The organism is Pseudomonas sp. LBUM1666 (assembly GCF_059695775.1).
Map to the genome: position 1 here is coordinate 2008186 of NZ_CP166789.1, position 112080 is coordinate 2120265.

Annotated in this window: 112 protein-coding genes, 3 tRNA genes and 2 pseudogenes (1 of these 117 only partly in view); 61 read left to right on the forward strand and 56 right to left on the reverse strand. The window is 59.6% G+C overall.

Annotation, left to right across the window (positions count from 1 at the left end; translation table 11 throughout):
* The 4 genes from codB to ACA056_RS09025 form a co-directional block, all read right to left on the reverse strand.
* Positions 1–618: the beginning of a cytosine permease gene (gene codB / locus ACA056_RS09010; RefSeq protein WP_046056058.1), read on the reverse strand. It extends 654 nt beyond the left edge of the window; only the first 618 of its 1272 coding nucleotides appear in the window; the start codon lies at positions 616–618; its stop codon lies off the left edge, out of view.
* 253 nt (positions 619–871) lie between these two features.
* Positions 872–1702: an alpha/beta fold hydrolase gene (locus ACA056_RS09015; protein ID WP_497272044.1), complete on the reverse strand. Its 831-nt coding sequence runs from the start codon at positions 1700–1702 to the stop codon at positions 872–874.
* An 85-nt stretch (positions 1703–1787) separates the two neighbouring features.
* On the reverse strand, positions 1788–2144 hold the full coding sequence (queD, locus tag ACA056_RS09020) for a 6-carboxytetrahydropterin synthase QueD (protein ID WP_008152165.1): 357 nt from the start codon (positions 2142–2144) through the stop codon (positions 1788–1790).
* 94 nt (positions 2145–2238) lie between these two features.
* Positions 2239–3318: a patatin-like phospholipase family protein gene (locus ACA056_RS09025; protein WP_497272047.1), complete on the reverse strand. Its 1080-nt coding sequence runs from the start codon at positions 3316–3318 to the stop codon at positions 2239–2241.
* 276 nt (positions 3319–3594) lie between these two features.
* Between ACA056_RS09025 and ACA056_RS09030 the strand changes: the two genes are divergently transcribed.
* Genes ACA056_RS09030 through ACA056_RS09045 form a run of 4 tightly spaced genes read left to right on the forward strand, consistent with a single transcriptional unit; the run spans position 3595 to position 6196 of the window.
* Complete coding sequence (locus ACA056_RS09030) at positions 3595–3903, forward strand: PepSY domain-containing protein (RefSeq protein ID WP_347805834.1); 309 nt, start codon at positions 3595–3597, stop codon at positions 3901–3903.
* Complete coding sequence (locus tag ACA056_RS09035) at positions 3903–4214, forward strand: PepSY domain-containing protein (RefSeq protein ID WP_497272049.1); 312 nt, start codon at positions 3903–3905, stop codon at positions 4212–4214. Before ACA056_RS09030 ends, ACA056_RS09035 begins: the two co-directional genes overlap by 1 nt.
* 3 nt (positions 4215–4217) lie before the next feature.
* Complete coding sequence (locus tag ACA056_RS09040) at positions 4218–4886, forward strand: response regulator transcription factor (protein WP_102616735.1); 669 nt, start codon at positions 4218–4220, stop codon at positions 4884–4886.
* Positions 4883–6196, forward strand: coding sequence for a sensor histidine kinase (locus ACA056_RS09045; RefSeq protein WP_497272052.1), 1314 nt, complete (start codon positions 4883–4885; stop codon positions 6194–6196). The genes ACA056_RS09040 and ACA056_RS09045 overlap by 4 nt, the downstream gene beginning before the upstream one ends.
* 195 nt (positions 6197–6391) lie before the next feature.
* Here the strand turns inward: ACA056_RS09045 and ACA056_RS09050 are convergent, their stop codons facing one another.
* A complete protein-coding gene (locus ACA056_RS09050; protein WP_403145802.1) occupies positions 6392–7147 on the reverse strand; it encodes a methyl-accepting chemotaxis protein in 756 nt (251 codons plus the stop codon).
* A 102-nt stretch (positions 7148–7249) separates the two neighbouring features.
* Positions 7250–8704, reverse strand: a pseudogene (locus ACA056_RS09055) (methyl-accepting chemotaxis protein); the annotation flags it as partial.
* A gap of 206 nt (positions 8705–8910) precedes the next feature.
* On the opposite strand from ACA056_RS09055, the gene ACA056_RS09060 reads away from it, so the two are divergent.
* Complete coding sequence (locus ACA056_RS09060) at positions 8911–10227, forward strand: Na+/H+ antiporter family protein (protein ID WP_177327859.1); 1317 nt, start codon at positions 8911–8913, stop codon at positions 10225–10227.
* Between the two features lie 197 nt (positions 10228–10424).
* On the forward strand, positions 10425–12101 hold the full coding sequence (ctpM, locus tag ACA056_RS09065) for a methyl-accepting chemotaxis protein CtpM (RefSeq protein WP_497273505.1): 1677 nt from the start codon (positions 10425–10427) through the stop codon (positions 12099–12101).
* A gap of 137 nt (positions 12102–12238) precedes the next feature.
* Here ctpM and ACA056_RS09070 read toward each other — a convergent pair whose 3' ends face one another.
* The gene (locus tag ACA056_RS09070) at positions 12239–13174 is read right to left on the reverse strand and encodes a LysR family transcriptional regulator (protein ID WP_497272054.1); all 936 of its coding nucleotides are present in this window, start codon (positions 13172–13174) and stop codon (positions 12239–12241) included.
* Between the two features lie 112 nt (positions 13175–13286).
* On the opposite strand from ACA056_RS09070, the gene ACA056_RS09075 reads away from it, so the two are divergent.
* The 3 genes from ACA056_RS09075 to ACA056_RS09085 all read left to right on the forward strand — a co-directional run bounded on the left by ACA056_RS09075 (position 13287) and on the right by ACA056_RS09085 (position 14474).
* Positions 13287–13781 (forward strand): DMT family transporter, encoded by a 495-nt coding sequence (locus ACA056_RS09075; RefSeq protein ID WP_497272056.1) that lies wholly within the window; start codon positions 13287–13289, stop codon positions 13779–13781.
* Complete coding sequence (locus ACA056_RS09080) at positions 13781–14236, forward strand: DMT family transporter (protein ID WP_497272058.1); 456 nt, start codon at positions 13781–13783, stop codon at positions 14234–14236. The genes ACA056_RS09075 and ACA056_RS09080 overlap by 1 nt, the downstream gene beginning before the upstream one ends.
* Positions 14237–14309: 73 nt before the next feature.
* Positions 14310–14474, forward strand: a complete 165-nt coding sequence (locus ACA056_RS09085; protein ID WP_347806082.1) for a metallothionein — start codon at positions 14310–14312, stop codon at positions 14472–14474.
* Between the two features lie 46 nt (positions 14475–14520).
* Here the strand turns inward: ACA056_RS09085 and ACA056_RS09090 are convergent, their stop codons facing one another.
* Positions 14521–14748 carry a DUF6555 family protein gene (locus ACA056_RS09090; RefSeq protein ID WP_008152143.1) on the reverse strand — a complete coding sequence of 76 codons (228 nt, stop codon included), beginning with the start codon at positions 14746–14748 and terminating at the stop codon, positions 14521–14523.
* Positions 14749–14893: 145 nt separating this feature from the next.
* Between ACA056_RS09090 and ACA056_RS09095 the strand changes: the two genes are divergently transcribed.
* From ACA056_RS09095 to ACA056_RS09105, 3 genes are all read left to right on the forward strand, one after another.
* Positions 14894–15673, forward strand: a complete 780-nt coding sequence (locus ACA056_RS09095; RefSeq protein ID WP_497272061.1) for an AraC family transcriptional regulator — start codon at positions 14894–14896, stop codon at positions 15671–15673.
* 95 nt (positions 15674–15768) lie between these two features.
* Entirely contained in the window at positions 15769–15942 is a 174-nt protein-coding gene (locus tag ACA056_RS09100; RefSeq protein WP_080932063.1) for a DUF1427 family protein, read from the forward strand.
* 28 nt (positions 15943–15970) lie between these two features.
* Positions 15971–16927 carry a quinone oxidoreductase family protein gene (locus tag ACA056_RS09105; RefSeq protein ID WP_497272063.1) on the forward strand — a complete coding sequence of 319 codons (957 nt, stop codon included), beginning with the start codon at positions 15971–15973 and terminating at the stop codon, positions 16925–16927.
* 131 nt (positions 16928–17058) lie between these two features.
* On the opposite strand, the gene ACA056_RS09110 is transcribed toward ACA056_RS09105, so the two are convergent.
* Both ACA056_RS09110 and ACA056_RS09115 read right to left on the reverse strand, forming a co-directional pair.
* Positions 17059–18081: a purine-nucleoside phosphorylase gene (locus tag ACA056_RS09110; protein ID WP_497272065.1), complete on the reverse strand. Its 1023-nt coding sequence runs from the start codon at positions 18079–18081 to the stop codon at positions 17059–17061.
* A 24-nt stretch (positions 18082–18105) separates the two neighbouring features.
* A complete protein-coding gene (locus ACA056_RS09115; protein ID WP_111452431.1) occupies positions 18106–19062 on the reverse strand; it encodes a nucleoside-specific channel-forming protein Tsx in 957 nt (318 codons plus the stop codon).
* Between the two features lie 242 nt (positions 19063–19304).
* Between ACA056_RS09115 and selD the strand changes: the two genes are divergently transcribed.
* Positions 19305–20339 carry a selenide, water dikinase SelD gene (selD, locus tag ACA056_RS09120; protein ID WP_033057379.1) on the forward strand — a complete coding sequence of 345 codons (1035 nt, stop codon included), beginning with the start codon at positions 19305–19307 and terminating at the stop codon, positions 20337–20339.
* The gene (gene mnmH / locus ACA056_RS09125; RefSeq protein WP_497272068.1) at positions 20339–21442 is read left to right on the forward strand and encodes a tRNA 2-selenouridine(34) synthase MnmH; all 1104 of its coding nucleotides are present in this window, start codon (positions 20339–20341) and stop codon (positions 21440–21442) included. The genes selD and mnmH overlap by 1 nt, the downstream gene beginning before the upstream one ends.
* Positions 21443–21600: 158 nt before the next feature.
* On the opposite strand, the gene ACA056_RS09130 is transcribed toward mnmH, so the two are convergent.
* Positions 21601–22275, reverse strand: a complete 675-nt coding sequence (locus ACA056_RS09130) for a histidine phosphatase family protein (protein ID WP_497272070.1) — start codon at positions 22273–22275, stop codon at positions 21601–21603.
* Between the two features lie 372 nt (positions 22276–22647).
* On the opposite strand from ACA056_RS09130, the gene ACA056_RS09135 reads away from it, so the two are divergent.
* Positions 22648–23346, forward strand: a complete 699-nt coding sequence (locus ACA056_RS09135) for a glutathione binding-like protein (RefSeq protein WP_497272072.1) — start codon at positions 22648–22650, stop codon at positions 23344–23346.
* Positions 23347–23410: 64 nt separating this feature from the next.
* On the opposite strand, the gene ACA056_RS09140 is transcribed toward ACA056_RS09135, so the two are convergent.
* Complete coding sequence (locus ACA056_RS09140; RefSeq protein WP_497272074.1) at positions 23411–24031, reverse strand: LysE family translocator; 621 nt, start codon at positions 24029–24031, stop codon at positions 23411–23413.
* Positions 24032–24219: 188 nt separating this feature from the next.
* Between ACA056_RS09140 and hemB the strand changes: the two genes are divergently transcribed.
* Positions 24220–25194: a porphobilinogen synthase gene (gene hemB, locus ACA056_RS09145; RefSeq protein WP_497272076.1), complete on the forward strand. Its 975-nt coding sequence runs from the start codon at positions 24220–24222 to the stop codon at positions 25192–25194.
* Positions 25195–25332: 138 nt separating this feature from the next.
* On the opposite strand, the gene ACA056_RS09150 is transcribed toward hemB, so the two are convergent.
* Positions 25333–26868: an FAD-dependent oxidoreductase gene (locus ACA056_RS09150; protein ID WP_497272078.1), complete on the reverse strand. Its 1536-nt coding sequence runs from the start codon at positions 26866–26868 to the stop codon at positions 25333–25335.
* A 182-nt stretch (positions 26869–27050) separates the two neighbouring features.
* Between ACA056_RS09150 and ACA056_RS09155 the strand changes: the two genes are divergently transcribed.
* Positions 27051–28145: a DUF1615 domain-containing protein gene (locus ACA056_RS09155; protein ID WP_497272080.1), complete on the forward strand. Its 1095-nt coding sequence runs from the start codon at positions 27051–27053 to the stop codon at positions 28143–28145.
* A gap of 80 nt (positions 28146–28225) precedes the next feature.
* On the opposite strand, the gene ACA056_RS09160 is transcribed toward ACA056_RS09155, so the two are convergent.
* Positions 28226–28666: a phage infection protein gene (locus tag ACA056_RS09160; protein WP_497272082.1), complete on the reverse strand. Its 441-nt coding sequence runs from the start codon at positions 28664–28666 to the stop codon at positions 28226–28228.
* Between the two features lie 225 nt (positions 28667–28891).
* Here ACA056_RS09160 and ACA056_RS09165 point away from each other — a divergent pair, with 225 nt between their 5' ends.
* Complete coding sequence (locus tag ACA056_RS09165) at positions 28892–29026, forward strand: hypothetical protein (RefSeq protein WP_497272084.1); 135 nt, start codon at positions 28892–28894, stop codon at positions 29024–29026.
* On the opposite strand, the gene ACA056_RS09170 is transcribed toward ACA056_RS09165, so the two are convergent.
* The 3 genes from ACA056_RS09170 to ACA056_RS09180 all read right to left on the reverse strand — a co-directional run bounded on the left by ACA056_RS09170 (position 29019) and on the right by ACA056_RS09180 (position 30875).
* Positions 29019–29738: an anti-sigma factor gene (locus tag ACA056_RS09170; RefSeq protein WP_497272086.1), complete on the reverse strand. Its 720-nt coding sequence runs from the start codon at positions 29736–29738 to the stop codon at positions 29019–29021. The genes ACA056_RS09165 and ACA056_RS09170 overlap by 8 nt on opposite strands.
* Positions 29735–30256, reverse strand: coding sequence for a sigma-70 family RNA polymerase sigma factor (locus ACA056_RS09175; RefSeq protein WP_497272088.1), 522 nt, complete (start codon positions 30254–30256; stop codon positions 29735–29737). The genes ACA056_RS09170 and ACA056_RS09175 overlap by 4 nt, the downstream gene beginning before the upstream one ends.
* A gap of 97 nt (positions 30257–30353) precedes the next feature.
* Complete coding sequence (locus tag ACA056_RS09180; RefSeq protein ID WP_497272090.1) at positions 30354–30875, reverse strand: DUF3455 domain-containing protein; 522 nt, start codon at positions 30873–30875, stop codon at positions 30354–30356.
* Between the two features lie 160 nt (positions 30876–31035).
* On the opposite strand from ACA056_RS09180, the gene ACA056_RS09185 reads away from it, so the two are divergent.
* Positions 31036–31659, forward strand: a complete 624-nt coding sequence (locus ACA056_RS09185) for a glutathione S-transferase (RefSeq protein ID WP_497272092.1) — start codon at positions 31036–31038, stop codon at positions 31657–31659.
* A 1-nt stretch (position 31660) separates the two neighbouring features.
* Here the strand turns inward: ACA056_RS09185 and ACA056_RS09190 are convergent, their stop codons facing one another.
* Entirely contained in the window at positions 31661–32101 is a 441-nt protein-coding gene (locus tag ACA056_RS09190) for a CBS domain-containing protein (protein WP_111452421.1), read from the reverse strand.
* 415 nt (positions 32102–32516) lie between these two features.
* On the opposite strand from ACA056_RS09190, the gene ACA056_RS09195 reads away from it, so the two are divergent.
* Positions 32517–34877: a DNA polymerase II gene (locus ACA056_RS09195; RefSeq protein ID WP_497272094.1), complete on the forward strand. Its 2361-nt coding sequence runs from the start codon at positions 32517–32519 to the stop codon at positions 34875–34877.
* On the opposite strand, the gene ACA056_RS09200 is transcribed toward ACA056_RS09195, so the two are convergent.
* Together ACA056_RS09200 and ACA056_RS09205 are read right to left on the reverse strand one after the other, a co-directional pair.
* Complete coding sequence (locus tag ACA056_RS09200; protein WP_497272096.1) at positions 34842–35312, reverse strand: DUF1810 domain-containing protein; 471 nt, start codon at positions 35310–35312, stop codon at positions 34842–34844. The two genes, ACA056_RS09195 and ACA056_RS09200, sit on opposite strands and share 36 nt — an antisense overlap.
* A 29-nt stretch (positions 35313–35341) precedes the next feature.
* On the reverse strand, positions 35342–36163 hold the full coding sequence (locus tag ACA056_RS09205) for an aldo/keto reductase (RefSeq protein ID WP_497272098.1): 822 nt from the start codon (positions 36161–36163) through the stop codon (positions 35342–35344).
* A gap of 204 nt (positions 36164–36367) precedes the next feature.
* Between ACA056_RS09205 and ACA056_RS09210 the strand changes: the two genes are divergently transcribed.
* Positions 36368–37117: a hypothetical protein gene (locus tag ACA056_RS09210; protein WP_497272100.1), complete on the forward strand. Its 750-nt coding sequence runs from the start codon at positions 36368–36370 to the stop codon at positions 37115–37117.
* Between the two features lie 102 nt (positions 37118–37219).
* Positions 37220–38005, forward strand: a complete 786-nt coding sequence (locus ACA056_RS09215) for a sulfite exporter TauE/SafE family protein (RefSeq protein WP_095128859.1) — start codon at positions 37220–37222, stop codon at positions 38003–38005.
* A gap of 42 nt (positions 38006–38047) precedes the next feature.
* Here the strand turns inward: ACA056_RS09215 and ACA056_RS09220 are convergent, their stop codons facing one another.
* Complete coding sequence (locus tag ACA056_RS09220; RefSeq protein WP_497272103.1) at positions 38048–38416, reverse strand: VOC family protein; 369 nt, start codon at positions 38414–38416, stop codon at positions 38048–38050.
* 179 nt (positions 38417–38595) lie between these two features.
* Between ACA056_RS09220 and ACA056_RS09225 the strand changes: the two genes are divergently transcribed.
* Together ACA056_RS09225 and ACA056_RS09230 are read left to right on the forward strand one after the other, a co-directional pair.
* A complete protein-coding gene (locus ACA056_RS09225) occupies positions 38596–39168 on the forward strand; it encodes a DUF4174 domain-containing protein (protein ID WP_497272105.1) in 573 nt (190 codons plus the stop codon).
* A 305-nt stretch (positions 39169–39473) separates the two neighbouring features.
* Positions 39474–39842: a DUF6124 family protein gene (locus ACA056_RS09230; protein ID WP_497272107.1), complete on the forward strand. Its 369-nt coding sequence runs from the start codon at positions 39474–39476 to the stop codon at positions 39840–39842.
* A 78-nt stretch (positions 39843–39920) separates the two neighbouring features.
* Here ACA056_RS09230 and ampC read toward each other — a convergent pair whose 3' ends face one another.
* The 3 genes from ampC to ACA056_RS09245 all read right to left on the reverse strand — a co-directional run bounded on the left by ampC (position 39921) and on the right by ACA056_RS09245 (position 43909).
* Positions 39921–41078 (reverse strand): class C beta-lactamase, encoded by a 1158-nt coding sequence (gene ampC, locus ACA056_RS09235; protein ID WP_497272109.1) that lies wholly within the window; start codon positions 41076–41078, stop codon positions 39921–39923.
* A gap of 116 nt (positions 41079–41194) precedes the next feature.
* On the reverse strand, positions 41195–42538 hold the full coding sequence (gudD, locus tag ACA056_RS09240; protein WP_497272111.1) for a glucarate dehydratase: 1344 nt from the start codon (positions 42536–42538) through the stop codon (positions 41195–41197).
* 24 nt (positions 42539–42562) lie between these two features.
* Complete coding sequence (locus ACA056_RS09245; protein WP_497272113.1) at positions 42563–43909, reverse strand: MFS transporter; 1347 nt, start codon at positions 43907–43909, stop codon at positions 42563–42565.
* A gap of 282 nt (positions 43910–44191) precedes the next feature.
* Here ACA056_RS09245 and ACA056_RS09250 point away from each other — a divergent pair, with 282 nt between their 5' ends.
* Positions 44192–44905 carry a FadR/GntR family transcriptional regulator gene (locus ACA056_RS09250; RefSeq protein WP_497272115.1) on the forward strand — a complete coding sequence of 238 codons (714 nt, stop codon included), beginning with the start codon at positions 44192–44194 and terminating at the stop codon, positions 44903–44905.
* Between the two features lie 57 nt (positions 44906–44962).
* On the opposite strand, the gene ACA056_RS09255 is transcribed toward ACA056_RS09250, so the two are convergent.
* The gene (locus ACA056_RS09255; protein WP_497272117.1) at positions 44963–45874 is read right to left on the reverse strand and encodes a DMT family transporter; all 912 of its coding nucleotides are present in this window, start codon (positions 45872–45874) and stop codon (positions 44963–44965) included.
* Between the two features lie 96 nt (positions 45875–45970).
* Between ACA056_RS09255 and ACA056_RS09260 the strand changes: the two genes are divergently transcribed.
* Positions 45971–46837: a LysR family transcriptional regulator gene (locus ACA056_RS09260; protein ID WP_497272119.1), complete on the forward strand. Its 867-nt coding sequence runs from the start codon at positions 45971–45973 to the stop codon at positions 46835–46837.
* Between the two features lie 202 nt (positions 46838–47039).
* Here ACA056_RS09260 and trhP read toward each other — a convergent pair whose 3' ends face one another.
* Complete coding sequence (trhP, locus tag ACA056_RS09265; RefSeq protein WP_497272121.1) at positions 47040–48365, reverse strand: prephenate-dependent tRNA uridine(34) hydroxylase TrhP; 1326 nt, start codon at positions 48363–48365, stop codon at positions 47040–47042.
* Positions 48366–48528: 163 nt separating this feature from the next.
* Between trhP and ACA056_RS09270 the strand changes: the two genes are divergently transcribed.
* Positions 48529–49590, forward strand: a complete 1062-nt coding sequence (locus ACA056_RS09270) for an AI-2E family transporter (protein ID WP_497272123.1) — start codon at positions 48529–48531, stop codon at positions 49588–49590.
* On the opposite strand, the gene ACA056_RS09275 is transcribed toward ACA056_RS09270, so the two are convergent.
* The 3 genes from ACA056_RS09275 to ACA056_RS09285 all read right to left on the reverse strand — a co-directional run bounded on the left by ACA056_RS09275 (position 49587) and on the right by ACA056_RS09285 (position 50671).
* Entirely contained in the window at positions 49587–49769 is a 183-nt protein-coding gene (locus ACA056_RS09275; protein ID WP_497272125.1) for a hypothetical protein, read from the reverse strand. The genes ACA056_RS09270 and ACA056_RS09275 overlap by 4 nt on opposite strands.
* 100 nt (positions 49770–49869) lie before the next feature.
* Positions 49870–50064, reverse strand: coding sequence for a hypothetical protein (locus ACA056_RS09280; protein ID WP_003179723.1), 195 nt, complete (start codon positions 50062–50064; stop codon positions 49870–49872).
* A 235-nt stretch (positions 50065–50299) separates the two neighbouring features.
* Positions 50300–50671 carry a hypothetical protein gene (locus ACA056_RS09285; protein WP_497272128.1) on the reverse strand — a complete coding sequence of 124 codons (372 nt, stop codon included), beginning with the start codon at positions 50669–50671 and terminating at the stop codon, positions 50300–50302.
* Between the two features lie 245 nt (positions 50672–50916).
* Here ACA056_RS09285 and ACA056_RS09290 point away from each other — a divergent pair, with 245 nt between their 5' ends.
* Entirely contained in the window at positions 50917–51768 is an 852-nt protein-coding gene (locus tag ACA056_RS09290; protein ID WP_497272130.1) for a shikimate 5-dehydrogenase, read from the forward strand.
* Positions 51769–51780: 12 nt separating this feature from the next.
* On the forward strand, positions 51781–52299 hold the full coding sequence (locus tag ACA056_RS09295) for a cupin domain-containing protein (protein WP_497272132.1): 519 nt from the start codon (positions 51781–51783) through the stop codon (positions 52297–52299).
* Positions 52300–52306: 7 nt separating this feature from the next.
* Here the strand turns inward: ACA056_RS09295 and ACA056_RS09300 are convergent, their stop codons facing one another.
* Positions 52307–52954, reverse strand: a complete 648-nt coding sequence (locus tag ACA056_RS09300) for a YceH family protein (RefSeq protein WP_074878482.1) — start codon at positions 52952–52954, stop codon at positions 52307–52309.
* 310 nt (positions 52955–53264) lie between these two features.
* Here ACA056_RS09300 and ACA056_RS09305 point away from each other — a divergent pair, with 310 nt between their 5' ends.
* Genes ACA056_RS09305 through ACA056_RS09325 form a run of 5 tightly spaced genes read left to right on the forward strand, consistent with a single transcriptional unit; the run spans position 53265 to position 57376 of the window.
* Entirely contained in the window at positions 53265–54242 is a 978-nt protein-coding gene (locus ACA056_RS09305; RefSeq protein ID WP_497272134.1) for an NAD-dependent epimerase, read from the forward strand.
* A gap of 45 nt (positions 54243–54287) precedes the next feature.
* Positions 54288–55028, forward strand: coding sequence for a glycosyltransferase family 2 protein (locus ACA056_RS09310; protein WP_497272136.1), 741 nt, complete (start codon positions 54288–54290; stop codon positions 55026–55028).
* Positions 55025–55303, forward strand: coding sequence for a lipid-A-disaccharide synthase N-terminal domain-containing protein (locus ACA056_RS09315; protein ID WP_076028031.1), 279 nt, complete (start codon positions 55025–55027; stop codon positions 55301–55303). The genes ACA056_RS09310 and ACA056_RS09315 overlap by 4 nt, the downstream gene beginning before the upstream one ends.
* Positions 55304–55306: 3 nt before the next feature.
* Complete coding sequence (locus tag ACA056_RS09320) at positions 55307–56827, forward strand: ArnT family glycosyltransferase (protein WP_497272139.1); 1521 nt, start codon at positions 55307–55309, stop codon at positions 56825–56827.
* A 39-nt stretch (positions 56828–56866) separates the two neighbouring features.
* Positions 56867–57376, forward strand: coding sequence for a DUF1993 domain-containing protein (locus ACA056_RS09325; protein WP_497272141.1), 510 nt, complete (start codon positions 56867–56869; stop codon positions 57374–57376).
* Between the two features lie 63 nt (positions 57377–57439).
* Here the strand turns inward: ACA056_RS09325 and sstT are convergent, their stop codons facing one another.
* Entirely contained in the window at positions 57440–58672 is a 1233-nt protein-coding gene (sstT, locus tag ACA056_RS09330) for a serine/threonine transporter SstT (protein WP_497272143.1), read from the reverse strand.
* Between the two features lie 281 nt (positions 58673–58953).
* Between sstT and ACA056_RS09335 the strand changes: the two genes are divergently transcribed.
* A complete protein-coding gene (locus ACA056_RS09335) occupies positions 58954–60108 on the forward strand; it encodes an MFS transporter (protein WP_497272145.1) in 1155 nt (384 codons plus the stop codon).
* 4 nt (positions 60109–60112) lie between these two features.
* Here ACA056_RS09335 and nhaR read toward each other — a convergent pair whose 3' ends face one another.
* Positions 60113–61012 (reverse strand): transcriptional activator NhaR, encoded by a 900-nt coding sequence (gene nhaR / locus ACA056_RS09340; protein ID WP_497272147.1) that lies wholly within the window; start codon positions 61010–61012, stop codon positions 60113–60115.
* Positions 61013–61146: 134 nt separating this feature from the next.
* On the opposite strand from nhaR, the gene ACA056_RS09345 reads away from it, so the two are divergent.
* On the forward strand, positions 61147–61389 hold the full coding sequence (locus ACA056_RS09345; RefSeq protein ID WP_497272149.1) for a hypothetical protein: 243 nt from the start codon (positions 61147–61149) through the stop codon (positions 61387–61389).
* Positions 61390–61417: 28 nt separating this feature from the next.
* Complete coding sequence (locus ACA056_RS09350) at positions 61418–62167, forward strand: TerC family protein (protein WP_497272151.1); 750 nt, start codon at positions 61418–61420, stop codon at positions 62165–62167.
* Between the two features lie 77 nt (positions 62168–62244).
* Here the strand turns inward: ACA056_RS09350 and ACA056_RS09355 are convergent, their stop codons facing one another.
* Positions 62245–62412 carry a hypothetical protein gene (locus ACA056_RS09355; RefSeq protein ID WP_165934015.1) on the reverse strand — a complete coding sequence of 56 codons (168 nt, stop codon included), beginning with the start codon at positions 62410–62412 and terminating at the stop codon, positions 62245–62247.
* A gap of 167 nt (positions 62413–62579) precedes the next feature.
* On the opposite strand from ACA056_RS09355, the pseudogene ACA056_RS09360 reads away from it, so the two are divergent.
* The 3 genes and pseudogenes from ACA056_RS09360 to ACA056_RS09370 all read left to right on the forward strand — a co-directional run bounded on the left by ACA056_RS09360 (position 62580) and on the right by ACA056_RS09370 (position 63842).
* Positions 62580–63309, forward strand: a pseudogene (locus ACA056_RS09360) (peptidase C39 family protein).
* 93 nt (positions 63310–63402) lie between these two features.
* Positions 63403–63609 carry a DUF6021 family protein gene (locus tag ACA056_RS09365; RefSeq protein WP_027925384.1) on the forward strand — a complete coding sequence of 69 codons (207 nt, stop codon included), beginning with the start codon at positions 63403–63405 and terminating at the stop codon, positions 63607–63609.
* A 17-nt stretch (positions 63610–63626) separates the two neighbouring features.
* Positions 63627–63842: a hypothetical protein gene (locus tag ACA056_RS09370; RefSeq protein WP_497272153.1), complete on the forward strand. Its 216-nt coding sequence runs from the start codon at positions 63627–63629 to the stop codon at positions 63840–63842.
* Positions 63843–63899: 57 nt separating this feature from the next.
* Here the strand turns inward: ACA056_RS09370 and pbpG are convergent, their stop codons facing one another.
* Both pbpG and folD read right to left on the reverse strand, forming a co-directional pair.
* On the reverse strand, positions 63900–64838 hold the full coding sequence (pbpG, locus tag ACA056_RS09375; protein ID WP_497272155.1) for a D-alanyl-D-alanine endopeptidase: 939 nt from the start codon (positions 64836–64838) through the stop codon (positions 63900–63902).
* A 237-nt stretch (positions 64839–65075) separates the two neighbouring features.
* Positions 65076–65930: a bifunctional methylenetetrahydrofolate dehydrogenase/methenyltetrahydrofolate cyclohydrolase FolD gene (folD, locus tag ACA056_RS09380; protein ID WP_497272157.1), complete on the reverse strand. Its 855-nt coding sequence runs from the start codon at positions 65928–65930 to the stop codon at positions 65076–65078.
* A 279-nt stretch (positions 65931–66209) separates the two neighbouring features.
* On the opposite strand from folD, the gene ACA056_RS09385 reads away from it, so the two are divergent.
* From ACA056_RS09385 to ACA056_RS09425, 9 genes are all read left to right on the forward strand, one after another.
* Positions 66210–66286, forward strand: a tRNA-Arg gene (locus ACA056_RS09385).
* 40 nt (positions 66287–66326) lie between these two features.
* A tRNA-His gene (locus ACA056_RS09390) sits at positions 66327–66402 on the forward strand.
* A gap of 54 nt (positions 66403–66456) precedes the next feature.
* Positions 66457–66541: transfer RNA gene (locus ACA056_RS09395), tRNA-Leu, on the forward strand.
* 422 nt (positions 66542–66963) lie between these two features.
* A complete protein-coding gene (gene tig / locus ACA056_RS09400) occupies positions 66964–68274 on the forward strand; it encodes a trigger factor (RefSeq protein WP_497272159.1) in 1311 nt (436 codons plus the stop codon).
* A 93-nt stretch (positions 68275–68367) separates the two neighbouring features.
* Positions 68368–69003, forward strand: a complete 636-nt coding sequence (clpP, locus tag ACA056_RS09405) for an ATP-dependent Clp endopeptidase proteolytic subunit ClpP (protein ID WP_046047575.1) — start codon at positions 68368–68370, stop codon at positions 69001–69003.
* A gap of 112 nt (positions 69004–69115) precedes the next feature.
* A complete protein-coding gene (gene clpX / locus ACA056_RS09410) occupies positions 69116–70399 on the forward strand; it encodes an ATP-dependent Clp protease ATP-binding subunit ClpX (RefSeq protein WP_007946893.1) in 1284 nt (427 codons plus the stop codon).
* A 161-nt stretch (positions 70400–70560) separates the two neighbouring features.
* On the forward strand, positions 70561–72957 hold the full coding sequence (gene lon, locus ACA056_RS09415) for an endopeptidase La (RefSeq protein ID WP_027926069.1): 2397 nt from the start codon (positions 70561–70563) through the stop codon (positions 72955–72957).
* 147 nt (positions 72958–73104) lie between these two features.
* Complete coding sequence (locus tag ACA056_RS09420; protein WP_002552737.1) at positions 73105–73377, forward strand: HU family DNA-binding protein; 273 nt, start codon at positions 73105–73107, stop codon at positions 73375–73377.
* 233 nt (positions 73378–73610) lie between these two features.
* Positions 73611–75482, forward strand: coding sequence for a SurA N-terminal domain-containing protein (locus ACA056_RS09425; RefSeq protein WP_497272177.1), 1872 nt, complete (start codon positions 73611–73613; stop codon positions 75480–75482).
* 60 nt (positions 75483–75542) lie between these two features.
* Here ACA056_RS09425 and ACA056_RS09430 read toward each other — a convergent pair whose 3' ends face one another.
* Positions 75543–76748 (reverse strand): MFS transporter, encoded by a 1206-nt coding sequence (locus ACA056_RS09430; RefSeq protein ID WP_497272179.1) that lies wholly within the window; start codon positions 76746–76748, stop codon positions 75543–75545.
* A gap of 122 nt (positions 76749–76870) precedes the next feature.
* Here ACA056_RS09430 and ACA056_RS09435 point away from each other — a divergent pair, with 122 nt between their 5' ends.
* Positions 76871–77770 carry a LysR family transcriptional regulator gene (locus tag ACA056_RS09435; RefSeq protein ID WP_497272181.1) on the forward strand — a complete coding sequence of 300 codons (900 nt, stop codon included), beginning with the start codon at positions 76871–76873 and terminating at the stop codon, positions 77768–77770.
* 91 nt (positions 77771–77861) lie between these two features.
* On the forward strand, positions 77862–78689 hold the full coding sequence (locus ACA056_RS09440) for a DUF2242 domain-containing protein (RefSeq protein ID WP_497272183.1): 828 nt from the start codon (positions 77862–77864) through the stop codon (positions 78687–78689).
* Between the two features lie 352 nt (positions 78690–79041).
* Here ACA056_RS09440 and ACA056_RS09445 read toward each other — a convergent pair whose 3' ends face one another.
* Together ACA056_RS09445 and ACA056_RS09450 are read right to left on the reverse strand one after the other, a co-directional pair.
* Complete coding sequence (locus ACA056_RS09445; RefSeq protein ID WP_497272185.1) at positions 79042–80082, reverse strand: AraC family transcriptional regulator; 1041 nt, start codon at positions 80080–80082, stop codon at positions 79042–79044.
* A 3-nt stretch (positions 80083–80085) separates the two neighbouring features.
* Positions 80086–81216: a carbon-nitrogen hydrolase family protein gene (locus ACA056_RS09450; RefSeq protein ID WP_497272187.1), complete on the reverse strand. Its 1131-nt coding sequence runs from the start codon at positions 81214–81216 to the stop codon at positions 80086–80088.
* Between the two features lie 209 nt (positions 81217–81425).
* Between ACA056_RS09450 and ACA056_RS09455 the strand changes: the two genes are divergently transcribed.
* Positions 81426–83465 carry an oxidoreductase gene (locus ACA056_RS09455; RefSeq protein ID WP_497272189.1) on the forward strand — a complete coding sequence of 680 codons (2040 nt, stop codon included), beginning with the start codon at positions 81426–81428 and terminating at the stop codon, positions 83463–83465.
* A 154-nt stretch (positions 83466–83619) separates the two neighbouring features.
* Positions 83620–84537 carry a 1-aminocyclopropane-1-carboxylate deaminase/D-cysteine desulfhydrase gene (locus ACA056_RS09460; protein ID WP_497272191.1) on the forward strand — a complete coding sequence of 306 codons (918 nt, stop codon included), beginning with the start codon at positions 83620–83622 and terminating at the stop codon, positions 84535–84537.
* Positions 84538–84547: 10 nt separating this feature from the next.
* Here the strand turns inward: ACA056_RS09460 and ACA056_RS09465 are convergent, their stop codons facing one another.
* The 3 genes from ACA056_RS09465 to ACA056_RS09475 form a co-directional block, all read right to left on the reverse strand.
* Positions 84548–85096 carry a cytochrome b gene (locus tag ACA056_RS09465; protein WP_497272193.1) on the reverse strand — a complete coding sequence of 183 codons (549 nt, stop codon included), beginning with the start codon at positions 85094–85096 and terminating at the stop codon, positions 84548–84550.
* 187 nt (positions 85097–85283) lie between these two features.
* The gene (gene phnX, locus ACA056_RS09470) at positions 85284–86111 is read right to left on the reverse strand and encodes a phosphonoacetaldehyde hydrolase (protein WP_497272195.1); all 828 of its coding nucleotides are present in this window, start codon (positions 86109–86111) and stop codon (positions 85284–85286) included.
* Between the two features lie 152 nt (positions 86112–86263).
* Positions 86264–87373, reverse strand: a complete 1110-nt coding sequence (locus tag ACA056_RS09475; RefSeq protein ID WP_497272197.1) for a 2-aminoethylphosphonate--pyruvate transaminase — start codon at positions 87371–87373, stop codon at positions 86264–86266.
* Positions 87374–87482: 109 nt separating this feature from the next.
* Here ACA056_RS09475 and ACA056_RS09480 point away from each other — a divergent pair, with 109 nt between their 5' ends.
* Entirely contained in the window at positions 87483–88346 is an 864-nt protein-coding gene (locus ACA056_RS09480; RefSeq protein ID WP_497272199.1) for a LysR substrate-binding domain-containing protein, read from the forward strand.
* Between the two features lie 103 nt (positions 88347–88449).
* Here ACA056_RS09480 and ACA056_RS09485 read toward each other — a convergent pair whose 3' ends face one another.
* A complete protein-coding gene (locus ACA056_RS09485; RefSeq protein ID WP_415767035.1) occupies positions 88450–89322 on the reverse strand; it encodes a LysR family transcriptional regulator in 873 nt (290 codons plus the stop codon).
* Positions 89323–89590: 268 nt separating this feature from the next.
* Between ACA056_RS09485 and ACA056_RS09490 the strand changes: the two genes are divergently transcribed.
* Positions 89591–90916, forward strand: coding sequence for an MFS transporter (locus ACA056_RS09490; RefSeq protein WP_497272201.1), 1326 nt, complete (start codon positions 89591–89593; stop codon positions 90914–90916).
* 10 nt (positions 90917–90926) lie between these two features.
* Positions 90927–92318: an FAD-dependent oxidoreductase gene (locus tag ACA056_RS09495; RefSeq protein ID WP_497272203.1), complete on the forward strand. Its 1392-nt coding sequence runs from the start codon at positions 90927–90929 to the stop codon at positions 92316–92318.
* A 3-nt stretch (positions 92319–92321) separates the two neighbouring features.
* Here the strand turns inward: ACA056_RS09495 and ACA056_RS09500 are convergent, their stop codons facing one another.
* Positions 92322–93746, reverse strand: coding sequence for a type VI secretion system Vgr family protein (locus tag ACA056_RS09500; protein WP_497272205.1), 1425 nt, complete (start codon positions 93744–93746; stop codon positions 92322–92324).
* A gap of 232 nt (positions 93747–93978) precedes the next feature.
* On the opposite strand from ACA056_RS09500, the gene ACA056_RS09505 reads away from it, so the two are divergent.
* Positions 93979–94686, forward strand: a complete 708-nt coding sequence (locus ACA056_RS09505) for a YebC/PmpR family DNA-binding transcriptional regulator (RefSeq protein WP_046032546.1) — start codon at positions 93979–93981, stop codon at positions 94684–94686.
* Here the strand turns inward: ACA056_RS09505 and ACA056_RS09510 are convergent.
* The 9 genes from ACA056_RS09510 to ACA056_RS09550 all read right to left on the reverse strand — a co-directional run bounded on the left by ACA056_RS09510 (position 94683) and on the right by ACA056_RS09550 (position 104509).
* Positions 94683–96071, reverse strand: coding sequence for a leucine-rich repeat-containing protein kinase family protein (locus tag ACA056_RS09510; RefSeq protein WP_497272207.1), 1389 nt, complete (start codon positions 96069–96071; stop codon positions 94683–94685). The two genes, ACA056_RS09505 and ACA056_RS09510, sit on opposite strands and share 4 nt — an antisense overlap.
* Before the next feature lie 210 nt (positions 96072–96281).
* Entirely contained in the window at positions 96282–97295 is a 1014-nt protein-coding gene (gene zapE / locus ACA056_RS09515; protein ID WP_497273506.1) for a cell division protein ZapE, read from the reverse strand.
* A 401-nt stretch (positions 97296–97696) separates the two neighbouring features.
* A complete protein-coding gene (locus ACA056_RS09520) occupies positions 97697–98743 on the reverse strand; it encodes an ABC transporter substrate-binding protein (protein WP_497272209.1) in 1047 nt (348 codons plus the stop codon).
* An 18-nt stretch (positions 98744–98761) separates the two neighbouring features.
* Positions 98762–99877 (reverse strand): NAD(P)/FAD-dependent oxidoreductase, encoded by a 1116-nt coding sequence (locus ACA056_RS09525; RefSeq protein ID WP_497272211.1) that lies wholly within the window; start codon positions 99875–99877, stop codon positions 98762–98764.
* Positions 99874–101229: an FAD/NAD(P)-dependent oxidoreductase gene (locus ACA056_RS09530; RefSeq protein WP_497272213.1), complete on the reverse strand. Its 1356-nt coding sequence runs from the start codon at positions 101227–101229 to the stop codon at positions 99874–99876. The genes ACA056_RS09525 and ACA056_RS09530 overlap by 4 nt, the downstream gene beginning before the upstream one ends.
* A gap of 289 nt (positions 101230–101518) precedes the next feature.
* Positions 101519–101809 carry a (2Fe-2S)-binding protein gene (locus ACA056_RS09535; RefSeq protein WP_497272215.1) on the reverse strand — a complete coding sequence of 97 codons (291 nt, stop codon included), beginning with the start codon at positions 101807–101809 and terminating at the stop codon, positions 101519–101521.
* Positions 101810–101816: 7 nt separating this feature from the next.
* Complete coding sequence (locus ACA056_RS09540) at positions 101817–102611, reverse strand: ABC transporter permease (protein ID WP_008148452.1); 795 nt, start codon at positions 102609–102611, stop codon at positions 101817–101819.
* 6 nt (positions 102612–102617) lie between these two features.
* The gene (locus tag ACA056_RS09545) at positions 102618–103487 is read right to left on the reverse strand and encodes an ABC transporter permease (protein WP_497272218.1); all 870 of its coding nucleotides are present in this window, start codon (positions 103485–103487) and stop codon (positions 102618–102620) included.
* Positions 103484–104509 carry an ABC transporter ATP-binding protein gene (locus tag ACA056_RS09550; RefSeq protein ID WP_497272220.1) on the reverse strand — a complete coding sequence of 342 codons (1026 nt, stop codon included), beginning with the start codon at positions 104507–104509 and terminating at the stop codon, positions 103484–103486. Before ACA056_RS09550 ends, ACA056_RS09545 begins: the two co-directional genes overlap by 4 nt.
* A gap of 244 nt (positions 104510–104753) precedes the next feature.
* Here ACA056_RS09550 and ACA056_RS09555 point away from each other — a divergent pair, with 244 nt between their 5' ends.
* Positions 104754–105590 (forward strand): IclR family transcriptional regulator, encoded by an 837-nt coding sequence (locus ACA056_RS09555; protein WP_497272222.1) that lies wholly within the window; start codon positions 104754–104756, stop codon positions 105588–105590.
* 135 nt (positions 105591–105725) lie between these two features.
* Here the strand turns inward: ACA056_RS09555 and ACA056_RS09560 are convergent, their stop codons facing one another.
* Positions 105726–106478, reverse strand: coding sequence for an anti-sigma factor family protein (locus ACA056_RS09560; protein WP_497272224.1), 753 nt, complete (start codon positions 106476–106478; stop codon positions 105726–105728).
* Positions 106475–106981, reverse strand: a complete 507-nt coding sequence (locus ACA056_RS09565) for an RNA polymerase sigma factor (protein WP_497272226.1) — start codon at positions 106979–106981, stop codon at positions 106475–106477. Before ACA056_RS09565 ends, ACA056_RS09560 begins: the two co-directional genes overlap by 4 nt.
* 158 nt (positions 106982–107139) lie before the next feature.
* On the opposite strand from ACA056_RS09565, the gene ACA056_RS09570 reads away from it, so the two are divergent.
* Positions 107140–108228 (forward strand): catalase family peroxidase, encoded by a 1089-nt coding sequence (locus ACA056_RS09570; protein WP_497272228.1) that lies wholly within the window; start codon positions 107140–107142, stop codon positions 108226–108228.
* A complete protein-coding gene (locus ACA056_RS09575) occupies positions 108225–108770 on the forward strand; it encodes a cytochrome b (RefSeq protein WP_497272230.1) in 546 nt (181 codons plus the stop codon). Before ACA056_RS09570 ends, ACA056_RS09575 begins: the two co-directional genes overlap by 4 nt.
* On the opposite strand, the gene ACA056_RS09580 is transcribed toward ACA056_RS09575, so the two are convergent.
* Positions 108707–109954, reverse strand: a complete 1248-nt coding sequence (locus ACA056_RS09580; protein ID WP_497272232.1) for an MFS transporter — start codon at positions 109952–109954, stop codon at positions 108707–108709. The two genes, ACA056_RS09575 and ACA056_RS09580, sit on opposite strands and share 64 nt — an antisense overlap.
* Positions 109955–110050: 96 nt before the next feature.
* Here ACA056_RS09580 and ACA056_RS09585 point away from each other — a divergent pair, with 96 nt between their 5' ends.
* The gene (locus tag ACA056_RS09585) at positions 110051–110497 is read left to right on the forward strand and encodes a winged helix-turn-helix transcriptional regulator (RefSeq protein ID WP_123366482.1); all 447 of its coding nucleotides are present in this window, start codon (positions 110051–110053) and stop codon (positions 110495–110497) included.
* Between the two features lie 39 nt (positions 110498–110536).
* Here ACA056_RS09585 and ACA056_RS09590 read toward each other — a convergent pair whose 3' ends face one another.
* A complete protein-coding gene (locus ACA056_RS09590) occupies positions 110537–111688 on the reverse strand; it encodes a M14 family metallopeptidase (protein ID WP_497272234.1) in 1152 nt (383 codons plus the stop codon).
* Positions 111689–112080 lie beyond the last annotated feature (392 nt).

Genomic DNA, 112080 nt, shown 5'->3' on the forward strand with positions numbered 1-112080 from the left:
CACCAAAGTAATGGCTGTCGACCAGTCCAGTGTTCCCGTCGGGACTACCGCGAGCAAACCGTCGAGTCCGCCGACCTTCACCGTGGCGACCCACATCGACAGCATCAGCAGCAACATCATCGCCGGTACGGCGATGTACGACAGAATCTCCAGGCCGCGATAACCGACATACGCCGTTGCGCAAAACATCAGGCCGAACAGCACCATCAGCCCGAGAACGGTGCCCTCGCTCAATTCGAAATACTTGCCCAGCACCACGGCGGCAGTGGCCGTGCCCCAGGCGTACCAGCCGATCTGGGTAAAACCGAGGATCAGGTCGCTGAGCTTGCTGCCCACTTCACCGAAGCAAAAGCGTCCCATCAGTACCGAGTTCAGACCGCTCTTGAAGGCGATGTAACCCAGGCCGGCGGCGTAGATCCCCAGCAGCAGATTGCCGACGATAATCACCGCCATCATTTCGCCGAAACTGAACGCCACACCGAGCTTGCCGCCGGCAAACATGGTCGCGGTAAAAAAGGTGAAACCCAGCAGCACCATGGCCGTTGAGGCCAGGCCTTTGCGGGCATGCATCGGGACTTCGCTGAGGGGGTAATCGTTACCGGGATCGTTCTGCGTCATGGGGCGTTCCTTGCTCAATGGGTGACGTGGGAGCGTGTTGCAGTGGCCGTGCCAAGCGTGGGGAGGTGTAGTTATTTATAGCCGAGCGGGGGGATTTGGCTTGAGGAAGGGCGCGAAAGAGGTGCACCTGAAGGAACACAGAACCCATGTGGGAGCGAGCCTGCTCGCGAAAGCGGTTGAACATTCAACATTGAGGTCGACTGACCCGGCGCTTTCGCGAGCAGGCTCGCTCCCACAGGGGATGTTGGTTCTTTCAGGGGGATTTGTGTTGCGGTAAAAATCGCAGGAGCGCCGCGACGATCGCTTCCGGCGCATCTTCCTGAACCAGATGCCCTGCATTCGGAATCGCCTGGAACCGCGACCCCGGAATCATCTGATGCAACGCCTGCCCACGTTCAATGGGAATCCACTGATCGTCTTCCCCCCACAGAATCTGCACCGGGCAACGAATCGTCGGGTACAGCCCTTCGGCCTCACGTGTATAACGCTCATCCATCTGCGCGATCTGCCGATAGAACGCCGCTTGCCCCGGATCGCCGAGCCACGGCTGCACGTAACGCGCGAGTTCATGATCAGGAATCTCGCGCTTGATCGCCCCGCGAATATAGGTCGGCACAATCGCCCGCTGAATGTAATCGGGCAGACCACTGAATGCCGCCTCATGCTGACGCACATGCTGCACAAACGGCGAACCCCAGGGCGTCAGCGCCACGGGATCAATTAGCGTCAGGCTGCGGTAGTCCTTGCCGTTCAGCAGATGGGCCCGCAATGCGGTGGCGCCGCCGAAGTCGTGAGCGACGACGTCTGGTCGCTCCAGACCCCAGTGATCGAGCAAGTGAGCCAACAGGTCGTTCTGCACACCCAGCGACACATCGCCGTCGATTTTCTCCGATAGCCCATAACCCAGCAGATCAAAGTAATGCACCCGATGCGTGGTGATGAAGTGCGGCGCAATCCGGTGCCACACGTAAGAAGAGAAGGGCGTGCCGTGCACGAAGACCAACGGCGGGCCGTCACCCCGTACGGCGTAGCGAATGGAGCGCCCGTTGAAGCGATAGGTCTGAGGCAGCGGCCAGTCAGTCATTGGGGGTGTCCTCTTGGCGTGTTCGAGCCAAAAAGCATAGGCATAAAAAAACCACCGGTCTCGGTGGTTTTTTTGATCTATCGGTTTACTCGCCGTGATAGATGCAGCCGCTGGTGCACGTCTCGTGAATGCGGATCGCGCTGAGTTCCGGCAACAGAGGCTTCAATTCCTTCCAGATGAATTTGGCCAGCACTTCACTGGTCGGATTTTCCAGGCCAGGAATGTCGTTCAGGTAGTTATGGTCCAGGCGCTCATAGAGCGGCTTGAAGATCGCCTTGATTTCCGAGAAATCGCGGATCCAGCCCGTGTGCGGATCGAGGTCGCCGCTCAGGTGGATCGCCACTTTGAACGAGTGGCCGTGCAAGCGACCGCACTTGTGGCCTTCCGGTACGTGGGGCAGGCGGTGGGCGGATTCGAAGGTAAATTCTTTGAAGATTTCCACAGTGGTTTCAGCTCTGTCAGGTGGCGATCGCCGCGGCGATGTGGGCAGGCGGCGAGTTTAACAGTTTGCGTTTGGCGTTGCGGGAAAACACTGACTAAAGGGTCAGCAAGCGCTCCCCGAGGCGACCGCTGGCAGCCAGTTCGAGGAACTCATCGCCCATGCGACGGCTTTCATCCATCGTCGTGCGCCAGTATTTCTGCCGGCTCGGGGCATCGCCCATGAAGCGTTTGAAGTCGTTGCGGTCCGGGAGTTTGCCGTAGGGCAGGCGCGCCAGGTAATCCTTTGACGGCGCCAGCAACAGGACATCCTGCAAGCGCGCAGGGCAAGCGCGGCGCCACGGCAGGGTCTTGTCGAACCAGCCGGGAATGACCCGGTCGGTGAAATGCGGATAGAGCACGATGTCGTTGCCGCTGTAGGGCAGGTCGAGGTGATAGTCCAGCAGACCGCCATCGCGAAACGTCCCGGCACCGGCACCCGGCAGATCACGCACGCCTTCCATCACCATCGGGATCGAGCCCGACGCGAGCAAGGCCTGGCGCAGGTTGCCGGCATTCAGCGCAACGAAGCGCGAGGGGAAATCGTTGAGTGCATTGACCGGCGGTGCCAGACGCGGATCGTGAATGATCAGACGCTCGAAATGCCGCGACAGCCGCGCGCGACCGCGCAGGTTGTCGGCGATCACCGATGACAGGCCCAGCCCCAGTCGGCCGCGATGATCGTCCGCCAGCAGGCCGTGGCTTTTGACCACCATGATGTTCAGCCGGTAATGGACGTTGTCCAGAATCGAGGCATCGCGGCCGTCTAGCAACTCATCGAGCATGCGCCGGGAGCTCTGGCTGATCTGCGCCATGGTCACGCCCTTGGCGAAGTTCTGCTCGGTGTAGAGGTGACCGAGGCGGCGGATGCCTTCGGCGGCATCCGGCAGACACGCGCTGGCGAAGCGCCAGGAACCCACCGACGCTCCGATCAACGAGCGCTCCCGCGGTGCCGCCGGCAGCCATTCACCGAACAACGCCAGGTCCAGACCTTGAATCCCCAGCGCCTTGGGACCACCGGCGGCACCCGGCAGTGTGCCGACATCGGCGGCGCTCAAACCGTTTTCACGGATGCGCGCCAAGGCGCGAGGGCCGGCCTTGAGAGTCAGCGAGGGGAACTTGATGTGGATAGCGGTCATACCGGTCTCGAATGCAGGCAAGCGGGGGATTATAAACGCGTTCTGCAGGACCCACAGATACCCTGTGGGAGCGAGCTTGCTCGCGATAGCTGGGTGTCAGTCGACTTAAATGTTGAATGTGCCGCCGCCATCGCGAGCAAGCTCGCTCCCACAGGGTTTTGTGCAGTCCTGCGATGTCGTGTTGCCATCATCCAATGATGGCAATTCAGTTTCAATTAAGTTCGCCCCGTTAAGGTGCGCTCCGTAGGCAACACATAAAAAATACGGAGACACCCCATGAAAACCCTGACTGCCCTGTTCACCGCGTCCATCATCGGCATGACCGCCAGCATCGCCCACGCTCGCGACCTCGGTCCCGACGAAGCCCTGAGGCTGCGCGACGCTGGTACCATTGTGTCTTTCGAGAAGCTCAACGCCACCGCTCTGACCAAACACCCGGGTGCCACCATCACCGAAACCGAGCTGGAAGAAGAGTACGGCAAGTACATCTATCAGGTGGAATTGCGCGACCCTCAGGGCATTGAGTGGGATCTGGAATTGGACGCTGTCAGCGGGCAGATTCTCAAGGATCATCAGGATACGTAATGAAGGTAAATCTATGCACCAGAGGTCGAATGGCTCTGGCGCTTCTGGCTTTTTGCTCGGTGGTCATGGCCCGCGACCTGGATCAGGACGAAGCTCTGCGCCTGCGTCAGCAGGGCGTGATCCTGCCGCTGGAGCAGCTGTTGCAGCAAGCGCTGGACCGCTATTCCGGGGCCAAACTGCTGGAAGCCGAGCTTGAAGAGAAACACGACGTCTATGTTTATGAAGTCGAGTTGCTGACCACCGAAGGTGTGGTCCGCGAACTGGACCTTGACGCCACCACCGGCCAGTTACTGAAAGACAAGGAAGATTGATCGATGCGTTTGCTTCTGGTGGAAGACCATGTGCCGCTGGCCGATGAATTGATGGCCGGCCTCAACCGGCAGGGCTACGCTGTGGACTGGCTGGCCGACGGTCGCGACGCGGTGTATCAGGGCAGCAGCGAGCCTTATGACCTGATCATCCTCGACCTCGGCCTGCCGGGTTTGCCAGGGCTCGAGGTGCTGACGCAATGGCGGGCCGCTGGCCTGTCGACGCCAGTGCTGATTCTCACTGCCCGTGATTCCTGGGCCGAACGGATCGAAGGCCTCAAGGCCGGCGCCGACGATTACCTGACGAAACCCTTCCACCCCGAAGAGCTGCACTTGCGCGTCCAGGCGCTATTGCGCCGTTCCCACGGCCATGCCAACCAACCAACGCTCAAGGCTGCCGGACTGCACCTGGACGAAGGCCGCCAATGCGTGACCCGCGACGGCGCCGACATCCAGCTCACCGCCGCTGAATTCCGCCTGCTGCGTTATTTCATGCTGCACCCCGAGCAAATTCTTTCCAAAAGCCACCTCGCCGAACACCTCTACGACGGTGAAACCGAGCGCGACTCCAACGTGCTCGAAGTCCACGTCAATCACCTGCGGCGCAAACTCGGGCGCAGCGTCATCGAAACCCGTCGCGGCCAGGGTTACCTGTTCGGCGGGCAAGCCCAGTGAGGTCGATCCAGCGCCGCTTGAGTCTGGGGCTGATCAGCGTGATGGTGATCGTCGGCCTGGTGCTGGCGCAGACCAGCCTGTGGCTGTTCGAAATGGGTTTGCAGCGCTACCTCGAAGCCGGGCTGCGCAACGACAGCGAAAACCTGCTGGTGGCGCTGGTGCGTGGACCGCAGGGTTTGCAGCTGGATGAGCGGCACCTGTCGCCGGCCTATCAGCGACCGTTTTCCGGGCATTACTTTCGCATCGATTTTGCCGACAGTCATTGGCGTTCCCGTTCACTGTGGGATCAGGAACTGCCGCGCCTTGACCATCCCGGCCTGCACAGCAACCTGGAATTGGGGCCGGAAGGGCAGCAACTGCTGGTGCTGCGTTCGGACTATCGGCGCCTGGGCCAATCGATTTCCATCAGCGTGGCCCAGGATTACACGCCGGTGCGCGAGAGTTTCCAGCGCATGCGTCAAGTCGGATTGGGCCTTGGGCTGGCGGGACTGCTGCTGATTCTGCTGCTGCAACGGATTACCGTGCGCCGCGCCTTGCGCCCGCTGGAAAAGGCGCGTGAGCAGATCGCCCAGTTGCAGCAGGGCCAGCGCTCGCAACTCGATGACCAGGTGCCGGTAGAGCTTGAACCGCTGGTGGCGCAGATCAACCATTTGCTCGCTCACACCGAAGACAGCCTCAAGCGTTCGCGCAATGCGCTGGGCAACCTCGGCCACGCCTTGAAAACCCCGCTGGCGGTGTTGTTGAGCCTGGCCTCAAGCGAGAAGCTCGATGCGCAGCCGGAACTGCGCAAGGTCATTAAGGCGCAGCTGGAACAGGTCCAGCAGCGACTCAATCGCGAACTCAATCGCGCCCGGTTATCCGGCGATGCGTTGCCGGGGGCGTTGTTTGATTGCGATGCGGAATTGCCTGGGTTACTGGCGACGTTGAACATGATTCATGGCGAGCATCTGGACCTCAGCTACCGTGCCCCGGCCGGTTTACAACTGCCTTGGGATCGCGAGGACTTGCTCGAACTGCTCGGTAACTTGCTGGACAACGCCTGCAAGTGGGCGGATGCCGAAGTTCGGTTGAGCGTGGTCGAGACGGCCGAAGGGTTTGCGTTAAGTGTGGAAGACGATGGGCCGGGGATTCCCGAAGACCAGCGCGATCAGGTGTTCAGCCGGGGTACTCGGCTTGATGAACAAACGGATGGGCATGGGTTGGGATTGGGGATTGTGCGGGACATCGTCGATACGTGGGGCGGGGTGTTGCGGTTGGAGGAGAGTGAGTGGGGTGGGTTGAGGGTGGTTGTTGAGCTACCTCGGCGTTGAGGCTGAAAGTCACCCCTCACCCCAGCCCTCCCGAAACGTCGGACCGCCCCAGTGGGGAGAGGGGGAAAGGGAGCTGATCTCCAACGCTTTCAGATCCTGAGTTCGACTCGATATTTCAGGTCGCAGTATTTCTTATAAACAACTCGGTCAGTCCCCTCGCCCCTTTGGGGAGAGGGTTAGGGTGAGGGGTGGTTCTCAAACCCGAAACTGATCCATCAAACTCTGCTGCTGATTCGCCAGGCTATTGAGTGACTGACTCACCCGCGCCGATTCATTGGCCTGCCCCGACAGCGACTCCGTCACATCCCGAATCGTCGCCACGTTGTTGTTGATCTCCTCTGCCACGGCGCTTTGCTCTTCCGCGGCACTGGCGATCTGCAGGTTCATGTCGCTGATCACCGTCACCGCCTCACCAATCTGCCGCAATGCCGTCACCGCCTGACCCACCTGTTCGACACTGCCCTGAGCCTGACGATGGCTGTTGTTCATCGAGCCGACCACGTCCTGCGTGCCACTCTGCAACTGTTCGATCACCAGACGGGTTTCTTCGACAGACTCCTGGGTCCGGCGTGCCAGGTTGCGCACTTCATCGGCCACCACGGCAAAACCGCGCCCGGCTTCACCGGCACGAGCGGCCTCGATGGCGGCGTTAAGCGCCAGCAGGTTGGTCTGCTCAGCGATGGCTCGAATCACTTCCAGCACTGAACCGATCTTCTCGCTATTGGCCGCCAGGCCTTCGACTTGAACCATCGCCGCGCTCATGTCAGCGGCGAGGTTGTCGATGCTGGCGGTGGTGCGGTCGATCACGGTCAGACCGCGACGAGTGGCCTGATCCGCATCCCGCGCTGCCTGTGCCGCTTGCGCAGCGCTGCGAGCGACGTCTTGAGCTGTGGCGCTCATTTCGTGGGAAGCGGTAGCGACCTGATCCACCTGACGGTATTGCTGCTCCATGCCGGCGCTGGTCTGGGTGGCGATGGCGGACGACTGATCCGCCGTGCTGCGCGCGTCCTGCACCGAGCGTTTGACCTCGGCGATGATCGGTTGCAGCTTGTCGAGGAAGCGGTTGAACCAGCCGGCCAATTGGCCGAGTTCGTCCTTTTTGTCATAGGCCAGGCGGCGGGTCAGATCGCCTTCGCCGCTGGCAATGTCTTCGAGCATGTGCGCCACACCCAGGATCGGCTTGGTCACGCTGCGGGCCATCAGCCACACCAGCAACAGGCCAATCAACGCGGCCAGCACACCCAGGCCGAGTTCGACCAGGGTGCCGGCGGTGTTGCTGTCATCGAGTTGTTTTTTCAGCGCTTCGGCGGGGCCGACCAGGACTTTCTCCGGCACCTCGAGCAACACACCCCAAGACTTGCCACCGGGAATTGGCTGGAACGGTGACAGCACTTTGAGCTGTTGATTGTTGTGCAGGCTTTCGGTCTTGCTGCTGGCGGCGAGCATGCGGATCAGCTCGGCACCGTTGGTTTTGTCCACGGTGTCCAGGCGCTGGCTGAGCTTGCTGGCGTCCGGGCTGTAACCGGCCAGCAAACCGACCGGGCTGATGATGCTGACGTTGGTCTGACCGTCATAGAGCTTCTTGCTCGCACCCTGGCTGACGGCTTGCAGGCTGTTGAGGTTGATGTCCACCGACAGCGAAGCGATGACCTTGCCGTTGACCATCAGCGGGAAAACGATGCTGGTCATCAGCACGTTCTGGCCGTCGATCACGTAGAAGTAGGGTTCGATCACGCAGGGCTTGAGGGTCGTGCGCGGGCAGGTGAACCAGGCGTTGGCCGGTTCACCGCTAGGGCCGGTGCTGGTGTCGGCCATGTCGCTTTCAGGCAGCGCCATCGATGTCACCTTGCCCGGTGTCGGCTGCGACCAATAGAGCGCGAAACGACCCTTGTCGTTGCTGCCCAGTTCGGCCTGGCCGGCGAACAGATCGTCCTTGCCGTCCAGCGCGTTGGCTTCGAACACCAGGGACAGACCGAGTAGGTCCGGGTTGGCTTGCAGGGCCGACTTGACCTGACGCGTCAGGTCTTCACGCAGGTCAAAGGCATCGAGGAAGCGCTTCTCGGCCTGGTCGCGCAGGAACAGCACTTGACGCGAAAAGCCGTGGCCATATTGATAGGCGTCCATGAACTGCTGGCGAATCCCCAGCGCCTGGTTTTCACCCTGGGATTCGATCCGGGCCTGGGCCGCTTCGGTGAGCATCTCCATGCTGGATGCTTTCACCAGCGCGGAGCTGTGCTCCATGCGATACAGCGAAAGACCCACCAGCAGGGTCACGATGCCGGCCAGGCACAGCCCGGCCAGCAGGGTGATTTTCCATTGAATGGAAAGTTGTCTGAGCGACATGGAGACGTCCTTTATTCGATAAATATCTGAGACTTTGCACTGTAACGGCCGCCATTCGGCTTTCTTTATGCGGTACACCGAATATCGAGTCACACAAGCCTGTAGCAGCTGCCGAAGCCCCTGTGGGAGCGAGCTTGCTCGCGATGACGGAGTGTCAGTCGACATTTGTGTTGCCTGATCCACCGCTATCGCGAGCAAGCTCGCTCCCACAAGGGCATCACCAGCGGCAACAAGGGATCGTGATCGCTTTGACAAGGCGTTGATGCTGCGGCACAGTGCGCGCCCTCTAATAAAACCCTCTCATTTAAACCGCTGGCGGCTCTTTGCAGACTGCCGGCCGGACTCTTTCCGTTTGCCTTGAGGTAACGATGATTAATGCTGTAATTGCCGCGGTCGGCGTCATGCTGATTCTCAGCCTGTCCCGCGTGCACGTAGTAATCGCGCTGATCGTGGGTGCCCTGGTGGGTGGTTTGACCGGTGGCCTGGGCATCGACGCGACACTCAAAGCCTTCAACAGTGGCCTCGGTGGCGGCGCGACGGTCGCGTTGTCCTACGCATTGCTCGGCGCTTTCGCAGTGGCCATTGCCAAGTCCGGCCTGGCGCATGCCCTGGCAGACAAAGCCTTGCTGATGGTTGACCGCCAGCACGCCAGCGGTGGCCGTCAGGTCAAATGGCTGTTGATCGGTTTGCTGTGGGTGGTGGCCATTGCTTCGCAAAACATTCTGCCGATACATATCGCCTTTATTCCGCTGCTGGTTCCGCCGCTTTTATATGTGCTGACCAAGCTGCAACTGGATCGCCGGTTGATTGCCTGTGTCATGACCTTCGGCCTGATTACGCCGTACATGTTCTTGCCCGTGGGTTTCGGCAACATCTTCCTGAATGAAATCCTGCTGGCCAACGTCGCCCGAAGCGGGGTGGACATCAGCGGCATCAACGTCACCCATGCCATGGGGATTCCGGCCTTGGGCATGGTTGTCGGGCTCGCGGCAGCGTTTGTCAGTTACCGCAAGAAGCGTGTCTACGATCTGGAAAAGATCGAGCAAGTCGAACAGGTCGCGGTGCAGTACAACCCGCTGAGCCTGATGGTCGCCGGTCTGGCCATCGCGGTGGCGTTCATCATTCAGCTGTTGCTGGATTCGATGATCATCGGTGCGCTGGCAGGCTTTCTGATTTTTTCGGTGTCGGGGATCGTGAAGTGGCGTGAAACCGACGATCTGTTCACCGAAGGCATGAAGATGATGGCGATGATCGGTTTCATCATGATCGCCGCCTCCGGTTTTGCCGAGGTGATGAAAGCCACCGGTGAGGTGCAGACACTGGTCGAAGCCTCGGCTTCGTGGATCGGCCACAGCAAAGGCATTGGCGCGTTGCTGATGTTGTTGGTCGGACTGTTGGTGACCATGGGCATCGGTTCGTCGTTTTCCACAGTGCCGATACTCGCCGCGATTTTTGTGCCGTTGTGCGTACAGTTGGGTTTCAGCCCGATCGCGATCGTGTGCATCGTCGGCACTGCCGGCGCCTTGGGTGACGCCGGTTCACCAGCCTCTGACTCGACCCTCGGCCCGACCTCGGGCCTGAACATCGACGGCCAGCATCACCACATCTGGGACACCGTGGTCCCGACCTTCCTGCACTACAACCTGCCACTGCTGGCGTTCGGCTGGGTGGCGGCGATGGTTTTGTAACCACACACTCCCTTGTGGGAGCGAGCTTGCTCGCGATGACAGTGGCCCATTCAATATTAATGTGACTGACCGACCGCTATCGCGAGCAAGCTCGCTCCCACAGGAGATCAGTGTGACCTTTGCTCAACTTTTGATCCGGCGTGCCGTTAAAGCCTTTAACCACGCCAATAAAATCAAAAGAGTGAACCGTCATGCGCATGAGCCTGAAGGCTAAAGTCCTGTCCCTTGCCGTCCTCCCGGTGTTGCTCTTTGCGCTGGTCATCAGCCTGACCACATTGTTCATTCTGCAGGAGCAGGCCCGCAAGGAAGTCGAGGAAACTCGCCAGCGCTTGCTCAGCGATGCCAAGGCAACGCTGCAAAGCTACGTCGCGGTGGCCATGACCACGATCAAACCTCTTTACGATGCGGCCGCCCCCGGTGATGACGCGGCGCGGGCCCAGGTGGTCAAGCTGCTGTCGAGCATCACCTACGGCAAGGACGGCTACTTCTTCGGCTACGACTCCAACACCGTGCGCCTGTTCAAGGCCAACAGCCCCGAAGGCGTGGGCCAGAGCTTCAAGGACAACCGCGATCCGAACGGCGTCTACGTCAACCGCGACCTGGTGAAAGTCGCCAAGGACGGCACCCACTATCTGCAATACAGCTCGACGTTGCCCGGCAACACCCAAGTGCTGGTGCCGAAACTCGGCTACACCGAATACCTGCCGAAGTGGGACATGGCGGTCGGTACTTCGGTCAACCTCGACGGCATCGAAGCCCAAGTGGCACTGGTCGAAATCAAGGTCCAGGAGCGCATGCAGGGCGTGGTGCTGAGCATCGTCGGGATTGCCGTGGTGGTGCTGTTGGTGATTGCCGCCGCCGGGATGCTGCTGGCCAACACCATCTTGCGTCCGCTGAACCTGATGAAAGCCAACCTCGATGACATCGCGGCGGGCGAGGGCGACCTGACGCGTCGCCTGACCATCACCAGCCAGGACGAACTCGGCGAACTGGCCGGCTCGTTCAACCGCTTCGTCGACAAGATCCACGGCCTGGTGCGCCAGATTACCGAAATGACCTCGCAACTGACCGGGCTGGTGAATCAGGTCTCCGATCAGGCCCAGCGCTCGGATCAGGCCATGGAGCGTCAGCGTCATGAGACTGATCAGGTCGCCACGGCGATCAACCAAATGTCCGCCGCTGCTCAGGAAGTGGCGAAAAGCGCGCAAAACGCCGCAGTGGCTGCCCAGCAGACCGACGAAGAAGGCCAGGCGGCCAAGCGTGTGGTGGCCGGCAGCATTGTGAAAATTCATGCGTTGGTGGACGACATTCGCAGCAGTGGCGTGTCTCTGGACAGCCTGCAAAAAGACGTGTCGTCGATTGTCAGCGTGCTCGGCGTGATCCGTTCGATTGCCGAGCAGACCAACCTGCTGGCACTCAACGCCGCCATCGAAGCCGCCCGTGCCGGTGAGGCCGGTCGTGGTTTTGCCGTGGTGGCCGACGAGGTTCGAGCGCTGGCCAGTCGTACGCAAATCAGCACCCAGGAAATCCAGGGCATGATCGATCGCTTGCAGGCCGGCACCCAATCGGCCGTGGAAGCGATGCGCCGTTCGAGCGAGGCCGGCGACGGCACGTCGGCTCAGGCCAACGAAGCGGGGGCATCGCTGGACACCATGGCCCAGCTGATCGGCACCATCAATTCGATGAACGCGCAGATCGCCAGCGCCGCCGAAGAGCAGACCGCCGTGGCCGAAGAGATCAACCGCAGCGTGCATCAGATTGCCGTGGCCGTGGACAGCGTTGCCGATGAAACCCAACTCGGTGCCCAGACTTCCCGCAGCCTCGCCGATCTTGGCCAGCGCTTGGGCAAACTAGTCGGGCAGTTCCGTATCTGACACCCCGAAGAACCTGTGGGAGCGAGCCTGCTCGCGAAAGCGGTCTGTCAGTCACACAGATGTAGTCTGTACCGCCGCTTTCGCGAGCAGGCTCGCTCCCACAGGGATTGTGGTGTTCAATCCTTGATTAACAGACATTACGGCCTGTCCCAGTAAGGCACCGCGCCGAAGCATTCCACGAAGAAATCAATCACCGTCCGAACCTTCACCGACAACCGTCGGCTGCCGGGCCACAGCACCGCAATCTGCTGCGGCTCCAGGCTGTTGGACACCTGATACGCCCCGAGCACCGGCACCAGCGTGCCGTTGCGCACCGCTTCACCAATCAGCCACGACGGAAACATCACCAGCCCCAAGCCTTGTTCGGCGGCTTGGGTCAGGGTGTCGGCGTGGTTGCCGGTGATCGGCCCCTTCACCGACCAGGGCGTCCAGTCCTGCTGATCCTTGCGAAAAAACCAGCGTTGCTGACCGGTCGCGCCCTTGTAGGCCAGGCACTGATGCGCGGCCAGTTCTTCGGGATGTTGCGGCGTGCCGTGACGTTCCAAATAGGCTGGGCTTGCGGCGACTTGAAAACGATGGGGCGCCAGAATGCGCGCCTGCATGCTCGAATCGTGCAGCGGGCCGATGCGAAACAGCAGGTCGGCGCCTTCCTGCAGCGGGTCGACGTAGCTGTCGGTCTGCTGGATATCCAGTTGCAGTTTCGGGTAACGCTCGCAGAGCTGCCCCAGCCACGGCGTCAGGTGTCGCTGACCGAACACCACTGGGGCGTTGATCCGCACCAGTCCGCTCGGTTCGCTTTGCTGTTCCTGCAGCGCCTGTTCGGCCTCCTCGAGTTGCACCAGCACCAGCCGCGCGTGATGACCGAGCATGCGCCCGGCTTCGGTGGGCGAGACGGCGCGGGTGTGGCGATACAGCAATTGCTGGTTCAGGGCTTGTTCCATCAATTGGATCTGCCGGGAAATCGAAGAGGGTGCCAGGCCCTCGCGGCGGGCGACTTCGGAAAAACTGCCGTGGTCCAGCACCGCTACAAACAGCCGAAGTGCCTTGAATCCCAGTTCGTTGAGGCCATGCATGAGGAATCCTGCTGTGCGAGTTGCGCAAAAGTGTTGTCAGGATGCTCCCATTTATCGCAAAGGACCGCCAGCCGATAATGCGCGCCATTGTTCTCACTGGCAGGTTTTCGTTATGCACACTTCTTCAATCGACGACGTGGACGTTGTCGCCACGCCGACCACTCAACCCGGGCCGCGACTGTTGCTGCTGCCGCTGGTGATTCTGGCCGGCATGGGCCTGTCCGTGGAGGCTGGTTTGCTCGGGCCGCTCGGGGTTCAGGTCGGGCACCTATGGGCGACCTTGAGCATCTTCGGTGTCGGCTCGGCGATTCTGTTTTTGCTGTTGCTGTTCAGCGGTCCGCAACAGGGACCGGCCTTGAATGAGCTGCCGCGCTGGCAGTTGATCGGCGGGTTCCTGGGGCCGATGTACGTGATCGTGCTGACCTTGGCCACGCCGCACATCGGCATTGCCATGACCATGATCGCGATCCTCTCCGGGCAGGTCGGCAAAAGCGTGTTGATCGACCACTTCGGCTGGTTCGGTGCCACCCGCAAAAAGGTCAACGGTGAACGTTGGCTGGCCTTGCTGCTGATTGTCGCGGCACTTGTTCTGATCGCTCGGGGTTGATGATGAATCTGATTATTTTGTTGGCGGTGGTCGTGGCGGCCGGTGCGGTGTTGAGTGTCCAGGCGGCGATCAATGGGCGGTTGGGCGAAACGGTTGGCGTGTTGCGCAGCAGTTTGTTGACCTTCGTGGTCGGTGCAGTGACCACCGGGCTGCTGATCCTGTTTTTCGAGCCGGTCCATGCCGTGAGTTTGCTGGACGTGCCGAAATGGCAGCTCAGCGGCGCACTGTTCGGGGTGGTGTACATGATGGTGATGGTTGGCGCGGTGCCGCGGGTAGGTACGGCGGTGGCGACGGTGGCGGTGATCGTCGGGCAACTGGGGATGGGGATGTTCATCGATAACTTCGGCTGGCTGGGCAACCCGGCGATCGAATTGTCCAGCAGCCGGATACTGGCGATGGTGTGTCTGGGGCTGGCGTTGGTGTTTATGTATCGCAGCAGTACCCGGCAGGGCTGACGCAAGCTCCTACACTGGTGGTACGGGTCGCATGTGCGAAACCCGGACGACCACAACCAATGGAGTCAGACTCATGATCGACAGTGAAAGTATCTGCGACTGCCCCAAATGCTCCTGCAAACTGGGCGAACATCCGATCGCGCGCCACGGCAAGCACTATTGCTGTGAAGCCTGTGCCAAGCACCACGAACATGGCGAAAAATGCGCCAGCAAGGGCTGCAAGTGCGCCCAGCGCTGACCACTCATCCAAAAAAAGTGGAGCCTCATCGGGCTCCACTTTCATTTCAATTTGCCGGCCGCCACTTGACGTTTTCTACGCCGAACTTCTCCGCCATCGGCTTGCTGGTTTTTTGCACCTTCTCTCGGCCGAAGCGAGGGATTCGTCCGACCCCCGCGTCGCAACTTGCCCAATGCCAAGCCTCCGCGTTATCCATCTTGTCCAGGCGGATGATGAAAGACTTGGGCGCGCCATGAAGGGTGTATTCAATGACGAAAAGTTTTGCGTTGTTCATAAAGCCCATATTCCTCCCTGTGGTAATACAAAGATCGCTGGGGATACGGAAAATTCAGTCGAATTGTCAGATGGAGGCCGCCAGTGGCGACGAGGCCGGTGGCTCGTTACCATGCAATCTCTGAAACCCCCAATGATTGCTGCCCATGGCCCTTGCCGCCCCCCCAGACCTGAGTGACACCGATGTGCCCGTGCAACCGCTGGCGCGCGCCTATCCGCGCGGCTTGTACATCGAGCCGCATGAGCATGTCAGGGGGCAGTTGCTGTATGCAATGAGCGGGGTGATGTGGGTCGAGACGCCCCATGAAGCGCTGGTGGTGCCGCCGCAACGAGCGGTGTGGCTGCCGCCGGGTGTGCCCCACGGGATTCGCGTGGTTTCGGATTTACAGATGCGCAACATCTACTTGCGGCCCTCATTGGCGGCGACGCTGGACGACACGGTTCAAGTGATCGAAGTCGGCGGACTGCTGCGTGAGCTGATCGTCGGGTTGGTGGAGCAGGGCGACGATGGCGCGCCCGAGTATTACGAAGCGCTGGTCGGCCTGGCGCTGCTGGAGCTTAGGCGAGCCAGGCGCTCGCTGCTGAAAATCCCGTTGCCGGATGATTCTGACCGCCGCCTGATGAACCTGTGCCAGGCGGTCATGGCCGCGCCATCGCTGGACATTGCCTTCGAACAACACGCTGAAAACGCCGGTGCCAGCGTGCGCACCCTGGCGCGGTTGTTCAAGGACGGTTTGGGCATGGGCTTCGCCGAATGGCGGCGTCAGGTGCAACTGGCAACGGCGGTGGCAGAATTGATCCAGGGCGTGCCGGTCAGTGCAATTGCCCGGGAGTTGGGCTATTCGCCGAGCAGTTTCAGCGACATGTTCCGTCGGGAACTGGGCGTCGCGCCTTCGCAATTTTCGGCGAGCCAGCATCAGGATTGAAAGCGCTTTGGCCGATATTCAGAAGCACTTGGCCGGTGCTCGTCGCTATCGATCTTTAGACTCTGGGCCTACCTTAATCAGCCACGGAGTCCGCCATGAGCTACCTCATCTCATTGGTCATCGGTCTGGGCGTCGGCTTGCTCTATGGCGCACTGGATTTTCGTTCCCCCGCACCACCGGCCATCGCGCTGGTAGGGCTGCTCGGCATGTTAGCCGGTGAGAAGGTGTGGCCAATGGGCCGGCAACTGGTCACTGGCTGGATCTCCTGAACCGTTTATTCATTCGAGGGAAACGCTCATGAAAGCACTGCAATTCGACAAGACCGGTGACCTCTCGGCCCTGCGCTACGTTGAGGTGTCCACCCCCGTCCCTGGCACCGATGAAGTGCTGGTCCAGATCAAGGCGGCCGGCCTCAACCCCAGCGATGTGAAGAATGTTCTGGGGCGCTTTCCTTACACCACACTGCCGCGGATTCCCGGTCGTGATTTCGCCGGTGTGGTCGTTGAAGGCCCGCAGGCGCTGATCGGTCAGGAAGTCTGGGGCACCGGTCGTGAACTGGGCTTTTTCGCCGACGGCTCGCACGCACAATTCGTCAAACTGCCGGCCAATGGCGTGGCGCAAAAGCCGACCCATCTGAGTTTTGCCCAGGCTGCCAGCCTCGGTGTGCCGTACACCACGGCGTGGGATGCTTTGGAGCGCAGTGGGGTGACGGCCGAAACCCGGTTGCTGGTGATCGGTGGCGGGGCGGTTGGCAGCGCGGCGCTGGCGCTGGCCAAGGTGCGTGGCGCTCAAGTACTGGCAGCGGCGCGGCGGCCCGAGCAGGTCAAGGATTTGCAGGCCCAGGGGTATCAGACGCTGCAACTGGATAAGCCCGAGGATCTCGGTGCGCAGGTGAACGCCGTGTATGCCGGCGGCGCCGATGTGATTTTCGACACCACCGGTTTCTGGCTCCCGGCCTCGGTCCCGGCGCTGGCCGCGTTCGGTCGCATCGCGATCATCGCCGCGCCGGTGGACGGCCTGGTGCAATTGCCGGCTCTGGCGCTGTATCGCAAGGGCGGCTCGGTGGTGGGGATCAATTCGTTGTTGTACGGCGTCCAGGCGTGTGCGGCGATGCTTGATCAGTTCGGCACGTTCTTCGATCAGGGCTTGTTGCCGTTGCCCGAGGGCTTGTTTGAATCGCCGTTGGAGGAAGGGCTGGCGCGGTATGCCGAGGTGAATCAGGGTGGTAGTGACAAGGTGATTTTGTTGCCATAACACAAACAATGTGGGAGCGAGCTTGCTCCGGGCGGCGTTCCGACGATGAGGCCATCACATTCAATATTTCCGTTGACTGTCATGCCCTCATCGCGAGCAAGCTCGCTCCCACAAGGTTTTGTATTGTCAGATCAGGTCTCGGGAACACCGTTCTCCCACGCCGACCAGTTCTTCAAAATCTCCTGCACCAACGGATTCCCCGTCCGGTACAGGTTCTCCAGCGCCGGTACAAACCCACCTTGATCCGCATACTTGAGCAGGTTATCCACCTCACTCTGGCCCGGCGCCGGCCGATCAAAATCAGAACCCGCACGCACCACCGCCAAACGCTGCACATCCACCAAACCTTCTCGACTCGCCCGCAGCAGCGCTTCATAAGTGGAGTTGTCTTCCTGCTGCGTCGTGCAGTACTCACCTTTGTTATCGGTCAGCAGTTTGGTCCAGACTTCGGCGCGCTCACCCAACCGCGTCCCGGAAAACCAGGTATTGCCCGCGAGCGTGTCGCACTGTGTCACCACCGGCGGCTGATTCGCTGGGGCAGACGGGTACTTCATCCGCCACGCGGCCGATTCCTTGCTCTCGCTCAATTGGACTTTGTGGCTGAGGGCAAACGCTTTGGCCTGCAATTTCGGATTGAGTTCGAAGACTTCGGTCTTGTAGTCCAGTGGCGGCTTTTCATTCGGGCCTTTGGTGTTGATGCCGATATAACCGGTCGGCCAGTCTGTCGGCGCGTCCCGGGAGTCCAGCTCCCATTGGGTGCCGAATTCCACCAGATAATGCGCCCAAGCGGTGGTGCCGATGGTCCCGTGTTTCGGGCTGATGCCGGCAATCCCGGCGATCAGAAAGTAACTTTTGCGCAGGTCGAATTTCGACGACAACGCCAGGGCCAGGGTCGACGCTGCGGCGTTGGTCTGGCCCATGCCGGTGACCATCAGGCACACCTGCTGACTGTTGCAGCGAACGGTCGGGTACTCGGCGGACAGCCCCGGCACTCGCACTTCCTGCTTGAGTTCCAGCCGATCGATCCAGTTTTGCGCCTCGGGGGCGAACATGGTGATCAACATCACTTTCGGCTGGATCGGCGCTTCAATCGCCCAGGCCGTTGAGGAGAGCAGGGCGGCACAGGCCAGGGAAAGACGCGTCATTGCATGCATAAAACCTCCTGATTCAAACAAGTCTTAAAACTGATAACCAACGCCGGCGTAGTAACCCCAGCCGTCGGAACGGGCGCGGAAGTTACCGTCGCCAAAATTCAACTCGCTGCCATCCTCCCAGTTGCCGCCGTTGTGGAAATAACGGCCGACCAGGGTGAAACGCAAGTGGGTGAACGAGTACAGCAAGACGTTGGTGGCGACGGTGGCGTTGGCGGTGCGAGCCGGGTTGTCCTTGTGCAGGTCCGAGCCGAAGTCGAAGTTGGTGAACCCGATGTAGGTCAGTGACGCGCCGTTGCTGAAACTGCTGATCGGCACGATGTATTTGAGTTGGGCGCGATAGCCGTCCCACGAATACTCGTTGCTGGCACCGTAGTTTTCCCACTGGTAGCGCCCATAGAAGTTGGCCGACAGATTGACCCGCGAATGGGTGTCGATGTCGGTGCCCAAACCGCTGTACAGCGTATTGGCACGGTTGGCGCTGTTACTGCCGTGGTCGTAGATCCAGTCGAAGGCGACGTACCATTCCTTGAACGGCCCGATGGCCAGGCTGCGGCCGGCGAGGTAGTCGATGGAGATTCGCGGTTCGTGCTCCATGAACACCGGCGAGCCGTGGTCCCACACGCCTTTGTCATGGCTGTTGCCGATGTCGAAGATTTTCGGGATGTCGATGTAGCCGTACAACTCGAAGGGCCCTTTGCGCCCGAAGTACTCGTATTCCAGGTAGATATCGTCGGCCGGTTGCGGGCCGAAACTGATGTCTTTGCTGCCGATGACGGTCAGGTCCTGATTGAACCAGTCCGAGAGGTACACGCCTTTTTTCGGTGGGCTGGCTTCGGGGCTGAGGCTTTCGCCTTGGGCGGATTCTTCGGCGGGAGCGGGTTGCGCCAAAACAGTGCTGCTGAGTAGTCCTGTAACGCTGGCCAGCAGCAAGGAAACAGCAAAAGTGCGCGAGCAAGTCACGCGGCTGGACGTGCGGTGCATTAAAAGTCCCTTTTCGTGCGGATCGAAAGCCCGCTTCTGCGGGCTTGCGCGGTTATGTAGCGAAAACGTCTGCATTAGCGACACGCAAACGTTTGCACAAGGCATACCAATTTTGCTGAAGGCGCGGAAAAGGTTAGGAAATGGAGGGTTTAACTGTCCCTTCGGTCAAGGATTTGCGGGGCCTCGGGGCGATGACGTTGATGTAGACTCTTCGGCACTGACTTCACGAGGTGTGTCCCCCCATGAGCGAACCGATTCGTCTGACCCAGTACAGCCACGGCGCAGGATGCGGTTGCAAGATTTCTCCCCAGGTGCTGGAGGTGATTCTGGCCGGCAGCGGGGCGCAGAACCTTGACCCGAAACTCTGGGTCGGCAACGCCTCGCGCGATGACGCGGCGGTGTATGCCATCGATGAAGAGCGCGGCGTGGTGTCGACCACCGACTTCTTTATGCCGATCGTCGACGATCCGTTCGATTTCGGCCGCATCGCCGCCACCAATGCCATCAGCGACATCTACGCCATGGGCGGCGATCCGTTGATGGCGATTGCGATCCTCGGCTGGCCGGTCAACGTACTGGCGCCGGAGATTGCCCGGGAAGTGATTCGCGGCGGGCGTTCGGTCTGCGATGAAGCCGGTATTCCGTTGGCCGGTGGGCATTCCATCGACGCGCCGGAGCCGATCTTCGGCCTCGCCGTGACCGGTCTGGTGGAAAAGCGCCATATGAAACGCAACGACACCGCCACCGCCGGTTGCCTGCTCTACCTCACCAAACCGCTGGGCATCGGCATCCTCACCACCGCCGAGAAGAAGGGCAAATTGCGCCATGCCGACATCGGTCTGGCTCGTGACTGGATGTGCACCCTGAACAAACCCGGCAGCCGTTTCGGCAAACTCGAGTGCGTCACCGCGATGACCGACGTCACCGGTTTCGGCCTGCTGGGGCATTTGGTGGAAATGGCCGACGGCAGCAACGTGACCGCTCGCATCGAGTACGACCGCGTGCCGCGTCTCCCGGGTGTCGAGTATTACCTCGACCAAGGCTGTGTGCCGGGCGGAACACTGCGCAACTTCGACAGCTACGCCAGCAAGCTTGGGCGTCTTCAGGAAATGCACAAACGCGTGCTCTGCGATCCGCAGACCAGCGGTGGCCTGCTGGTTGCGGTCACCCCGGAAGGCAACGAACACTTCCTCAAAGTAGCCGCCGAGTTGGGCCTGACCCTCGAGCCGATCGGTGAACTGATCGAGCGACAGACGAACGCGGTTGAGGTGTTTTGATGTCAATCGAATTCACCGATTACCGCGACATTTTCCTCAACGACCGACCGATGATGGATGCCCGTGCGCCGGTCGAATTTCTCAAAGGCTCATTCCCCGGCGTCATCAACCTGCCGCTGATGAATGACCATGAGCGGCAACGGGTCGGCACTTGTTACAAGCAACAAGGCCAGCAAGCGGCCATTACGCTGGGACACCAGTTGGTGTCCGGCGAGATAAAAGCCGAGCGTATCCAGGCCTGGGCCGATTTTGCCCGGGTTCATCCTGATGGGTATTTGTATTGTTTTCGCGGCGGTTTGCGTTCGCAGATCGTCCAGCAATGGCTCAAGGACGAGGCGGGCATCGACTATCCGCGAGTGAGTGGCGGCTACAAGGCCATGCGCACCTTCTTGCTCGACACGCTCGATCAGGCGGTTGCCCAGTGTGATTTCGTCTTGCTGGGCGGCATGACCGGGACCGGTAAAACCGAAGTGCTCACGCAGTTGCGCAACGGCCTGGACCTTGAAGGTCACGCCCATCATCGCGGCTCCAGTTTCGGTAAACGCGCGACTGGCCAACCCTCCAACATCGATTTTGAAAACCGCTTGGCGGTGGACGTGCTGAAGAAGCGCGCCCACGGCATCGAGCAGTTTGTACTGGAAGACGAGAGCCGTGCGATTGGCAGTTGTGCGCTGCCGTTGCCGCTGTTTCAGGGCATGCAACAGTTCCCGATGGTCTGGCTGGAAGACAGCCTGGAAGGGCGGGTCGAACGGATCCTGCGCGATTACGTGGTGGACTTGTGTGCCGAGTTCATCGGCGTGCATGGCGATGAAGGCTTCGCGCTATTTTCCGAGCGCTTGCTGGAGAGCCTGAACAATGTGCAGAAACGTCTGGGCGGTGAGCGCCATCGGCGGATGTTGATCTTGATGGAAGACGCGCTGGCGGAGCAGGCGAGCAGCGGCGCAGTGGACTTGCACCGGGGCTGGATCGAAGGGTTGCTTCGCGAGTATTACGACCCGATGTATGCGTTTCAGCGGGAGAAGAAAGGGGGGCGCATTGAATTCGCCGGGGAGCGGACTGCTGTCCTTGAGTACTTGCGAGCGCGTGTTATCCAGCGAGGGTGATGTTGTTTTTACCGGCCCCATCGCGAGCAAGCTCGCTCCCACATTGGATCTCGGTGATACACAAAATCTGTGTTCACTGAAAATCTAATGTGGGAGCGAGCTTGCTCCGGGCGGCGTTCCGACGATGGGGGGCTGACAGGCGCCAAATCTCTTAAAGCTTACGTCGGACAGGTCTCCCGCCCATTATCCAGACCTTGCTTGTAGGCGTGGCTCTGCACACTGGCCTTGCCGTTGTGCCAGGTCAGGGTGAGTACGTACAGCGAGTCGTAGTCGCTGGATTCCCAGTCGTCGGTGATGTTCTGTTTCTTGCCGACGGCTTCTCCAGCGACCTTGTTGATCAACTCCGGCAGGTAGCCGGAGGACCAGGCGGTATAGATGACCGAGTTGTGATACTTGTCGTGGAGCAATTCATCGGCCAGGTCGCTGGTGTCGTTGGCCGAAAAATTGATGTTCACCGGCAAACCAAGCTTGATCGCGCTGGGGCTGATGGTCATCAGGGGGCGGATGTAACTGTAGGAATTGTCTAGTTCGCCTTCTTCGACATTGCGTGTCGGGTTGGCGGCAAACACGTAGTTGGCCTTGCCGAATTTTTCCGGCAGCAAGGTGGCCAGGTCGATGGCACGGTTCAGGCCCTGGCAGTTGAGCTGGCCGAGGCCTCCTTCGGGTTTTTCCGCGTGGCGCAGGAACACCAGCGTCTGGGTGCCGTCCGCCGGTTGGGCGCGGCTTTCGCTGGACTCAAGGGACAGGAACAACGCGCTGACCGCCAACAGAGTGGGCAGGACAACATACGCGCGATGTTTGAAGCGTTTGGCGAATTTAAAAAGGTTCATCATTTGAATAGGTGATCTTCAGCGCATTCGGTTAAGGCTGACAAACCTTTACACCGCGAGCTCCCTGCTTCGGGTGTTTTCCATGTCGTTGGGCCGGTCCGTTTCCGAAAAGGCAATGCTCAGAGTCCTCTGAAGCCCATTTGGTTCGATCCGAGCGAGTGTGCAGCACTGTAGCGGCAACCTGAGATGGGTTGGAGCAGAGGTTATCGACAGGATGTTGCGGATTTATGGACACGGTACACGTGTCGGCGCCACTGACAGGCTGCGATCTTTTGATCTTGCTCATCAGCAATATTGATAACGCCAAAAGATCGCAGCCTTCGCCAGCCCCTACATTATGATCAGCGTCTACTTTTTTCCGTGTGGATGCTTCCCATGACCGATCTGTCCGCGTTCCCGATTACCCAAAAATGGCCGGCTCAATACCCCGAGTGGATCCAGCTTTACTCCTTGCCGACCCCCAACGGCGTCAAGGTGTCGATCATGCTCGAAGAGATCGGACTGCCCTACGAACCGCATCGTGTGGGCTTCGACACTAATGATCAGATGTCCCCCGAATTTCTGTCGCTGAACCCCAACAACAAGATCCCGGCAATCCTCGACCCCCACGGTCCGGGGGACCAACCCCTGGCGCTGTTCGAGTCCGGGGCGATTCTGATCTACCTGGCCGACAAGAGCGGGCAACTGCTGGCCCAGGAATCGGCGGCGCGATACGAGACTATTCAATGGCTGATGTTTCAGATGGGTGGCATCGGGCCGATGTTTGGCCAGCTCGGTTTTTTCAACAGATTTGCCGGCAAGGACTACGAGGACAAACGTCCCCGCGACCGCTACGTCGATGAAAGCAAACGCCTGCTTAATGTGCTCAACAACCGCCTGGAAGGGCGCGACTGGATCATGGGCGAGCGCTACACCATCGCGGACATCGCGACCTTCCCCTGGGTGCGTAACCTGATCGGCTTCTATGAGGCTGGCGAGCTGGTGGGCATCGAGGAATTCACGAACGTCACGCGAGTGCTGGAGCGCTTTCTGGCGCGGCCGGCGGTGATGCGCGGGCTGGAAATTCCCAAGTAAGACGCTTCGATTTGGACCTGCATCAGCGCAACCCTGAGTCTGTAGCGCTGAGCGTCGCGGCTAACTAACGGTTACTCGCCGCCAGTTTGATCCCGAACCCGACCAGCGCCATACCGGCGACGCGGGCCGCGATTTTTCGCGCCATGGGGATGGCTTTCAAACGACGGGCCGCAGCATTGCCCAGCAGCACCAGTAAACCCTGGTACAGCGCGCTGATGAACGAAACATGCAGCATCATCGCGACCAGGGTCAGGCTGGAGGCATCAGGGAGAATGAACAGCGGGAAAAACGCCAAAAAAAACAGAATGACCTTGGGGTTGGTCAGGCTCACCGCCAGGGCCGTGCGAAAGTAGACCCGGGGCGAACATTTCGGCTCCAGCCCCGTCGCGTCCCGAGTCGCTGGCGCGCGCAGCAATTGCACGCCGATCCAGCACAAGTACGCGGCGCCGAACCACTGCAGCATCTGGAACAGCAAGGGATTGGCTTGCATCACGGCCGCCAGACCGATGGCCGCCGCAATCATGTACGTCGCATCCCCCAGCAACGTGCCACCCACGGCGCCGAACCCGGCGCCCAGGCCATTGCGGGCGGTGGCGTTGAGAATGGCGAAGGTGCCTGGCCCTGGCATTAACTGGAAGATCAGAATCGCGGCAATGAAGCTGCCGTAGTTTTGGATATCAAACATGCTGCGTCACTCCCTGTGTTGGTTTTGCTCAATCCTGAGCGTTGTCTTTAGCCTACGCAACAAAGGCAGATTATTGCCGGGTCCGTAATAAAGTCTTCCACAATCGATGTTTGTGCGCCTGACCGGTCAGGGCATAAGCTTTGGCCCCTTCGACTTTCGTCTCGTCCTCCGTTTTTCAGGAAATCCTCATGTCCAGTCAGTTCCCCGAAGCACGTCCACGCCGTCTGCGCCGCAATGCGAGCCTGCGCAGCCTGTTCCAGGAAACCGAGTTCAGCTTGAACGATCTGGTGCTGCCGATTTTCGTCGAGGAAGAGATCGACGACTTCGTACCGATCAAAAGCATGCCCGGCGTGATGCGTATTCCAGAGTCGAAACTGGCGGGTGAGATCGAGCGTTATGCCCGGGCCGGGATCAAGTCGGTGATGACGTTCGGCGTGTCGCACCATTTGGACGGCAACGGCAGCGACACCTGGAGCGACAACGGTCTGGTGTCGCGCATGTCGCGCATCGCCAAGGACGCCGTGCCGGACATGATCGTGATGTCCGACACCTGCTTCTGTGAGTACACCGACCACGGCCATTGTGGCGTGCTGCACAACCATGAAGTCGACAACGACCAGACCCTGCTCAACCTCGGCAAACAAGCGGTGGCCGCGGCCCGTGCCGGCGCCGATGTGATCGCCCCGTCGGCGGCCATGGACGGGCAGGTTCAGGCCATTCGCCGGGCGCTCGATGAAGCAGGTTTCAGCCAGACCGCGATCATGGCCTATTCGACCAAGTTTGCCTCGGCGCTCTACGGTCCGTTCCGTGAAGCCGGCGGCAGCGCACTCAAGGGCGACCGCAAAAGCTATCAGATGAACCCGATGAACCGCCGCGAAGCCGTGCGCGAATCACTGATGGACGAGCAGGAAGGCGCCGACGCGCTAATGGTCAAACCGGCCGGCGCATACCTGGACATCATCCGCGACATCCGTGAAGCCTCGCGTTTGCCGCTGTCGGCGTATCAGGTGAGCGGCGAGTACGCGATGATCAAATTCGCCGCCCAGGCCGGGGCGATCGATGAGGATCGCGTGGTGCGTGAGAGTCTTGGCGCGATCAAGCGGGCCGGGGCGGATCTGATCTTTACCTACTTTGCGATGGACCTGGCGTTGGCCGGGATCTAAAAAACACCACAAAACCACTGTGGGAGCGAGCTTGGTCCGGGCGGCGTTCCGACGATAGCGGCGGCACATTCAAAGTTGATATGCCTGACAGTCCGCTATCGCGAGCAAGCTCGCTCCCACATTTGATTTGTGGTGGTCTCAGGATCCTCCAAAGTAGGGCCTGATCCCGTGATCCTGGAAGTACCGCTCGATCACCTTGGGGTCGGCAGAATTGTCGGCAATTGCCACATACGTATCCGGCCGCAACAGGTAAAACCCGTTACGCCCCAGGCCAGCCGCTTCAAACGCCGGCCGCCAGTAAAATACGTGCAATGGCAAATGATGTTCGTGGCACCAGGCGATCATTTCGTCACTGGTGTCGCCATACACATGCACCTGCCAGGTCGGACACTTCAGCGATTCGAAATTGTCCCCCTCACCATCGTGAGCCCAAGGCAGGCGGTCGCCACCGTGAACATGACCGGCAACGCCCGTACTCAACGGCATCCCGCGATAATTCAGGGTGATCTGCGACACCGTGCGAAACAGGAACTCGCGAGACGCCTCAAACGATGCCATTTTCGGAATCACGAACGGCGCCAGACGCGTGCGCAGCAAATCGGCCATGCGCCCTTCGGCCGTGACAAAACTGAACACCCGATCGGTGGTGGCGACCAGTTTACGGGCAAACGCGATGCGCTCGGTTTCATAGCTGTCGAGGAGTTTGGCCTCAGCGCCGCCGCTCAACACTGCCGCGAGTTTCCAGGCGAGGTTGATGGCATCGCCAATGCCGGTGTTCATGCCCTGTCCACCGGCGGGGCTGTGGACGTGGGCGGCGTCACCCAATAGAAACGCGCGCCCGGTGCGAAAATGATCCGCCACACGATGATGCACGCGGTAGGTCGAGAACCAGTTCAGTTGCTCGATCTTTACTTTCATATGCTTGATGGCCCGGCTGCTGACGTCTTCAAATTGCAGGGTGTCGACCTGGTCCGCGCGCTCGTCGCGTACGGTCCCGATCAGACGGGCGCGGCCTTCACCGGCCAAGGGAAACACCGCGAGAAAATCCGCTTCATCAAGATCCACGTGCAGTTCGCCGTTGAACGTCGGCCCGCTGGCCTGCACGTCGGCGACGTAGAAGATCTGCTGGTAAGTGCCGCCGGGAAATCCGGTGTCCAGAGTCTTGCGCACGATCGACCGCGCACCGTCACAACCTGCCAGATAGCAAGCCTGGCAGGTTTCCTCCTGACCATCGGCCAAACGCAGATAGGCGGTGATGCCGTCACCGGTTTCCATGAAACTTTCCAGCGCCGTGTTGCGCTCCACCTTGATGCCAAAGGCTTCGAGGCGGTCTATCAGCAGCCGTTCGTGTTCGTCCTGAGGATAAATTTCGAGGAACGCGTAAGGCGTCAGACCTTCGCCGATGCGGCTCAGCGGCAAGCGCGCCACGGGTTCGCCCTTGACCCAGAAGTTCGCCGCGGCCACTCGATGACCGTTCTGCACCACCGCATCGCTGAGGTCGAGCTGGCGATACAGCTCCAGCGTCCGCGCCTGGACAGCCAGCGCCCGCGAAGTGGTTCCGGGTGCCGACGTCTTGTCGATGATGCGCACTTGCACGCCAAGTTTGCTCAGCCACAGCGCCAACACCAGCCCGGTCGGGCCGGCGCCGATGATCAGTACGTCGCTACGGTTCATGAGCTGTCCTCCTCGGTGTGTGGCTCAAGTATGGTTCAGCCGAGATGGACGGGCAGGTTGTCTGCCAAACGGAAAAAGGCCCCGCGCTGCTATGGGGAACAGTGGGGGGCGGCGAGAGTCATAGCCTGCGCCATGCCATTGATCGTATGGTTAACCCGGCTCAACGGATTTGATGGAGCAACATGCAAGCCAATCGATTGATGATGAGCGTCGCCGCGCTGCTGGTGCTGGCGGGTTGCGGCACTCAGCGAACGCAGGAACTTCCTGCGCGCAAGCCTGCCGAGGTCAAGGCCGAGATCGTGCGCCTGCTGCCGGCCAAAACCACCGATCGCCAAGGCTGGGCCACGGACATTTACGCAGCATTTGCTGCCCAGAACATTTATCCATCCACCCAAAACCTGTGTTCGGTACTGGCGGTCACCGAGCAGGAGTCGACTTTTCAGGTGGACCCACCGGTACCGGGCCTGGGCAAAATCGCCCGCGAGGAGATCGACCGCCGTGCCGACAAAGTCCACATTCCCGGCCTGCTGGTGAGCGGTGCGCTGCAGGTGAGCTCATCCAACGGCAAAAGCTACAGCGACCGACTCAATGCGGCGCGCAGCGAAAAAGAGCTCAGTGCGATTTTCGATGACTTCATCGGCATGGTGCCCATGGGCCGGACGCTGTTCGGTGGCTTCAACCCGGTGCACACCGGTGGGCCGATGCAGGTCAGCATCGATTTCGCCGAGCAACAGGCGAAGGCATATCCGTACCCGGTGAATGGCTCGATCCGTCATGAAGTGTTCAGTCGTCGCGGCGGCCTGTACTTCGGTATCGCCCACTTGCTCGGTTATCCGGTGAGCTACAAACAACCGTTGTATCGCTTCGCCGATTTCAATGCCGGTTGGTACGCCAGTCGCAATGCCGCGTTTCAGAACGCGGCGAGTCGCGCGTCGGGCATACCGCTGGCGCTGGATGGTGACCTGGTCCGCTACGATTCGATCATGCCGGGCACCACGGAATTGGCGGTGCGCACCCTCGGCAAGCAACTGGGCATGCGCAATCCGTCCATTCGGGACCAATTGGAGGAGGGCAAAAACTTCGAGTTCGAAGACACCCAGCTCTATACGCGGGTTTTCGCCCTGGCCGAAAAGGCTGAAGGTCGGCCATTACCGCGTGCGGTGTTGCCAGGGATCGTGCTGCAAAGCCCGAAAATCACCCGCAAACTCACGACGGCGTGGTTTGCCAAGCGGGTCGATGAGCGTTATCAGCGCTGCATGGCGCGGGCCGGCAAGTGACCGAGCGCAAAAAACAGGCGTAAAAAAACCCGGCTGATAAGGCCGGGTTTTTCATTGAGTACCTCGGTAAAACCATTCATTTATGCAGCGCGGTTTTCGATCAGGCGATCCGAGCCACCTTCGGCAACGCGGTTTTCGATCAGGCGATCCGAGCCACCTTCGGCAACGCGGTTTTCGATCAGGCGATCCGAGCCACCTTCGGCAACGCGGTTTTCGATCAGACGATCCGAACCACCTTCAGCGACGCGGTTTTCGATCAGGCGATCCGAACCACCTTCAGCGACGCGGTTTTCGATCAGGCGATCCGAGCCACCTTCGGCAACGCGGTTTTCGATCAGACGATCCGAGCCACCTTCAGCGACGCGGTTTTCGATCAGACGGTCGGAACCACCTTCGGCCACACGACTTTCAATCAGACGATCCGAGCCGCCTTCAGCGACAACCGGGTGAGCAGAGGTAGCGGCGAAAGCGTTAACTGCAAAAACCGAGAAAGCGATGCTGAGGATAGTTTGGCGTTTCATGATGGTGTGCTCCGGGGTGTAGTTGTTGGGTATGGAGCCGATGTTACGCCGCGGATTTTTTATGAGAACTTCATTGAGGTGATGGTGAACATCGACGGCAATGATAGGACGAACGATACCCCCCGCGTAGGCGTGATGCTTCAGTCGTCGGGTGGCCGCGGTAGGGGCGAGCGACGCTTCTACTCTGGATAGCTGGCGGGTGCCTTTGCCTTTGAGGAGTCGATCATGAATGCCAGTTCCTACCAACAAGGCGCCAGCGGTGCGCAAGTGTTTGCGGCAGGGACGTGGGGCGGGGAATGCCCACTCGATTGTCACGACGATGGAGTTGATCGCGGCGTTCGGCTGATTGCGGTCAGATGACTTTCACCGCCCGACCGATGAATTGAATCGGCCCGGTTGGCTTGCCGATCGGCGAGCCATTGGGATTTTCCAGGGTCAGTTCAAACAGCTGGTTAGGTTGCAGTGGCGGCAGTTTGTCGAGCGGGATGGACAGTGTCTGTCCCGGTTTGACCAACCCCAGTGACACCGGCCCTTGCCAGCCATCGGCCTTGGTCCAGAACTCGAGTGCCTTGTCGGCCGGAACCTCAAAGATACCCAGCGGGATCAGCTGGATTTCCCTCGGATTGCTGGCCTGAATCACCCAGCCGGGCGCTTTGTCTTGTGGACCGACCAACACCACCAGATAGGTAGGCTTGACGGTGGTTTGCGTCAGCATCAACGCACCGAGCAGCAACGTGGCGACCAGTCCCGCAGCGGCGAGCCCGCGCCAGAGAGGCAACAGATTCCACCAGGATAAAGACTGAGCCGCGATTAGCGAAGATTGCCGACTCACGCTGTTCACGCTGCGCTCGATGCGCTGCCAAAGGTGTGGTGACGGCGGGTGAGGTCCGGCCAGATCGGCCAGGCCGAGCAGGCGACGCTCCCAGGCGTCCACGGCTGCCCGTAACTCAGGTTCGTCACACAGGCGCTGCTGGACCTGGGTGCGAAGTTCTGCCGACAGTGTGCCCAACACATATTCGCTGGCCAGTTCGTCGAGTTCTTCCGGAGTTTCATTCGTCGGTTTGCTGATCATCCCATGCACTCCCGCAATGCCGTCAGGCTCCGCTTTATCCAGGCTTTGACGGTGCCCAGCGGGGTGCCGAGTTTGTGTGAGATTTCAGCTTGAGAGTACCCGTCGACGTATGCATGCAGGATACAGACGCGCCTTGCAGGGTCCAGTTGTTCCAGGCAGTGATGAATGCGCCCCGAATGAGCCTCAGCATCGAGTGTTGCGGTGTCCTCCACCTCATCGAAATCGCCTTGAATCTCGCGGCTGTTGTCACGGATGAAGTTCAGTGCCAGATGCCGCGTCAAACTGAACATCCAGCCCCGCGCCGAGCCTCGCGCCGGGTCGAACTGTGCGGCGCCATTCCATATCTTGATGAAGGCATCGTGGACGATGTCTTCCGCCAGGGCAGTGTCACGCACCAGGCGTTTGGCAACGCCCAGCAGGCGCGGACTCTCCTGCACATACAAATCACGCAGGGCCTGACGTTCACCGCGGGCGCAGGCTGCGATGTGGGCTTCGTAATCGAAAAGAGTTTCGGGCAAGGACACTGATCTCAGCCGTCAATAATGGGCAGCAGCCCCGGGCCATAGGACCGGGGCATGTGCGGAGCAGCGTAGACCAATTCCCGCAGGACTGGTTTCAGTTGGCCGCCCAGAAAATATAATCCGCCTGGTACTTCACCACTTCTTGCTTGCCCTTATTGGCCGCCGAGCATTCAACGCTCGGGGCCACGCCACCTTTGAGGGCTACGCGCTGTATGTAGCTGACGCCCGTCATCGCGCCTTTGCCTTCAGCCGGATTGGCCTTGACCAATTGATAGGGCAGGTTGCCCGGGCTCGAAGGTGCGACAGCCAACTGGGTGCCGGTGACTTTCGAGCCATCCTTCGCTTGCCAGGTGGCAGGTGGCCCGAAATAGGTGCCGACCTGGTTGCCGCTGCGATCATTGAGTACCGCTTTGGGCCCGACAAAGAACCATTCTGTCTGGCCGGCGGCATTGACCTTGTCACGGCATTCGTAAGTAATCTCACCGACCCCGGTGGTTTCCAAGGCGACCTTGTGCCCGTCCGGGACCTTGATGCTGTCGGGCAGACCCGTCTGGGCGTAAACCATAGGGCCAGCGACGAACAAACCGGCAAGGCAAATCAGCTGTTTGGCGTTCATAATTAGCTCTCCGTAAATGAGTAATCTGCTCGGCAGCCTCAGGGGCTGCTACAGGTACTACCCATCGGAAAGCGATTTGGATGCAGTGGCATAAAAAGAAATTTTCCAGCATGGTCAGAGTCAGCTGCTACAAAGAGACAATCGTAAAAGGGGGGTGCTTATGTACCAGCTCTACGGACACCAGAACTCCGGCGCAGCCGCGATTGAAGCCGCACTCGAGCTCTGCGAAATCCCTTATCGCTTCATCGACGTTGAATCATCTCCGGAAGCAGCCAAGGCCCTGGAGAAACTCAACCCGCTCAAGCAGATTCCAACATTGCAACTGCCCGACGACAGCATTCTCACCGAGAGCGCGGCGATTCTGATTCACCTGGGACTCACGTTCCCCAAATCAAACCTGCTGCCGAAAAACACCGCCGCGCGGGATCAGGCCATTCGCGGCCTGGTGTACATCGTCAGCAATTGCTATTCGGCGATTGGCATCATCGATTACCCCGAACGCTGGTTGGCCGAGGCGGATGAATCGTCCAGGCAAAACCTCATGGCCGGCGCCCGCGCGCGACTGCACAGGAGTTGGGAGGTGTTTGCCGATCAGTTTTCGGGCGATTTGTATCTGGGTGATGAGACGCCGGGGGCGCTGGATGTGCTGGCGGCGGTGGTTTCCAGATGGGCGGGCAGCCGGGAGCATTTACGCAGTGCAAGGCCCGGGTTTTTCGCTTGGCTGACGCGCATCGACCGGCACCCGACATTGGCACCGGTCTTCGCGCGGCATTGGCCGGACTGATCTATTCGCCGCGGATGTACTGCTCCAACTGGCGAATCAGCTCAGCCTGTTCGGCGATGGCCTCCTTGACCAGATCGCCGATCGACAGCAAGCCGATCAATGTGCCGTTTTCCACCACCGGCAAGTGGCGCAGGCGTTTGTCGGACATGATGCCCATGCAGGTTTCGACGGTTTGATGGGTGTCCACGGTGATCACCGGCGACACCATGATGTCTTCGACCGGCGTACCGACGGAGGAGCGGCCCTTGAGCACGAGTTTACGCGCATAGTCACGCTCGCTGATGATGCCGACGACCTCGCCATTCCTCAAGACCGGCAAGGCGCCGACGTTTTTGGCGGCCATGACCATCAGCGCTTCCAGCACCATTTGATGCGGCGCAATGGTGTGGACCTCATGGTTCTGTTCAGCCTTTAACTTCAGCAGTTGGGCGACGGTTTTCATGGCAGTTTCTCAGGTGTTGTCGTTGTCCTTGAAGAATCGTAGACACGGGCGCTGAGGGCAAGGCAGAAAACGGCAGATAACGCGCAAAAAACGCCATTCAGCGGTTTTTCTTTCGAATATCTCCGTAGCAGGTCGATAAACACCTGCAATCTGGCAGCGACTTCAAGAGCCACCCCTCACCCCAGCCCTCTCCCCACAGGGGAGAGGGGGAAAGGGAGCCGATCTTCACCTTGAGTTCAACTCGGTAATTCAGGTCTATGTAGCTCTAAGAACACCTCGGTCAGTCCCCTCTACCCCGTGGGGAGAGGGTTAGGGTGAGGGGTGGTTCTAAAGGCTGCCAAATCCATAAGCCTCCACGCTATCCCCCGCAATGACGCGTAGAATTGCGACCTGAATCAAATGTGAGGTTGCAGTGGTGGATTTACAGCGGGGCTTCGTCCTGACCCGGCATTGGCGCGATACCCCGGCCGGTACGGAAGTCGAGTTCTGGCTGGCGACCGATACCGGTCCCCAGCGGATCCGCCTGCCTCATCAACCGTCGGTGGCGTTCATCCCCGCCGTTCAGCGCGAGCAGGCCGAGCGTGTGCTGCAAGGCGAGAAAAACGTCGAGCTAAAACCCTTGGCATTGCTGGATTTCGAGCACCGCCCGGTGCTCGGTCTGTATTGCCAGCAGCACGGTCAGTTGATACGCCTGGAAACCGCGCTGCGCAAGGCCGGTATTGACATGTTCGAAGCCGACGTGCGCCCCCCGGAACGCTACATGATGGAGCGTTTCATCACCGCGCCGGTCTGGTTCAGTGGCACGCCGAATGCCGAGGGCCTGCTACTCGATGCGCAGATGAAACCCGACCCCGACTATCGCCCGAGCCTCAGGCTGGTCTCCCTGGACATCGAAACCACCGCTCAGGGCGAGCTGTACTCCATCGCGCTGGAAGGCTGTGGCGAGCGCCAGGTCTACATGCTCGGCCCGCCCAATGGCGACGACAGCGAGGTGGATTTCCAGCTCGAATACTGCGATTCCCGAACCCTATTGCTGAAAAAACTCAACGAATGGTTCGCCCGCCATGACCCCGACGCGATCATCGGCTGGAACGTCGTGCAATTCGACCTGCGCGTGCTCCACGAACACGCCCGGCGCCTGGCGGTGCCGCTGAAACTGGGGCGTGGCGGCGAAGAAATGCAGTGGCGCGAACACGGTAGCCGCAACCATTACTTCGCCTCGGCCGCCGGCCGGCTGATCATCGACGGCATCGAATCCCTGCGCTCGGCGACCTGGAGTTTCCCCTCGTTCAGCCTGGAAAACGTCGCGCAAACCCTGCTTGGCGAGGGCAAGTCGATCGACAATCCGTACCAGCGCATGGACGAAATCAACCGCATGTTCGCCGAGGACAAACCGGCCCTGGCCACGTACAACCTCAAGGACTGCGAGCTGGTGACGCGGATTTTCGCCAAGACCGAGCTGCTGACCTTTCTGCTGGAACGGGCCAGCGTCACCGGTTTGCCGGCGGATCGCAGCGGCGGCTCGGTGGCGGCGTTCACGCACCTTTACATGCCGCTGATGCACCGCCAGGGTTTCGTCGCACCGAACCTTGGGAACAAGCCTGCGCAGGCCAGCCCCGGCGGTTTTGTCATGGACTCGCAACCGGGCCTGTACGAGTCGGTGTTGGTGCTCGACTACAAAAGCCTCTATCCGTCGATCATCCGTACCTTTCTCATCGATCCGGTGGGCTTGATCGAGGGGCTTAAACATCCCGATGACTGCGAGTCGGTCCCAGGCTTTCGCGGCGCGCGTTTTTCCAGAATCCGGCATTGCCTGCCCGCCATCGTCGCCCGAGTCGCCGAAGGTCGCGAAACCGCCAAGCGCGAACACAATGCGCCGCTGTCCCAGGCCCTGAAAATCATCATGAACGCCTTTTACGGCGTGCTCGGTTCCAGCGGTTGCCGTTTCTTCGATACACGCCTGGCATCGTCCATCACCCTGCGCGGCCACGAGATCATGCTGCGCACCCGACAACTGATCGAAGCCCAGGGCCACACGGTGATTTACGGCGACACCGACTCGACCTTCGTCTGGCTGCGCCGTGCCCATGGTCAACAAGAAGCAGCACAGATCGGCCACGCGCTGGTGGATCACGTCAACCAGTGGTGGCGCGAGCATGTGCAGCAGGAATACGGTCTGGAAAGTGCCCTGGAGTTGCAGTTCGAAACCCACTACAAGCGCTTTCTGATGCCGACCATTCGCGGCGCCGAGGAGGGCAGCAAGAAGCGCTATGCCGGGCTTGTGACCCGCGCCGATGGCACCGACGAAATGGTCTACAAAGGCCTGGAAACCGTGCGCACCGACTGGTCGCCGCTGGCCCGGCAATTCCAGCAGGAGCTGTACCTGCGCATTTTCAATCGCAAACCCTATCAGGATTATGTGCGCGACTACGTGCGCAAGACGTTGGCGGGGGAGTTCGACGATCGCCTGATCTATCGCAAGCGCCTGCGCCGCACCCTCGATGACTATCAGCGCAACGTGCCGCCTCACGTGCGGGCCGCGCGGATGGCCGATGAGTACAACGACCAGCAGGGCCGTCCGCGGCAATACCAGAACGGTGGCTGGATCAGTTACGTGATCACCGTCGCCGGGCCCGAGCCGCTGGAAATCCGCAGCGCGCCCATCGACTACGACCACTACGTCACCCGGCAACTGCAACCGGTGGCGGACGCCATTCTGCCCTTCGTGGACGACGACTTTTCAACCTTGATTGGTGGGCAGTTGGGCCTGTTTTGAGTCGAGCAGCAACAACGTCCAGTCATCCAGGATGCCGTGGAAATACTGGTCAAGTGCTCGATGAAAGTCGCTGTTAGTGCCGGCAACCTGGGCGAACAGCGTCATGGAGGAGTGAAACTTGAGATCGTCGGGATGGCCGAATATGCCGGCAATCGAGCTGTTTTCGATGTTCAGCACCAATTGCGTGCAGGTGCGCAACCGTGAACCCAGCAGCGGATGATTGAGGTACGCCGCGGCTTCCTCTTTGGAACGAATGGCAAAGTGGCGGGACATCTCGCTGCCGCCTAATCCTGAGAGTTGCGGAAAGATGAACCACATCCAGTGACTGCGCTTGTGACCGGCGTTCAGCTCGGCCTGGACCCGTTTGAACACCGGGTCCTGTGCCTGGATAAAGCGTTGCAGATTAAAGGAATCGTCCTGATCAGTGCTTCTCATGCCGAAGCCCTCTGACAGACTGCGATGGCTCAGACCATGGCCAACCGCTGTTTGCGTTGTGGCGCGCGAAACGCCTGGTCCAGCGCCTCCAGATCCCCAGCCTCCAGTTGCAATTGCGCCGCTTGCGCGTTGAGTTGCAGGTGCTCGGGTCGGACCGCTTTGGGGATGGCGATCACACCTTCCTTACGCAGCATCCATGCCAGCGCTACCTGGGCCGGTGTCACACGGTGACGGGCGGCTATTTGTTTGAGCATTGTATGGTTCAGCATAGGCCCACCCTGACCGATCGGACAGTAGGCCATGACTGGCATTTGATGCTGACGGCTCCAGGGCAACAGATCAAACTCGATGCCGCGTTCTTCCAGGTTGTAGAGCACCTGGTTGGTAGCACAGGCCGGTGAGGCCAGTTCTTCCAGGTCGTCGACATCAAAATTGGAGACGCCCCAGCGACCGATCTTGCCTTCTTCACGCAGGCGTTCGAAGGCTTCGACCGTTTCTTCGAGGGGGTACTGGCCGCGCCAGTGCAGCAGGTAGAGATCGATGTAATCGGTATTCAGCCTCCGCAGACTGCGTTCGCACGCCTGTGGGATGCCTTTGCGGCTGGCGTTGTGCGGGTAAACCTTGCTGACCAGAAACACTTCGTCACGTCTGCCGGCGATGGCTTCACCGACCACTTCCTCAGCGCCGCCCTCGCCGTACATTTCAGCGGTGTCGATGAGGGTCATGCCCAATTCGATGCCCAGGCGCAATGCCGCCACTTCCTGGGTGTGCCGGGAACGGTCTTCTCCCATGCGCCAGGTGCCTTGGCCGATGACCGGTACGTTGACGCTGGCCAGTTCGAGGGTCCGCATTCAAACCTCCTTTCTGAATTTCGATCGATACTTCAGTGGGCAGCAGAATAGCCCGGTGGTTCCGTCGAGCACCAGAAAGGAGGTGTCCCGGGTTGCCAACGCTTACGGACCGTCGGTACTGCACTTTTTCAGAATTCACGGCTCTATCCTTGGCCAGCCTGCGGCGAATCCCCACCGCCGGCCCATGCCCAAGTTCAATAACCCATGGCTCGAGTTTTACCCCTCACCACCCCGTCAATCCGCCGCCGTTGCCTGCTGTTGGCCTGCTTGTCGATGCTCGCCGCCTCCGGGTGCAGTCAGCAGCAGGGCAGCGACATCGTTAGCCAGTTCCGCGAAGGCCAACCCCAGGAATTCCTCCAGACCAGCGTCGACCGCATGGCGACCCTGGCGATGCGCGACAACCTCGACAGCCTCTACCTGCTGATGAGTAAGCTTTACCTGCGCAACCCGGACGAGCTGAAAAAATCCGGTTTCCTCGACGCCCGCACCGCTGGCAAACAAGTGCGCATGGCCATCGAGCAGCAACAACCGCTGCCGACCCAGGGGGGCAAAAAAGACCTTGCAGCGCTCAGTTATGCCATGAGCCCGGAATTTCTCGGCGACCGGGTCGGTGCCTTCATCTATGCCATCGGCAGCATGCTCGTCACCGCCCACGGCAATCGGCTCGAGTTCTACATGACGGATGCGATCAACCCGACGTTCGTCAGCAACGCTGCCCGCAACATCGAGAAAGCCACCTGGATACTCAGCCAGCGGCAAAGCAAGAACGGCGAGCCTTTGCTGTTTTCCAATGAAATCTCGGAGGAGGGCAGCAACCTGAGTTTTGCCGTGGAGTTCGGCAAGATCGTCGCGCGGCTGGACCTGCTGACGCAGATGCTGGACGAGCGCTACCGTCGGATCGGTTTGAATTACGCGCAGAGTTTGCTGTTTTTGAATTTCTTGCCGGTGCAATAAGCAAGGAAGTGCATAAAGATAGATCGCATCGATATAAGTTGTTATAAGAAAAATCGCTATGCTGCGGACCAGATTTTTCATGCGTTTTTTGTGGGCGTGTTAATGGAATTCGGTAATTTCGGTTTAGTCGTGGCAGGTCTGGTGGTCGGCTTTATTGTCGGGATGACTGGGGTCGGTGGCGGTTCGTTGATGACTCCCATTCTGTTGTGGTTCGGTGTCAATCCGGCCACCGCAGTGGGGACGGATTTGCTGTACGCGGCGATTACCAAGTCCAGTGGCGTGCTGGTTCATCGAAAGAACAAGAACATCGACTGGGCCATTACCGGTTGGTTGACCCTCGGCAGTGTGCCGGCGGTGGCGTTGACGCTGTGGTTCCTGAGCACCTTGCAAACATCGCCTGAGGCGATGAACGCGGTCATTAAACAGGCGTTGGGCTTTGTCCTGTTTGCCACGGCGCTGGCGATTTTCTTCAAGAAACGCCTGCTCGATTTCGCCCACAAACGCGCGGGCGGTCATTACAACCCCAGCGGCAACCGCTTGAATGCACTGACCGTGATCACTGGCCTGGTTCTCGGCACCATGGTTGCCCTGACCTCCATCGGTGCTGGCGCCTTGGGCACCGTCGCGTTGTTCATCCTCTATCCGCTGCTGCCTACTCGCCGCCTGGTGGGCACGGAAATCGCGCACGCCGTACCGCTGACCCTGGTTGCCGGCCTCGGCCATGCGAGCATGGGCAACATGGATTGGCACGTGCTGGGTTACTTGCTGGTCGGTTCGCTGCCGGGGATTTACCTGGGCAGCCACCTGACGGGCCGCATCTCCGATGAAGTGCTGCGGCCTTGCCTGGCCACGATGCTGGTGCTGATCGGGTACAAACTGGCCTTTTGATCGGGTAGAGGTTCCAGAAACAAACCAGCTTGGCAGGCGCCCTTAGGCCCGGGTCAGAATCTCCAGCAGATGCCCGTCCGGGTCATCGAAATAAACCCGCCTGCCAGCGCCGTAATCGTTGATCTCGTTTGGTCGTTGTTTGCCGGGGTCGGCCCACCAGGGTTGCTGTCGGGCTTGCAGGCGGGCGAAGGCCGCATCGAAATCGTCGTCACCGATCAAAAACGCGTAGTGCTGGGAGGTAATCGGCGGGTCATTGTCGTAGAAGTCCAGCGACACACCGTTGTCGAACTTGACGATCAGCATCGGGCCAAAGGGTTCGGGGCAGGGCAGGCCGAGGATGTCTGCCAGATAGTTGGCTGATGTCTGCTTGTCGCGACACCAGACGATGGTGTGGTTCAACTGAGCGCTCATGCAGAGGTCCTCACGGCGGATCAGGGCTTGGTTGTTGAGCTATGAGATTAGCTCAGCCTGTTGCGCAATGACTGCCCTGACCTAAGCTTGGGGCAAGGCGAGACATAATTGCGTGCGTCACCCGGAACGAACGCCGCGATGCGCAATCATTAGAGCGTGGATATCAAAAGGAGATGCGCATGCTCATCAGGTCATTGACCCTGACTACCCTGCTGGCTTTCGCCGGCCCCTTGTTCGCTGCCGATGATGGCTCACCGCTGGATATAGACAAGGGCAGGGCGCGACCACTGATTGTTATTGCTTCCAGCACGGTTGATCCGGTGTGGGTTGGCCTGAAAAAGTCGCTGGGCGATCCGGCCAACAAGGAGGGTGTCGCCCAACGCAATATCAGGGTGTATACCGTGCTGAACATGTTCGGTCAGCTCGACGGCAAGGATCTCGGCCAACAGGACACCATGGCACTGATCCGCTCGCTGAAACTCGGTGCGGGGGCGTTGCCCAAAGTCATCCTGGTGGGCAAGGACGGCGAGAAGAAGTTTGAGAGTTCGGGGGATGAATCAAAATCGGTCGACTTGAAGAAAATTTTCGACACGATCGACGCACTGCCACCGACCGAGAAAGAAGCCGCAGCGCCGACGGTCGTGACGCCTGTTGAAGCGGCTGAACCGGTCAAAGGGGCAAAGGGCGCCAAGGGCGAAAAACCAGGCAAACCGGCGAAGCCCGCCAAGCCGCCTGAAATGCCGGATGATTAAACGCAGACTTTTGTAGCAGCTGGCGCCAGCTGCTACAACAATGAAAAATGGGCGACCTCAAGAGGTCGCCCATTTTTTTGCTCGGTAACTGCTAAAAAAAACGGGTGTTGCGGGGAGAGATGTACTGGCTTCTATTGGTCTCGGAAGTTTCCTGCAAGTCCTGTCGGTTTTTATGAACTGGTTTCTGTCGGAGCGCACCGCTAGCCTTCGTCAGCCACCGCGAAATCGCGGTCGGACGTGGGAGTCCGCGACACTGAGGGATCCAGGGACGAAAAACACCAATGGCACAAAAAGGAGCCTCGTCTGTGAAAAAGTTCAGCAAGCATCAACCGCAAACCCTGACCGACGCCGATCATCTCGATCCCGCGAAGCCGTGTGAAATCACAAAAGGCGCAGTCACCCGAAGTCCCAGGCGTAGTGCCACGACCCAGCAGATGTTCACTGTTGCTCCTGGTGTCGACACACTAACCCTGCTAAATCAGGCCTGCGAAAACCTTGCTTCCCTGAATGTCCTGATTGCGAATTTTGCCGGGAAACTGGAAGGCTCGAACCGCAAAGTGCTGCTGTCGATTCAGCAATTGGCGGCGGTCACCGAGTTGTTGGTGAATCAGGCACGGGAAAATCTTGATCCGAGAAGCGATGCACCTGACGCTCAGCCGCCGACTCTGCATTGAACAGACGCAGTAACGACAATGGACGACCTCAAAGGGGTCGCCCATTTTGTTTGTCACCGCCAGGTAAGGCGTACCAGATTACTTGCTCAGAGCACTCAATATCGTATGAGCAATCTTGATCCGCTCAGGATTCGGGTAGTTTTTGTTGGCCAGGATCACGATGCCGATGTCTTTCGACGGCACATACGCCACGTAAGCACCGAAGCCGCTTGTTGAGCCGGTTTTGTTGATCAATATGTTTTCTGGTTGAGGTTGCGGCGGGGTCAGCCACTGGACTTCGTGAGCCTCCATCACCATCTGCGTCGAATTGCCAGCAAGCAACGTATCGAGGGTGACCGGGTAGTTGTAGAACTCCCATCCCAGGCCTTGGGTCATGTCGCCGACCTTGTAATACCCGGTGTGAGTGATGGCGACTGCCCGCTGCATCGGCGTTTCAAGCCCCGACGGTTTCATGTTCGCTTCAACATAACGAATCAGGTCCGCAGCGCTGGTTTTGACGCCATAAGCCTCCGAATCCAGTGCCCCCGGGCCAACCCGTACAGGCTTGTCATCCTTGTTGTAACCCTGAGCGTAAAGCCCCATTTGAGCCTGCGGCACTGTGAGGTAGGTGTGTTTCAGCCCGAGTTTCGGCAGAAGGGTTTTTTCCATCACGTCATCAAACGGCGCGCCCATGCGTTGGGCAGCGAGGTAACCGAACAACCCCAGGCTCGGGTTCGAATACTGCCGATGGGTACCCGCCGCATAGGTCGGTTTCCACTGCTTGAAATACCCGAACATCTTGTCCGGTGCATCGGCATCGCTAGGAAATTGCAGTGGTAGCCCGCCGGCGCTGTAGGTGCCCAGTTGCAGCACGCTGATGTTGTCGAACGCGCTGCCACGCAGTTCCGGCAGCACGCTGCTGGCCTTCTCCGACAGGGACAGTTTGCCGGTGGCCTGAGCGTAGGCGGCGAGGGTGGCGGTGAAGGTTTTGCTCACCGAACCGATCTCGAACAGGGTGTTTTCAGTGACGGGTTGTGCGCTCTCTTTCGATGCTACCCCGTAGTTGAAGTAATACGGCTTTCCGTTGACGGTCACGGCCACGGCGATTCCAGGAATGGCCTGGGCTTGCATGACCGGTCGTATTGCGGCATTCACCACCGTCTCGATTTGATCCTGTGCGACACATTGGCCAGTGGCGAGCAGCGCCATGCAAACGGCGAGAGTTTTCAGCCTATCCATGTTGGTTTGGTCCGTCATTGATTCGATTGCGCGCCATTTTAGGGGGTTAACCGCTACGATCCGAGCGGTTTTTAAACCCGGCCGCCCATGGGCGGGCCGGGCTGATTGTTAACAGGCCAGGCGCGACCGCTGAATCAGCGCACCAGACACGGCCGCTTGTTATCGAATTTCCATCCCGGAATCAGAAACTGCATCGCCACGCTGTCATCCCGGGCGCCCAGTCCCATGCCTTTGTACAGCTCATGGGCCTTGGCCAACTGGTCCATGTCCAGCTCGACGCCCAGCCCTGGTTTCTTCGGCACCTGCACGCAGCCGCCGACGATTTGCAGCGGCGCTTTGGTCAGGCGTTGACCGTCCTGCCAGATCCAGTGGGTGTCGATGGCGGTGATTTCACCCGGCGCGGCGGCCGCGACGTGGGTGAACATCGCCAGGGAAATATCAAAGTGGTTGTTGGAATGCGAACCCCAGGTCAGGCCCCATTCATGGCACATCTGCGCCACGCGGACCGAACCCTGCATCGTCCAGAAGTGCGGGTCGGCCAGCGGAATGTCCACTGATTGCAACTGGATCGCGTGGCCCATTTCCCGCCAGTCGGTGGCGATCATGTTGGTGGCGGTTTTCAGACCCGTGGCGCGACGGAATTCAGCCATGACTTCACGTCCCGAATAACCGTTTTCCGCGCCGCATGGGTCTTCGGCGTAAGCCAGGACGTGATGCTGATCCCGGCACAGGCGAATGGCTTCCTTGAGTGACCACGCGCCATTCGGATCGAGGGTGATGCGCGCATCGGGGAAGCGTTCGGCCAGCGCGGTGACGGCTTCGATTTCTTCATCGCCACTGAGCACGCCACCCTTGAGCTTGAAGTCTTTGAAACCGTATCGGGCGTGGGCCGCTTCGGCCAGGCGCACTACGGCATCGGCGGTCATGGCTTTTTCGTGACGCACGCGGAACCAGTCATTGTCGGCGTCCGGTTCGCTGCGGTAGGCCAGATCGGTTTCGTTGCGATCACCGACATAAAACAGATAACCGAGCATCTTCACTTCATCGCGCTGCTGGCCTTCACCGAGCAAGGCCGCGACCGGCACGTCCAGGTGCTGACCGAGCAGATCGAGCAGGGCGGCTTCCAGGCCGGTGACGGCGTGGATGGTGATGCGCAAATCGAACGTCTGTAACCCGCGACCGCCGGCATCGCGATCGGCGAAGGTCTGGCGCACTTGATTGAGGATCTTCTGATAAGTGCCGATCGGGCTGCCAACCACTAATGAGCGAGCGTCTTCGAGGGTCTGACGAATGCGCTCGCCGCCCGGTACTTCACCGACGCCGGTGTGACCGGCGTTGTCCTTCAGGACCACGATGTTGCGGGTGAAAAACGGCCCGTGGGCGCCACTCAGGTTGAGCAACATGCCATCGTGGCCGGCCACCGGAACAACCTGCATGCTGGTGATGATCGGGGCTTTGGCGGTTTCTTGTGCGTTCATTGTTATGTCCTTCAAAACAGATGTTCAGGCGTGGTTGGACGCTGGTTTAGCCAGTGCAACGGCAGCTGCGGATTTCGGTTTATTGCGTGCGGCGAAGACGATGATTGCGGCAATGATCGAGGTCGCGGCAAGGCCGTACAGCCCGCCCTGAATCGAGCCGGTGCGCTCTTCCAGCAGGCCGAACGTGGTCGGCGCGACGAAGCCGCCGAGGTTGCCCACCGAGTTGATCAGCGCGATCACACCCGCCGCGATGCGTGCATCCAGATAGGCCTGAGGAATCGGCCAGAACAGCGACGACGCCGATTTGAAACCCAATGCAGCAAAGCAGATCGCAACGAAAGCGAAGATCGGCCCGCCGGTGGTGGACATGAACATCCCGGCCGCCGCGATCAGCAGGGCAGCGGCGACCCAGGCTTGTTGATGCTTCCATTTGGCCGACAGCGAAGCGAAGGCGTACATGCCGACGATCGACAGCAACCACGGAATCGAGTTGAACAGCCCGACTTGAATATCGCTGAGGTCGCCCATCTTCTTAATGATTCTCGGCAGCCAGAAGGTCGCGGCGTAGATGGTCAATTGGATGAAGAAATAGATCAGGCAGAACAGGATGATCTGGCGATCCTTGAGCAGCTTGCCCAACGACGGTTTGATCGGCGTCGCGGCTTCGCGGGCCAGTTGTTCGTCGTCGATGGCCTTGACCAGCGCGTCTTGCTCTTCGCGGCTCAGCCATTTGGCGTCGTGGGGTTTGGAGTCCAGCCAGAACCAGACGAACACGCACAGCCCGACCGAGAACATCCCTTCAATGAAGTACATCCATTGCCAGCCGTGCATGCCGAAACCGCTGATTTGCAGCAGTAACCCGGACAAAGGGCCGGAGATCAGCGAAGCAATCGCCGAACCGCTGAGGAAGATGGCAATCGCCTTGCCGCGTTCAACGCCAGGCAACCAACGGGTGAAGTAATAAATCACTCCGGGGAAGAACCCGGCTTCGGCCACGCCCAGCAGGAATCGAAGGATGTAGAAGTGGGTTTCGTTCTGGATGAAGGCCATGCAAGCGGCGACCAGGCCCCAGGTCAGCATGATGCGGGTCAGCCAGATTCGCGCGCCGACTTTTTGCAGGAGGATGTTGGAGGGGACTTCGAACAACGCGTAACCGATGAAGAACAGCCCGGCGCCGAGGCCGTAGGCGGCAGCGCCAATGCCCAGGTCGTGCTCCATGTGGGCACGGACGAAGCCGATGTTCACCCGGTCAATGTAGTTGACGATGAACATGATCACGAACAGCGGCAGTACATGGCGTTTCACTTTCGAGATGGCGGATTTCAGGACCGAATCGGCGCCATCGTTCATCCCGGATATGGATGTATTCACTGCGTTATCTCCCACTGATTATTTTTATGCGGGGTGTGGCTAGGTGCTGCGATGTTGATAGACATCATACAACTGCATGTTTTTGTCCTGCAAGCGTCGTCGTCCAGCAAAATGGCGCTTGATAGGCGATTTGTTATGCTTTTTACGGTTGCGAGGAGCCTTCATGGTGGCCACTGATGTCATGATTGTTGAGTGTTGTCATACAAGTTGCTCTGCGTTTTCCTGAGACTCCCGTCCAGCGCAGTGCTACGATTCCGGTAGCCCTGCTTCCGGATGATCGCCATGCAAGAAGACCTCGACGCGCCTGTCCGCAAGCGCACCCACAACCTGGCCCATGACCTGGTCGCCAAACTGACCCAGAGCATCTTGCTCGGTCAGATGCTGCCCGGGGACAAGCTGCCGTCCGAAAACACGATTGTTCAGGAGCACGGGGTCAGTCGCACGGTGGTGCGCGAGGCGATCTCGAAATTGCAGGCGTCCGGGTTGGTGGAGACCCGGCACGGTATTGGCACCTTTGTTATTGAGCGAGCACCGGAGCAGGGGCTGCGGTTGAACGTCGATACCGCGCTGGGGGTGCGCAGCATTCTGGAGTTGCGCATGGGCCTGGAAACCCAGGCCGCCGCACTCGCTGCAACCCGTCGCACGGATCATCAATTGGTGCAGATGCGCGAAGCGCTGGACGACTATCAAAGCCTGCTGGCCAACAACGACAGCTGCGTCGAAGCCGACAAGCGCTTCCACTTGCTGATCGCCGAAGCCACCGGCAACGTGTGCTTCACCGAAATCATGCAGCACCTGGGCAGCGCCATGATCCCGCGAACCCGCGTCAATGCCGCCGAGCGCGGCGCGGTGGACTTGAGCAAGCTCGGACACCTGGCCAACCTTGAGCACGAGGCGATTCTCAACGCCATCAAACGCCAGGATCCGGACGCGGCGCGGGCGGCCATGTGGCTGCACCTGACCAACAGCCGCGACCGGTTTTCGGCCGATCGCTGACCATACATTTTGTGGGCGGCAGTTCTACCGCGTCAGTCGCATTGGCGCCGGTCTGGATCAAGCGCTGGTTACTTGAGCAACGACCTGCCTGCGCTCCAGATTCAAGGCCAACACGCTGACCAGCACCACCAATGCTCCGCCAATGATCATCAACGTCGGCCGCTCGCCCAGCGCAAAAGAGGCAATCGCCATGGCGGTCGGTGGAATCAGATACAGCGTCATCGTCGCGCGGCTCAGGTCCACATGAGCCAGCACATAAGCCCAGGCGAGATACGCAAGGGCACTTGGAAAAATGCCCAACCCGATGACCGCAAGCTGCACTTCAATTGGAGCGGTAATGACCTGGCTCACCAGCCCCGGGAGATAAACCAACAGCAGCAGCGTCCCGAACCAAACCGTGTAACACACCAGCGTCAGTCCGTCGTAGCGCCGCGAGTGATGCTTCTGCAAGGCAAAGTAGAAACTCCATGACACCGCCGCTAGCAGGATCAACAAACCATGGGCGTCGATGCTCCCCAGTCCATGATCACCGGCCACCACAATCACCACGCCGATCAACCCCAGAAAAACGCAGCCCCAGCGCCACGCGCTAACCCGGTCCTTGAAGACGAAGCGCGCCAGCAGCGTGCTGAACAACGGCGTCGATTGCGCCAACACACTGGAGGCTCCGGCACTGACACTTTGCTGGCCGAAGTTCAGCGCGACATGGTGCAGGCTCACGGCAAAGAAACCGAGCGCGAACAGCAGCGGCAGGTCACGCCTGTTCGGCAGGCTGATGCCCCGGAGCACCGCGACCACCGCCATGAATGCCGACGCTAATAGAAACCGCAGCAAGGCCAGATGACCAGGCTCATAGGCCTGCAAACCAATGTGAATGCCGGTCGGTGAGTAACCCCAGCAGCCGACAACAAATGCCATGGCCAGGAAGATTTTGACGGGAGAACCGGGGGAGGGCGTGAGTGGCTTCATGATCGGGCACCTGTAGGCGGATGCACCCAGTATCAGAAGCCTGACTCTTCTCCACAACTGACTTATAGTGCGTCAACTCTTCACTTTGGGTGATGTATGGAGCTGGCACAGATACGCATGTTCAAGACCGTCGCCGAGGTCGGCAGCATCGCCCGGGCGGCCGAGTTGTTGCATTGCGTGCCGTCGAACATCACGGCACGGATCAAGTCCCTGGAAGCGGAACTGGGTGTCGCGCTGTTTCTGCGCGAGGGCCGAGGGCTGCGAATCAGCCCGGCCGGGCAGACTTTTCTGGCTTATGCCTCGAAAATTCTCGCCCTGACGGCGGAAGCCAAACGCGCGGTGGACCCTTCGGCCGAGCCATCCGGGCCGTTACGCATTGGCGCCATCGAATCGTCGGCGACCGGGCGACTGCCGCGTTTGCTGGCGAAATTCCACAAGCGTTTCCCGGCGGTGGCGCTGGAGCTGACCACCGGCATCTGGAGCCAATTGCTCGACGACACGCTCAATCACCGGCTCGACGGCGCGATCGTCGCGGTGGACGTCGAGCGCTCACACCTCAAGCGCACACCGATGTACCGCGAGGAGCTGCTGCTGATTGCCTCGACGTCCCTGGGGCCAGTGCGTGACATCGCGGATTTGCAGGACAAGACCGTGTTCATGTGGCCCCAGGGCTGTCCCTACCGGGCGGCGCTGGAGCATTGGTTGTTGCGGCAGGGGCAGGCGTTGCCGATTGTCAGCCTGGCCAGTTACGGGGCGATTGTCGGCTGCGTCAGTGCCGGGGCGGGTGTCGCGCTGGTGCCAAAAGGCGTGTTTGATCAGTACGCCAAAGGGGCGGGTTGCGCGGGGTATGAGTTCCCCGAGCTGACGGCGATCGACAACCTGTTTTACTGGCATGAAAACGACAGGGTTCACCCGGCGCGGGAGGCGTTTGTGGGGATGTTGCTTGAGGAGTTCACGGCGTAATAGGCGTCGGGTCTGAAAGCCACCCCTCACCCCAGCCCTCCCGAAACGTCGGACCGCCCCAGCGGGGAGAGGGGGAAAGGGGGCCGATCTTCAAGCCTTTCAAACCTGAGTTCGACTCGGAATTTCAGGTCGATGTCGCCCCAAGAACAACTCGGTCAGTCCCCTCGCCCCCCTGGGGAGAGGGTTAGGGTGAGGGGTGGATCTAAGCCACACCCACATCCCGCATCAACAACCCAAACCTCAAATCCACCGCATCCGGTATCGGCAGATACACCGTATGCCCATCCCCCGGCGCCACCTCGATCGGCTCGCCTTTGACGTTTTGCAGTTGATGCAAATCGAATTGGAAGTTGCCCTTGGGCGTCATCAGTTCCATGTGGTCGCCCAGGCAAAATCGGTTCTTCACCTTGATTTCCGCCATCCGGTCACGCCGCTCGCCGGTCAGCTCACCGACAAACTGCTGCCGCTCCGACACCGAACTGCCGTGCTGATAGTTCTGGTATTCGTCATGCACATGCCGACGCAGAAAGCCTTCGGTGTAGCCGCGCTGGGCGAGGGATTCCAGATCCGTCATCAGGCTGCGGTCGAACTCACGACCGGCCACCGCGTCGTCGATCGCCCGACGGTAAACCTGAGTGGTCCGCGCGCAATAAAAGTGGGATTTGGTCCGACCCTCGATTTTCAATGAGTGCACACCCATTTGCGTCAGGCGCTCGACATGCTGCACCGCGCGCAGGTCCTTGGCGTTCATGATGTAAGTGCCGTGTTCGTCTTCGAAGGCCGGCATCAGTTCGTCGGGCCGATTGGCTTCCTGCAACAGGAACACCTGATCGGTCGGGGCGCCGATGCCCAGGGTCGGTTCGGGCTGGAAAGTTTGAACGATCTCGCCGAGCTGATTTTCCGTGGCCTCTTGCGCTGAATATTTCCAACGACAGGCGTTGGTGCAGCTGCCCTGATTGGCGTCGCGCTTGTTCATGTAACCCGACAACAGGCAGCGACCGGAATAGGCCATGCACAAGGCGCCGTGGACGAACACCTCCAGCTCCATGGCCGGGACTTGCTCGCGGATTTCGGCGATTTCTTCCAGGGACAGTTCCCGCGACAGGATGATCCGGCTCAAGCCTTGTTGCTGCCAGAACGCGACACTGGCCCAGTTCACCGTGTTGGCCTGTACCGAAAGGTGAATCGGCATCTGCGGATAATGCCGGCGGACCAGCATGATCAAGCCCGGGTCGGACATGATCAGCGCGTCCGGCGCCATGGCAATCACCGGCGCCAGGTCTTTGAGGAAGGTTTTTAGCTTGGCGTTGTGCGGGGCGATGTTCACCACCACATAGAAGCGCTTGCCTTGAGCCTGGGCCTCGTGAATGCCGAGGGCCAGATTGGCGTGATCGAATTCGTTGTTACGCACCCGCAGGCTGTAGCGCGGCTGACCGGCGTACACCGCATCGGCGCCGTAGGCGAAGGCATATCGCATGTTTTTCAGGGTGCCGGCGGGGGCGAGCAGTTCTGGAGGCAGGAGAGTCATGGCAGAGTCGGTCACAAAAGCCGCCAAGAGTAAGCGGCTTGCCCCGAGGGTTCATTGATCTGGATCTATGCTTGATGAACAAACGGATGGCACTCGCGCGAACCGTGGCGGACTAAGCATCAGGACGCGACATTGTGTCCTTGCGGACTGACATGGATCGGACATGAACGAAGAGAAGCTACAAGACAAATCACTGGTGATCTTGCTGGGGCTGGTCACCGCCGCTTTCGTCTGGATTTTGCTGCCGTTTTACGGCGCGGTGTTCTGGGCGGTTATCCTCGGCATCCTCTTCTCGCCCCTGCAGCGACGACTGCAACTGAAGTTCGGCTGGGAGCGCAACCTGACGGCGTTGCTCACCCTGAGCATCTGCCTGGTGATCGCGATTCTGCCGGTGATTGTCCTCAGTATCTTGCTGGTCCAGGAAGGGGCTGCGCTGTACAAGAGCATCGAAAGCGGCGAGCTGGACATCGCCGGGTATGTGACGCATTTCAAACTCAGCCTGCCGCCGTACTTCCAGCACTTGCTCGATCGGGCCGGGGTAGGCGAGCTGGACGGGCTGCGGGAGAAAATCATAAAGAGTGCGGTGACAGGCAATGAGTTTATCGCCACGAAGGCTTTCAGTTTTGGCCAAGGCACGTTCGAGTTTGTGGTGAGCTTTTTCATCATGCTCTACCTGTTGTTCTTCTTTCTGCGGGACGGCGCCGAACTGGCACGTAAAGTTCGCGCCGCGGTGCCGCTGCAGGAGCACCAGAAACGCCGTTTGCAACTCAAGTTCAATCGTGTGGTTCGAGCGACAGTGAAGGGCAACCTGCTGGTGGCGATCACGCAGGGTGCATTGGGCGGTTTGATTTTCTGGTTTCTGGATATTCCGAGCGCGTTGCTCTGGGCGGTGCTGATGGCGTTTCTGTCGCTGTTGCCAGCGGTGGGGGCGGGGATTGTCTGGGCGCCGGTGGCGGCGTTTTTCCTGTTCGCCGGAGCGATCTGGCAGGGCGTGGTGCTGGTGCTGTTCGGGATTTTTGTGATCGGCTTGGTGGATAACGTGCTGCGGCCGATTCTGGTGGGCAAGGATACCAAGATGCCGGACTATCTGATCCTGATCTCGACCCTTGGCGGTCTGGCGATCTTCGGCCTCAATGGTTTTGTGATCGGGCCGCTGATCGCCGCGCTGTTCATGTCGAGCTGGGCAATCTTCATTGAAACCAAGCCGCGGGTGCAGCTGCCTTAAGCGCTGATTTTGCCCTGGCCGATGCGTTGCGACAGTGCCTGGGCGGCCGGCAGCGAGGTGAGCGGACCGCTGATCGGTTCGCCGTCCTGCACCAGGTACCAACAGGCGAGCAATCCTAGCTCTCTGAGCGGTGCGGGAACGGCGCTGCCGATAACGGACATGATCTGAACCTGGGACATAAGTACCTCCATCAATCTATGGAGCTACCTTACGGACCGAACGCCTGAACGGACAATCAACGCTTTCGATAGTCGTCATTGATGCCAATGAGTTATCGGTTCAGTCGACCACCAGATCCAGCATATGAACCACTTCCTGCTCGTTGAGCAGGCCTTTTCGCACCAGGTTTTCTGCCAGCAGCGAAAGAAACTTGGCGCTGCGATGGCCTTCCAGGTGCTTGAGTTCGGTCAGTGCGTTGTACACCTTGCTGGAAGTGCACAAGCCGACAATTCGGTGCGGGTTTTGCGTGGGCATGAGGTCGTCCTTGTTTTTATCAACCTGTTGTTAACGGACAGATCCAAGATTGCGGACCCGACATGACATAAATATGACCGTTTTCCCCAAAGCGGGGAAAGGGTGGCGAGTCAATCTTGCCAACTTGAACCGCAAAGACTGTCCCGACAGCGACCTTGGCGAGATTTATCCAGACCTCTGCCGACGGACGGTCACAAAAAAGGCCCCGCTGTTGAGGCGGGGCCTGATGATTCCGTTACCAGCGGCCATAACCGTGGGGAGGGCCGTAGTAACCGCGCGGTGGACCGTAATAACCACGTGGCGGACCGTAGTAAACCGGCGGCGGGCCGTAATAGACCGGTTGTTGCACGTAGACCGGTGCCGGCTGGTAATAAACCGGTGGCGGTTGCATGTAAACCGGTTGTGGCTGAGCGTAAACCGGTTGCTGTACATAGACCGGGCGGTTGCTATTGATGATGGCCGAACCGACGATGGCCGTGCCAACGATCGCGCCAAATACCGCCGGGCCTTCCCAACCGTGACCGCCGTGACCGCCGCCAGCCTCTGCCTGCCCTGCGATAGCAAGAGCACCGATCAGCAAGGCTACTGTGGGGATTTTACGGATCATGATAGTTCCTCGGTTCTTCGCCCCGGCGCTTGTGTCTGCAATAGACCCAAGGATTGTCGCGGGGATACTTCTAAGACAGCGTTTTTTTCAAAATCAGCACAGCTGTTGGGTAAATTATGTGTAAGGTCTGTACTAGCTTCTTTACAGTTCAGTGAGGCCGCATGCAGACACACCGTTATGATCGATCAGACCCGATGGATTGGCTAATCCCGTCCATCTGAAAGTGCTATTCAAGGAGATTTTTCATGCAGATGAACCCCAACAGAGACACCCAGCTGTGCATGTCGCTTTCCGCACGCCCCGGGAACTTCGGCCTGCGGTTTCACAATCATCTGTATGAGCAACTGGACCTGAATTTTTACTACAAGGCCTTCAGCAGTCAGGATCTGCCAGGCGCCGTTGGCGGCATTCGCGCTCTGGGGATTCGCGGTTGCGGCGTGTCGATGCCGTTCAAGGAGGCGTGTATTGCGCTGGTCGATGAACTGGACCCCTCCGCTGCGGCCATTCAATCGATCAACACCATCGTTAACACTAACGGCCATCTCAAGGCTTACAACACCGACTACATCGCGATCGCCCAGTTGCTTGACACCCACCAGGTGCCGAAGGAATTGACCTTTGCCCTGCGCGGCAGCGGCGGCATGGCCAAGGCGGTGGCCAGTGCCTTGCGCGATGGTGGCTACAAAAATGGCCTGATCGTTGCCCGTAACGAGCGTTCCGGACGGGCGTTGGCCGAATCGCTGGGCTATCGATGGCAAGCGGAGCTGGGTTCGGAGCGGCCGCAGATGCTGATCAACGTCACACCGATCGGCATGTCCGGCCCCGAGGCCGATCAGCTAGCGTTCGATGTTGAAACCATCGCTGCTGCCGAGACTGTCTTCGATGTAGTGGCAGTCCCCTCGGAAACACCTTTGATTGTGCGCGCTCGTGCTGAAGGCAAGAGAGTGATCACCGGGCTGGAAGTGATCGCGATCCAGGCGCTGGAGCAGTTCGTGCTGTACACCGGCGTGCGGCCGACCGATGAGCAGTTTCACAAAGCCGTGGAATTTGCCCGAAGTGGCCTTGGCTATCCTGGTGCCCAGCAAGCGAAACCGTGACTGAGGTGACTCATGCATCCTGCCATTCTTAATCTGGATCAGGCCGAACTTGAGCCGCTGCCCGAAGCGTTTGCCCCGACGGGAGACACCGCCGACTGCTATCAGCAACGGCAGGCGCGGATCGGCCAGCAACTTGGCGCGCAGAAACTGGGTTATCGCCTGTACGCGCTGGAACCGGGGATGCGTGGCAGCCCGTTTCACAGTCATCGGGTCAACGAGGAGATGTTTTACATCGTGGCCGGGGAAGGGGAGATTCGCTTGGGCGCCGAGCGCTTTCCCGTTCGCGCCGGAGATGTCATTGCCTGCCCGCCGGGCGGCCCTGAAACCGCGCACCAGATCATCAACACCAGCAACGCTGAACTGCGCTACCTGGCGGTCAGCACCCAACAATCACCCGAGATTTGCGAGTACCCGGATTCCGGCAAGTATGCGGTGATGGACGACTTCAAGGTCGACGCCGAGGGCAATGCCTCGGGCTTCGTCGCCGTCGCCAGGCCGGCGGACGGCGTGGATTATTGGGACGGCGAGTAACGCAGGGTTATTCGAGGCGGGCCAGACGCTCTTCCAGCGCCGCAATTCGCGCCTCAAGCTCTTCAATCCGCTCAACCGATACGCCGCCACCCGCGCCACGCTCGGTCGGGTTCTGCCGTGCCGCCAGGATCACTTCGATGTCCGCCGGGTCGCCCAAGGCGTGCATATAGCGGTCTTCACGCTGACCGGCCTGGCGCGGAATCAACAGCGCCAGACCGCGAGCGATCAAGCGTTCCAGCTGATGCACCACCTGCTCGGCATCTTCAAAATCATGCATGCGGCCGCTGCGGGTCAGCAGCTCATTGACCGTTTGCGGACCGCGCAGGAACAGCAGCCCCGCAAGAATGACTTGAGCCGGCACCAGTTCCAGTGCCTTGTCGACCTTGTGTTCCCAGCGATCCGCACGGCTGCCCATCACCAGTTTGGTGAAGCCTCGTCCTTCGAGGGCGCGCAGGCTTTGGCCGACCTGACCCTGGGTCAGGTTCATCACCGGCTCGCGGCTGGTTTTCTGATTGCAGGCAATCACCAGCGCATTGAGGGTCAGCGGATAGGTTTCCGGGCTGGTGGCCTGTTTTTCGATCAACGAACCCAGAATGCGGATTTCCGTGCTGTTGAGTCGCGGCTCGTCGAAGGTCGTTTCTTGCTCAGTACTCATGATTCTGCATTCCTTCCCGGGTTCATGATTTTCTCCTGCTGGCATGCACTTTAGATTGACGTGTGCCAATGGCAACTGAATTCGTCGCCGTACCTTGGCAAAGGTCACAAAACCTAAATCAACGTGTCACGCCATCTTAACAATCAGACGTGCACCGTATGCATGGCTGCAGATGACTGCGGTTCATCACGGGTACGGCGAAAATTCCCATCGGCGACGTCACCGGCCTTATTAATTGTGCAGTGGAGCAAGGCATGAAGTTGACGTGGGTATCGACCCGCAATAATGCGCTGATCGGCGCGCGCCCGCTATGACCGTACTGGTCACCGGTGCCGCCGGTTTCATCGGGTATCACACGGTCAAGCGCCTGTGTCAGGAAGGTCTTGAGGTGGTCGGTATCGATAATCTCAACGACTACTACAGCGTGGAACTCAAACACGCACGGCTCAAAGAGCTGAAGCCCTTTTCGGGCTTTCATTTCCAGGCACTGGATATCGTCGACAAACCGGCCTTGATGGCATTGTTCAAGGATCACGGCTTCACAGAGGTTATCCATCTGGCTGCCCAGGCCGGCGTTCGCTACTCGCTGGACAACCCGGACGTGTATGCGCAATCGAACCTGGTGGGGTTTCTGAATGTGCTCGAAGCCTGCCGGCACTATCGACCCGAGCATCTGATTTATGCATCGAGCAGCTCGGTGTACGGCACCAACAGCAAAATGCCGTTCAGCGTCGAAGACGCCGTCGATCATCCGATTTCGTTGTATGCCGCCAGTAAGCGTGCCAACGAGCTGATGGCCCACAGCTATTGCCATCTGTATGGACTGAAGGCCAGCGGCCTGCGTTTTTTTACCGTTTACGGACCTTGGGGGCGGCCCGACATGGCGCTGTTCAAATTTACCGAAGCGATCCTCAACGGCAGGCCGATTGACCTCTACAACCAAGGCCAGATGTCGCGCGACTTCACCTACATCGACGACATCGTCGAAAGCATTGCGCGCCTGCGCCCAAGGCCGCCGTTATCGGACGGACCTGGTGATGGTACCAATCGGATCTTCAACATCGGGCGCGGCACGCCGGTGGCGCTGCTGGATTTCGTCGATTGTCTGGAGTCGGCATTGGACAGGGAAGCCCGGCGCAACTTCCTGCCGCTGCAGGCTGGCGATGTGGTCAAGACCTGGGCGGATGTGTCGGCATTGGCACAGTGGGTCGATTTCCGTCCTCAAGTGACAGTTGAAGCCGGCGTAGCGGAATTTGTGAAGTGGTATCGCCACTTTTATCAGAGATGAAACGTTGGCCCTTGATCATAAAAATCCAGGGTAATAGGGGCCTCTATGAGCCAAGACATATTTGTATCCGTCCTGATTCCGGCAAAGAACGAGGCGAGCAATCTCACATCGCTGCTCGAAGAAATCCGTATCGCACTGGTCGATGAGGCGTATGAAATCATCGTCGTGGACGATGGCAGTACTGACGCCTCCTTGCAGGAACTGCGGCAAACCCGGCACAGCGGCCTGAGCACGTTGCGTATCCTGCGCCATGAGCGTTCGCTGGGGCAGAGCACTTCGCTCTACCATGCGGCGCTCGCCGCTCGGGGCCAATGGCTGGCCACGCTCGATGGCGACGGTCAGAACGACCCGGCGGATATCCCCGGCATGCTGGCATTGGTGCGCAGCGAGCAGGGTCGCGTTGACCTTCAGTTGGTGGCCGGGCACCGGGTCAACCGTCGCGATACCGCGAGCAAGCGTTGGGCCTCGCGTTTTGCCAACGGGTTGCGCAGCCGGATGCTCAAGGACCAGACGCCGGACACCGGCTGCGGGCTGAAACTGATACAGCGGGCGGCGTTTCTGCGCTTGCCGTACTTCGATCACATGCACCGGTTCATTCCTGCGCTGATCCAGCGTCATAACGGCCGGATGATCACCCATCCGGTCAACCATCGGCCCCGCACGGCCGGGGTATCCAAATACGGAAACCTCGACCGCGCCCTGGTGGGCATTCTCGATCTGATCGGCGTCTGGTGGCTGATCAGGCGCACGCGTCTGCATGCCCATGCGCAGGAGATCGAAGGATGAATCTGTCCCGCGAAACCCTGTGGCTGGTGGTCGGTTTCAGTGGCCAGATCGCCTTCACCGGTCGCTTTGTCCTGCAGTGGTTGTACAGCGAATACAAGAAACGCAGCGTGATTCCGGTGAGCTTCTGGTACCTGAGCATCGTCGGCAGCGCGCTGCTGTTTGCTTACGCCATCTACCGACAGGACCCGGTTTTCATCGCCGGTCAGGCGTTCGGTTCCATCGTCTATTTGCGCAACCTGCAATTGATTGCCCGCAGCAAAACCTTGAAGGACTGAACCGTGCGCCGAACCCTGTCACCCAGCGTCGAATGCCTGGGGCTGATGTTGCTTGCTCTTTTGTTGGTCGGCGCCGGGTTTGGGCTGCGTCAGCCGCAGAATGTCGACGAGGAGCGTTTCCTCGGCGTTGCGCTGGAGATGCTGCACAACGGTTCTTGGTTGATTCCGCACCGAGCCGCGGAGATCTACGGCGATAAACCGCCGATTTTCATGTGGACGGTGGCGTTTTTCACCTGGCTCACCGGGATGCCCGCCATTGCCCTTTATATTCCGGGGCTTTTGTCGGCCACATCGGTCACGGCCATGCTTTATGACCTGGGTCGCCGGTTATGGAATCAGCGGGCCGGACGAACAGCAGCGCTGTTGTACCTGGCCACGTATCAGACGTACAGCATTCTGCGGACCGGTCAGATCGACAGTTTTCTGATTCTGTTCACTTCTCTGGGTATGTACGGCCTGGCCCGTCACCTGCTGCTCGGGCCCGCCTGGCGTTGGTTCTACGCGGGTTGCGCAGCCATGGGGATTGGCGTGATCACCAAAGGGGTCGGCTTCGTCCCGGCGTTGATGCTGATTCCGTATGCCTACGCAGTGCGCAAAGGCTGGCCTGGGGTGGTGGCCATGCCGGGCGAGGTGCGCAAGTGGTGCCTGGGTTTTTTGGTGGTGCTTGGCGCCGTTGCGATCTGGCTGCTGCCCTTGGCGGTGTCCATCGCATTCAATGGCGCTGCTGACGAAATCGCCTACGCACGGGAAATTCTGCTGCGCCAGACAGCGGGGCGCTATGCCGCCGCGTGGGATCATCGAGAACCGTTCTGGTACTTCTTCGTCAACGTCATCCCGCAATACTGGTTGCCGTTGGTACTGGCCTTACCGTGGCTCGTGCCCGCCTGGCGCAGGCAGCTGCACAAGCGCGACGGTCGAGTGCTGGTGCTGCTGGGTTGGGTTGTACTGGTGGTACTGTTCTTTTGCCTGAGCAGCGGCAAACGCAAGTTGTACATTTATCCGGCGTTGCCAGGGCTGGTGCTGGTTGCAGCGCCGCTGATTCCGTGGCTGCTCAAGCGCTGGTTCGGCAAGCGTCCGCGCGGTCGGCGGGTATTTCAGGTGTTGGCCGTCACGTGGTTCACGCTGTGGTTCGCTCGCGGTTTCATCGACCCGGTCAAGGACGGACCCAATCCCCACGAGGCGCTGATGGCGCAAGCAGCGGCGATGACCCAAGGTGCGGATCTGGTGCTGGTCAACTGGCGCGAGGGCCATTGGTTGTTCGCCCGACAGCCGATCGTGCATTTCGGGATGATCGGCTCCACGGTCGAGCAGGCCGCTCAATGGCTGCGCGAACACCGCCAGGCGTACGCCTTGGTGCCGGATGAACTGCTGAGCCGGTGTTTCAATCCGCAGGCCGCCCGTGAACTGGGGGAAACTTCGCGTGCACAGTGGTCGATCGTCGGTGCCGATGCTGATAACGGCCGTTGTCATCCCGGACAGCCAGCCAATATCTATCGCTTCACCTGGGACCGCGCATCGCTATAATCGCCCCACGTTTCCCTCCTGTCACAACACGAGACTGCCATGACTATTTCCCTGTACGCCGCTTCCGTCCCGGTTTTCAAACAAATGCTCAACGCCCTGAGCGACGTTTTGAACAAGGCCGAAGCCCACGCCACTGCCAAGAACATCGACCCAAACGCTTTTCTGCAAGCCCGTCTGTACCCAGACATGTTCCCGCTGGTTCGTCAGGTGCAGATCGTCGTTGATTTCGCCAAGGGCGTTTCCGCGCGTCTGGCTGAAGTTGAATTGCCTAAATACGACGACACCGAAACCACCTTCGCCGAGCTGCAAGCGCTGATCGCCAAGGTGCTGGCCTTCATCGGCGAGATCAAACCGGAACAGATCGACGGCAAGGAAGGCATCGAAATCATCACCCGTCAGGGCACGCCAAAAGAGAAGCGCTTCACCGGCCAGGCTTACCTGCTGAGCTACGGTCTGCCGCAATTCTTCTTCCACGTCACCACCACCTACGCACTGCTGCGTCACAACGGTGTGGAAGTAGGCAAGCGCGATTACATGGGCGCTTTCTAAACCTCCAAGCGTAAAAAAGCCCGCCAAGGTGTGAACCTTGGCGGGCTTTTTAGTGCGCGGGTTTTACGCCAAACGCTCGGCTTTTTCGTCTTCGCCCAGACACGCCGCCGCGGTGAACAGTACGTCAGTGGAGGAGTTCAGCGCGGTTTCCGCCGAGTCCTGCAGCACACCGATGATGAACCCGACGGCCACCACCTGCATGGCGATTTCACTGGGGATGCCAAACAGGCTGCACGCCAGTGGAATCAGCAGCAACGAACCGCCCGCCACGCCCGAAGCGCCACAGGCACAGATCGCGGCGACGATGCTCAGCAGGATGGCGGTCGGAATGTCCACGGCGATGCCCAGCGTATGCACGGCGGCCAGGGTCAGCACGGTAATGGTGATCGCCGCGCCCGCCATGTTGATGGTTGCGCCCAGCGGGATCGAGACCGAGTAAGTGTCTTCGTGCAGGCCCAGGCGCTTGCTCAGTTCCAGATTGACCGGAATGTTCGCCGCTGAGCTGCGGGTGAAAAAAGCAGTGATGCCGCTTTCGCGCAAGCACGTGATCACCAGCGGATAAGGGTTGCGACGCAGTTTCCAGAACACGATGACCGGGTTCATCACCAGCGCTACAAAAAGCATGCAGCCCAGCAAAACCGCCAGCAGATGCACATAGCCGATCAAGGCACCGAAACCGGAGGTGGCGAGGGTCGAAGCCACCAGGCCGAAAATGCCCAGCGGCGCAAAACGGATCACCAGTCGCACGATCAGGGTCACGCCGTTGGACAAGTCGCCAAGCACCTCTCGAGTGGTGTCACCGGCATGGCGAATGGCAACGCCCATGCCAATCGCCCACGCCAGAATGCCGATGAAGTTGGCATTCATCAGCGCGCTGACCGGGTTGTCGACCACGCTCAACAGCAGACTTTGCAGCACTTCACTGATACCGCCCGGCGCGGTGACCGCAACGTTGTGAGTCGCCAATACCAGGCTCGAGGGGAACAACGTACTGGCGACAACAGCCACCACCGCCGCTGCGAAGGTCCCTAGCAGATACAGAAACAGAATCGGCCGGATGTGGGTTTCCTGGCCGTGCTTGTGGTTGGCAATCGAGGCCATGACCAGCACGAACACCAGAATCGGCGCGACAGCTTTAAGCGCCGATACGAATACTTTGCCGATGAACGCGGTGGACTTCGCCACCTCCGGCGCGAACAGGGCCAGGGCAATCCCGGCGATCAGGCCGATGATGATTTGTGTGACCAGGCTTAAGCGTTTCAGGCGTAACCATAGCGAAGGGGATGGAGCGGTCATAAAACGGCATCTCTGATTTTATTAGGTGCGGGGGTATCGCGACATCAATGCCAATCAATGGCCGATGAACAGGGTGTACGTATCGCAGGGCGCGGACTTTATCACAGCGTGGTCTTCATCCTTCAGACCTGTGACGATCTGCCGCCCGCGGGGTCAACGAGATCGGCAGGTTCGTGCAACCCTGATCGGAAACACTCTGTTAAGATTCGCCATCCTCATTTTCAAGTCATGCCAGTGGGCCTTCGGGCTATCGCTGGTGTCGTCGTTTTCTGGAGTTCTGCATGCTGTTGCCCATCCTTCTGTTGTCTGCCGCCGGTTTCACGGTGCTGACCACGGAATTCATCATCGTCGGCCTGTTGCCGGCGATCGCTCGAGACCTTGAAGTCAGCATCCCCCAGGCGGGTTTGCTGGTGACCTTGTTCGCCTTCACGGTCGCCGCATTCGGGCCGTTCCTGACCGCCTATTTCGCAAGGTTCGAGCGCCGCAAATTGTTCATCTCGGTGCTGATCATGTTCGGCCTGGCCAACACCCTCGCGGCGTTTGCGCCGAGCATCGGGGTGATGGCCATTGCCCGGTTGATTCCGGCGCTGGGCTTGCCAGTGTTCTGGGCGCTGGCCAGTGAAACCGCGGTGGACATTGTCGGCCCGGACTACGCCGGTCGCGCCATCGCCAAGATCGGATTCGGGATTGTCTGCGCCACGGTGTTCGGCATTCCGGTGGGCACACTGATCTCCGATGCGTTCGGCTGGCGCAGTGCCTTCGGCATTCTGGCGGTGATCGCGTTTGCCAAGGCGTTGCTGCTGTTTATCTACCTGCCGAAAACCAATCTGCATCAGCATCAAGTGAGCTTTCGCTCGCAGTTCAGAATCCTGCGCAGCCCGCTGATGCTGGGTCATGTGCTGCTGTCGATCCTGGTGTTTAGCGGCATGTTTACCGCTTACACCTATCTGGCGGACATTCTTGAGCGCCTGGCCGGTTTCAGCGGCACGGTGGTCGGCTGGTGCCTGATGGGCTTCGGCGCGGTCGGCTTGATCGGCAACTCATTGGGCGGCCGCGCGGTGGATCGTCATCCGTTGATCGCCTCGATGATGTTCTGCGCGTTCATGATCGCCGGCCTGGTGGCGTTGGTGCCGAACATTCATTCGCCGCTGGGTCTGGCAGCGGCGATGGGGATTTGGGGCGTGACTCAGGCGGCGCTGTTCCTGGTCAGCCATGTGCGATTGATGAAGGCTGCACCCGAAGCGCCGGCGTTCGCGGCATCGCTGAACATTGCCGGGGCTAACCTCGGGATCGGCCTGGGCGCCATGATCGGCGGTAGAGTCATCGACGGTGTAGGCCTGCAAGGTCTTGGTTTCGCAGCGGCCGCTTTTATCCTCGCCTCGATCCTCTTGGCCATCGCGCTGATGACCTTCAAGCCCCGCGAAGTCTGCGCCTGACACCTCACATCTCGGTGAACAGCTCGCGTCGGGCACCTTCGGTAATGGCGACAATGCCGGGGTGCTTGACCTTGCGTTCCACCGAAATGGCGTAGAACGACTCGGTCACCGCGTCGGTCTGGCCAATCAACTCCACGCCGTATTGGCGTATCACTTCATCGGCAATCACGCTCGGGCCGATGAAAATCCCGCTGCCGGATTGGCCGAAAGCCTGCATCAAGGCGCTGTCGTCGAACTCGCCGACGATGCGCGGCTGGATCTGCTGCTCGGCAAACCAGCGCTGCAAGCGACTGCGCACCACGGTCTCCGGCCCTGGAATCAGCAGCGGTGCGCCGTGCAGGCTGCGGGGGAAATCCTGACCGTATTGCGCCGTCAGTTCAGCAGTGGCGAAGAAGCTGATCCCGCATTCTCCGAGTTTCTGGCTGTAGCCCTTGATGTCCAGGTGCGAGGGCATCGGGCTATCGGAGATCACCAGGTCGAGCCGCTGGATCGCCAGGTCGGCGAGCAGGCGTTCCAGTTTGTCTTCGCGACAGGTGATGCGCAGCGGCTCGCTCAATTCCATGGTCGGCGCAATCAGGCGATAGACGATGGATTTGGGCACCACATCTGCCACGCCAACCCGAAACAGAATCTGCTGTTCGTTGGGCTGTGCTCGCAGCATCAGCTCCAGTTCGCCGCCCAGCTGAAACATTTGCTCGGCGTAGGGCAGTGTCTGACGCCCGGCTTCGGTGAGTTCCAGCTGCCGGCCGACCCGGCGAAACAGCTCGATGCCATAAGTTTGTTCGAGCAGGGAAATCTGCCCGCTGATGGTCTGCGGCGTCAGGTTCAGTTGCTCGCAGGCGCGCACGATGCTGCCGGTCTTGGCCACCACCCAGAAGTAATGCAGCTGTCGATAGTTGAGCATGGCGACCTACAGTTCGTAAAAACCGAAGTATAACCGCTAAAAATACGAATTTTCCTGAAGTGTTTGCCTCCCTAGAATGCCCCGCTATCGACGGGTGGCCTTTTCGCCCTGTCTGTTCTATCGAGGAAAGCATCATGAAGCTTAAAACCACGGCACTGCTGATCACGTCTTTACTGTTATTGGCCGGTTGCGACCAGGCTGAAAAAAGCGCTCAGCAACTGATGGGCAAGGCTGCCGAAACCGCCAAACAAGCGATCGATGACACCCACAAAGCCGCAGAGCAGGCAATCAGTGACGCCACTGGCGGGCTGATCAGCAACAAAGAACAACCGGCCAAAGAAACGGACAAAACCGAATCTACGTCCCAGGAAATCTAAACCGTCTTAAAAGAGTCAGGACTGACCCATGGAATACCTTTTAGAACTTGCTGCAAGCCCCACCGCCTGGGTCGCCCTGGCTACGTTGATCGTCATGGAAATCGTGCTCGGCATCGATAACCTGATCTTCATTTCGATCCTGACCAATAAACTGCCCGAGCAGCACCGGCAGAAGGCGCGGCGCATTGGTATCGGCATGGCGCTGATCCTGCGACTGGCGCTGTTGAGCACTATCGCGTTCATCGTCCAGTTGACTGAGCCTGTGATCGATATCTTCGGCCAGACGTTCTCCTGGAAGGACATGATCCTGATTGCCGGCGGCCTGTTCCTGTTGTGGAAGGCGACCACCGAGATCCATCACAGCATGGACCCGGCGCCGGATGATCCTACGTCGGCCACCTCGACCGTGACCCTGGGCTTTGCCGCCGCGATCGGTCAGATCCTGCTGCTGGACATGGTGTTCTCCATCGACAGCATCATTACCGCTGTCGGCATGACCGAGCATTTGCCGATCATGATCATCGCGGTGGTGGTGTCGGTACTGGTGATGTTGCTGGCGGCTGATCCTCTGGCCAAGTTCATCAACGACAACCCGACGGTGGTGATGCTGGCGCTGGGCTTCCTGATCATGATCGGCATGACGCTGATCGCCGAAGGCTTCGGCGCCCATGTACCGAAAGGCTATGTGTATGCGGCCATGGCGTTCTCGGCGACGATCGAGGGTTTGAACATGATGTCGCGACGGTCGAAGCAGAAGCGTTTAGCCACTGAAGCTTAACTCGCGTTAAACGAAACGGCCGCCTGTGCTCGAAAGAGCCAGGCGGCCGTTTTTGTCTGGATAAATAAGGGTGTCGGTCAGTGCGCGGTAGCGTGCTGTTCAGCAGTTTTGTCGGGTTTCGCCACCGGCGTCGACTGAGCCGGATGATGGTGACGGCGGGTAATTCGCAGCACTCCCCATAACATGGCGGCGGCAACGGCCAGCCAGCCAGAAATCAACATCACAATGGTCATTGTCAGGCTCATCAGTGCCTCCTCTTCGCCCTGCTGCGGGCACACACTCTTTGCACATGACAGTCTAGTCGCTGCTGTGTTTCAGGCTGTTGACCAAAGGTCGGCTGTCACCAATCAGTTCGCTCTATCGAATGCCATCATCTGCCGGTTAAGGCTATACCGCTGCCGCGCGGCGTCCTATGATCGACGGCCAAGCCGGGAGCGTGAATGCCTGGCGTCCAAATCAAGAGAGTGATGATGGTGCGGGTATTTTCTCGAATTCGATCTTTAGTGCTGGTCGTTGGCTGCGTTGCAGGTCTGGCTGGCTGCGCGGGGAGTGTGGCACCTGAAATCAAGCGCCTGCCGGAGCGAGTCGAGCTCAGTGGTACGTTCTACCGTGGCGTGGCGAATCAGAGTGGGCCGCAAGTGCTGGCCAGCATGTTGTCCCAGCAAGGCATTGTGATTACGCCAGGTTTGCTCGAAAAACCGTTGCATTTGCCGGGTGCCGAAGCCCAGTTGCAGCAGAACATGCAGAACCTCGCACGCGAGTACGGCATGGTCGTCTATCCCCTCGACAGCAATCTGCCTGCACTGTTGACCCAGGTTGCGGCCGGTTACCCGGTAATGGTGCGTTTCACGGAAGGCTCGGCGTTCTGGGCTGAACCGCGTTACGCCATTCTTGCCGGGTACAACCGTCAGAAGCAGACAGTGCTGCTGCGCTCGGGCATGAATCGTCGGGAGTTGATGGGCTTCGGTTCGTTTGAATCGGCGCTCAAGGATGCCGGTGGCTGGGCCGTGCTGATTCAGAAACCGAATCAACTGCCGGCCAATGTCGATCAACAGCGATGGCTCAAGGCCGCGAGCGACCTTGCCCAGGCAGGTCAAGAGCAGGCGGCCGCCAGGGCGAAGAAAGCGCTGAACGCGCAATAAGTCCGTTCGTCATCTGTCGGGCACCCTTGCACTTTGCCGACTTCAAAGGAATAGGGCCCGAATTTCTCCGGGCCAGACTCAAAGGAGGCGCCCATGGCACATTCCACTACCCCCGTTGGCCCGCACTCGTCTGAGCATTCCTCGGGTGATGAGTTGGGCTTCGATCCCGATTCGCCAGACCTCGCCGATCCTCAGGTCGACCCCATCGGACCTGCCAAGGCGCCCAGGGATGTGAAGCCGGGCGACAATCCCAAGGCCCCCGCGAAGCCTTACGATCCACTCGCCGATCTGAAACCCTGAGCCTTAGTGAGGTGCGTATGTCTACCGATTCGAGTTTCAATGACAAACGTCCGGACAGTGTTCCAACCACCCCTGAAAAAGACATCGACCCCGTGATGGATCCGAACGATCCGTTAAGGGATCCCTTGGCGCGTCCGATGGTAGCGCCAACGGAGCATCCCCATGGCACGAGAGATCCGAGTGCCGGGGACGGCATTCCAGATGACGACCAGATGCCGTTGCCCAATGATTAACGCTGGACGAAAAAAAGCCCCGAGAATAGTCGGGGCTTTCTTTTACCTGTCGTTTACTTATTTCGACGCTTCAACCACGCCGCTCTGACGATGCTTGAGATTCTTGTCGGATTTGTACTGCAAGGCTACAGACGGCACGTTCGTGCCCCTGCCGGTTTCAACCCAGCTGCGGATGCGACTGGCATCGGCAAAGTGTGTGTACTTGCCAAAGGCATCGAGGATGACCAGCGCAACCGGGCGATTGCCCATGCTGGTAACCAGCACCAGGCAGTGACCGGCCTCGTTGGTAAAGCCGGTTTTCGTCAGCTTGATGTCCCAGTTCGGCTTGTTGACCAAATGGTCGGTATTACGGAAACCCAGGCTGTAGTTGGGTTTACGGAACGAGACGGTTTTTTGCTTGGTCGTACTCAGCTCAGTCAGCAGTGGGTACTTGTGCGCAGCGATCAGCAGTTTGCTCAGGTCGCGGGCCGTGGACACGTTGCGAGGGGAGAGGCCGGTGGGTTCGACGAAGTGCGTGCTGGTCATGCCCAGTGCTTTCGCTTTGGCATTCATTGCGGCAATGAACGCGACGTAGCCACCCGGATAATGATGGGCCAGGCTCGCGGCAGCGCGGTTTTCCGAGGACATCAGGGCAATCAGCAGCATTTCCTTGCGCGGCAATTCGCTTTTAAGTTTCACGCGGGAGAACACGCCTTTCATTTCCGGCGTGTCGCTGATGTTGATGGACAGGTATTCGTCCATGTTCTGTTTGGCTTCAACCACGATCAGCCCAGTCATCAGTTTGCTGACGGATGCGATCGGCACAACCACGTCAGGATTGCTGGCATAGATGACTTTGTTGGTCTGCAGATCCATCAGCAATGCGCTGCTAGAAGCGATCTTCAGTGTTGACGTATCTCGCGGCGCCGAAGTGGTATCGGCAGCGTTGACCGTTGGCGTGGTGAAAGTCCCTGTAAATGCAAAAAATAGGCTCAGGATGGAAAGACGGATTTTCACGCTGGCAGACTCGTTAGGTGTGGATAAGCCGTTTTGTAACGGACTGTTTCTTTAAAAACGACGCATTTTAGGAGTATGGCTGAAGAACTGTCGATGGTTGATCAATGAACGGGTGAAACTCATTGAAAACCCCTACAAACAGTAGGTTTCCGGCGAGTGGTAGCGTTTTTTTTCAGGCAAAAAGAACCCCGCCAATGGCGGGGTTCCTTTGTACGTCGCAGCAATGAAAACGCGAACTCAGCCGTGCAGTGTTTCGGCTGCGTACAGCGTGTTTTCCAGCAGACAAGCACGGGTCATCGGGCCAACGCCACCCGGGACTGGAGTGATCCAGCCAGCGCGGGGCAGGGCGGTGTCGTAGATCACGTCACCGACCAGTTTGCCGTCCTCCTGGCGGTTGATGCCGACGTCGATCACGATCGCGCCTTCCTTGATCCACTCACCCTTTACCAGCCCCGGCTTGCCGGCGGCGACCACCACCAGATCGGCACGACCGACGTGGCCTGCCAGATCCTTGGTGAAGCGGTGGGTGACGGTCACGGTGCAGCCGGCCAGCAGCAATTCCATTGCCATCGGGCGGCCAACAATGTTGGAGGCCCCGACAACCACTGCGTCCATCCCGTAGAGATCGACACCGGTGCTTTCCAGCAACGTCATGATGCCTTTAGGGGTGCATGGACGCAGCAGCGGAATACGCTGGGCGAGGCGGCCGACGTTATAAGGGTGGAAACCGTCGACGTCCTTGTCTGGACGAATGCGTTCCAGCAATTTGGAGGCGTCCAGATGTTCAGGTAAAGGAAGCTGAAGCAGAACGCCATCAATCGCCGGGTCGTCGTTCAGGCGATCGATCAGATCGGTCAGCGCATCTTGAGTGGTTTCGGAAGGCAGGTCGTAGGCTTGGGAAATGAAGCCGACCTCTTCACAGTCTTTACGCTTGTGCGAGACATAAACCTGAGAGGCGGGATCGCTGCCGACCAGGATCACCGCGAGACCGGGCGTGCGCAGACCTTGCTGGCGACGCTCGTTGACGCGTTTGGCGATCTGCTGGCGCAGGCTGGCGGCGATCGATTTGCCGTCGATTAGTTGTGCAGTCATTGCGCGTGATTAACCATCGAGAGGGGAAAAAAAGAGAACGCATTCTCGCATGTCATGAGGTGAGGGCAAAGGCGCTTGGTCTGCAAATTCCCCTAACCCCTTTAATTAAATGAATTTTTTTTAAAAAAGAGTTGACGACCTTCAGGGTCACCTATAACATTCGTCGCACTTGTCGGGCACAGCCTAGCACTGGTTAAGAAGGTCAAGCAGAGTTGATGTTTAATTCGGTGAGACTGAAAGCACTTAGTTTGTAATCGTCCAAGAATACAGATTAACAAGGCGCCCGTAGCTCAGCTGGATAGAGCATCCGCCTTCTAAGCGGATGGTCGCAGGTTCGAGTCCTGCCGGGTGCGCCATTAGGCAGCTTTGGCACAAGTAACGCAACATGGCAATATGGTGGGCGTAGCTCAGTTGGTAGAGCACGGGATTGTGACTCCCGTTGTCGAGGGTTCGATCCCCTTCGTCCACCCCATATTTAGAAAGGCGCCAGATTAACAGTCTGGCGCCTTTGCTTTAAAAGCTTGATGCGGATGTGGTGGAATTGGTAGACACACTGGATTTAGGTTCCAGCGCCGCAAGGTGTGAGAGTTCGAGTCTCTCCGTCCGCACCATTACAAGTAGCTATTTAATAGCAGAAAACGGCGCAGCACCTGAAAAGGGCTGCGCCGTTTTTGTTTTAGAAGTCTGAATTTTCAAAGCGGCCGCAGGTTCTGGGTCGAGAGGGTGGCTCGGGTCGTCAGATTTATGTTTCTCGATGATGCTGATTCGCCCGTTGGTCCCCTTGTGGGGTCGACTGTCAGGGATGGATTGCCGATGCCTTCTATATATAGAAGGATTGGTGCAGAGCCTTGGCATGATTGGTTGTATTTGCTAACAGGGCGAGGCACAACCGTTTGTCCCCGCCTATAAATTGCCTGCTGCTTTTTTACCCGTTTTCAGTAGGGTGACTTCTTGAGTTTGACCCACTAGAATGCATGCCCTTGATTCTGGGGTCGGAAACGGCCGGCTAACGTCTGTGCAACGAGGAATATCCATGCAAGTTTCTGTTGAAAATACTTCTGCTCTTGAGCGCCGCATGAGCATCACCGTGCCGGCTGAGCGCATCGAGACTCAGGTCAACAAGCGTCTGCAGCAGACTGCCCAAAAGGCCAAGATTGCTGGCTTCCGTCCAGGCAAAGTGCCAATGAGTGAAATCAAGCGCCGTTTTGGTGCTGATGCACGTCAGGAAGCGGTTGGTGACGTGATCCAGTCTTCTTTCTACGAAGCTGTCGTTGAGCAGAAGCTGAACCCGGCTGGCGCTCCTTCGATCGAGCCGAAATCGCTGGAAGCCGGCAAAGATCTGGAATACGTCGCGATTTTCGAAGTGTTCCCTGAGTTCACCGTTTCCGGTTTCGAAGGTATCGCGGTTGAGCGCCTGAGCGCTGACGTGGCTGATGCCGATCTGGACAAAATGCTGGAAGTGCTGCGCAAGCAGAACACCCGTTTCGAAGTGGCCGATCGCGCTGCTCAAAACGAAGACCAGCTGAACATCGATTTCGTTGGCAAGGTCGACGGCGAAGTGTTCGCTGGCGGTTCCGCCAAAGGTACTCAGCTGGTTCTGGGTTCCGGCCGCATGATCCCTGGTTTTGAAGACGGTCTGGTTGGCGCTAAAGCCGGCGAAGAGCGCGTTCTGAACCTGACCTTCCCAGAGGACTATCAGAACCTCGACCTGGCAGGCAAAACTGCTGAGTTCACCGTGACCGTGAACACTGTTTCCGAGCCAAAACTGCCAGAGCTGACCGAAGAATTCTTCGCTCAATTCGGCATCAAGGAAACTGGTCTGGAAGGCTTCCGCACCGAAGTTCGCAAGAACATGGAGCGTGAACTGCGTCAGGCGATCAAATCCAAGGTCAAGAATCAGGTAATGGACGGTCTGCTGGCCACCAACCCGATCGAAGTGCCTAAGGCTCTGCTGTCCAACGAAGTTGACCGTCTGCGCGTGCAGGCTGTTCAGCAGTTCGGTGGCAACATCAAGCCTGAGCAACTGCCGGCCGAGCTGTTCGAAGAGCAAGCCAAGCGTCGCGTTGTGCTGGGTCTGATCGTGGCTGAAGTGGTCAAGCAATTCGACCTCAAGCCTGACGAAGCCCGCGTTCGTGAAATGATTCAGGAAATGGCTTCGGCTTACCAAGAGCCTGAGCAGGTTGTGTCCTGGTACTACAAGAACGACCAGCAACTGAACGAAGTCCGTTCGGTTGTGCTGGAAGAGCAAGTTGTGGATACTGTTCTGCAGAAAGCTAGCGTGACCGACAAATCGGTCTCTTACGAAGAAGCAGTCAAGCCGGTAGAAGCTCCACAAGCCGACTGATCGTTTTTGCGGTAAGAAGTACACACCATAAGCCAGCCTTCGTGCTGGCTTATGCGTATTCAAGACATAACTATTTGGGAGTGACTGCAGAGCATGTTCCGTAATTCGTATATTCAGCAGAACTCTGATATCCAGGCCGCAGGCGGCCTGGTCCCGATGGTTGTCGAGCAGTCTGCTCGTGGCGAGCGCGCCTATGACATCTACTCACGCCTTCTCAAGGAGCGAGTGATCTTTCTGGTTGGTCCGGTAGAGGACTACATGGCCAACCTGATCTGTGCGCAACTGCTGTTCCTTGAAGCGGAAAACCCGGACAAGGACATCCATCTCTATATCAACTCCCCGGGCGGTTCGGTGACGGCGGGCATGTCGATCTATGACACCATGCAGTTCATCAAGCCAAACGTGTCGACTACCTGTATCGGTCAAGCGTGCAGCATGGGTGCGTTTCTACTGACGGCCGGTGCCCCCGGCAAGCGTTACTGCTTGCCGAACTCGCGTGTGATGATTCACCAGCCACTGGGCGGTTTCCAGGGCCAGGCTTCGGATATCGAAATCCATGCCAAGGAAATCCTCTTCATTCGTGAGCGTCTCAACACGCTGATGGCCAAGCATAGCGGGCACACTCTTGAAGAAATCGAGCGCGATACCAACCGCGATAATTTCATGAGTGCAGAAGCTGCGCGTGAATACGGGTTGATCGATGAAGTGATCAGCCAGCGCCCCGCTTAAAATAAGCAGCTCAAAATAGGGTTGGTCGGCGCGTCCGATCACCTGCGGGCTTGAAAAAGCCCGCAATAGCCTTCATCTTGTGTTGCAAGCCTATCGGATTTGGATCGAACGAATGACTGACACCCGCAACGGCGAGGACAACGGCAAGCTGCTCTATTGCTCCTTCTGTGGCAAAAGCCAGCATGAAGTGCGCAAATTGATTGCCGGTCCCTCGGTGTTTATCTGCGACGAGTGCGTCGACCTGTGCAATGACATCATCCGTGAGGAGGTGCAGGAAGCCCAGGCCGAAAGCAGCGCGCATAAATTGCCTTCGCCTAAAGAAATCAGCGGCATCCTTGATCAGTACGTGATTGGTCAGGAACGTGCGAAAAAGGTTCTGGCCGTAGCGGTGTACAACCACTACAAGCGCCTGAACCAGCGTGACAAAAAGAATGACGATGTCGAACTTGGCAAGAGCAACATCTTGCTGATCGGCCCGACAGGCTCGGGTAAAACCCTGCTTGCCGAAACACTGGCCCGCTTGCTGAACGTTCCGTTCACCATCGCCGACGCAACCACCCTCACCGAGGCAGGTTACGTGGGTGAAGATGTCGAAAACATCATTCAGAAGCTGCTGCAGAAGTGCGATTACGACGTAGAAAAGGCCCAAATGGGTATTGTCTACATCGATGAGATCGACAAGATCTCGCGCAAGTCTGACAACCCGTCGATCACCCGGGACGTTTCCGGTGAAGGCGTGCAGCAGGCCCTGCTCAAGTTGATCGAAGGTACGGTCGCTTCCGTTCCGCCTCAAGGTGGACGCAAGCATCCGCAGCAGGAATTCCTTCAGGTTGACACCCGTAACATCCTGTTCATCTGTGGTGGTGCGTTCTCCGGTCTGGAAAAGGTTATTCAAAACCGTTCCACCAAGGGCGGCATCGGTTTCAACGCGGAAGTGCGCAGCAAGGAAGAAGGCAAGAAAGTCGGTGAGTCCCTGCGTGAAGTCGAGCCTGACGATCTGGTCAAGTTCGGTCTGATCCCGGAATTCGTCGGTCGTCTGCCGGTACTTGCCACGCTGGACGAGCTTGATGAGGCTGCGCTGATGCAGATTCTCACCGAGCCGAAAAATGCTCTGACCAAACAGTATGCCAAGCTGTTCGAGATGGAAGGTGTGGACCTGGAATTCCGGGCCGACGCTCTGAAATCGGTCGCCAAACGTGCCCTGGAACGCAAAACCGGTGCCCGTGGACTGCGTTCGATTCTCGAAGGTGTATTGCTCGACACTATGTATGAAATTCCCTCGCAGTCCGAGGTGAGTAAAGTAGTGATCGACGAAAGCGTTATAGAAGGCAAGTCCAAGCCACTGTATATCTACGAAAACAGTGAGCCGGCTGCCAAGGCAGCGCCAGACGCCTAAGCGTCACGCTGCTGGAATAAAGAAGGGGCCTTCGGGCCCCTTTGCTTTTTGCGCGTTTTAACACCTTCTTTAAGCTTGTTTTTTTTGAAGGTAGCCCCCATCTTGGTTTCAAGCTCACTTCCATCTGTTTACGGCCTTATGGCCGCCGTAGAGGCGAAATCATGAAGACAACCATCGAATTGCCTCTCCTGCCATTGCGTGATGTTGTGGTTTATCCGCACATGGTTATCCCGCTGTTCGTGGGGCGCGAGAAATCCATCGAAGCCCTCGAGGCAGCGATGACGGGCGACAAGCAGATCCTTCTGCTGGCTCAGAGAAACCCTGCTGACGACGATCCCGGTGAAGATGCACTTTATCGCGTAGGTACCATTGCTACCGTTCTACAGCTGCTCAAGCTGCCTGACGGCACGGTCAAGGTTTTGGTTGAAGGTGAGCAGCGGGGCGCCGTTGAGCGTTTCAGCGAAGTGGACGGCCACTGCCGTGCCGAAGTCTCGTTGATCGACGAAGTCGACGCGCCAGAGCGCGAGTCGGAAGTGTTCGTACGCAGCCTGCTGGCTCAGTTCGAACAATATGTGCAGCTGGGCAAGAAAGTCCCGGCTGAAGTCCTGTCGTCGCTCAACAGCATCGACGAACCAGGCCGCCTGGTCGACACCATGGCCGCACACATGGCCCTGAAGATCGAGCAGAAGCAGGAAATCCTCGAAATCATCGATTTGTCGGCCCGGGTCGAGCACGTTTTGGCGTTGCTGGATGCCGAGATCGACCTGCTGCAAGTCGAAAAACGCATTCGCGGTCGCGTCAAAAAACAAATGGAGCGCAGCCAGCGCGAGTACTACCTGAATGAGCAGATGAAGGCCATTCAGAAAGAGCTCGGCGACAGCGACGAAGGCCACAACGAAATCGAAGAGCTGAAAAAGCGCATCGATGCCGCCGGCCTGCCGAAAGACGCCTTGGCCAAAGCCCAGGGTGAACTGAACAAGTTGAAACAAATGTCGCCAATGTCTGCGGAAGCGACCGTGGTGCGCTCGTATATTGACTGGCTGGTTCAGGTGCCGTGGAAGGCACAGAGCAAAGTGCGCCTGGATCTGGCGCGCGCTGAAGACATTCTCGATGCAGACCACTATGGTCTGGAAGAAGTCAAAGAGCGGATCCTCGAATACCTCGCCGTGCAGAAGCGAGTGAAGAAAATTCGTGGTCCGGTGTTGTGCCTGGTCGGCCCTCCTGGGGTGGGTAAAACCTCTCTGGCGGAGTCGATTGCTCACGCCACCAACCGCAAATTCGTGCGCATGGCCCTCGGTGGCGTGCGTGATGAAGCGGAAATTCGTGGTCATCGCCGTACTTATATCGGTTCGATGCCAGGAAGATTGATTCAAAAGATGACAAAAGTGGGCGTCCGCAACCCGCTGTTCCTGCTCGATGAAATCGACAAAATGGGCAGCGACATGCGTGGCGATCCGGCGTCGGCGTTGCTGGAAGTGCTCGACCCTGAGCAGAACCACAACTTCAACGATCACTATCTGGAAGTCGACTACGACCTGTCCGATGTGATGTTCCTTTGCACCTCGAACTCCATGAACATTCCACCAGCCTTGCTGGACCGGATGGAAGTGATTCGTCTGCCGGGTTACACCGAAGACGAAAAGATCAACATCGCCGTCAAATACCTTTCGCCAAAGCAGATTACGGCTAACGGTTTGAAAAAAGGCGAGCTGGAATTCGACGCCGAAGCGATCCGCGACATCATCCGCTACTACACCCGCGAAGCCGGTGTACGTGGGCTGGAGCGCCAGATTGCCAAGGTTTGCCGCAAGGCGGTCAAAGAGCATGCAATGGAAAAGCGCTTCTCGGTGAAGGTCACTGCCGAGATGCTGGAACACTTCCTGGGTGTGCGCAAATTCCGCTACGGTCTGGCCGAATCGCAGGATCAGATCGGTCAGGTCACCGGGCTGGCGTGGACTCAGGTGGGTGGCGAATTGCTGACTATCGAAGCCGCAGTCGTACCGGGTAAAGGCCAGTTGATCAAGACCGGTTCCTTGGGTGACGTCATGGTCGAATCGATCACTGCGGCCTTGACCGTTGTTCGCAGTCGCGCGAAGAGCCTGGGGATTCCCCTGGACTTCCACGAGAAGCGCGACACGCATATCCACATGCCGGAAGGGGCGACCCCGAAGGACGGCCCTAGCGCCGGCGTGGGCATGTGCACGGCTCTGGTGTCGGCATTGACCGGGATCCCTGTGCGCGCGGACGTCGCCATGACTGGCGAAATTACGCTGCGTGGTCAGGTGCTGGCGATTGGCGGTTTGAAAGAAAAACTGCTCGCTGCTCACCGTGGCGGAATCAAGACGGTGATCATTCCTGAAGAGAACGTACGCGATCTGAAGGAAATTCCTGACAATATCAAGCAAGATCTGCAGATTAAACCGGTTAAATGGATTGACGAGGTCCTGCAAATTGCGCTGCAATACGCGCCGGAGCCCTTGCCAGATGTAGCTCCAGAGATAGTTGCAAAGGATGAAAAACGCGAGTCTGACTCTAAGGAAAGAATTAGCACGCATTAGTACGCATTTGCCTGGGTGGCTTGTTGACAGCTTTTTAGAGCCCTTGTTATAAAGCGGCTCTTAAGTGTCTGTAGGCCATTCAGCACTCGTTTTTGCTTTCACCAAAAAACTTAGAATCATACTCAAATAGATATAAGGGGACTTAGAGTGAACAAGTCGGAACTGATTGATGCTATCGCTGCATCCGCTGATATCCCGAAAGCTGCTGCTGGCCGTGCGCTGGACGCTGTAATCGAATCCGTCACTGGCGCTCTCAAGGCTGGTGACTCTGTTGTTCTGGTTGGTTTCGGTACTTTCTCCGTAACTGATCGTCCAGCTCGCATTGGTCGTAACCCACAGACCGGTAAGACGCTGGAAATCGCAGCTGCTAAAAAACCAGGTTTCAAAGCCGGTAAAGCACTGAAAGAAGCTGTCAACTAAGTTCGATTCAGGTTTTTGCCTATCCGGGTCGGGGTCATGCCTGACCTGGCAGCGGAGCGGTAGTCCAGTCGGCGAGTCGCCGATCCGAGACGCCGAGGCTCGCAAGTTCGAGTCATCGGTCCGCTCCGCCAGTTACGAGAAGGCGCATCCTCGGATGCGCCTTTCTTCTATCCGGATTCTACCCACGCTCCACGGTTGCCTAATTTTGAAGTTCAACCGTTTCTGGGGGACGCATGCTGCAGAATATCAGGGACAATTCACAAGGCTGGATTGCCAAGACCATTATCGGGATCATCGTTGTACTGATGGCTTTCACCGGTATCGAGGCCATTTTCCAGGCGACGACCAACAGCCAGGATGCGGCCAAGGTCAATGGTGAAGAAATCAGCCAGAACGAGCTGAGCCAGGCGGTCGATATGCAACGCCGTCAGCTCATGCAACAGCTGGGCAAGGATTTCGATGCTTCCTTGCTCGACGAAAAAATGCTGCGCGAATCTGCGCTCAAAGGCTTGATCGATCGCAAGCTGCTGCTGCAAGGCGCAGAAGATTCGAAATTCGCCTTTTCTGAAGCCGCTTTGGACCAAGTGATCTTGCAAACGCCTGAATTCCAGGTCGATGGCAAGTTCAGCGCCGAGCGTTTCGACCAGGTGATTCGCCAGCTCGGCTACAGCCGCATGCAATTCCGCCAGATGCTGGCTCAGGAAATGCTGATCGGTCAGCTGCGCGCTGGTCTGGCAGGTAGCGGTTTCGTCACCGACGCACAGGTTCTGGCATTCGCCCGTCTGGAAAAACAGACCCGCGATTTCGCTTCGCTGAACGTCAAGACTGACCCGGCGGCTGTGAAGCTGACCGACGATGAAGTCAAAGCCTACTACGACGAACACGCCAAGGAATTCATGACGCCGGATCAGGTGGTCATTGATTACCTCGAGTTGAAGAAGGCTTCCTTCTTTGATCAGGTCAGCGTCAAGGACGAAGACCTGCAAGCGGCGTATCAGAAAGAAACCGCGAACCTGTCGGAACAACGCCGGGCCGCGCACATTCTGATCGAAGTGAACGACAAAGTGACTGAAGCGCAAGCCAAGGCCAAGATCGAGGAGATCCAGGCACGTCTGGCAAAAGGCGAGAAGTTCGAAGCTCTGGCCAAGGAATTCTCCCAGGACCCGGGTTCGGCCAACAACGGCGGCGACCTCGGCTACGCAGGTCCTGGTGTCTACGATCCAGCCTTCGAAACAGCGCTGTATGCGTTGGCCAAGGATCAGGTCTCGGCACCGGTCCGCACCGACTTCGGTTTCCACCTGATCAAGCTGTTGGGTGTCGAAGCTCCTGAAGTGCCGACGCTCGCCAGCCTGAAAGACAAACTGACCCGTGAGCTGAAAACCCAGCAGGTCGAGCAGCGTTTCGTTGAGGCAACCAAGCAACTGGAAGACTCGTCGTTCGAAGCCTCCGATCTGGCTCAGCCGGCGCAGGACCTGAAGCTCACTGTTCATACGTCCAAACCGTTCGGCCGTGAAGGTGGCGAAGGTGTTGCGGCCAACCGTGCCGTGATCACTGCTGCGTTCAGCCCTGAAGTGCTGGATGAGGGTGCCAACAGCACCGCCATCGAGCTCGATCCGGAAACCGTGATCGTGCTGCGCGCCAAGGAGCACCTGAAGCCTGCGCAACTGCCGCTGGAAAGCGTAGCTGCCAGTATTCGCGTGCAATTGGCCAAGGAACACGCCAGTGCTGCCGCCAAGACCAAGGCTGAAGAGCTGATTGTCAGCCTGCGCGATGGCAAGACTCCACTGGACAAAGCGATCGACGGTCAGAGCTGGAAAGTGACCCAGGCAGCTACTCGTGGCCAGGAAGGGGTTGACCCAACCGTGCTGCAGGCGCTGTTCCGCATGCCGAAGCCCGCCGCCAAGGACAAGCCGACTTTCAGCAGCGTGACCCTGGCCGATGGTAGCCTGGTGATTGTGCGTCTGAACGGCGTGAACGAAGCGGCTGCGCCGACCGAAGAAGAGAAGGCTCAATACCGTCGCTTCCTCGCTTCGCGCATTGGCCAGCAAGACTTTGCGGCCTACCGCAAACTGCTGGAAAGCCAGGCTGAGATCAAACGCTTCTGATGCCTGACTGAGTTTTGCGCTACAAAAGAGACCCCGGCCGAAAGGCTGGGGTTTTTTGTTTCAGCGTGCGGAAGGGAAACCGTCGGTCCGGGCATTCGCCGTAGCCAGCAACGTCAGTACCAGTAACGCTGCGACCACCCACGGGAACGACATCACCCCCAGGCTATCGAGCAACAATCCTCCCGCCAGGCCTCCGCCAGCAATCCCGATATTCCACATCGTCACCAGCATGGACTGCGCAGTGTCCGCCGCATCCCCGGCCGTTTTCGCCGAAGCGGTCTGCAACAGCGAAGGCATCGCCCCGAACGCCAATCCCCAGACGGCCACCGCGCCATAGACCACCGCCGCCGATTCGCCCCAAAAGCCGAGCACCAGAGCCGACACAATGAACAGCCCGCCGCTGATGAGCACCAGCTCGCGCAACCAGCGGTCGATCAGGCTGCCAACGATCCAGATGCTCAACACTGACGCCAGGCCGAAGACCAGCAGTACTCGATCAATGGTTGCGGCAAGTCCGGACGGCTGCAGGAAAGGGGCGATGTAGGTGTAGAGAATGTTGTGAGCCAGCACGTAGGAAACGGTCACGAACAGTACTGAGCGAAGTCCCGGCAGGGCAAACACCTTGCGCAGCGGCAAGCGTTTTTCGGCGATTTGGCCGGGAAAGTCCGGAACCTGCCAGCGTACCCAGATGATCAGTATCAAGGTCAGTGCCGTCATGATCGCAAAACTCAGCCGCCAACCCACGACCGTGCCCAGCAACGTCCCGGCAGGTACTCCGAGCGACAGTGCCAGCGGTGCACCGAGCATCGCCACGGCAATGGCCCGGCCTTGCAGGTGCGATGCCACCATGCGGCTGGCATAACCGGCCACCAGTGCCCAGAGCAGCCCGGCGAAGATGCCGGCAAACAATCTGGCGATCAGTGTCAGCGCATAGTCAGTGGAAAGTGCGGTGATGCTGTTGACGATGGCAAAGCCGCCAATCGCCGTCAGCAGCAAAGGACGGCGGCGCCATCCGCGAGTGGCGATGATGAGCGGGATTGCCGCTAGCAGCGAGCCGATGGCGTACATCGTCACCAGTTGCCCGACCAACGCTTGCGAGATATTCAGGTCCGCGCTCATCTGCGGCAACAGCCCGGCGGGCATCGCCTCCGTCAGTACGGTAATGAAACCGGCGGTGGCCAGGGCGAGCAGGCCACTGAGGGGCAGGCGTTCACGGGTTTGTGCTTCGGTGCGCAATGATTGCACGGTCAATTCGGGTTCGTTCATGCGCTCAGGTCCCTGTCAGTGAGTAGCCAAGGACAGAGCGTAGGGCGCTGCGCTTCCCGGAAAAACAGGTTAAGGTTCCGAACATATCGGACATGGATGTCGTTAATCGCGAGGGTAACGGATTGGATAGCCTAGGCAGTATTGCCGTGTTTGTGCAGGTGGCGGAGACACGCAGCTTCACGCAAGCCGCGCGTTTGATTGGGGTATCGTCATCGGCGATCGGCAAGAGCATCGCCCGCACCGAGACGCGGTTGGGCGTGCGCCTGTTTCATCGCAGCACCCGCAGCATTACCCTGACATCGGAAGGTGCGCTGTTCCTGGAGCGCTGTCGCAAGATCCTGGCCGAGGTCGAGGCCGCCGAATACGAGATGTGTAATGCCGCGTCGGCGCCTCACGGCAAGCTGCGGATAAGCCTGCCTCTGGTGCCCGGACTGGTAATGCCGGTGCTCACGGAGTTCATGGCGCTGTTTCCGGACATCGAACTGGATATCGATTTGTCCGACCGTATGGTCGACGTGGTCGAGGAGGGCTTCGATGCGGTGGTGCGAACCGGCAATCCCAAGGATTCCCGACTGATGGCTCGGCCGCTCGGCGGATTTAGAATGGTGCTGGTCGCCACGACTGAGTATTTCAAGGCCCACGGTGTACCGCAAACACCCACGGATCTCGCAAGTCATGCCTGCCTGCGTCACACCTTTCACGCCACCGGCAAGCTGGAGCCTTGGCCTTTGCGTCGCGAGGCTGGCGACCCAGAGCCGGTGCTGCCGACGCGGATGGTCAGTACCTCGATCGAAGCCGTGAGTTTTGTGGCCCTTCAGGGGATGGGCATTGCCTGTTTGCCGGACTTTATGGTCCATGATCACGTGAGACACGGCAGGCTGCAACGGGTGCTCGACGATCACTTGGAGCACGCTGGCACATTCTGGATCCTTTGGCCCTCCAGTCGGCACGCAGCCGCCAAGCTGCGGGCGTTCATCGATCATTTATGCGCGCGACTTTTTCCTGCAAGCGATGGTCAGTAACTCTGTAACCGTTTTAAGACACTAATCGATACTCCGCTAAGCATCGATCTGTTGCACAATACGCCCCGGACCGTTTTCCTCAGGATGTTCAATGTTTAAATCATTTCCCATGCGTGTTGCAGGGCTGGCGTTGGTGCTGGCCGCAGCGGCCGGTTGCTCGTCGAAGAAAGCCCCTATCTATGAGCATGAGAATTTCGCTGACTCCGGAACGTTTTCGCGCAGCTACCCGGTGACGGATGCGCAGACGTGCGAAGCCGCCCGTCGGGCGTTGCTCAGCCAGGGCTACATCATTACCAGCTCCGACCCGAAACTGGTCAGCGGACACAAAAGCTTCCAGCAGACCGGCGAGACCCACATGGAGATCAGCTTCAGTGTGGTCTGTGCCGATGACGGCAGTGAGGGGCTCCACGCGACCATGTTCGCCAACGCCCTGCAGGATCGTTATGCGCTGAAGAAGACCAACAACTCCGCCAGCGTTGGTGTGGGCGTGCTGGGTTCTGTGTCGATGCCGATCGGCTCGTCCGACGACTCGATGGTCAAGGTTGCCAGCGAAACCGTATCGTCGCCCAAGTTCTACGAGCGTTTCTTTACCCTGGTCGAGTTGTTCCTGCCGCCGGAAGCGAAAAAGGCCGCGCACATCAAGGATAAGCCGAAACCCGATCTCGGCGTGCCCGAAGCCAAGGCCGCACCGGCTCCGTTGGCGCCGACCCCGGCACCTGCGGCAGAACCTGCGCCGGCACCTGCCGAAGCTGCTCCAGCAGCCTCTGAGCCGGTTGCACCGCCGCCTGAAGCCGCTCCGATTGCTCCGGCCGAGAACGCCGAGCCGGCATCGACCACGGAAACGGTCACTCCGCCGCCCCAATCAAGCCTGCCTCCACCCACCGAGCCTATTTCTGCCATTCCTGTATCAGGCCAGTAATCGTGCTCTGACGCTGCGGGATCAGGTCAGACGACACCGATCCCGCAGCGGCGCTTTTAAATTGATCCGCGTCAACCCAGGCCGTTGTCCTACGGCCTGTATCGAAAAAATCCTGTGATAAATTCCTGACGGCCTGCTACGTTTTATTAAGTAGCTGCTGAGCGGCGTGCCTGCGTCATTTTTCTTTCACATGGGCACTTTATGCTCGGGGCGCTGGTCATTTATTCAGGCGTTTTTTTCAACGAGCTGTGGGGGATTCAAAATGGACGATTATCAAGAAGAGCTGCTCGAGTATCAGGCGTTTGAACTGGACCCGCTGGAACCGGCCGAAGACGCTACCGAGCTGTAAGCGTCAAGCGGATTGGCGATGACTGCGGCGAAACTCGCCGGGTGTCTGGCCGCTCCAGCGTTTGAAGGCCCGCTGAAAGGCTTCGGCTGAGGCAAAGCCCAGCAGGTAGGCGATTTCTCCGAACGCCAGTTCGGTATCGCGGATGTAGGTCATGGCCAGGTCGCGACGCGTGTCATTGAGGATCGCGCGAAATTGCGTGCCTTCCTCGGCGAGTTTGCGGCGCAAGGTCCAGGTCGGCAGCTTCAGGCGTGCCGCCACTTCTTCCAGGTCGGGTTCCCGGCCACCATTGAGCAATGGCCCCAGTAACTGAGTGATGCGTTCACGCAGGCTGCGGGTGCGTGTCAGTTGCTCCAGTTCCCGCTCACACAGTTGCAGCAAGTGTCGCCAAGTGCTCGGGCAGTGATCCGGGTTGCGCTGGGCGAGGCTGGCAAGGCTCAAGCGCAATTGATTGTGCTCGCAGCCAAACTGGATCGGGCAGTCGCCCAGCACTTCATAAGCCGTGCGGTAATCCGGCTCTTCAAACTCGATCTCGATGCGTTCGGCCCGCAACGGGGCAGGGCTGACGCTGGACAATTGCTGCAACCAGCCAGCGATGATCGAATCCACCACGAAGCGGTTGTAGGCGTTGTAAGGGCTGATGGAATAAAACCGCAGCCAGGCACCTTGGGCGTCTTCGTGAAAGCTCGATTGACCGCGATAGTTGGAGCCATACAAGGCTTCGAAGCGAATCAGGCACCGTGCGGCTTCTCGCACCGTTGGCGCCTGAGCGGCCGTGACCCCGGCCAGGCCAACCTGGCTCAGGCGACTGAGCTGACCCATGCGCAAGCCAAGTGCCGGGTTGTCGGTCAGTTGAATAGCGCTGTGGCCCAGGCGCATGTAGCGCGGGATCGAGAGCCGGGCGCCCGCTTCGCTGAGGCGAGCCGCGTCGAGACCGTATTGTTCGAGCAACGGCTGAGGGTCTACACCGTGGCTGCGCACGGCGTCGGCAAGGCTATGAACAAAGCCCACCGACAGATCGCCGAGGCGCATCGGCAACGGTTTCATCGGTTACAACCAGAGGTTCAGCAACCGCGCGCCACGGGCATTGCCGTCGGCGAACTGCTGCCCGTTGCTACTGAGAAAGCTTTGACCGGCGCTGCCCTGATCCCAGAACTGACCGCGCAGGAACACGCTCATGCCGGCGATTGCCTGGCTGCTGGGCGGTTGAGCGGTGAGTGTCAGACGATGCCACGCCTGGCCTTCGCTGAGCTCCCCGGCCTTGAGACTGACCGAGCCAGGCGTCGACAGCCCCTTGTAACCGCGCCACGGTTTGTCCCAGGTGCCGCGCCCGACCACAAACGCCGGGACCGCGACGAACTGCGCACCCTGGTCGTCGAGCTTGCGGTAATTGTCCGGGTACCAGCTGTCGCTGCCGATCAGCACACCCAGGCGTCCGGCCGGGGTGTCGACGACGTTGAGCGTATGCTCGCCATTGGCGGCGATGACTTCATGTTCATCGAAAATCGGATGCATCTGGCGCTGGGGCTGGCCGATCGGCAGGCCATCGCGACCGAACACCACGCTGCTGTTGTACAACGCGCCGCGGCCGATTTTCAGGGTGCCGTCGATGATGCTGGGCTCGGGTAGCACGATGGAGCCCGCCACCAATGTCACGTGGAATTCTTTCGCCAGACCACCAAACAGCGCCTGGTAGTCCTTGGCCATGCCTTTGGCCTTCATGCGCAGGTGCGCGTCGTCCAGACGTTTGTCGCCCTTGGCGCTGATCAGTGCGCGGACGAACTTCAGTGGGTTGCTGACCGCCAGCCAGTTCATGGCCTCCTTGAGCGTGGTGGCCTGGTACAGCTCATCTTTCTCGCCGCTGACCATCAACCAGGTGCCGACATGTTCGGGCAGGACGACGATGGTTTTTTCATTCAGCAGGCCCTGGTCCTGGGCCTTCTGCAAATAGGCCGCCAGCTTGCGGTGCAGGCGCTCGGGGCTTTGATAGTCGGTGGGAAACAGCTCGGGCTGGATGCCCAGCAAATTGCCGCGATCAGCGGGTGTGCCTTGGTCGACCGCGAGGTTGATACGCAGGTCCGACAGGTAATGACCCACCGGACGGTCCGCGGCCCACATGGCGTAGGTCGTAAGGGCGGCAATCAATGCCATGGAGAAGGTCAGGTACAGAAGTTTGCGCATGGGGAAACAGTCAACGGCCGTGTGCAGGGTTCGCGACTAGGGTAGGGCGCATGCCGGCACTTGCCAAGGGGCGCTGCACATTTGGATCAATAAGTTGTCAGTTACGGTCATTGAGTGACAGCGGCGCGACTCTTAGTCTGTCCAACATGACTGACGGGGGCCGAAGAGCTCCTGCACTTTTTCCGTGATCGCTCGATGTGGAGTTACCGATGGCCGCCGCTCATTACCCGCACCTGTTGGCCCCGCTGGACCTGGGTTTTACCACGCTGCGCAATCGTACCCTGATGGGTTCGATGCACACCGGTCTTGAGGAAAAGCCCGGCGGTTTCGAGCGCATGGCGGCGTACTTTGCCGAACGTGCCCGTGGCGGCGTTGGCCTGATGGTCACTGGCGGTATTGGCCCGAACGACGAGGGCGGGGTGTACTCCGGCGCGGCCAAACTGACCACCGAGGAAGAAGCGCTCAAACACCGCATCGTCACCCGCGCGGTGCACGAGGCGGGCGGCAAGATCTGCATGCAGATTCTTCATGCCGGTCGTTATGCCTATAGCCCGAAACAAGTTGCGCCGAGTGCCATTCAGGCGCCGATCAACCCGTTCAAGCCTAAAGAGCTGGACGAGGAAGGCATCGAGAAGCAGATCAGCGATTTCGTCACCTGTTCGACCCTGGCGCAACAGGCCGAGTACGACGGCGTAGAGATCATGGGCTCCGAAGGTTATTTCATTAACCAGTTCCTCGCCGCCCATACCAACCACCGTACTGACCGCTGGGGCGGTAGCTATGAAAACCGCATGCGCCTGCCGGTGGAAATCGTCCGCCGGGTGCGCGAAGCGGTAGGCCCGAATTTCATTATTATCTTCCGCCTGTCGATGCTCGATCTGGTGGAAGGCGGCAGCAGCTGGGAAGAAATCGTAACGCTGGCCAAGGCCATCGAGCAGGCCGGTGCGACCATCATCAACACCGGCATCGGCTGGCACGAAGCGCGGATTCCGACCATCGCCACCAAAGTGCCCCGCGGTGCGTTCAGCAAAGTCACCGCCAAGCTGCGTGGCTCGGTGAGCATTCCGCTGATCACCACCAACCGTATCAACACCCCGGAAGTGGCCGAGCAGATTCTGGCCGAAGGCGATGCCGACATGGTCTCCATGGCGCGGCCGTTCCTCGCCGACCCGGACTTCGTCAACAAGGCTGCGGCCGGTCGTGGCGATGAAATCAACACCTGCATCGGTTGCAACCAGGCCTGTCTGGATCACACCTTCGGCGGCAAGTTGACCAGTTGCCTGGTGAACCCGCGCGCCTGTCATGAAACCGAACTCAACTACCTGCCGGTGCAGCAGATCAAGAAAATCGCCGTCGTCGGTGCCGGTCCTGCCGGCCTGTCGGCTGCCACTGTGGCAGCCGAACGTGGTCATCAGGTGACACTGTTTGATTCGGCCAGCGAAATTGGCGGCCAGTTCAACATCGCCAAACGTGTGCCGGGCAAGGAAGAGTTCTTCGAAAACTTGCGCTACTTCAACCGCAAACTGCAGACCACTAACGTCGAGGTGTGCCTGAACACCCGCGTCGATGTGGCGCAACTGGTCGAAGGCGGTTACGACGAGATCATTCTCGCCACCGGCATCGCCCCAAGAACTCCGGCGATTCCGGGTGTCGAGAACGCCAAGGTGCTGAGCTACCTGGACGTGATCCTTGAGCGCAAACCGGTGGGTAAGCGCGTCGCAGTGATCGGCGCCGGTGGTATCGGATTCGATGTCTCGGAGTTCCTGGTTCACCAGGGCGTGGCCACCAGCCAGAATCGTGAGGCGTTCTGGAAGGAGTGGGGCATCGATACGCATCTGCAAGCGCGCGGCGGTGTCGCCGGCATCAAGGCTGAGCCTCATGCACCGGCGCGTGAAGTGTTCCTGCTGCAGCGCAAGAAATCCAAGGTCGGTGATGGTCTGGGTAAAACCACCGGCTGGATTCACCGCACCGGCCTGAAAAACAAGCAGGTGCAGATGCTCAACAGCGTCGAGTACCTGAAGATCGACGACGAAGGTTTGCACATCCGCATCGGCGAAACCGGCGAGCCGCAAGTGCTGCCGGTGGACAACATCGTGATCTGCGCCGGTCAGGATCCGCTGCGTGAGTTGCAGGATGGCCTGGTGGCGGCCGGGCAGAACGTGCATTTGATTGGCGGCGCGGATGTGGCGGCGGAGCTGGATGCCAAGCGCGCGATCAACCAAGGGTCCCGGTTGGCTGCTGAGTTGTAATAAGCAGGCTCAGCGTGCCAATGGCTTTCGCGAGCAGGCTCGCTCCCACAGTAGATCTTCGGTGCGACATGGATCGAGTGTGGGAGCGAGCCTGCTCGCGAAGGCGTCCTCAGGGCGACTAGAATGCTGGCTCTTCACCCCAGAGCCGGCATCGATGCTTCTACCGCCCAACGAATGGCTACCCCAAGCCCCGCTTCAACCCCTGCACCTCGACTGGCTCACCTCAGCCGGCATCGAAGTCGCGATCCTGCGCCTCGACCAGATCGACCCTCTGATCAGCGGCAACAAGTGGTTCAAACTCATCGAGCACCTGAAAGCTGCTGACCAGATCGGTGCCAAAGGCATCATCAGTCTGGGCGGTGCCCACTCCAATCATCTGCATGCACTGGCGGCGGCGGGTAAGCGTTTTGGTTTTCGCACCGTTGGCCTGCTGCGCGGTCATCCGCAAGAAACGCCAACGGTAAAAGACTTGCAGGCGTTCGGCATGCAGTTGCATTGGCTGGGTTATGGCGGTTATCGAGCGCGGCACGAGCCGGGTTTCTGGCAACCCTGGCAGGCGCAGTATCCCGATCTGCATCCGGTGCCGGAAGGTGGCGGCGGTTTACAGGGAGCCAAGGGATGCCTGCAGTTGAGGACAATGGTCAGCGAGCAACTGAACGGTCTTGGCTGGAGCGACTACGACGGCTGGTGGCTGGCCTGCGGAACGGGCACCACCCTGGCTGGTCTGGTGCTGGCCGAGACGGGTGAACACCCGGTATATGGCGCACTGGCGGTGCCCGACGATCATGGTGTGGCGCAGCAAGTCGCATCAATTATGCAAGAGGCGGGCTTACAGAGTCGCGCTTATGAGTTGTTCGACGCCAGCCGTGGCGGCTTTGCCAAAGTCGATCCGCTGTTGCTCGAATTCATCGATCAGACCGAACAGGCCAGCGGCATTCCCCTCGAACCGCTGTACACCGGCAAAGCCCTGTTGGCGCTCAAGCAGCAAGTCGAAGCGGGAAGATTCGAGAGCGGCACGCGCCTGATCTTTATCCACACCGGCGGTTTACAGGGCCGCCGGGGTTTCCAGTGAACGGCTGGATTCACCCGCGCTTGGGCATCATCCGCAGCAAGGTGTTATCGCCCACGACATAGTGGTGATAAATCCCCGCCAGGGCGTGCAGGCCTATCAGCCAGTAACCCATGGTGCCGCCGAGTTCATGCCAGCCCTCAATCTGCTTGGCCAACGCCTTGTCCTCCGCGACCAGCAACGGCAGGTCGAAGCCGTAGAACATCACTTGGTGGCCCTTGGCGCTGGTGACCAGCCAGCCCAGAATCGGCATGGCGATCATGAAAATGTACAGCGCCCAGTGCATCAGTTTGGCCAACACGGTCTGCCAGTGAGGCGAGGCCGGGAAGATTTGCGGTGCCGGGCCCAGGCTGCGCGCGAACAAGCGCAACCACACCAGTACGAACACTGTCAGACCGAGCATAAAGTGCGATTCGGTGATCAGCGTCCGACCGCCACTGCCTTTTGGAAAGATCCCGCGAAATTCGATACAGGCGTAAACCAGCGCCAGCAGGACCAGCATCAACCAATGCAGCGTGATCGATACGGTGCTGTAGCGAGAGTCGGAATTCTTCCAGGGCATACGGTGTTCCTCACAGGTCAGGTCGAGCCACCGTTCTTGTTCGACGGTGTGCTTTAACTGTAATCCGCTTTGGTGGATTTGCCTGTGGCTATTTGGGCGTTCAATGCTCTGGATCAGGAGGTTGGCCAAAAAAAAAGCGCCAGTTCTGTTAAGGAACTGGCGCTTTTTTATGCGGCGATAGGCGCAATCAGCTGGTTTGCGGCATCTCACCCTTGGCCAGACGCTGGTTGATATCGGCGATCACTTCCGGCAAATCGGTGATGGTGTCGATCATGTAGTGCGGGCGCGAACCTTCGAACATCCCGTGGATGCGCTTGCGTTCGCTGGCCAGTTGGTCGCTGCCGAGGGCGCGGTAACCTTCGTAGTCCAGGCCAAGCGCGTTGCCCGAGCAGATCAATGCCACGGTCCACATGCCGGCACGACGACCTTCGAGAATGCCCGGCACGGTGTCGTCGATCTTCACGCAGGCCGCGACATCATCGATGCCCAGCGCAATCACGTTGGCCAGTGCCTGGGCCGGCCATGGGCGACCGTTAGGCACTTCGTCGGTGGCGACCACGTGGTCGGCGACGTAACCGTTGGTGGCGGCCAGTTCGACAACTTTGTCCATGACCTGTTTCGGGTAGCCGGAGCAGGAACCGATCTTGATCCCTTGCTGGCGCAGGTGGGCGATGGTGTCCAGTGCGCCGGGAATCAGCGCCGAGTGCTCGGCGATTTTCTCGATTTGCAGTGGCATGAAGCGTTTGTAGATGGCGGTGACATCATCGTCGGTCGGCGTACGGCCGAACACTGTGCGATAACGTTCGGCCACTTCCGGCTGATCGCACAGGGTGCGGATGTGGTCCCACTTGCCCATGCCCATCGGGCCGCGGGCTTCTTCGATGGAAACCTGGACGTCGAACTCGGCGAAGGCTTCGACAAAAATTTGAGTTGGCGCGAAAGAGCCGAAGTCGACCACGGTGCCGGCCCAGTCGAGGATGGCGGCTTGCAGTTTGGTTGGGTTTGCGTAGTTCATAGCGATCAGAGTCCTGTAAGAGCTAACAGTATTTGGGCGGCTTTTGTGGGAGCGAGCTTGCTCGCGATGAGGGTCTGACATTCAGCAAATGTGTTGCCTGACAGTCCGCTATCGCGAGCAAGCTCGCTCCCACAAGGGGAAGGTGGTGTTGTTTAGATTTCGAGGACTTCCATCTCGCGCAGCACTTCGGCGATCGCCGCTACCGCCGCGTGCATCTCGTCCTGGTTGACGTGGCCGATGCAGCCGACGCGGAAGGTTTCGACCTGGGTCAATTTGCCGGGGTAGAGGATGAAGCCCTTGGCCTTGACGCGTTCGTAGAATTCCTTGAACTGGTAACGCGGGTCTTTCGGCGCGTGGAAAGTGACAATGATCGGCGCCTGAATCGCGGCGGGTAGAAAACTGCGTAACCCCAATTCGGCCATGTCATCGAGCAGCACCTGGCAGTTGTTGGCATAGCGCTGATGCCGGGCTGGCAAACCACCTTCTTCGTTGTATTGCAGCAGGGCTTCGTGCAACGCCGCGACCACGTGGGTTGGCGGGGTGAAGCGCCATTGGCCGGTCTTGGCCATGTAGGAGTGCTGATCGAAAAGGTCCATCGCCAGCGAGTGCGAGTTACCGGCGGCATTGGCCAGTGCTTCTTTGCGAGCGAAGACAAAGCCCATTCCCGGCACGCCTTCCAGGCATTTGCCCGAGGCGGCGATCAGCGCGTCGAATGGCACCTGTTGCGCGTCGATCGGCAAGGCGCCAAAGGAGCTCATGGCGTCGATGATCAGGCGTTTGCCGTGTTGCGCGATGACGTGGGCGATTTCCGGCAGCGGGTTGAGGATCCCGGTGCTGGTTTCGCAGTGAATCAGCGCGACGTGGGTGATGCTGGCATCGGCGCGCAGCAGACGGTCGACGTCGGCGGCGGTGGTCGGTTCGTCTTCGGCGGTTTCGAAGGTGCTGAAGGAGCGGCCGAGCACTTCGCAGATTTTCGCCAGGCGTTTGCCGTAGGCGCCATTGATCAGTACCAAAACTTTACCGTCACGAGGTACCAGCGTGCCGATCGCCGCTTCGACCGCGAACGTGCCGCTGCCTTGCAGGGGCACGCAGTGGTGGCTATCGCCGCCGTTGATGATCGCCAGCAGTTGTTCGCACAGGCTGGCGGTCAGTTGATTGAAGCGGTCATCCCATGAACCCCAGTCGACCATCATCGCCTGACGGGTGCGGGCCGATGTGGTCAGTGGGCCGGGGGTGAGCAGGATGGGTTCGGCAGTACTCATTCTCGTGTCCTCGCAATCGATGGGATGAAGCTACGGGGCTTAAATTGCAATTTGCCGAGCTATCAATCAAATTGTTTGTTGTTATGCCAGCCATCAGTGAGAGTTATTCATGAACCTGTTCCAGCTCCGCGCATTCGATGCGGTGGCCCGTGAGGGCAGCTTCACCCGGGCTGCCGCGCGCCTGTTCATCAGCCAACCGGCGGTCACCGGGCACATTAAGGCGCTGGAGGAGCATTACCAGATCACATTGTTGCGGCGCACCGCGCGACGGGTGGAGCTGACGGAGGAGGGCACCAAACTGGCCGCGATCACCCGGGCAATGTTCGGTCTGGCCGAAGAAGCGCAGGTGATGCTGGAAGCGAACCGGCAGTTGCTGACCGGGCGTCTGGAGGTTGCGGCGGATGGGCCGCACATGGTCATGCCGATGCTCGCCAGTTTGCGGGCGCGGTATCCCGGCATTACCGTGAACCTGCGGCTGGGCAATGCTCAGGAAACCCTGGCGGCGTTATTGTCGGAGCATGCCGACGTGGCGGTGCTGACCGAAGTCGAACCGCGCAAGGGGCTGCATTTGCAAGACTTAAGCGAATCACGGATTTGTGCGCTGGTGCCCCACGGTCATCCGTGGGCGCAGATGTCCAAGGGGGTGCCGCTCAAGGCGCTGGATCAGGTGATCATGGTGTTGCGCGAGCCCAGTTCGATCACCCGGCGCACCTTCGACGAGGCGTGCGCGACGGCATTGGTCAGTCCACGGGTGTTGCTGGAGCTGGACAGTCGCGAGGCAGTGACCGAAGCCGTCGCCGCAGAGTTGGGGGTTGGCGTGGTGTCGTCGGTGGAGGTTAGCCACGACCCGAGGGTGGTGGCGGTGCCGATTCTTGGCGAAGGGTTGGTCAATCGGCACATGATCGGGTGCATGGAACGGCGGCGGGATTTGCGCTTGATTCAGGCGTTTTTCGATTTGGCGCCAGTTAGATAAACCGCAGCGCCTGCATCGCGAGCAAGCTCGCTCCCACATTGGATCTCCAGTGTTCACAAAATCCCTGTGGGAGCGAGCTTGCTCGCGATGGGGCCGGGTCTGCTTATGCCAGACTCTCGCGAACCATCTCCAGAAACGTCGCCACCACCCGCCGCGAACTCTGCTCGCGCAAGCACACCAGTGTCTCGGTCAATCGTCGTTTGCAGTCGGTAATCGGCAACGCGCAAACCCTCGAATCTGCACCGAACTCAGCGGCCGACACCACACCTACACCAATCCCCACCACCACCGCCTCACGCGCCGCTTCCCGGCCTTCAACCTGAATCGCCGGGCGAATGCGAAAGCCTGCCTGAGCCATTTCTTCTTCCAGCGTTTGCCGCGTCACCGAGCCGATTTCCCGCAGCACCAACGGCGTGTCATCGAGGTCCGCGAGGCAAATCGATTCACGATCGGCCCACGGATGATTGCGCGAAACGAACGCCACCATCGGGTCGTTACGCAGCGGCAACGAGATCAGACGTTCGTCACTCACCTCCCGACCCAGCAACGCCAGGTCGGCCTGATAGTTGAACAGCCGAAACAGCGATTCATCGGTGTTGCCGGTTTCGATCTTCACGCTGATGCCGGGGTAGCGCTCGCAAAATCGAGCAATCTGCGGCAACACGTGCACTGGCGCATCCACCGCGAGAATCAGGCTGCCGGTCTGCAAGGCCCTGGAGTCATGCAAGAGCTCCTGCGCCTCGGCCTCGATGACGAACAGCCGCTGAGTAATGCTCAGCAACCGCTCGCCCAGATCGGTCAGGCGTACCGAGCGTTTATTGCGGTGGAACAGCAGCACACCGAAACGCTCTTCTAGCTTGCGCACTTGGTCGGAAATCGCCGGTTGCGTGAGAAATAGCCGCTCGGCGGCTTTGGTGAAGCTTCCATGGACGGCCACGGCGTGGAAGGCTTTGAGCTGGGCGTGGGAAACCGACATCGAAACCTCTAGTAACAAGCTGAGCTTATATTGGAAATACGATAAATCGATTTCACTTATTAATCAGTAATTGTTTTTATCGACCTCAGCCCCGGTGACTGGTCAGTCGAACAGCGTTGGCGGCCATGAGCCTGTACGTGCAACAGCAGGACTCATCTGACCGATATCGCCTCAGGGAAGCTGCGATATCGAAGTGCTCAACAATAAAAAAACAGGCGTTATTTCTCAATTTCTGCCGGCACACTCACACCCTGAGGTCAGAACCACAATGAACAAGCACATCGGCACTATCAAGCGTTGGCGCGTGCAGATCTTCGCGATCACCTGGCTCGCTTACGCTGCTTTCTACTTCACCCGCAAAGCTTTTTCCGTGGCAAAACTGGGGATCGCCGAAGACCCCACCTTCATGCTCGACAAAATGGCCATGGCCAACCTCGACGCCATCTACCTGACGGCTTACGCCATCGGGCAATTCACCTGGGGCATCCTGGCCGATCGCTTTGGCCCAAGGGTCGTAGTGTTTGGCGGGTTGCTGATTTCAGCGGCAGCAGCTTTGGTGATGGGCAGTTTTGCGACGTTACCAATCTTCGCCACCTGCATGTTGATTCAAGGGTTTGCTCAGTCCACCGGCTGGTCCGGGCTGTGCAAGAACCTCGGTAGCTTCTTTCCCTCTGAACAGCGCGGGCGGGTGCTGGGGTTGTGGAGTTCCTGCTACGCCTTTGGCGGGTTGGTGGCTTCGCCGTTTGCAGGCTGGTGGGCGTATACGCTGATCGGCACCTGGCATGCGGCGTTCTTTTCCAGTGCGGCGGTGGTTGGGCTGGTCGCCGTGCTGTTTTTTATTTTTCAGCGCAACAAACCCGAAGACGTTGGCTTGCCGGCGGTGGAGCCGGAGCCGCAACTGACGGCGCAAGAGGCCGACGCGCAAAGCAAGATCAGCATGCTGGAACCGTTAAAAGAAATTCTGCGCAACCGCACCGTGCTGGTTCTGGGCCTCGCGTATTTTCTGCTGAAACCGGCGCGCTACGCGATTCTGCTCTGGGGGCCGGTGATCGTCTTCGAGCAGATGCCCTCGGTGGGCAAGGTCGGCGCGGCAATCATTCCGACCGCGTTTGAACTGGCCGGGTTACTCGGGCCGATTCTGCTGGGGCTCGCTTCGGACAAACTGTTCGGCGCCCGACGCATGCCGGCGTGTGTGCTCAGCCTGTTGGCGCTGACCGTGACCTTGACCTTGTTCATGGGCGCCCTGCATACCGGCAGCGTGATGCTGGTGGTGGCGCTGCTGTTCGTCATGGGCCTGACCCTGTACGGACCGGACTCGATGATCAGCGGCGCGGCCGCGATCGATTTCGGCACCGCCAAGGCGGGTGCCACAGCGGCCGGTTTCGTCAACGGTTGCGGCTCCGTCGGGGCGATTCTCGGCGGATTGCTGCCAGGCTACTTCGACTCGGTCACCGTGTTCATCGTCTTCGCTGGCTGCGCATTGTTTTCGGCCCTGGTGCTGATCCCGCACTGGAACAGCCGCCCGGCTGGCCTGCGTGCCGAAAGCGTTTTCGGACCTAATCAACCGATCACCGTAAAACCTCTGCGTACTTAAGGATTGACCCATGAGACCTTTCTGGCTGGAACAGGCGCTGGCGGCCGAGTCCTGCGCGCCATGCGAACCCTTGGCGGGCGACACCCGCGCCGACGTCTGCATCGTCGGCGGCGGCTACACCGGGCTGTGGACCGCGATCATGCTCAAGGAACAGAACCCCGAACTGGATGTGCTGCTGATCGAGGCCGACATCTGCGGTGCCGGCGCCAGTGGTCGAAACGGTGGTTGTGCACTGTCGTGGTCGGCCAAGTACTTCACCCTTGAACGGCTGTTCGGCGTCGAAGAAGCCGTGCGACTGGTCAAGGAATCGGAGCACAGCATCCATGCCATCGGCACCTTTTGCGAGCAGTACGCGGTGGATGCCGATTACCGCCTCGACGGCACGCTCTACACCGCCACCAACCGCGCCCAATGCGGCTCGACCGACGCCGTGATCGCGGCGTTGGAACGCAATGGCATCAACTCTTTCACCCAACGGCCGGTGGCCGATGTGCAACGCATGGCCGGTTCCAGCAAACATCTGGAAGGCTGGTTTTCCCCGGCGGCGGCCAGCGTGCAACCGGGCAAACTGGTGCGCGGCTTGCGCCGGGTCGCCTTGCAACTCGGGGTGAGGATTCACGAGCACACCGCCATGACCGGGTTGCAGGAGGGCAAGCCTGCGGGGATACAAACCCCGAACGGCACCGTTCGCGCGGATCGCGTGGTGCTGGCGATGAACGCGTGGATGGCCCGGGCGTTTCCACAGTTCGAGCGCAGTGTGGCGATTGTTTCCAGCGACATGCTGATCACCGAACCGCGACCTGATCTGCTCCAGGAGATCGGTTTGACCAGCGGCGTCACCGTGCTCGATTCGCGGATTTTTGTGCACTACTACCACAACACCCCGGACGGCCGAATTATGCTCGGCAAGGGCGGCAATACCTTTGCTTACGGCGGGCGAATGTTGCCGGTGTTCGATCAACCATCGCCCTATGCCGGTTTATTGCAGCACAGCCTGAGCGAGTTCTTTCCGGCGTTTGCCCAGGTCAAGGTCGAGGCGACCTGGAACGGTCCCTCTGATCGCTCCGTCACCGGTTTGCCGTTCTTCGGCCTGATGAGTGCCAGCGGCAACGTGTTTTACGGCTTCGGATACTCCGGCAGCGGGGTCGGCCCGTGTCACATGGGCGGGCAGATTCTCGCCTCGATGGTCCAGGGACTGGACAACGCCTGGACCCGTTCACCTCTGGTCAACGGCCCGTTGGGCTTGTTTCCGCCGGAACCGATTCGTTACCTCGGCTCATTGATGGTGCGCAACGCCATCCGCCGCAAGGAACGCGCCGAGGATCACGGGCGCCGGCCACGGCATCTGGATGTGCGTCTGGCGAAGTTCGCGGCGGCGGCAGGCAAGGCCGACAAGGGCTGAGTGTCAGGGCGTGAGGTCCGAGCGATTGACCAGCCAGTCGAGCAGCAAGTGGCTATCGCGACGTGGCTTGGGAACGGGCCGAGTGCGGGGGGGATGGCCCATACCGACACACAGCACCGGCCGGTCCGGGTCGCTGTCGAGAAAACTGATCAGGACGTCGCTGCCGGCCTTTGGCAGGCTGGACGGGTCAATCCGACCGTCCGGCGTTGCAAGGGCGACCGGTAACCAGAGACCGGCAGATTCAAGCGGATTCGCTTGCGCTGTTGGCCACAGCCTGACCTGTATTCGACCTCGATCATCCAGCGCCGCCGGTTGCCCGACAGGGCCCAGCACCCGGGCGGGCTGATAACCCGGGATGCTCGGCCTGGTCTGTTTAAGCGCCGGCCTGAAGACCGTTGACCAGGGAATGGCGGTGAACTGATTGCGGTAATGGCGGACAGTAACGGGTTTGTCGGTGGCAAGAATCGAAGGTTGTTGCCCCTGATGCCGGGTTTCGGTGAGCAGCCACTGATCGTTGAAATTCGACAGTGGATGTTCTGACACTTGCACAATCCGTGCGCTGCGCAGTGCGCTCTGGGTGCTTCGACCGTGGATCTGCAGGTGCTGGCAACGCAGACGTTCCAGATGTCGACGGCTAGTTTGATCGCGATGGATGTGCTCGGGAGCGGGGCGGACCATCACCGGCAATGGTTTGCTGAAAGCATGGTTGGCCGCTCCCTCGTCGGGTTTTTGCGAGCCACGGTTCCTGGCCTCCAGTCGTGAGGGAAAGGGCGGCGAGTCATGGCGCTGGAACAACTCACTGATCACCGGCACATCACTGTCTTCGGGCGCGTTGCCCTGGAAAGGCGTAAGGACTGGTTCCTGGGGAAAACTCAGGCTGTCATCCGCCAGGACCAGCACATGCCCGTCGCGCTGATGTTCGAAGTGATAGTGAATGCCTTCTTCTTCACACAGCCGTTGCAGCAATGCCAGATCGCTCTCCTCGTACTGAATGCAAAAAGGTCGGAGCGGATAGTGCCCGTTCGACAATTCGAAGCGATAGCTCCCCTCGGGCACATCATGTTCCTCCAGCAGTTGGCGCAGGATCATCGGTACGCTGAGGTGATGAAAGACGCGGCGTGAACGCTGCCGGTCGAGCCATTGAAGGTAGGGCACCAGCACCAGTTTGTAGCCGATCCGGTGGGGGCCGCGATGCTCGCGACTGGCACTGTGAAGGACGCCGTGAATACCCTGGCCCTCCATCAGGCTGAGGAACACCGGCTGTTGCAGCAATCGGTCGAGGTTCATGGCCGGTGCGAGGCCGATCACTTCGATGTTGAATCGATAGGGTTGGTTGAGGGTTTCTCGGCCATTGAACTGCAACACCTGCAAACTCAAATCACCGTCGAGGAGTGTCAGGGTGAAGGGACTTTCCTTGTCGTTGTGCATCGAACGCGCTTCTGCCATGGAATTCGGGCGCAGAGGGTACGAAACCACAGCCCTTTATGGTCACCGCAAATCGAAGTTTCAGAATCGCCCTACAACTGCCGGTGAAGATGTCGATTCGTCATGCGGGTGAACAGGGTGGATTTTTTGGTCGATTGCCAACTTTAGGGCGTATAAACTTGCGCCATGCGTCGGCCAATAGATGTCTCGGCGCCACAGATCAAGAGAGTGAGTAATGGGCGCACAGTGGAAGGTTAAACACAAAGAAGCGGCATCTAACGCCAAGGGCAAGATCTTCGGCAAACTGGTAAAAGAAATCACCATCGCTGCCCGTAACGGTGCCGATACTGCCACCAACGCGCACCTGCGTCTGGTGGTTGAACAGGCCAAGAAAGCCTCGATGCCCAAGGAAACCCTGGATCGCGCGATCAAGAAAGGCGCGGGCCTGTTGGGCGAAACCGTGCAATACCATCGCGTGACCTATGAAGGCTTCGCACCGCACCAGGTGCCGCTGATCGTTGAATGCGTGACCGACAACATCAACCGCACCGTCGCTGAAATCCGCGTCGCGTTCCGCAAGGGCCAATTGGGCGCTTCCGGTTCGGTAGCGTGGGACTTCAACCATGTCGGCATGATCGAGGCGTCTCCGGACAGCCCTGACGCCGATCCGGAAATGGCCGCCATCGAAGCCGGCGCCCAGGATTTCGAGCCGGGCGAAGAAGAGGGCACGACCCTGTTCCTGACCGAGCCTGCGGACCTGGACGCTGTGCAGAAAGCCCTGCCCGAGCAAGGTTTCACCGTGTTGTCGGCCAAGTTGGGCTATCAGCCGAAAAACCCCGTCAGCGGTCTAAGCGATGAGCAGATGGCTGAAGTCGAAGCCTTCCTCGAAGGCCTCGATAACCACGATGACGTGCAGGACATGTTTGTCGGGTTGGCGGGTTAAACCGCTTCGAGCGTGTGATGACGTGTGGCGAGGTTCCTCGCCACAGGTTTGTGTTGGCTTCCAGTGGTTGAGGCCAATACCGTCAGCGCCTGAACAAGCTCGCTGAACCCTGGTCGCGCCAGCACCTGCGACTGATAGCAGCGCTGCTGCAATTGCTCCAGCTGCACACGACCTTCATCGCTCAACTCCGAGTCGATCCGCTCCAACAACTCCCCCAGCAAAACACCAAACGCCCGTACCTCGATCCGTTGCAGCGCACGGCTTTCAAGGCTGTCCGAGATGGCATGGAACGACGCGGCGCCAAAATCCCCCAGCAGGCAATCACCGTGCTCGTTCCACAAAATGTTGTGGCCGTAGAGGTCGCCGTGGGTGATGCCATGCCGGTGCAAATGCTCGGCTGCCGAGGCGATGCCACAGGCGATGCGCAATGCCACGTCAGCGCTGAACCGGGTGTGGTTGTCGTAAACGTCGCGGGTGCAGGACGCCAGGCTCGGCAGCCCGGACAAATTGCGATAGCTCGGATCGATCAATTGCATCACCAGCCCGGCCTGGGCTTCTGGATGCCCGACGATGCGCCCTTCAACCCGGATCAGGTTGGGGTGACTACCGGCGGTGATGCAGGCGTTCATTTCGTGCAACGGCGAGCCATCGCTGGTCATCTCGCCTTTGTAGAGTTTGACGGCGACCTGTGTGGCCGGTTGGCCCGGTCGATCCCAATTAGCCCGATGAATCACCCCCGACGCGCCTTCGCCCAGTTGCTGGTCCAGACGCAGTTCGGACCAGGGAGTGCGGGGCGTGGCTTCGAGAGCGGCCGCATCGGCTTCGGTCTCCAGCGGGTTACCGGCGTACGCCAGCCAGGTCAGGCTCGGCAGGGTCAGCAGCCACTCGGGCAACTCGGTCAACCGGTTGGCGGCGATGCGGATCAGTTCGAGTCGATGGCAATGACGCAAGCTCTCCGGCAAACGTTGCAAGCGGTTGCCGGCAAGCATGAGTTTTTGCAGGTGCGGGCATTCACCCAGCTCGGCGGGCAGTTCAGTGATGCAGTTATCGGTCAGGATCAGCCAGCGCAGCAACGGTGGCAGAGCCGCGCCTGGTACGCGTTCAATGCGGTTGGCCTTGAAGCCGACCATCGTCAGTGCGGCGCATTGGCCCAGGCAGTCGGGCAGTTCGGTGAACAGATTGTCCGAGCAGAACAACACGCGCAAACGGGTCAGGCGGTGCAAGTCGTCCGGCAGGCTGCTCAAGGCATTGCCGCTGAGGTCGAGGACTTCCAGCGAGTCCGCCAGGTCGAAGATTTCTCGCGGAAACTCCGTCAGGCCGCCAGTGAGGTCCAGGCGGGTAACGCCCGACAGTTGGCCGGCGCGCAGTTGAGCAAGGGTATCCATGAATAGATTCACTATTGATCAAAGGGAAGGCGTGGGGCCTGGAAATGGGCGACATGATACCGGCAAAGGTGTGGTGTCTGTCACACCGCTATCGCGAGCAAGCTCGCTCCCACATTAGATCGCATCCGTCCAGACAACTCGGTCAACTGTGGGAGCGAGCTTGCTCCGGGCGGCGTTCCGACGATAGCGGCCTGAGCTGCACCACAAAACCTACGGATCCCTGACTTCCACCAACTGCCCCAACCGGCTGCGCGTGCGCGCCAGATCGATGGCATCGCCGCCCAGGCTTTCGCGCAAAGACTGCTGCCCGAGCAGAATCAGGTGCTTGTCCTGGTCGTACAGGACGTCGACCAGGTTGATGAAGCGCTGTTGGGCGGCGATGGAACACTCGGCGAGGTTGGGCAGTTCATCGATGAACCAATGATCGAAACGTCGGCACAGCTCCAGGTAATCCATGACCGCTGTGGGGTGGTCGCACAGATCGCCAAAGGTGAAACCGATGGTTCGTCCTTCGTAGTGTCGGGCTTGAAGGCTCCGTGTTCCGACGGGCAGTTGAATGGCCGGCGCGGCGCGTTCGGGCAGGTTCAACGACTGACGCTGCGCCAACGTGGCTGGCCAGACGTACTGGCCTTGGGTAAATAGCTGCTGGGCGTGGGTTCTCGCCTGACTGCGGTAGTCGTGGGGGCCGCCGACCTCCATGACCTGCATGTGCGCGTTGATCAGGTCGATCACCGGTTTGAAGCGCGCGTGGTACAGCGGGTTGGGCAGCAGGCCTTCCGGTGGGTAGTTGGAGGTGACCAGCAGCAGGATGCCTCGGCGGAACAATGCCTTGAACAGCCGGGTGATGAGCATCGCATCGCCGATGTCATGGACGTGAAACTCGTCGAAACACAGCACCCGGCAATCGCGCAGCTGTTCATCCAGGGTGGTTTCCAGCGCATCGGGCTGATCGCGATGACTGAACATTCCTTGGTGTAGTTGCGCAAAAAACTCATGAAAATGCAGGCGCTGTTTTTCCGCGATGGGAAGGGCCTGGAAAAACCCGTCGAGCAGCCAGCTCTTGCCGCGACCCACGGCGCCGTGCAGGTAAAGACCGGGAAGCGTTTTTGTCGAGGTGCCCGACAGCGCTGCGACGTGTTGCGCCATGCAGTCGATGACGCGCAGTTGGCTATGGTTGAGGGTGTAACCCTGGGTGTGGGCCTTGCGGTGGAAGTAGTCGTGGATGACTCGACCGGTCGCGGTGTGAACCGGCGGATGCCGCCGATGACTTGCCGAACAAGCGGCGTAGCGCAGGCCAGCGTGGTGTGAGTCGCGAACGGTTGGGCGGTCGAACGGCCACTGTGAGGTTACCCCGTAATCGTCAGGCAGCTCCCCGAGCTGCCGCGCCGTAGTCTAACCAAAGGGGGGATTTTCATTCCAGTTGTGTCGATGAAGCTCCTGTGGCGAGGGGGCTTGCCCCCGTTGGACTGCGGAGCAGTCGCACAACCATTCACCCCGGTATTTCTGATAAACCGAGGTGTATCGTTTTGGGGCCGCTTCGCAGCCCAACGGGGCGATGCGGCGTTCCGACAAGCCCCCTCGCCACAGGTGTTGTGGTGTTCGCCAGATCTTGTTGGGTCAGTTATCTAGCGCTCGATACTGCGATTCCACCGCGCATTCCACGCCGGGCGCTGTTCGTTGACCTGATCCCAATCGATCGCAATGGCAGTGGTCAGGTACTGCTTCATCGCCTCGACCTGTCCGCGAGTCTTGTCGGTGGTTGGGGTATTCGGGTTGGACGGGATCTGGTCGCCGTCTTCAAGCGCGGCGGCCTGCGCTTCAGGCGTCAGCAAGAACGCGGCGAGTTTCTGCGCCAGTTCCGGTTGTGTGTTGTTGGCGATGGCACATTCGGCCACGTTGAGCACCACGGCGCCTTCCTTCGGTTGCGCATACTCCACCGGCATGCCCTTGAGTTTCAGGGCGGTGACCTGGGTCGGCGTGAGCGGGAACAGCGCGGCTTCGTCGGTCTGAAGCATTTCGGAAATTTTCGCCGAGCTCGGAATGTACTCCAGCACGTTGCGCCCGACGGTATTCGGCCAAGCCTTGAAACCTGGCTCGACGTCGGTTTCGCTGCCGCCCTGGATCCGGTTGAACATCAGGAATCCGTGCAGGCCAAAGGTCGAGGAGGCCATCGACTGGAACACCAGTTTGTCCTTGAAACGCGGGTCGGCCATGTCCATCCACGAGGTCGGCGCGGTCCAGCCTTTCTCCTTGAACAGACGCGTGTTGTACGCCAGCCCGGTCACGCCAAGGCTGACCGCTACGGCTTGATCCTTGATGCGGCCCTTGGCAGGAATCTGCGCCAGCGGTGCGCTGTCTTCGAGTTTGTCGCACAGCCCCATGGCGATGGCGCGGTACATGATGCCGTCGTCGAGGAACATCACGTGCATCTGCGGGTTGCCTTTGCTGGCCTGGACCTTGGCCAGAATATCGGCGGAGGTGCCGGGCACAATCACCACTTTGACGTTGTTGGCCTTCTCGAAAACCGGCAGCACCTTGTCGGCGTAGAGCCGCTCCATGGTCCCGCCGTTCATGCCCAGGTAAAGCGTCGGTTCGGCTTGGGCCTGGGTGACCGTGAGCAGGGTGGTCAGACAGGAGAAACCGAGCAGTGCACTGCGTTTGACGTTATTCATTGGCGCGACCTTCCTCTATCAAGCAACGGAGATGGAGTGAAACCGGGTGATGGAAAACGCATCCAGTGGCGTCTTTGAGGCGCCGCTGCAGATGATTTCGGTGAGCGCCTGGCCCACCGCGGGGCCGATCTGAAAGCCCGCGCCAGCAAAGCCGAACGCGTGCAGTAGACCGGGTTGAGTGCCACTGTGGCCGATCACCGGTTGGCGATCGGGCAGGTAACCTTCGGTGCCGCTCCAGGTGCGAATCGCCTGGGCGCCTTCAAGAAACGGATAAAGCTCGACCGCCTGACGCAGAATCTCGATCACGGCGTGTTGACCGGGCCGGGCACGGGCGCCGTCGAGGGCAAAACCCTGGCCGCCACCCAACACGCAATTGCCGCGAGCGACCTGGCGGGCATAGATACCGCCACCCTCGACCCCGGTGCTGGCATTCATCACCAGCGGCAACGGCTCGGTGACCAGCATCGCCGGGTGCCCGGCGTACATCGGCACCGCCTCACCGAATTGTTCTGCCAGAGTGCCGGCCCAGGCCCCGGCGCAATTCAGCAGCCAGGGCGCCTGCAGCTCCAGACCGGTTTGCGTGCTGACGCGAAAGCGCTGACCGTCGTGTTCCACCCCCGTCACCGCGCATTGTTCATGAACCTGCGCACCGTGCCGACGCGCCGCCCGGGCAAACGCCGGGGAGACCAGTCGCGGGTTGGCGTGACCGTCATCGGGGCAAAACGAGGCACCGACCGCCACCTCGCCGACCCACGGAAAACGTGCGCGTAATTCACTGCGCTCGAGTACCTGCAAATCGAGGCCAAAGCCCCGACTGCTGGCGGCATAGTCTTGCAAGGCGTGCAGATCGTTGAGGCTGCGGGCCAGTTTCAGATGGCCGCTACGCTGATACTCACCGTCGATGCCAATCAGCTGCGGCAGTTGTCCCCAGATGTCGTGTGCCCGTTGCGACAGCGGCAGTTGCGAGAGTGGTCGCCCCTGACGCCGTACGCCGCCGTAGTTCACGCCGCTGGAATGCGAGCCACAGAAGTCACGCTCCAGTAGCGCCACGCGACGCCCGGCCTTGCTCAGAAACAGCGCGGCGGAGGCACCGACAATACCGCCGCCAATGATGACGGCATCGACTTCGATCATGACTCGACCTCCAGACCAAACGGCAGGGGTTTTATCGGCGCCTGAGCCCGAAGCCTGCCGATGTCGGACACGCAGCGCTGACTTTCGCAGGCAATGATTTCCGCGGCGGCGGCGCCACACATCCGTCCCTGACAGCGACCCATGCCGACCCGGCAATGGGCCTTGACCCGATTGATTTCCCAATGGCCTTCGCGTACGACCTGACGGATGTCGCCGGCGCGCACTTCTTCGCAGCGGCAGATCATCACGTCATTCGGGGCATCGGCGGCCCAATGCTCGGGAAAGATGAAGGCCCGTTCCAGACCTTGGCGGAAGGTATCGATCCGTCCCAGCGCCTGCTCCAATTGCGCCCCACGTTGCGGTGGGATCAGGTAACCGACGTCTTCAAGCAACGCCAGGGCCGCGCGTTCGCCGGCCATTTCGGCCGCATCGGCGCCCATGATGCCGGCACCGTCACCGGCCAGGTAAACCTCGGCGACACTGCTGCGACCGGCGCTGTCACGCTGCGGTAGCCAGGCGCGGTTGAGCGGGTTCCAGGCGAATTCACAGCCGAGCAGATCGGCGAGTTGGGTTTCACTGCGCAGGCCATGGGCGAAGGCGACGGCGTCGCAATCCAGACACTGATTGCCCTTGGCGTTGCGCCAGGTCAGCGATTGCACACGCTGTTCGCCGTTGATGCCTGTGAGGCTGGCACCCTGATGCACCGGGATGCCGTGGGCGGTCAGCCAACTGCGATAATAGATGCCTTTGGCCAGGGTGGCCGGTTGCGAGAGCAGGCCGGGCAGGGCCCGGGCCTGAGCGCTGAAGGGCGAACTGTCGAGCACCGCGACCACCTTGGCGCCGGCCTTGGCGTATTGATACGCCACCAGGTACAGCAACGGCCCGCTGCCGGCGAACACCACGCGTTCACCGATGGCGCAGCCTTGAAACTTGAGGGCAATCTGCGCTGCGCCGAGGCTGTAAACCCCCGGCAGGGTCCAGCCCGGCACCGGCAGAATCCGGTCGGTGGCGCCCGTGGCGACGATCACGCGGGAGAACGCCAGCTGCGCGGCGCGGCCCTCATGCACGGTGTCGAGCGCGCCATCCTCGGCGTTCCATACCAACGTCTCGGGACGGTAATCGAGTTGCTCGCGCAGCTCATCAATCGTCTGATGCAACGCGCTGGCCTTGCCGGCTTCGAAGCCATACAGCTTGACTGGCGAGCGCTTGAAGTTTGCCGGTTGGCGACGATAAATCTGCCCGCCACCGCGTGCTGCTTCGTCCAGTAGCACCGGGCGAACACCGTGGGCGACCAGGGTTTGTGCGGCACGAATGCCGGCCGGACCGGCACCGATGATGACCACCGAATTCATACCCACCTCATGTGTGACCGCCGCCGAACCCCTGTGGGAGCGAGCTTGCTCGCGATGACGGCGGAACATTCAACAGATGTGGTGGCAGACAGACCGCTATCGCGAGCAAGCTCGCTCCCACAGTTGATGGGGGTTGCGCCCGGGTTTCGTGAACGCCGCCGAACCCCTGTGGGAGCGAGCCTGCTCGCGAAGAGGGCGGCACATTCAACATTGCTGCTGGCTGACAGACCGCTATCGCGAGCAGGCTCGCTCCCACAGGGGATACGGTTACTGCTGGTAGGAAAGGTGTTCATAGGGACCGCCCCGGTTCGCGGTTGATCTGCTGCCCGGCTTCGAGCAGCGTCGAGCAGGCGCGCACGCGTCGACCATCGCCCAGTCGAACCCAGCAGTCCTGACACGCACCCATCATGCAAAAACCGGCGCGGGGTTCGGCGCTGAAGTCGCTGCCGCGCAAGTGCTCGCTGCAGGTCAGCACTGCCGTCAGCAAGGTGTCGCCGAGCAGGCCGGTGGCAGGTGTGCCGTCGAGGGTAAAGTCCAGGGCCGGGCGGTCGCCTTCGGCCAGTCGTTTCAGCAGAGCCATGGCGCCCTCATTGTTTGCCCACCAGAACCCGATCCAGGCCGTAAACCCGGTCGAGCAAAATCATCGTCAGCGCCGTCAGCCCAATCACCAGTGCCGACACCGCCGCCATCATCGGATCGATGGATTCGGTGGCGTACACGTACATCCGCACCGGCAGGGTTTGCGTGGCCGGCGAGGTGACGAAAATCGACAGCGTGACCTCATCAAAACTGTTGATGAACGCCAGCAGCCAGCCACCGGCCACCCCCGGCAGAATCATAGGCAAGGTAATTTCCCTGAACAGCGTGAAGCGCCCGGCACCGAGCGATTGCGCGGCGTGTTCGGCGCTGCGATCCAGGCCGATGGCCGACGCCAATACCAGTCGCAGCACGTACGGTGTGATCACCAGCACATGAGCGAAGATCAGCCAGGCGAAGCTGCCGTTGACGCCCATCAGCGCAAACAAACGCAGCAACGCCACACCCAGCACCAGGTGCGGAATGATGATCGGCGACAGGAACAGACCGTTGAGAAAGTCGCGTCCGGGGAACTCGAAGCGGGTGATCGCCAGCGCCGCAGGCACCGCGATCAGCGTCGCCAGACTGGCAGCGCAAAAGGCCAGGATCAGGCTGTTGTAAAACGCATCGACAAAGTCTGCACGCTCAAACACTGCGCGAAACCAGCGCAGGGAAAATTCCGTAGTGGGCAGGCTCAAGGTGTTTTCCGGGGTGAAGGCCACCAGGCAAACCACCACCAGCGGCGCCAGCATGAACAGCACCACCAGGGTATGGAACAGCAGGGCGAAAGGACCGTTCTTGGACATGACGAGTTATCCCAATGACTTCTTGTAGCGGCCTTCGATCATCCGGTTCCACGACAGCATGATCAGCAGGTTGAGCAACAGCAGGGCCACGGCGATGGCTGCACCCATCGGCCAGTTGAGTTCCGACAGGTACTGGTCGTAGATCAGCGTGGCGACCATTTTTATCCGGCGTCCGCCGAGCAGGCCGGGAATCGCGAAGGAGCTGGCGGCGAGACCGAACACAATCAACGTGCCGGAGAGCACGCCGGGCATGATCTGCGGCAGCACCACTTGGCGCATCACGGTGAAGTGGCTGGCGCCGAGGGACATCGCGGCCTGCTCGGCGGCCGGGTCGAGTTTTTGCAACGAGGTCCAGACCGGAATGATCATGAACGGCAGCATCACATGGACCAGCGCAATCACCACCGCGAACGGCGTGTACAGCAGCTTCATCGGCGAGCCGCCGAAGGCTTGCAGGGTCTGGTTGACCAGGCCGTCGGCGCCCAGCAACAGGCTCCAGCCGAAGGCGCGCACCACCACCGAAATCAGCAACGGGGTGAGGATCAGAATCAGGAAAATCGAGCGCCATGGCGCGCCCATGCGGCTGAGGATGTAGGCCTCGGGCACGCCGATCACCACGCAGAGCAGGGTGGTCAGGGCGCTGATCCACATCGTGCGCAGAAAGATTTCGTAGAAGTACGGGTCACCCAGCAGGCTGCTGTAGTGGTCGAGGGTGTAGGCGTCGCCGTTGATCCCCGAGCTGTAGTCGAAGACGTTGAACGACAGCACCAGAGTCAGCAACAACGGGATGATCAGCAGGCCGAGGTACAACGCCAGGGCCGGTGCCGACAGCCAATACCCCTGGCGTCCCTGGCGAATGGCAGCAAGCGTACTCATGCCGGCACCTCATCCACGGTCAGTACCCGTAGCAAGGTCGCGTCCCAATCGAGGCCGACCGCCGTGCCTTCGATCAGCGGTGCCGAACCGTCGTTGCGGCGCACCACGCTGAGTTCGCCCAGGGGCGTCGATACGCCGTACAACCATTGGCTTCCGAGAAAGAAGCGACTGACGATGTTGCCTTGCAGGCGGCCCTGACCTTTGTCCCGCAGGTCGATTTTTTCCGGACGCAGGCTCAAAGTCAGTTCGCCGTCACCACGGCTGCACACCTGAACGACACCGGCGCTATCCCGCTCGCCCGGCAACAGATTGGCCTTGCCGACGAAACCGGAAATGAACTCGGTGCGCGGGTGTTCGTAGAGGGTATAAGGCGCGTCGATCTGGGTGATGCGCCCGGCCTGCATCACCACCACGCGGTCGCTGATGGACAGCGCTTCGGACTGGTCATGGGTGACCATCAGCGTGGTGATCCCGACTTCGCGCTGGATACGGCGGATCTCGAATTGCATCTCTTCGCGCAGGTTGGCGTCGAGGTTGGACAGCGGCTCATCGAGCAACAGCACCGGCGGCTCGATCACCAGGGCCCGAGCCAATGCAACGCGTTGACGCTGGCCGCCGGAGAGTTCTCGCGGGTAACGCTCGGCATGCTGGTTGAGGCGCACCAGTTTCAGCACCCGGTCCACTCGCTGCTGCAACTCGCCGTTGGCCACTTTGCGCATGCGCAGGCCGAAGGCGACGTTGTCTTTCACGGTCATGTGCGGGAACAGCGCGTAACTCTGGAACACCACGCCCAGACCACGGCTGGCGGGTTTGGCGTGGGTGATGTCGCGACCGTCCAGCACAATGCGTCCGCTGCTGACTTCGACGAAGCCGGCGATCATTTGCAGGGTGGTGGTTTTGCCGCATCCGGAGGGGCCGAGCAACGAGACAAACTCGCCTTTCTCGACCGAGAGGTTGGTAGCAACGACGGCGTCGATCTCACCGTAACGTTTGCCGAGTCCTTCAAGTTGCACAAAAGCCATAACTGCGCTCCACCTGAGATTGTTATGCGTCGCCCGAAGGCGCGCTTTTTTGTATGGGCAGATACGAAAAGGTCTTGCTGGGTGCGTTGGCGCTCGACTTCAGTCGGCTGCCGCTGTTGTTCGAATCGCCCCTGTCTGGACGCAGAGTAGGACGAAGAATACGATGGGCTCAATGGCCTATTTCACTGAAGCGATGACTATTTTCAGTTTCATTCGGTGAGTAAATTAATACTCGAGAAAACTCATGACAGATTCCATTGAGCGGAATGAAAACAAAAGTGATGTCGGTGTTGGCGCGGTCTCCAGACTGTTTGCCGTGCTGCGCAGTCTGGGTGACACCGTCGAGGGCGGGGAGCGGGTGACGCAACTGGCCCAGCGCATCGGTTTGTCACAACCGACCACGCACCGATTGCTGCGCAACCTGATGGATGAGGGCATGGTCGAGCAGGATGCGCGCAGCAAACGCTATCGCTTGAGTCTGGAGTTTTTCGCCCTGGCGGCCCGTGCCGGGAACACCGGGAACCTGCGCGAACTGGTGCGTCCGGCGCTGCTGCGGCTGTCGGCGTCGTTGGGGGATTCGTTGTTCTTGCTGGCGCGCAGTGGTTTTGATGCGATCTGCCTGGACCGTAGCGAAGGGCCGTTTCCGATCCGCACCTTTACCGGTGACATTGGTGGGCGGGTGGCGCTGGGGGTGGGGCAGGGCAGCCTGGCGATTCTGGCGTTCCTGCCGGAAGAGGAGCGCGACACGGTGATTCACTACAACTTGCCGAGGCTCAAGGATTTCCACCTGTACGACGAGGTGTTCCTGCGCTCGGAAGTCGAGAACGTGCGCAAGCTGGGTTATGCCGGGCGCAACACCGGCGTGTTGCAGGGCATGGCCGGGGTGGCGGTGCCGATTCTGGATCGTGAAGGGCGGGCGGTCGCGGCATTGAGTGTGGCCACCGTCAGTGATCGGTTGGGGCCGGATCGCTTGCCGACAGTGGTCGAAATGCTCAAGCGCGAAGCGGCACTGATCGGACCGCGGATCAATCCGTTCGACCCGTTACTGCGTCGGCCTTCGCAAGTGTTCGGGCAGGGCTGAACACGGTCCACAGGGCTCCATAAATCCACTGTGGGAGCGAGCTTGCTCGCGAAAGCGGAGTGTCAGGCGACATTGATTTATCCGACACACCGCATTCGCGAGCAAGCTCGCTCCCACAGGGGATTGGCGGTGTGGTCAGAACTGGACGGTCTGCTTGAGCATCTGCGCCGCCGGCGTATCACTCGGGCTGACCATCGCATAGTTATACCCGCCCCCCGACCAGTACTCGGCCTGCAACTCGCCATCGCTGCGACTGCCCCTCGGCAACAGATAGTTTTTCGGACCCGGTGGGCGCACGTAGAAGCTGACCTTATGGCCGCTTTGATCCTCGTAGACCACCATCGCCGCTGGCCCTTGCTCGGTACTTAGCAGGCGCCCGCTGACCGGTTTGAAACCTGCGCCCGAGAGGTCAGGCAAGCGATTGGCCTGAGTGAAATAGCGGTCGAGCCAACCCTGCATATCACCGTCGTCACTGACTTTGTAGTCGGCCGGCAACATCCCTTGCTGGGCAAACAGACGGTACGCCTGCATCGCATCGGCCATCGGCAGCGCAGCACTGAGGAGCGTCATCTCCCGGGCTTGCCAACCGCTGAACCCGCCGACGCTGACCGCGATCAGCAACACGGCGGCGCTGGCCAGGTGACGGCGAGATTGTCGTTTGAGGCGTTGGCGAATCAGCGCCGGGTCGAGGTTCGGGTTGGCTGGTTGCTGCAGGGCGCCGCTCAATGCCGCGCGCAGTTGCTGGGCGTCCTGCTGCCAGGCACGCACCTGGGCAGCCACTTCAGCGTTGCTGGCCAGAAAAGTGTCCACCAGACGTCGGTCGGCCTCGCTGAGTTGCTGGTCGACGTAGGCGTGCAGGTCACGCTCGCTTGGGGGCATGCTGATCATTTGAGTCTCCGCAGAGAAGGGCGGGTGATTTCGCCATCGCTGAGCTGGCGCAAGGCCTGGCGGGCCCGGGACAAGCGGGACATCACGGTGCCGGTGGGGACGTCGAGAATCTCGGCGACCTCTTTATAACTCAAGCCTTCGACCGAGACCCAGAGCAGCAGGGCGCGTTGTTCGGTGGTGAGTTGATCGAACGCTTGCAGCGTCGATTGGGCGATCACGGTGCGTTCCACCGACGGCTGTGAATCGTCACGCCCGGTAAAGAATTCGAGCATCCGCGCATAACGCCGGGAGCGCCGGTGAGCATCGAGAAACTGTCGATACAGAATCGAAAATAACCAGGCGCGCAAGTCGCCCTCGGGGTGCTTATCGCCCCAACTCGACAGCGCGCGCTCAAGGCAAGACTGCACCAGGTCGTCGGCGCTGCTGGGATTGCGCGTTAACGACACGGCAAACCGGCGCAATCTGGGAATGATTTCTCTCAGCTGTTCGTCGATATCGTTCATGAAGTTCTGGCTAGTCACTACGCTGTGGACTAGAGAGACGCCCGGCATTCGAGGTTATTCCACGCCTGAAAAAATAAATACCGCACGATGGAATAAACCGCTGTGGGGTTCGTCTGCTTGATCCTTCTCACTTGTGGCCGATGGCCCTGGAGTCTTTCATGGTAGATCGCTCATCACCGCCAACCCGGCCACCCTTGAGTGCCGCGAGCCTGACATTACGTCTGGCCGGTATTGCTGTGGTGGTTGCCGCAGTGGCCGGGGCTTTTGCCTACGTCAACGGCACCTTTGACCCACAGCGCCTGACGCCGAAAAAACTGATCAATGTGCTGGAGACCAACAACGGCGTGCACCCGGGGTTTCGGCGTAACCACTCCAAAGGCGTGTGCGTGATCGGACATTTCGAGAGCAGCGGTGAGGCGCGCAGCTATTCCAGCGCTCAGGTGTTCAATGTAGCGCGGACCCCGGTGGTCGGGCGTTTTGCATTGCCGGCCGGCAATCCTTATGCGCCGGACAACAGCGTGCCGATCCGCAGCCTGGCCTTGCGATTCACCCAGGCCAACGGCCAGCAGTGGCGGACCGGGATGAACAGCATGCCGGTGTTCCCGGTGGGTACGCCCGAAGCGTTCTATCAATTGCAGCAGGCCCAGTCACCGGACCCGGCCACCGGCAAGCCGAACCCGGCTGCCGTGCCAGCGTTCTTCGGTTCGCATCCGGAAGCAGCACCGTTCCTGGCCTGGATCAAAACCGCCAAACCATCGGCCAGTTACGTGACGGAAACCTACAACAGCGTCAATGCGTTTTATCTGGTGAACGCTGCGGGACAACGGCAGGCGGTGCGCTGGAGCATGGTGCCAGTCGCTCAGGATGCAGCGGGTGCTACGGCGCCTGAAGGGGGTGAATTCCTGGAGAAAGACCTGGTGCAGCGTATTTCCGCAGGACCGCTGCGTTGGCAGTTGAACATCACGCTGGCCAACCCTGGCGATCCGGTCAACGACGCCAGCAAGGCCTGGCCCGAGGGTCGCAAAGTGTTGAACGCCGGCACGTTGGTACTCGAAAGCACCCAGCCGCAACTCAATGGCGAATGCCGGGACATCAACTACGACCCGCTGGTACTGCCCGCCGGCATAGAAGGTTCCGACGACCCATTGCTCGCCGCTCGTTCAGCGGGGTACGCCACTTCCTACTTACGTCGTACCAGCGAAGTCAGCCAGTTGCCCGCCGCTAATAAACAGGAGTCTCGTCAATGAGCGCTCAACCGAACCATTTCGCGCCTTTAGCGCGATTGCTGCACTGGCTGATGGCGCTGATGATCATTGCCATGCTGTTTATCGGCGCGGGCATGGCCGCTTCGGTGTCCGAGCGTCATGAGTGGCTGATTCATCTGCACAAACCCTTGGGCGTGGCGATTCTGCTGTTGGTGATCGTGCGCCTGGCCGTGCGCTTTTCCACTCAACAGCCACCGCTGCCAGCGGATCTGCCGGGTTGGCAAGCGCTGGCGGCCAAGGCTTCACATGTTTTGCTGTACGCGTTGATGCTGATCCTGCCGCTGCTGGGTTGGGCGATGATTTCGGCGGCGGGGGATCCGGTGATGCTCAGCAGCTCATTCCAGTTGCCGTCGATCGTACCGGCGAATGCGCAGGTGTTTGCGTTCCTGCGCAAGGCTCACGGGTATCTGGCGTATTTGCTGTTCCTGACGGTGCTGCTGCATTTGGCGGCGGCGCTATTTCACGGTTGGGTGCGCCGCGATGACGTGCTGGACAGCATGTTGCGGGGCAAGGATCGCGGCTGATCCCCTGTAGCGGCTGGCGAAGCCAGCGTTCGCCACCAATAGATCAACGCCACAGCATTGATGCCTGCGCCCAGCAGGCATACGCCGAGCCACCCGGCCCACGCGTACATCGCCGTCGAACCGAACGACCCCAAGGCGCTGCCAATTGAATAGAACAGCATGTAGCCGGCGGTGAGTCGGCTTTGGGCTTCGGGGCGCACGCTGTAGATCATGCTCTGGCTGGTGACGTGCACGGCCTGCAAACCCAGATCCAAGGTAATCACGCCAAGCAGCAATGCCCACAATGAGGACTGGGTGAAGGCGATAGGCAGCCAGGAAACCAGCATCAACAAGAGTGACAAACCGCTGGTCCATTGTCCCAGGCCACGATCAGCCAGATGCCCGGCGCGAGCGGCGGCCAGTGCACCGGCGGCACCTGCCAGTCCGAATAGTCCGATGTGTGTGTGGGACAACGACAGCGGCGGGGCGCTCAGCGGTAGCACCATGGGCGTCCACAACACCATGGCGCTGGCGAAGGTCAGTAGCGCGAGCACCGCCCGCTGGCGCAGCACCGGTTCTTCCTTGAACAGCGTGAATACCGAGCCCAGTAAGGCGCCGTAGGAACTGGCGGGTTGCGCATCTTCATGTTTGGGCAATACACGAAACAGCAGCAATGCCATCACCAGCGTCAAACCCGCTGACAACAGATAAATCGAACGCCAACCGGCGAGGTCAGCCATGCCGCCGGCCACTGTCCGGGCGAGCAGAATACCGACGACGATGCCGCTGGTGACCACACCGACCACACGCCCTCGCTGTTTCGGGATAGCCAATGTCGCGGCGTAGGCCACCAACACTTGGGTCACGACAGCCAATAACCCGGTCAATGTCATGCCGATCAGCAGCCAGATGTTGTCAGGCGCCAGTGCGATCGTGAGCAAGGCCAGCGCCGACAGCACAGTCTGCGTAACGATCAGGCGTCGGCGATTGAACAGGTCACCCAGCGGCACCAGCAACACCAGGCCTGCGCCGTAACCGACTTGCGTCAGCGTGACGACGATGCCGATGGTTGCGGGGTCCATGGCGAAGGCCTCGGCCATGGCATCGAGCAGAGGTTGTGCGTAGTAAACATTGCCGACGGCCAGGCCGCAGGCGATGGCAAACAGCAGCACCACGGCGCCGCTCAATGGCTGATCAGGTTTCATGACGGGCTTCCTTTTGTGGTTTCAAAGTGAAACCAGTTGTACGGTAAGGAAGCTGGTTTTATATTGCAACTACATTTGATGGATGTGAGCGCGCTCATGGCTAAACGTACAAGCATGGAAAACGCCGAATGCCCGGTTGCACGTTCCCTGGATGCCATTGGTGATTGGTGGTCGTTGCTGATCGTGCGCGATGCATTTGACGGCATACGCCGGTTCGGGGAGTTTCAGCGCAATTTGGGCATGGCCAAGAATATTTTGTCTGCGCGGCTGCGCACCCTGGTGGCCCACGGCATTTTCGACCTGGTGCCGGCGTCGGACGGCAGTGCGTATCAGGAATATGTGCTGACCGAAAAGGGCAAAGGCCTGTTCCCGTTGATCATCGGATTACGCCAATGGGGCGAGGCGTTTTTCTATGAGGCAGGGGAGGCGCACTCGCGGGTTGTTGACCGAGAGAACGGCCGACCGGTGCAGACGCTGGAATTACGTGCCGAGGATGGGCGCTTGCTGGGACCTGAGGATTGCGTGCGGATCGCTGCCGAGTAAGGTATGGCTGCATGCCGGGCATGCAGCCATCGAGCGTGATCAGCGCAAGGTATCGACCATGTCAGCCACGGTCGTCAGTACATCCTTGCCCAATTGCTTCGAGCGTTTGCCAGACCAGCCGGTCAGCGCATTCGGCGCATCGTTGTTGTCTTTGAAGGGCATTTCGAGGGTCAGCGACAGGCAGTCGAATTTCTCGCCGACGCTGTTGCACGCCAAGGTCATGTTGGCTTTGCCCGGTTCGTCACGGGTGTAGCCGTGCTTGGTCTGGAAGTCCTTGGTCAGGTGCTTCAGATGACTGCGGAAGTGCTCTTCGAGTTTTTCGATCCGTGGCGTGTAACCCGGGTTGCCTTCGCAACCGGCGGTGAACACGTAGGGGATTTCTTCATCGCCATGGATATCGAGGAACAGGTCCACGCCGTACTTTTCCATCTGCTGCTGAACGAACAGCACTTCCGGGCTGATTTCCTGGCTGGCGCTCTGCCAGGCGCGGTTCAGGTCCTGGCCCATGGCGTTGGTGCGCAGGTGACCGTGGAAAGCGCCGTCCGGGTTCATGTTCGGCACCAAATATAGATCGGCGCTGGTCAGCAGTTTGTTCAATACCGGATCGTCGTGTTTTTCGAGACGTTCGATCACACCTTCCATGAACCACTCGGCCATGTGTTCGCCGGGGTGTTGCTGGGCGATGATCCAGACCTTGCGTTGACCTTCGGCGCCCGTGCCTTTACGCAGCAACTGTATATCCCGACCTTCGACGCTCTTGCCGGTGGCCAGCAGTTCGGTGCCGGCCTTGGTCAGCGCTTGCTCGATCAGCCAGTCGTGACGGCCACGGCTGTAGGGTTCGAAGTAAGCAAACCAGGCGTGGGTGGCGGTGGATTCAAGGCTGAAGCGCAGGCAGTCACCTTCGAAAATGGTCGGCACCCGGAACCAGTTGACGTGGTCATAGGACGCCACCGCCTGATAACCATCCCAGGCTTTGTTGTAGGAGGACTTGCTGGCATTGTTCAGACGAAACCAGTGTTCCTGACCGACATGCAGACCGCTGGCCTTGAAGTGGAACCACTGAAAGTGCTGGCTGCGGGTGTCTGGCTTGATGGCCAGCAGAGCTTGCAACGGATTGCTGATGTCCAGTACTTCAATGTTGCCACTGTCGAAGTTGGCACTGATGTCGAAAGAGGATTTAGCCACGGTCATAGTCGATTCCTGAATATGATTTTATGGCTGTTACTTTACACGGTGGGAAGGGAAAAACCGGGGGAAATTCTGGGTTGAAGCGGGGGGCGTCCTCCTTGACGCCGACGCAGCTTAGAGACTGTGCGATTGATTCTCAAGCGCTATTTTTGATTAGTTTGGGCCAATGATGCCGGCTTCTCTTCCCACCGGATATTCTTTTGATATCATCCGCGCCATTCGAATTTGCAGCACCTAAAGACTTCATTAGCCTGAAGGTAAGCCAGAATAACTGGCAAAAAAAAGACCCGGCAAAAAGCCGGGTCAAAAACCGTGATTAGCCTGATGAGGAGATAGTCCAGGAGACCGACCTAAGGTCACTTGGACAATCGACTGATCTCGCGACCAGCTGCATG

Excerpts from the sequence above, each read along its gene's own strand:
- ACA056_RS09285 (WP_497272128.1), bottom strand. The coding sequence starts at position 50,671 with ATGATCCGTAAAATCCCCACAGTAGCCTTGCTGATCGGTGCTCTTGCT.
- ACA056_RS09545 (WP_497272218.1), bottom strand. The coding sequence starts at position 103,487 with ATGAGTACGCTTGCTGCCATTCGCCAGGGACGCCAGGGGTATTGGCTG.
- tig (WP_497272159.1), top strand. The coding sequence starts at position 66,964 with ATGCAAGTTTCTGTTGAAAATACTTCTGCTCTTGAGCGCCGCATGAGC.
- ACA056_RS09575 (WP_497272230.1), top strand. The coding sequence starts at position 108,225 with ATGAGCGCTCAACCGAACCATTTCGCGCCTTTAGCGCGATTGCTGCAC.
- ACA056_RS09275 (WP_497272125.1), bottom strand. The coding sequence starts at position 49,769 with ATGTCCCAGGTTCAGATCATGTCCGTTATCGGCAGCGCCGTTCCCGCA.
- ACA056_RS09535 (WP_497272215.1), bottom strand. The coding sequence starts at position 101,809 with ATGGCTCTGCTGAAACGACTGGCCGAAGGCGACCGCCCGGCCCTGGAC.
- ACA056_RS09225 (WP_497272105.1), top strand. The coding sequence starts at position 38,596 with ATGCTCATCAGGTCATTGACCCTGACTACCCTGCTGGCTTTCGCCGGC.
- ACA056_RS09080 (WP_497272058.1), top strand. The coding sequence starts at position 13,781 with ATGATGAATCTGATTATTTTGTTGGCGGTGGTCGTGGCGGCCGGTGCG.
- ACA056_RS09130 (WP_497272070.1), bottom strand. The coding sequence starts at position 22,275 with ATGATGAACCTTTTTAAATTCGCCAAACGCTTCAAACATCGCGCGTAT.
- ACA056_RS09190 (WP_111452421.1), bottom strand. The coding sequence starts at position 32,101 with ATGAAAACCGTCGCCCAACTGCTGAAGTTAAAGGCTGAACAGAACCAT.
- ACA056_RS09070 (WP_497272054.1), bottom strand. The coding sequence starts at position 13,174 with ATGCATGGCCTCAACGAACTGGGATTCAAGGCACTTCGGCTGTTTGTA.
- lon (WP_027926069.1), top strand. The coding sequence starts at position 70,561 with ATGAAGACAACCATCGAATTGCCTCTCCTGCCATTGCGTGATGTTGTG.
- ACA056_RS09260 (WP_497272119.1), top strand. The coding sequence starts at position 45,971 with ATGGAGCTGGCACAGATACGCATGTTCAAGACCGTCGCCGAGGTCGGC.
- ACA056_RS09455 (WP_497272189.1), top strand. The coding sequence starts at position 81,426 with ATGGCCGCCGCTCATTACCCGCACCTGTTGGCCCCGCTGGACCTGGGT.
- ACA056_RS09025 (WP_497272047.1), bottom strand. The coding sequence starts at position 3,318 with ATGACCGCTATCCACATCAAGTTCCCCTCGCTGACTCTCAAGGCCGGC.
- ACA056_RS09310 (WP_497272136.1), top strand. The coding sequence starts at position 54,288 with ATGAGCCAAGACATATTTGTATCCGTCCTGATTCCGGCAAAGAACGAG.
- ACA056_RS09365 (WP_027925384.1), top strand. The coding sequence starts at position 63,403 with ATGGCACATTCCACTACCCCCGTTGGCCCGCACTCGTCTGAGCATTCC.
- ACA056_RS09220 (WP_497272103.1), bottom strand. The coding sequence starts at position 38,416 with ATGAGCGCTCAGTTGAACCACACCATCGTCTGGTGTCGCGACAAGCAG.
- ACA056_RS09590 (WP_497272234.1), bottom strand. The coding sequence starts at position 111,688 with ATGACCGTGGCTAAATCCTCTTTCGACATCAGTGCCAACTTCGACAGT.
- ACA056_RS09490 (WP_497272201.1), top strand. The coding sequence starts at position 89,591 with ATGAACAAGCACATCGGCACTATCAAGCGTTGGCGCGTGCAGATCTTC.
- nhaR (WP_497272147.1), bottom strand. The coding sequence starts at position 61,012 with ATGCTCAACTATCGACAGCTGCATTACTTCTGGGTGGTGGCCAAGACC.
- ACA056_RS09160 (WP_497272082.1), bottom strand. The coding sequence starts at position 28,666 with ATGAAACGCCAAACTATCCTCAGCATCGCTTTCTCGGTTTTTGCAGTT.
- ACA056_RS09350 (WP_497272151.1), top strand. The coding sequence starts at position 61,418 with ATGGAATACCTTTTAGAACTTGCTGCAAGCCCCACCGCCTGGGTCGCC.
- ACA056_RS09520 (WP_497272209.1), bottom strand. The coding sequence starts at position 98,743 with ATGAATAACGTCAAACGCAGTGCACTGCTCGGTTTCTCCTGTCTGACC.
- selD (WP_033057379.1), top strand. The coding sequence starts at position 19,305 with ATGAGCGAACCGATTCGTCTGACCCAGTACAGCCACGGCGCAGGATGC.
- ACA056_RS09355 (WP_165934015.1), bottom strand. The coding sequence starts at position 62,412 with ATGAGCCTGACAATGACCATTGTGATGTTGATTTCTGGCTGGCTGGCC.
- ACA056_RS09585 (WP_123366482.1), top strand. The coding sequence starts at position 110,051 with ATGGCTAAACGTACAAGCATGGAAAACGCCGAATGCCCGGTTGCACGT.
- ACA056_RS09445 (WP_497272185.1), bottom strand. The coding sequence starts at position 80,082 with ATGAAACCGTTGCCGATGCGCCTCGGCGATCTGTCGGTGGGCTTTGTT.
- ACA056_RS09465 (WP_497272193.1), bottom strand. The coding sequence starts at position 85,096 with ATGCCCTGGAAGAATTCCGACTCTCGCTACAGCACCGTATCGATCACG.
- ACA056_RS09425 (WP_497272177.1), top strand. The coding sequence starts at position 73,611 with ATGCTGCAGAATATCAGGGACAATTCACAAGGCTGGATTGCCAAGACC.
- ACA056_RS09180 (WP_497272090.1), bottom strand. The coding sequence starts at position 30,875 with ATGAACGCCAAACAGCTGATTTGCCTTGCCGGTTTGTTCGTCGCTGGC.
- ACA056_RS09035 (WP_497272049.1), top strand. The coding sequence starts at position 3,903 with ATGAAGGTAAATCTATGCACCAGAGGTCGAATGGCTCTGGCGCTTCTG.
- ACA056_RS09255 (WP_497272117.1), bottom strand. The coding sequence starts at position 45,874 with ATGAAGCCACTCACGCCCTCCCCCGGTTCTCCCGTCAAAATCTTCCTG.
- ACA056_RS09170 (WP_497272086.1), bottom strand. The coding sequence starts at position 29,738 with ATGATCAGCAAACCGACGAATGAAACTCCGGAAGAACTCGACGAACTG.
- ACA056_RS09215 (WP_095128859.1), top strand. The coding sequence starts at position 37,220 with ATGGAATTCGGTAATTTCGGTTTAGTCGTGGCAGGTCTGGTGGTCGGC.
- ACA056_RS09210 (WP_497272100.1), top strand. The coding sequence starts at position 36,368 with ATGGCTCGAGTTTTACCCCTCACCACCCCGTCAATCCGCCGCCGTTGC.
- ACA056_RS09495 (WP_497272203.1), top strand. The coding sequence starts at position 90,927 with ATGAGACCTTTCTGGCTGGAACAGGCGCTGGCGGCCGAGTCCTGCGCG.
- ACA056_RS09560 (WP_497272224.1), bottom strand. The coding sequence starts at position 106,478 with ATGATCAGCATGCCCCCAAGCGAGCGTGACCTGCACGCCTACGTCGAC.
- ACA056_RS09110 (WP_497272065.1), bottom strand. The coding sequence starts at position 18,081 with ATGCATGCAATGACGCGTCTTTCCCTGGCCTGTGCCGCCCTGCTCTCC.
- ACA056_RS09510 (WP_497272207.1), bottom strand. The coding sequence starts at position 96,071 with ATGGATACCCTTGCTCAACTGCGCGCCGGCCAACTGTCGGGCGTTACC.
- ACA056_RS09290 (WP_497272130.1), top strand. The coding sequence starts at position 50,917 with ATGCAGATGAACCCCAACAGAGACACCCAGCTGTGCATGTCGCTTTCC.
- phnX (WP_497272195.1), bottom strand. The coding sequence starts at position 86,111 with ATGAACTACGCAAACCCAACCAAACTGCAAGCCGCCATCCTCGACTGG.
- ACA056_RS09525 (WP_497272211.1), bottom strand. The coding sequence starts at position 99,877 with ATGATCGAAGTCGATGCCGTCATCATTGGCGGCGGTATTGTCGGTGCC.
- ACA056_RS09480 (WP_497272199.1), top strand. The coding sequence starts at position 87,483 with ATGAACCTGTTCCAGCTCCGCGCATTCGATGCGGTGGCCCGTGAGGGC.
- ACA056_RS09185 (WP_497272092.1), top strand. The coding sequence starts at position 31,036 with ATGTACCAGCTCTACGGACACCAGAACTCCGGCGCAGCCGCGATTGAA.
- ACA056_RS09015 (WP_497272044.1), bottom strand. The coding sequence starts at position 1,702 with ATGACTGACTGGCCGCTGCCTCAGACCTATCGCTTCAACGGGCGCTCC.
- ACA056_RS09430 (WP_497272179.1), bottom strand. The coding sequence starts at position 76,748 with ATGAACGAACCCGAATTGACCGTGCAATCATTGCGCACCGAAGCACAA.
- ACA056_RS09075 (WP_497272056.1), top strand. The coding sequence starts at position 13,287 with ATGCACACTTCTTCAATCGACGACGTGGACGTTGTCGCCACGCCGACC.
- ACA056_RS09505 (WP_046032546.1), top strand. The coding sequence starts at position 93,979 with ATGGGCGCACAGTGGAAGGTTAAACACAAAGAAGCGGCATCTAACGCC.
- ACA056_RS09305 (WP_497272134.1), top strand. The coding sequence starts at position 53,265 with ATGACCGTACTGGTCACCGGTGCCGCCGGTTTCATCGGGTATCACACG.
- ACA056_RS09165 (WP_497272084.1), top strand. The coding sequence starts at position 28,892 with ATGAATGCCAGTTCCTACCAACAAGGCGCCAGCGGTGCGCAAGTGTTT.
- ACA056_RS09205 (WP_497272098.1), bottom strand. The coding sequence starts at position 36,163 with ATGCGGACCCTCGAACTGGCCAGCGTCAACGTACCGGTCATCGGCCAA.
- clpX (WP_007946893.1), top strand. The coding sequence starts at position 69,116 with ATGACTGACACCCGCAACGGCGAGGACAACGGCAAGCTGCTCTATTGC.
- ACA056_RS09155 (WP_497272080.1), top strand. The coding sequence starts at position 27,051 with ATGCAAGCCAATCGATTGATGATGAGCGTCGCCGCGCTGCTGGTGCTG.
- ACA056_RS09570 (WP_497272228.1), top strand. The coding sequence starts at position 107,140 with ATGGTAGATCGCTCATCACCGCCAACCCGGCCACCCTTGAGTGCCGCG.
- ACA056_RS09370 (WP_497272153.1), top strand. The coding sequence starts at position 63,627 with ATGTCTACCGATTCGAGTTTCAATGACAAACGTCCGGACAGTGTTCCA.
- mnmH (WP_497272068.1), top strand. The coding sequence starts at position 20,339 with ATGTCAATCGAATTCACCGATTACCGCGACATTTTCCTCAACGACCGA.
- ACA056_RS09250 (WP_497272115.1), top strand. The coding sequence starts at position 44,192 with ATGCAAGAAGACCTCGACGCGCCTGTCCGCAAGCGCACCCACAACCTG.
- clpP (WP_046047575.1), top strand. The coding sequence starts at position 68,368 with ATGTTCCGTAATTCGTATATTCAGCAGAACTCTGATATCCAGGCCGCA.
- ACA056_RS09475 (WP_497272197.1), bottom strand. The coding sequence starts at position 87,373 with ATGAGTACTGCCGAACCCATCCTGCTCACCCCCGGCCCACTGACCACA.
- ACA056_RS09200 (WP_497272096.1), bottom strand. The coding sequence starts at position 35,312 with ATGAGAAGCACTGATCAGGACGATTCCTTTAATCTGCAACGCTTTATC.
- ACA056_RS09345 (WP_497272149.1), top strand. The coding sequence starts at position 61,147 with ATGAAGCTTAAAACCACGGCACTGCTGATCACGTCTTTACTGTTATTG.
- trhP (WP_497272121.1), bottom strand. The coding sequence starts at position 48,365 with ATGACTCTCCTGCCTCCAGAACTGCTCGCCCCCGCCGGCACCCTGAAA.
- folD (WP_497272157.1), bottom strand. The coding sequence starts at position 65,930 with ATGACTGCACAACTAATCGACGGCAAATCGATCGCCGCCAGCCTGCGC.
- ACA056_RS09140 (WP_497272074.1), bottom strand. The coding sequence starts at position 24,031 with ATGTTTGATATCCAAAACTACGGCAGCTTCATTGCCGCGATTCTGATC.
- ACA056_RS09530 (WP_497272213.1), bottom strand. The coding sequence starts at position 101,229 with ATGAATTCGGTGGTCATCATCGGTGCCGGTCCGGCCGGCATTCGTGCC.
- ACA056_RS09500 (WP_497272205.1), bottom strand. The coding sequence starts at position 93,746 with ATGCACAACGACAAGGAAAGTCCCTTCACCCTGACACTCCTCGACGGT.
- ACA056_RS09540 (WP_008148452.1), bottom strand. The coding sequence starts at position 102,611 with ATGTCCAAGAACGGTCCTTTCGCCCTGCTGTTCCATACCCTGGTGGTG.
- ACA056_RS09460 (WP_497272191.1), top strand. The coding sequence starts at position 83,620 with ATGCTTCTACCGCCCAACGAATGGCTACCCCAAGCCCCGCTTCAACCC.
- sstT (WP_497272143.1), bottom strand. The coding sequence starts at position 58,672 with ATGACCGCTCCATCCCCTTCGCTATGGTTACGCCTGAAACGCTTAAGC.
- ACA056_RS09030 (WP_347805834.1), top strand. The coding sequence starts at position 3,595 with ATGAAAACCCTGACTGCCCTGTTCACCGCGTCCATCATCGGCATGACC.
- ACA056_RS09095 (WP_497272061.1), top strand. The coding sequence starts at position 14,894 with ATGGCCCTTGCCGCCCCCCCAGACCTGAGTGACACCGATGTGCCCGTG.
- ACA056_RS09085 (WP_347806082.1), top strand. The coding sequence starts at position 14,310 with ATGATCGACAGTGAAAGTATCTGCGACTGCCCCAAATGCTCCTGCAAA.
- ACA056_RS09335 (WP_497272145.1), top strand. The coding sequence starts at position 58,954 with ATGCTGTTGCCCATCCTTCTGTTGTCTGCCGCCGGTTTCACGGTGCTG.
- ctpM (WP_497273505.1), top strand. The coding sequence starts at position 10,425 with ATGAGCCTGAAGGCTAAAGTCCTGTCCCTTGCCGTCCTCCCGGTGTTG.
- ACA056_RS09550 (WP_497272220.1), bottom strand. The coding sequence starts at position 104,509 with ATGGCTTTTGTGCAACTTGAAGGACTCGGCAAACGTTACGGTGAGATC.
- ACA056_RS09485 (WP_415767035.1), bottom strand. The coding sequence starts at position 89,322 with ATGTCGGTTTCCCACGCCCAGCTCAAAGCCTTCCACGCCGTGGCCGTC.
- ACA056_RS09270 (WP_497272123.1), top strand. The coding sequence starts at position 48,529 with ATGAACGAAGAGAAGCTACAAGACAAATCACTGGTGATCTTGCTGGGG.
- ACA056_RS09440 (WP_497272183.1), top strand. The coding sequence starts at position 77,862 with ATGTTTAAATCATTTCCCATGCGTGTTGCAGGGCTGGCGTTGGTGCTG.
- ACA056_RS09050 (WP_403145802.1), bottom strand. The coding sequence starts at position 7,147 with ATGGAGCAGCAATACCGTCAGGTGGATCAGGTCGCTACCGCTTCCCAC.
- ACA056_RS09150 (WP_497272078.1), bottom strand. The coding sequence starts at position 26,868 with ATGAACCGTAGCGACGTACTGATCATCGGCGCCGGCCCGACCGGGCTG.
- ACA056_RS09565 (WP_497272226.1), bottom strand. The coding sequence starts at position 106,981 with ATGAACGATATCGACGAACAGCTGAGAGAAATCATTCCCAGATTGCGC.
- hemB (WP_497272076.1), top strand. The coding sequence starts at position 24,220 with ATGTCCAGTCAGTTCCCCGAAGCACGTCCACGCCGTCTGCGCCGCAAT.
- ACA056_RS09580 (WP_497272232.1), bottom strand. The coding sequence starts at position 109,954 with ATGAAACCTGATCAGCCATTGAGCGGCGCCGTGGTGCTGCTGTTTGCC.
- ampC (WP_497272109.1), bottom strand. The coding sequence starts at position 41,078 with ATGACGGACCAAACCAACATGGATAGGCTGAAAACTCTCGCCGTTTGC.
- ACA056_RS09325 (WP_497272141.1), top strand. The coding sequence starts at position 56,867 with ATGACTATTTCCCTGTACGCCGCTTCCGTCCCGGTTTTCAAACAAATG.
- ACA056_RS09105 (WP_497272063.1), top strand. The coding sequence starts at position 15,971 with ATGAAAGCACTGCAATTCGACAAGACCGGTGACCTCTCGGCCCTGCGC.
- ACA056_RS09115 (WP_111452431.1), bottom strand. The coding sequence starts at position 19,062 with ATGCACCGCACGTCCAGCCGCGTGACTTGCTCGCGCACTTTTGCTGTT.
- ACA056_RS09295 (WP_497272132.1), top strand. The coding sequence starts at position 51,781 with ATGCATCCTGCCATTCTTAATCTGGATCAGGCCGAACTTGAGCCGCTG.
- ACA056_RS09300 (WP_074878482.1), bottom strand. The coding sequence starts at position 52,954 with ATGAGTACTGAGCAAGAAACGACCTTCGACGAGCCGCGACTCAACAGC.
- ACA056_RS09090 (WP_008152143.1), bottom strand. The coding sequence starts at position 14,748 with ATGAACAACGCAAAACTTTTCGTCATTGAATACACCCTTCATGGCGCG.
- ACA056_RS09555 (WP_497272222.1), top strand. The coding sequence starts at position 104,754 with ATGACAGATTCCATTGAGCGGAATGAAAACAAAAGTGATGTCGGTGTT.
- gudD (WP_497272111.1), bottom strand. The coding sequence starts at position 42,538 with ATGAACGCACAAGAAACCGCCAAAGCCCCGATCATCACCAGCATGCAG.
- ACA056_RS09135 (WP_497272072.1), top strand. The coding sequence starts at position 22,648 with ATGACCGATCTGTCCGCGTTCCCGATTACCCAAAAATGGCCGGCTCAA.
- ACA056_RS09040 (WP_102616735.1), top strand. The coding sequence starts at position 4,218 with ATGCGTTTGCTTCTGGTGGAAGACCATGTGCCGCTGGCCGATGAATTG.
- ACA056_RS09450 (WP_497272187.1), bottom strand. The coding sequence starts at position 81,216 with ATGCGCAAACTTCTGTACCTGACCTTCTCCATGGCATTGATTGCCGCC.
- ACA056_RS09100 (WP_080932063.1), top strand. The coding sequence starts at position 15,769 with ATGAGCTACCTCATCTCATTGGTCATCGGTCTGGGCGTCGGCTTGCTC.
- ACA056_RS09315 (WP_076028031.1), top strand. The coding sequence starts at position 55,025 with ATGAATCTGTCCCGCGAAACCCTGTGGCTGGTGGTCGGTTTCAGTGGC.
- ACA056_RS09280 (WP_003179723.1), bottom strand. The coding sequence starts at position 50,064 with ATGCCCACGCAAAACCCGCACCGAATTGTCGGCTTGTGCACTTCCAGC.